This is a genomic window from Peribacillus sp. SRI_006 (genome assembly GCF_057586375.1).
In genome coordinates, this window is the sequence record NZ_JBYCZT010000003.1 from 288,358 (window position 1) to 376,426 (window position 88,069).

Sequence of the window (88,069 nt, forward strand, 5' to 3'; positions counted from 1 at the left end):
TAATACTGTTAATGGTCAAACAAAGGCCTATTGGTAATTGGTAGTAGAAAAATAATGAAGAGATATGCTCATTGCATATCTCTTTTAATTAGGGGAAGATTGGTTTTATGAAAAAATACTACATAGTTGCATTATCTGTTTTGATATTGCTTGGGGTTTTTTACTGGTTTTATGCTTCATCTCCACCTAAAGAATTAAGATTAAACACGTCTAATAATGATGATATTGAAAAAGAAAGCAAAGAAACGAATGCAGCTGAGTATGGTTCGGTTGGGTATGGTTTGAAAGATTTGAATGGTAAACTTATCGATGAAGGAAGTGCACTTAATAGTAAAAACAATGAAGTGACAGTTGTTGCCTCAGTAGACAATGACATTGATGAGGACAGAAAGTATGCTTTACTTATTTTTGAAGATTATAAACAAGTAAATTTCAAAGCTGAAAATAAGGGGCAGGAAGTAAATAAATTTTTCTTTGATGCGAAACCTAACACCTCCAGAAACTTCAAAATTTCTGTTCCCATTCGTTCCGATTCCAGTGAATTGACTTTTGTAATCGTTCAAAAGCCAGAGTATAAATTGAAGGAGCTCGACCTAAATAGGGCAGGGATTTTAGAACAAGTTTTAAGTATGCGGTATTCCATCAACAAAGCTGACAGCGGGAAAGATGCAAAAAAAGTAATGCAAGTAAAACCTGATGCTATTGTAAAGGATGGATTCAATGAAAATATATCTATCACAAATAGTCAGGAAAAGTTGCAATCAATTATGACTGAAAAAGAAGGCAAGGAACTTAAGTTCTCTGCCGGAAATGAGACAAATGCTGAGATCAGATATGCAATCATAGCTTTAAAAGATTGGGAACAAGTGGCAGTTAGAGATAACACAGACGTCTTATATACCACTGTTCCACCAGAAACTAGACATCTTTTTGATTTTAATCTACCCGACGTTGAAGGAGAAAATAATTTCCAACTCATCGCCTTCCCATTTCCTTATGAAGTAAATGCTGATAATTATGAGAGTCAACAAACTTTTGGTTCCTTTAGAGTTGTGATTCAAGATAGAGAATAAGATTATCCACAGAGTTGATAGAATTAGAAAATTAAAGTAAATAGGAACTTATTCAATGCGCACGAAAACAATTATCCACCGTGTATAGCATCATTCATTAACAAAGAAGAATTTAGTATGGATAAAACAGTTAAATATACTGGATTAGCAGTCGTATACACATATACCGATGCGTATGTACAAGTTGCTATTAAAACTAAAACTGGTACATTTAATAAATACGTATTTTAAGGAGTGGAAGACATTGCACAGTATTAATATAGTAAATGGTATAATTGATATCATTATTCTTGTTGTAGTGGTATTTATTATTGTGAAGATCGTAAAAACAGTCAGTAGGAAATTAAAGAAGAAAAAGTAGATTGAAAGGTGAACTGAGAAGTTCGCCTTTTTTATTTATACGTTTTCAATAGTCTGAGCCCTTACTCATCTAGAGTAGGGGCTAAATTATAACAAATTAAATAAATTTAGCTTATTCCGTAAGTAAGAAGTTTGTTGTGAGGAATTGACTATCAGTGTACAGCAATACTCAGATGGTTTAAACAGGGTGGGGAGATATCCCCCAATTGTATAAGGTGGGGCATAATTTTTATATTTTTTCATTTGGATTTTTAATATATTGTATTAATGATGACAGTAATATAAAAATGGCAACGATACTAACTATTATATGTACAAGTATAAATTCTCTTGTTGGATAGTAATTGTCAAAATTAGAAAAAGACCAAAATAAAAGGCTAATTGATAAAAGTATTGTTCCAATGAGTACCTTCAAAGTAAGACCCTCCTTTAATTCAAAAATTTAAATTATAACTAATATAGCACGAAAAAACCGCTTATTTTCCTAATTTATGAAGATGCTTTTTACCGTTACACTGCCTTTATTCGTGTCTCCATCAATAGTAAGATAACGGGAAAATACTTCTCAACTAATGACATGATTCAAGGTTCAAGGCTTATCTTCTTTATTTTCAACAATAGTTCAAGTATCCTTAATTTGAATAGCAACTACTGTAAATGAGGGATAAGCCGTGAAGCAAATATATAGTGATGTCATACAATTTCGGGGTACACATTATGAGTTTGGATACATGCAAGGGGAGGAATTAAAAGATTCACTAACGGTAAAGAACCGTGAAGATCAATGGAAGATCAGGCAGCCGAGGTTTACGGTTGAAGAAGAAGAGGTCAAGAGAGCCATTACACAATTCGCCCCTGGAGTTTGGGAAGAATTACTCGGATTGCAAGAAGCGTTGAAATGGTCAATGGACCGCGTGCTGCAAGAGTTCGGTGGATACCGATTGGATTATGTCCGGTCGGGCTGTTCAATCATGACAGGCAATGATTATCTCATTCGCAATTATGATTACCACCCGAAGACTTATGAAGGACGCTATGTCTTATTCCAGCCAACCGATCAAGGGTATTCAAGTATCGGCCCTAGTCAGCGAGGGACTGGCCGGATGGATGGAATGAACGAAAAAGGGTTGGTGATAGGCTATAACTTCATGAATCGCAAGAACCCTGGTGATGGTTTCATCTGCTGCATGATTGGCAGACTGATTGTTGAATCTTGTGCGGACGTTCAGGAAGCGGTGGCGATGCTGAAGGAAATCCCGCATCGTCATTCTTTCACTTACGTCGTCTATGATAAAAGCGGAAGTACCTATATTGTGGAGACCTCCCCAAGAAATGTAGAGGTGCGCACGTCAAATGCCTGTACCAATCACTTTGAAATCATGAAAAATGAAAACCGTAACCATCTTATCGATTCGAAACGCCGATTGGAGATCATCCAAGATCATGAGGGGAAACTTTCTTCAGCCTACGATGCTTATCGGTTGTTTAATGATACCAATCAAGGTGTCTTTTCGGATTTATACAGCAGCTGGGCGGGAACGATTCATACATCCGCTTATTTACCTAAAGAGATGAAAGCTTGGATTGCCTTGGGAGGGAACCAAGAGCCAACTTCCATAGATTTTGCGAAATGGCTCGAAGGGAAAGATGTTGATTTAGAACGAATCAAAGGTGTAATTGATACGGATATTCCCTTCGTGCACATGGATGAGGGAGCGAATTGGTTTCGGAATTGAGCGTCTTAGGAAAACCATAATTAGGATGTTGGAATAACCACGCGTTTTATTAATGAAGTACATTTAAATGGCCAAGGAATCAGTTGGTGAATAATTGTATAGGGGGAGCATTTAATGGATGCTAATGAAAGATTGAAAGGGTCAAGAACTGTTCAACGGTCAATTAATATAATGAACTGTTTCACTTTAGAAGAGTCAGAATTATCCTTAACGGAAATCTCGAATAAGATAAATTTGGCGAAATCAACAACTTCCAGACTATTAGAAACACTAGTACAAAACGGTCTTCTGCAAAAAAACTTCTCCAATTCAAAGTATCATTTTGGCTATAAAATGTATCAGTTTGGTCGTATTGCGGAAAATACCATTTCTTTTGAAATAATGGAACTTGCAAAACCGTTTATGAAGAAGCTAAGAAATGAAATTGGAGAATCAGTGAGTTTATATATGCTTGAAAATAAAGAACGAAGGTGTATTGCACGATACGGCAGTAATCAATCTATTCGTCATGTAGTAAGTATCGGAGAGGCACTTCCATTGGAGAAGGGTTCAGGCGGGAAAGCATTATTGGCTTTTCAGTCTCCGGCGTTTGTTGAATCAATTCTAAAAAACCTAGATTCCGAAGCATTACGATTCAGTCTATCAAACGAATTGCCAATCATTCAAAAAGAATCTATTGCTATCAGTTTAGACGAAAGAGGAGCCGGAGTTAATTCAGTCGCATCACCTATTTTCGGGCTGGATCAAGAAGTGAATTTTTGTCTGTGCGTTTCTGGTCCAAGTACAAGATTTACTCAAGTATTAATGGATTCAATAAAAAATGAAGTGAAAATGAATGCTTTAAGGATTTCGGAAAGTTTTAATGACCCAAAAGAATAGCCACATTTTGACAAGATTTTACAGCGCCTTTTTACTGGGTGCTTTTTTTATTTTAATTATAAAAAACAGAATTTTTCAACTTTTATAGTGACAGATAAAAGTGGCTTTGTTATAATTCATTCATAAAGTTCCGTTTAATGAAATTTTATATTCCACTAGATGGAACAAAGAAAGTATGGCGATTTATATAAATGTTCTCATTTCAATTTTTTTTAGCAAAAATACCAGACTCATAACTTCAAGGAGGAAGTAAATAATTATGGATAATCCAACAAATGGACCTTTGACTGGAATTCGTGTTATCGATGCATCGACTGTGATTGCTGCTCCGTTTGCAGCTACCTTATTAGCGGACTTGGGAGCTGAAGTGTTAAAAGTGGAACTTCCGGATAAAGGGGATCCTTTAAGGGGCCTTGGACCATGGAAGGGTTCCGAACCATTGAGGTGGCCGGGTCTTGCACGTAATAAGCAGTCTATAACTTTGGATATTCGCACTACTGATGGGAGGGAGTTATTTAAAAAATTAATTAGCACCGCAGATGTGTTGATAGAAAATTTCAGGCCTGGAACAATGGAAAAATGGGGATTAGGCTATGAAGAGCTGAGGGAAGTGAATCCCCGTCTCATTATGACTAGGCAATCGGGTTACGGGCAAACGGGGCCATATGCAGAAAAGGCAGGGTTTGGAACGCCTAGTACCGCTTTTTCTGGATATACCTATTTACAAGGATTTCAAGACCGCCACCCAGTAAGTCCTTCATTTTCACTACTCGATTATATTTCAGGCATTTATATTGCTTTTGGAACTGTAAGCGCTCTCTTTCATCGTGAAACTTCTAACGCAGACAAAGGTCAAATCGTTGAGATGGGACTATATGAAGGAATGTTCAGGATGATGGATTTCCTAATTGCTGAACATGACCAGCTCGGTAAAGTACGTGAGAGAGCACCTATGCTTCATGGTCATTCAAGTCCTTCCGGTACTTACCAAACAAAAGACGGACATTGGGTTGTTATGGTATGCAGTACACAAAAAACATGGGAACGTCTGGCTCAAGCTATGGGGCGTTCGGATTTGATAGAAAATCCTGATTATCTAACAAATAAAGAACGAATGAATAACGATAGCTTACTTCAAGAACTTGTTATGTCCTTTATGAATTCTCTTAATAAACAAGAACTTGTGAAGAAAATGGATGAGTTTGGTGTTCCCATTTCACCTATATTGAACATAAAAGATATTTTTGAAGACCCTCATTATCAAGCAAGGGAAAATATTTTGGAAGTTGATCATCCCCGGTTAGGAAAAATTAAAGTTCCCGGTATTGTTCCGAAGTTTTCAGAAACACCGGGGCGTATCCGTCATCGTGCACCAGAGCTGGGAGAGCATAACAAACAGATTTATGGCGAAGAACTTGGTTTATCTGAAGAGGCATTAACGAATCTAAAAGCCAAAGGGGTCATCTAACATGAAAAATGAACAAATGATCGTACCTAATAAAGTGAATATATGGGAAGTTCTCCCGCGAGATGGTTTTCAAATGGAAGATAGATGGATACCTACAGAAGAAAAGATTCGCATAATCCGTGGTCTGGCAAGTACAGGGATCAAACACATTGAAGTTACGTCTTTTGTACATCCTCGAGCAATACCTCAATTAAAAGATGCTGAAGAGGTGGTAAAGGGGGTTCAGGACTTGGATGGAGTAAAATTCCGAGCGCTGGTTCCAAACTTGCGTGGCGCGGAACGTGCAATTAATGCGGGAATGAAAAAAATAAAGATATTACTATCGGCAACAGATTCACATAGCCTATCCAATTCCAACTGTATAGTTAAAGAAGCACAAATGGATCACCTGCCAATAGTGGAACTAGCTGGAAAATATGGTGTAGAAGTGGGAGGCTCAATTGCGGTAGCATTTGGCTGTCCATTTGAAGGGACGGTACCTCTGGAAAAGATAGTATCCATTCTTGAAGGATACAAGGCTATGGGCGTAAACGAAGTTTCTTTGGCAGATACGGCTGGAATGGGAAACCCAAAGCAAGTATCCGAAATGTTAAGGATCATTAGAGGATTATTCCCAAGTTTCAAGTTCACTTTACATTTGCACAATACAAGGGGAATGGCATTTGCAAATGCGGTAGCTGCCTTGCAGCAAGGGGTCACTGATTTTGATAGTTCCACGACCGGGTTGGGTGGATGCCCCTATGCACCTAATGCTGCTGGAAATATCCCCACAGAAGATATAGTACATGGCTTTCATGAAATGGGAATTCAGACTGACATTAATCTTGTCTCATTACTCGATATCGCCAGTAGTATCAAAAGTACAATTGGGCACGATGGTGGAAGCTATATTCTAAAGGCAGGGCCGAACAACAGGCTGCATTCTAAACCCAAAGGTCAAAAAAAGCTAGGTTGATAACTAAAAGGGATTCAGGTGAATCCCTTAAAAGTAATTCTGAATGAAAACGGATACAAAATAAGGGGGGTATATATGTTATCCATTTTAGGATTCATGATGATTGTTGTTTTTATGTATTTAATTATGAGTAAGAGATTAAGTGCCCTTAATGCCCTGATTATCATTCCTGTAATTTTTGCTCTGATAGGCGGATTCACGGATTTAGGACCTATGATGATGAGTGGAATCGAAACAATAGCACCAACTGCAATCATGGTGATATTTGCCATTTTATATTTTGGGATACTAATAGACGCAGGCATGTTTGATCCTTTGGTCACAAGAATGGTGAAGATATCAAAAGGGGATCCATTAAAGATTTCCGTTACTACTGCAGTATTGTCTTTATTGGTAGGCTTGGACGGGGATGGAACGATTACTTATCTTATTGTCGTGACAGCATTATTACCATTATACGAGAAGTTAGGGATGAACAAGTTAATATTGGCTTGTCTCCCAGCAATGTCGATGGGAATCATGAATGTTCTTCCTTGGGGAGGACCAACTGCAAGGGTAATGTCCATCTTTGGATACGACGCCATGGAACTCCTAGGACCAATTATCCCATCTATAATTGCTGGGGCATTATATATCATTGGACTAGGCGTGTTTTTTGGTTTAAGAGAACGGAAAAGATTAGGTGTATATGGTCATTATACAGAAACCGAAGATGAAATAGCCGTATCATTTGAGGGCACTTCCGACCTATCATTAAAAAGGCCTAAGTTGTATTGGTTCAACATCGTTCTTACACTATTATTGATTTTTGCCCTAGTTAAAGCCATTTTGCCATTACCCGCTCTATTTATGATTGCATTTGTCATAGTCATGGTTGTAAACTACCCGAATTTAAAAGAGCAACAGAGAAGAGTCGAAGCGCATGCAGGAAACATTCTAACTGTCACTTCCCTGATCTTTGCTGCAGGTATTTTCGCAGGGATTTTAGAGGGAACAGAAATGGTTGATGCCATGGCTTCAACATTAGTGCATATCATACCTGACTTCCTAGGTCCACAATTGCCTGTAATTGTGGGACTGACCAGTATGCCATTTACGTTTGTAATGGCAAATGACCCTTATTATTTCGGTATTATTCCAATCATTGCTGAAACTGCTTCGGGGTTCGGTATCGATAAACTGGAGATAGCACAAGCCTCTCTATTAGGACAGCCATTACATTTATTAAGTCCATTGGTCGGGTCGGTATACGTATTGATTGGACTTGTCGGCATAGAGTTTAGGGAGCATATAAAATTTTCACTAAAATACGCTGTCGGAACAGCATTGGTTATGATAATTACAGCTATCCTTTTCGGTGCATTATCAATTTAGCCATATTATCCATGCAGAATTGAAACGATCAATAAAAAATAAAAAGAGGTGTTTTCAATTGAATAGATTAAAACCAAAGCCTCCTTTAATATCCAAGTCCATCATTGAGAGAGCGAAAAAATTAAATACGACCCTTATAGCAGATGCTTTGCATGATTCTAATACTGGTGTAATGGATTATAAGATAAAGCCTGTGTCATCCGGAATGAAAGTGATAGCAACAGCCATGACAGTTGATATGAGGGCGGGAGATAATTTAATTCTTCATCAAGCCATCTATGGTGGAAGTGAAGGCTATGTGTTAATTGCGGATGGGAAAGGTCACAAAGAAAAAGCCTACCTAGGAGAGTTAATGGCTGGAGCTGCGCACGCAGTAGGACTTGAGGGGATTATCATAGACGGGTTTGTTCGTGACAAAGAGGCTCTTTGTGAATTGGGATTTCCGATTTTTGCAAAGGGATTCACGCCAAAGGGACCGTGTAAAGAGCGACCGGGAGAAGTTAATACGACGATCACATGTGGCGGTGTGACTGTTCACCCTGGTGATTTAGTCATAGGAGATGAGGATGGGGTAGTAGTTGTTTCACAGATTAAAATTGAAGATGTATTTTCCAAAGCGGAGAAAAAGTTAGCTTATGAACAAAAGCGTCTCGAAGAAATAGCGGAATATGGAAGTGAACGTAAAAAAGGTGTTACGACAGGAAATATTGAACCTTCCTGGTTAAAAAATAAAATAGGGAATTTCAATATGTGACGTAATAAGCTATTGTGCTAACTTCCGCTCCTTGGTAGGCGGTCATTGGAAAAAGAGTCACTTTTTAAATTCAGGCCCAATCCTTTGATTGGGCTTCTTTTGTTGTTCTACTTTTAGGAAAACCTGGTACTATTTATTAGTGGGTGTCACCGTAATATTATATGATAGAGTAACGGGCTTTGGATTGGGACAGGAAGCTGGATTTGTATGCCATACTTGTACAATAAGGGGATGAGAGAATGTTTTCGACAGCTATTGGATGGTTTCGGTTTATTACAATAATTGAGGGAATCTCATATGTTTTATTGCTTGCCATTGGTATGCCCATTAAGTACATATTGGATATTGGGGAAGCAACACTCATTTTAGGCAGCATCCATGGTTTCCTGTTTGTCGTGTTTGGGCTTTTATTACTTTATGTGAGCATCATATCAAAATGGTCCTTTTTAAAAATGGCGATGATTTTCATCGTTTCATTCATTCCATTTGGTAATTTTGTTATCGACCGCAGGCTTCTGAAGCAAAGTTAAATACTTTTACTTTAACGTCTTCCATAAGTGGAAGGCGTTTTTTTGATGGATTTAAGCTTGCTGTAAGGTTGGCACAAAGATGCTGTAAGAATGAGCATGTAAGATAAATGTATCAACAATACTGAAGAGGTGAAACAAATGGAACCATTATTAAAAGTGGAAAATATAAAAAAAACATATGGTAAATCAAGCGCTGCCTATACGGCGTTGGAAAATATATCTTTTGACATTCATGCAGGGGAGTTTGTAGGAATCATGGGACCTTCTGGAGCGGGGAAATCGACATTGCTCAATATGTTGGCAACTATCGACTCGCCGACTGAGGGGAAAATTTATATGAATGATACGAGCATTCACGATATGAAAGGGGCGGACTTAACGGATTTCAGACGTGAAAATCTGGGTTTCATCTTCCAGGACTACAATTTGCTAGACTCATTGACTGTGAAGGAAAATATATTATTGCCACTGGCGATTGCGAAAATTCCAGCGAAAGAAATTACTGCATTGGTGAATCGTATTGCTAAAGTATTTGGGATTGAAGATTTATTAGCTAAATATCCATACCAAATCTCCGGTGGGCAAAAGCAAAGAACAGCTGCAGCCAGAGCGCTTGTGACAGAGCCGGCATTGATCCTGGCAGATGAGCCAACAGGTGCACTTGATTCAAAATCTGCAACAGGTCTGCTGGAAAGCTTAAGTGAACTAAATGAAAATAATAATTCCACCATCATGTTGGTGACACATGATGCATATGCCGCAAGCTTCTGCCGGCGGATCATTTTCATCAAGGATGGTACACTTTCAACAGAAATTTATCGTCGTGGCCAATCACGTAAAGCTTTCTTCCAAGAAATCATGGATGTCCTTGCAACAATTGGAGGTGAGGTAGATGACGTTATTTAGTCTGGCGAGAAAAAATATTGCCCGGAACCTTTCCCAATATTTTTTATATATCGCATCCATGGTATTTAGCATTATCATCTACTTCACATTTGTAACATTGAAGTATAGTGATGCAGTTGCAGAACAAACGGCTTCATCACAGAAATTAGGTTCATTAATGAGTGGTGCGGCCGTCATCCTGATTTTTTTCGTTGCCATTTTTATTGCCTATTCCAATTCATTTTTCATGAAAAAGCGTAAAAAAGAAGTGGCATTATATGCATTGCTTGGCGTACGTAATCGCCAGATTGGCTTTATGCTCTTCTTTGAAAATCTATTGCTAGGCTTGGTTTCATTAGTTGTAGGGATTTTACTTGGATTTCTATGTTCAAAAGGGTTCATGACGATCTTGATCTATTTAATGGGCTATGATGTCATCGCACCTTTTACATTTTCAGGATCTGCAGCTTTGAACACCTCTATCGTATTTCTTATTATTTTCTTGGTGACATCATTCCAGGGCTATCGTTTAATATACCAATTTAAACTAATTGATCTTTTCCATGCATCGAAAAAGGGGGAAGCGGCTCCGAAGCCATCTATGATTGTAGCCTTTCTGGGAATTTTCCTGATTGTCATCGGATATTGGTTGGCGATGCAAGATCTTTTTACTTCTAAAGTGTGGGAAAAGATTGGCTTTTTGATGACGGCACTCATTATTTTGACAACTGTTATTGCCGGTACATTTTTATTGTTTCATAGCGTGACAGGCTTTGTGTTAGCCGTGATCAAGAAAAATGAAAAATGGCTATGGAAAGGCCTGCATCTGATGACGGTCTCGCAATTGCTTTATCGCATTCGGGGGAATGCAAGGACATTGACCGTAATTGCGGTGTTAAGTGCTACAACGGTAACGGCTGGAGGTGCGGTTTATGGTCTTTATTACAACGCGAATGACCAAGTTATGACCGTTGATCCGAATACCTTCATGTATCAGCAAACGGATGCAAAAAGCGATCATCAAGTCACCGCCATATTGCCAGATACAAAGTATGATGAAAATGTTGAAGCACTATCTATCACATTTAATACGAAAGAACTTAGCGAGGAATCAGCATTCGATAACTCGGATAAAAGGATTTACACGGTAATCGATGAAAGAACATATAACAAATTGGCAGATGTACAAGGTAAGGAAGCATTGCATGTGAATCATGGCAAAGCAGTCATTTTAGATATTGGATATGACAAAAGATTCTCACCTGAATACAAGGACAAGACGATAAGGACAGAAGACAACACGGCGATAACATTCCAAAGCTTTAAAACACAAACGGTTTTAAATGCCAAAACAGCAGGCATTGCAGTGGTTGTATCGAATGATCAATTTAAATCATTGCAAAAAGAAGGGGAAGCCCTGAACTATCGTGCTATCGGTGTTGATCAAGCTTCCGTGGATTTATCTGAAAAAGTATCAAAACAAATACCTGAAGAAGCTCTATTTTCCAGTGCGCCTCAAGATTTTCAAGCAAGCATTGAAAGTGTAGGATCATTGCTCTTTATCGGCAGTTTTCTTGGTCTGGTTTTTTTAGCGGCAACAGGCAGTATCATTTACTTTAAAGTTCTAACGGAAGCTGAAGAAGATAAATCACAATACAATATGCTTCATAAAATGGGCGTTAACGCAAAAGAAATGCGGAAATCCATTGCATCCCAAGTGTTTGTAATCTTTTTCGTCCCGCTGGCAGTCGGGCTATTGCACAGTGCGGTTGCGTTAAAAGCCTTCTCGGGTTTATTGATGATGAATCTGGCAAAACCTGTATTGATCTGGATGATCGCTTATACGATTATTTACGGTCTGTATTATATCTTAACGGTAGCTTCTTATAATCGTATTATCACACAAAATAATAAAACAGAAGGATGATCTAAATGAAGAAATTTTTTATGGCAGTTGGCATATTGTTCATACTTGGAGCGGCAGGAGTATTAGCACTTACTAAAATTGACTTTAATCGCATGAATACCGATAATTATTATTTGCAAATTACAGAGGATGGGGTGCAGCATGAAACCAAACTGGATGATGGTTCAGTGATGACTTCCTATTCTTATAAGCTTGACGCCAAAAATGCAGATGGTGAAACGATACCGCTTGAATTCACGGCACAAAAAAATCTTCGAAAAGATGCTTACTTAAAGATGTACGTGAAAAATGGTGATGAAGTTTCGTCATATGATGAAGTGAAATTTGAGGATATTCCAAAAAAGGCACAACCAAAATAAATAGGAAAGAAGGGCTGTCTGTTATGGACAGCCCTTTCTCTGTAGGAAAAATAAATTATATAAGTATCGTGATGGTTGTTCCCTTATTTTCAATGCTAGTCAAATCCAGTTTACCTTTATGAGCCAGGATAATGTCCCTTGCAATGGCCATTCCTAAGCCGGTACCATGTTTACTGGCAGTATTCGTACCTCGATAGTACCGTTCAAAAACCTGATCCAAATCTTTGGAGGGAATTCCGCGGCCATTATCGGCAATGGTAATCTGGGTATGATGTTCTGATTGTAGATGAATATCATCAACTTGTATTTTCACGACGACATTTTCATCATTATGTACGAGCGCATTGTAGATAAAGTTAAAAATTGCCCGTTTCAGTAAATTTTTATCGACTTTATGCATTGCTTTATCCACATTTGCCTCAAATTCGACCTGTCGATCACCATATTGTGAATCATTTAAGAGCTCTATCGTCATTTCTCTTATAAACCCAACGATATCAACATCTTCAAATTGCAAAGGAAGTCGTTGGTTGCGTAAACGCATCGTTAAATTGAGATCATCCAACAGATTTTTCATATATACGGACTGTCTATTAATAATGGATGTAAACTCATACAATTCTTGTGGTGTTAATTCAGTGGCATTGTCTTTCATCAATTCTGTATAACCATGGATGGATGCAAGTGGTGTCTTCATGTCATGAGAAACATTGCTAATCCATTCCTCACGCATTTGGTCGAGTTGATCACGTTCTTTTTCATACTGATCTAACTTTACCGATAGTTCATTCATATTGTGAAATACATCTTCATAGACGCCTTTTGGTATACTCATCTTTTTAAAACGTCTTTCACGAAGCTGCTGAATTCCCTCTATTAAAGTGTTAAGTGGTGTCGTTAATCTTTTACCAAATAATAGTCCAATGACTAGGGCAATAATGATATCCACCGTTAAAAAAAGTAAAAGTATGATGTTGAAGTACTTTAAAATGTGAACATAATTATAGGACAGTACATATCGGCCTATTCCTCGATCTTTAACCCCTACAAAATAGCTGAAATCATGAGCTTCGCCGGCAAAAACAGTCGTCTCTGCATCAATTTCTTTATACTTATACATTTGGACGATTTCAATTGGAGAATATACGGTTTGCAATTTTTGAGGTGTGTAATAGGCTGCTACTTGTTCACCCTTATCATTCAAAAATTGTATCCATGCGTTCGTGTTCCGCAGTTTTTCCAGTCCTTCTTCATTTACCTTTGGTTTGTCATCTATTAGTTCAACATATTGTGAAAAAGATCGGCTAAAGTTTTCCGCAGATTCCTCTTCCGTGTCGAAATGAACAAAGAGTAAGCATAAAAGTAAAATTGTATTTACGATTCCTACGATTACAACAATTGTCACAACGGATCCTAAAAAGCGCCGTGTCAATTTCCACTTCATCTTGTTTCACCCTTGGTCTGTAATTTATAACCAAGCCCTTTAACGGTTATTAGAAAAGATGGCTTTGAAGGATCTGCTTCGATTTTTTCGCGTAAACGGCGAATATGGACCATCACTGTATTATCAGAGCCAAAGAAATCATCGCCCCACACATGTTCAAACAAAGTTTCCTTGCTCAAGATCTGATTCGGATGATGCATAAAACAGCTCATCAGACCGATTTCTTTAGCTGTCAGCTCAAGGGTTTTGCCATCCTTTTTCACTTCATTTTCATTTGAACTAAGCTCAAATGGACCAATTTGCAATCTTTTCGGTGAGGTTTTTTCCTCTGTATAGCCCGCCCGCCTAAGCTGCGCCTTTACTCGATAGGCAACTTCTTTCGGACTGAATGGTTTGGTAATATAATCATCCCCGCCAATCGCCAACCCCAAAAGCTTATCAATTTCCTCATCCTTTGCCGACAAAAATAAAATCGGCACATTCGACACTTCACGAATTTGCTTGCATAAGTCATAGCCTTCACCATCTGGCAGCATGATATCCAGCAAGACTAGTGATGGATCGAACTTCTGAAACTTTGCCCACCCATCCGCAATCGTCCCCGCCGTAATAATATTGGGGATACCTTCTTTATGTAAAACTGTCTCCATGAGACGTGCCAAATCTTCTTCATCGTCAATAATTAAAATCCACTGATCATTAGACATTCTTCTACCTCCCAAACATCAATCATACCCTACAGTATAGAGTACCCCTTAAGAAAAAATAAGGGGAGGAAAAGATTTTTAACGAACTCATGCCATTGATTTCACGAAACACAGTGAAAATAACGAAGTGCCATTACAGGAGAAATGCCTGTAGAGTTGAGGATATTTATGCCTGGTTCTTATTTATTTAAGGGAGTTTCCGAAAGAAGGTCGTGCTTCATACTGATTTGGTAAAGGTTGTATGATAAACTGTTTAAAGAATTGCTAGGAAGATTATGCTAAGTAATGGGATTTTCGGAATTCGTTCCAATGTACGTAGCGAATGTGGAAGAATAAAAGGAGAAATATATAATGGAAACAAAAAAGGTGTTACCCGTACTTTTTTTAGTGATGTTTTTAGTCATGGTCGGATTTGGGATCATCATTCCCGTCATTCCGTTCCTTGCTGAAAAGGTTGGTGGCAGTCCTACAGAGCTAGGCCTTTTAATGGCTGTTTATTCACTGATGCAATTATTTTTTGCCCCGATATGGGGACGTATATCTGACCGGATAGGGCGTAAGCCTGTCATGATTATCGGGATTGCTGGACTGGCCCTTTCGTTTTTCATCCAGGCTTCGGCAGATTCCTTATGGGTATTATTTGCAGCCAGAATCATTGGCGGGATTTTGTCATCGGCAAACATGCCAACCGCAATGGCTTATGTGGCTGACATCACGACGCCGGAAGATCGGGGAAAAGGGATGGGAATCATCGGGGCCGCCACAGGGCTTGGATTCATCTTTGGACCGGCGATTGGCGGGGTATTCTCCAAATCAAGTTTGAACTTGCCGTTTTACATTGCTGGAATATCCTCTTTGATTACTTTATTCTTAGTGATTGCAATACTGAAGGAATCACATACAGTAGAGAAGAGGGCCCAACAGTCAAAAAATAAAGAGTCCATGTGGAAAGCCTTTAGAGGGCCTCTTAAAACCATGTTCTTTTTGCAAATGATCGTCACCCTTTCAATGGCAGGACTAGAAACGACTTTCGCCTATTTTGCAGCCAAAAAGGCTGATATAAGTCTTGTGCAATTAGGCTATATCTTTATGATCATGGGGTTTGGAAGTGCGATCGTTCAAGGTGGATTAGTGGGCAGGATGACAAAGAAATATGGGGAAGGCGCGGTCATACGAATGGGAATCATCGTCTCGGGAGTCGGTTTCATTCTCATCTTGTTTTCTTCCGGGTTCTGGACATCGGCGGTCTTCCTGACGATTTTCGGAGTGGGTAATGGGTTCATCCGGCCTGCCATTTCAGCCCTCCTTACCAAAAGTTCCATGTCGGGCCATGGCAGTGTCACGGGATTGCTATCTTCCTTCGACTCGTTCGGCAGGATTGCCGGTCCTCCGATTGGCGGTTGGTTATTTTCGATTTCGATTGATTTACCATTTATATCGGGTGCCATCCTTTCCGTTTTTGCTTTGATTCTTTTTCAGTTATACCATGCACGGACACAGACTAAACAGGTCCAAGCATCTCATTGATATAATGATGGGCAAAACCCCCCATTTCTAAAAGTGGGGGGTTTTGCGAGCGGTGCTTGAATAGCACCGTTTTTTTATTGAATCATATTGAGGAATTTTCGTGTGCGCGCTTCTTTAGGGTTTGTGAAAATCTGCTCGGGTGTTCCCCGCTCCATTATTTTTCCTTCATCCATGAAAATGACTTCATCGGCGACTTCGCGGGCGAAACGCATTTCATGGGTTACCACGATCATTGTCATGCCTTCATCTTTCGCCAGGTCTTTCATGACCTGCAGGACGTCTCCCACTAGTTCGGGATCCAAAGCGGAAGTGGGTTCATCGAATAGCATCACCTTAGGCTCCATGGCCAGGGCCCTTGCAATTCCGACCCGTTGCTGCTGACCGCCGGACAATTGAAACGGATAAAAATCGATTTTTTCCCCTAAGCCCACCTTTGTAAGCAGGGCAGCCGCCGTTTCTTTCGCTTGATGTTTGGCTATGTTTTTTACAATGATGGGGCCTTCCATTACATTTTCCAAAGCTGTTTTGTGGGGGAAGAGGTTATAGCTTTGGAAAACCATCCCTGTCAAACTGCGAAAAGATGTAATCGAATTTTTTCTAACGGGTTTTTTGAAGTCCATTACCGTTTCATTGATTTCAATCGTCCCGTCCGTGGGCACCTCAAGGAGATTCAAACACCGAAGAAAGGTTGTTTTACCTGAACCGGAAGGACCGATCAATACAATGACTTTGCCTTGCTCCACTTCCAAATCGATGCCCTTTAATACTTCAAGGTCACCAAACGATTTATGAAGATTCTTAATGTTGATCATTTTAAAATCTCCTTTAACTACTGCGGTTCTTATTTTGCTACATAACGATTAAGTCTCTCCTCTAAACTTCCTTGAATGAAAGATAGAATCGTACACAAAATCCAATATAAAGCAGCTGCTTCCATGTAAAGTAGTAAAAATTCATAGTTTTTTGCAGCGATTTCCTGGGCTTTACGGAATAATTCCGTTACAAGAATGAGTGACGCAAGCGATGTATCTTTTAAAAGGCTAATGAACGTGTTGGATAATGGGGGAACGGATACCCGTGCTGCTTGCGGCAAGACGATCCGCTTTAAAGCTTGGGTATATGACATCCCGATCGAATAGCCCGCTTCCCATTGCCCTTTTGGTATCGATAAAATGGCCGCTCGTATAATTTCCGAGGCGTATGCTCCAACACTTAGTGAGAATCCGATTATAGCCGATATGAAAGGATCGATGGTTACACCTAAATTTGGAAGTCCATAGAAAATGATAAATAATTGCACAAGTAATGGTGTCCCGCGGATGATCGACACATATACTCGCGCAATTATTTGAAGAATCCTCATGGAAGATAATCTAGCCAATGCTGTGAGTACAGCAAGAATAAGGCCGAGAACAAATGAAATTAGTGTTAGTGGAATCGTATATTGAATAGCTCCCTCTATCATTGGATAGAGGGAGGTTTGAGCGATGGAAACAAGCTGGTTCATACGCTCGGGGTCGGTGAAAATATTACTTAGGAGAAACATCTTCACCAAACCATTTATCCGAGATTTTCGCGTACGTGCCGTCGTCTTTCATTGCTTTAAGTGCTTTGTTTACTTCTTCCACTAATTTGCCGCTGTCTTTTCTGAACATTAAACCACTTGCAACTCCGGTTTCTTCCTCATCAGCCACTTTGATAGGTGCATCCGGGTGTTGCTTTTTATAATCAAGGTAAGATAATTTGTCATTGATCGTCGCATCTACACGTTTAGAACCAATAAGCTGTACGGATTGAGAAAATCCTTCAATGCCTGTAACTTCAGCACCATGAGATTTGGCTAGATCATTGTAATTACTCGTTAAAGATTGTGCAGAGGTCTTGCCTTTCAAATCATCGAAGGATTTAATATCCGAATTATCTTTGTGTACAAGCAATACGGCCCCTGATTGAATATATGGGTCAGAGAAATCATATTTCTTTTGACGGTCTTCATCGATGCCCACTTGGTTTGCGATCATATCAAAACGTTTAGCATCCAAGCCTGCAAACATGCCGTCCCATTGTGTTTCCTTGAATTCAGCTTTCACTCCAAGGCGTTTTGCCACTTCTTTAGCAATTTCAACATCAAACCCCGTTAGTTTATCTGAATCATCGTGGAATGTGAAAGGAGGATATGTACCTTCAGTTCCAACAGTTAATACGCCATCTTTTTTGACTTTATCATAAAGACTTTCTTGTGATGAAGATTTATTGTCGGTATCGTTTGCCTCATTTTTGGTATTGGTACCACAAGCGGTTAGTACGACCGTGAAAGCTAACAATAGCGATAAAAGTGCAACCATTTTTTTCATTTGGGTAAACCTCCTAGTAATCTGATAGGGATTGATACTCTGTGATACTATACAAGAAAAGGAAAAAAGTCAATGAAAATAACTTACATCATTAGTGTTAATGAAACTTGGTGAATTATACGGATTTTCATGCAAGGAAGTGAAAAAAACGAAAGGGAAGGGAAGTGTACATTAAAATTCTAAGGGGTCAAAAAGCCCTCTTCCGCTAATTGGGAGAGGGGCTTTTTGAAGCCGTCCAGAACTATTGCAGTATTCTTTTTAACTTAGTGTTTACCATGATTATTTATCCTCTACGCTGACGAATATAGGGTTTGAATAAAACCAAAGGTCTTTATAGTTACGATTGTTTATTTCTGAAAAACGCGTTTCGTTATCCTCGATTTCAGTCTTTTTATCGATCAGCGGTTCACCGTCCATCGTTTCTCCAGAGACATTTTCCCCTAGATTCGTGCCGCGCAAACGGAAATATTGATCCTTCTCGGCTTTGACTTTGTAAGTGATGGCATGAAAACCATCGCGATCGGTTTTCCAGTCTTTACTTGTAAAGCGTTTAACCACTTTTGTCGTATCATTGGTGGCTTTATTATAAGCAGGTGTGCCAGGCTCTGCTTTCCCGGTTACTTCACCGGAAATCAGATCCACGTGATCTACCTTGACGGGGTCCCCGTTATTGTTCTTTTCGGGGCTCTTAAATCGGACGGTGATCTTGACCATCTGTCCTTCCTTCACTTTAAGGTCCCCGCCCATATCCACCGTATTGTTTCCGTTTTTAGCTTGGAATTCAAGGGCATCGATCAAATCACCAAAAACGGAGAAGGATTTTCCGGATCGCATGCCATCAAGGACAGATTTTATTGATGAGCCATTTACCCATGTATAATTCTTGGAATATTCTCCTGGCCAGTAACCGCTTGAGTATAGGCGGTTTTCACTGATTACAAAATGGGAGTCCGAATTGGAAAAATTCCAGAACTTGCGACCTTCCCCAAGTAGCGCATCCCATGCACCTCCTACCTTAGCAAGCATGTAATCGGACCCGCCATAGGTCCGGTTTTCCGGTGTTGTCAGATTTAAACCGCCTCTGTCCGGCTCCATCTGGTTACCTGGCATACCTTCAAATCCGAACATGACATCCGGGGCGATATTGTTGAAGTCGCGAAAATCAGATATGCTGTACACCCTCTTTCTTGATGGATGGTTCAATATGGCATAACTTGTATTCCTATAATTTTTTTCGAGCCATGCCAATGCCGTTCGGGCATCCTCGGATGTTTTATTGGCTCTTTGATCCTGTGACTTCCAAATGAGTACATCCTTAGGATCAAACATCTTTTCATCCTGGTTGGTGAACAGATATTCGAACTGATTGCCAGCTTTCAGACTTTTAGGCGAGCCCGGCTGATCTCCCAAAATGCCTATGCCGACATGCTCGTATGTGGGCATGTCCCATTCGAAGCCTGAAAAGATGACTTTATTTTTAAATTTGCCCTCTTTTTGCAGTTGTTTTATTTTTGGGGCTTGATATTGAATGATTCCCTGAGACAACGGTATCGGCCCTCCTGGAATCAAATTACCTTCATCATCCCTTGAAGACATCCTCAAGTGATCGGAAATTCCCATCCAATCCATGCCAAAATTATCAAATGCGTTATTCAGCAAGCTTTCAAGGCTCTGTGATCCCTCGGCATCATCGGACTGAGTGGTATGGGCATGATATTCCCCCTTCATCCATCTGCCTCCTGGATTTGTCTGATTGTCTTCTGCATCTTTTGCTGAAATCGCCGGAAGACCCTGAAAAAGGATGGCCAGGCTTAGAACCGATACTGTGAAAGTCCTGAACTTATTAATCATTTTACTGACACCCTCCATATATTGAAATAATATTGAACAAGCTAATTTTATTGTAAAAATATTAAGAATCCGTTTGGAGTGAGTATGGTTTATGTAAATGAATGAAATGATTGCTTCAATTATATGCTTTGGTGCAGTGACAGCGGTTGGAAGTTGAAGGGGAAGGGGGTAAGCAAAAAAAGGCTGTAGAGAAAATTTTCTTTCTCTACAGCCTGCGACACCTATTTTATCGTACATATTATTTAGCTTCGAGTAGATTGATATGATCTACAGTTTGATTTTCACCGACAATGAATTGCAGTTCATAATTCCCTGTCTTGTAAATGTAGTTGATTTCATTCGTACTGGAAATATGGCGAATTTCGTCAGCACTGCCGAGTTGATTTCCTAATACTTTAGGTGTGATGCTTCCTAGATTATGGTCCCGTTCCACATTTGTCCCGAAATATCGGATTTGTGAGATGGTCTTGTCAGCGTTATAGGCAAATGCAAAACCTGGATGCCCCATTTCTGCATGGTAATAGTCAAAAGTTTCATCTGTGTTACCTGGTTCTGGGGGAGAACCAAATGTCTCATATACTTCTTTTTGGGTGTTTTCATCAATTTTCAAACCCATGGCTGTATAAGGCATTTCACCTGAAAAAGCTTTGTTGTAGATTTCATGTAAGGTGGTAAGAGCGTGATCCTTAGCTATGGCAGAAGCGGAATCCATTGTGGATGCAGCCTCAACAGGTTCTGTTGAAAACGATGCACCTGCCCCTAAAAGAGAACCGGTCAGAATAAAGGCGCTGACCATTCTGGCCGCCGGTTTTTTTGATAACATTTCTTATCCCTCCTCTATCATTACTTTTCCACAATTTTCTTGCATGAAACATTTTCTTGAAGATAATTGGATTGTTTGATCATGGTGGAGCATCAGGGGATTTATAAGCTGCATCTGCGGCAACAGTTGATTTAAAGTAAACATATCAAGTTGATCTCTAGAATCATGCTTAGCAAGCATCCTCATCACCACAAGTTTAAATACTTCCATTAAAAACAATAAAGAGTGCCTGAAGCGAAAATCAACGTCCAAATCGTACAAGCAAAAAAAACTGCAGGCCATGCAGACCGGTCCCCGCAGCTTGTAGGCAGAAAACATATCTTTCATCAAATCAACCCTCAACTCCCGGGTATGGTTTCTAACTAAATGCTAATACAAAGTTGATTGGTGCGGAAGGTACGAGACTCCTGCGGGAAAAGCGTGTCTGGGGAACCCCGCAGGCTTAAGCCGAGGAGGCTCCCCGACCGCCCGCGGAAAGCGAGTGCCTGAAGCGGAAATCAACATCCAAATCGTACAAGCAAAAAAAACTGCAGTCCATGCAGACCGGTCCCCGCAGCTTGTAGGCGGAAAACATATCTTTCATCAAATGATGTTCTCAAACCAACCTTCAACTCCCGGGTATGTTTCTAACTAAATGCTAATACAAAGTTGATTGGTGCGGAAGGTACGAGAATCTGCGGGAAAAGCGTGTCTGGGGGAGACCCCGCAGGCTTAAGCCGGGGGCCCACCGCCCGCGGAAAGCGAGTGCTTGAAGCGGAAATCAACGTCCAAATCGTACAAGCAAAAAAAACTGCAGACAAACACGATTTTCATCGAGTTGCCTACAGTGTGGTGCTTCAGGATGATGAAACACCTTTGAAAATGATTTGATTAATCCCAAACGCTTATTCTAGGGACTCCAGCAGTTCTTAAATAGTCCAATAATTGACCAGTATGTACAGACTCATGATAAGCGATTCTTAGCAACATGTCTCCTAAATCCCTGATATATCCAACATCAGAGCGATCAATTTTAATAGTGGATAAGTCGTCTTCGCTGAAGGACATGATTGTTTCCAAAAAATCACGCCTGTATGGTTCAGTAAAGTTTAATTCCGCTTCCACGGAGATAAGCGGCTGTTTTTCATATGGTGATTCATAAACTGGTAAGCTGCCTTGATTTTTAATGGATAAATGATAATAATGCTCACTATCAAGGACATGTCTAACCATTTCTAAACAGCTCATTGCCTTGTCGTCCGGTTTCCAATGAAGTATGCCTTTAGGTATTGAAGTCCATAGTTTAATGTTTCTTCTTCTAACCTCTTCCAGATTTAAGATGATTAGTTCTATCGATTTCATTATATCTCCCCTTTTAGAAGGTATACACCCACTATACAGGAATGGGTTTATTTTGAAAATACAGAAAATTTAATAGAATTACCTTGAATATATGAAATGTTGTAGAAAAAAGAAGCATCGGAGAGTGAAGTAAGATTATAAGTAAGGTTGAAGAGACTACAGGGAAAATGCCTATGAATCCGTGTAGAATTTACAGGCTTTCCTTCCCTAGTTATTCATTGCATGGAGGAACAAGGAATTCCCGCTTATTTGTATTGGTATCAGGAATGAAATTCCAGTTAATAGGGGGGGGAACAGAATGTATTTTGATCGATCTTTCTTCTTATTTACGCTATATAAGCTTCAAGAGAACCTTCTTAAATCAGTGATTGAATTAGAATGTCATCATGATAAATAAAAATCGGTTTAAAACCAAGGGCTCTAAACTTTTGCAATGCCTCATGGTTATTTTTGTTCACGAAACCGGACACTACAAGGATTCCTTTATTTCTCACATATTCTACTAATTCGGGTAAAAGGGCTTGCAGAATTCCCTTTCCTCTATATTTTTTGTCAATGACTACATAATTAATATGAGCCACTTTATATAAATAAAGATTATAACAAATGAATCCCACTACTTTACCTTTATCATTACAAATCACAAGTACCTTGTGTGACTTTTGCAGAATTTCATTCACTTTATCGGAAGAAACTCGAAAATTTTTTACGGTGATATCCGTTAATTTCTTTATATCCTTTTTAGGTTTCCAGTCTCGAAAAAAATACATCATAACTTCTCCTTTATCTCTATTAGATATAACAGTTATTCACTAGACATATATAGCTGGTACATGTAAATACATAACACGGAATCCCTTTAGATCAGTCCAAAGGGATTCCATGTTAATCTCAAAAAAGCAACCTTCTAATTTTCAAATTCTTTGACAGAAGTGGGTTGCTTGATGGAAGTAGGTTCCTTAATTGAAGTACCTCTATTATTGTTTAATAAATTTTGTAAGACTCTTCTCAAGGCAGACCTAAGGCTGCTATTGCCAGTTCCGGAATTACCAGTTCCAGAATTAACAGCTCTTCTTAGCTTTTTGTTTGACACTGAAATCATCCCCTTTGTTTTATAAATTTCCACATTACTAATTTATGTGTAATTTTCCCTTTTGCTTGGACAAGTTCACCAATTATTGCACAGCGGCAGGAGTTGCTACCATTTAATGTAATAACATGGTGTGATATATGTGAATTACTTCACATATAAGGCGCTCGTTATTATTCATACTATTAACTCATAAACGAAAGTGGTTGGTTATATGCGAGATGGGGGAGTGATGACCCCATATAGGAATTTGGTTAAATTCGGACTGGGAGGCCATAAAGGATCAGGAAATCAGAAATTCAGTTGGATACATATAGAAGATTGTCCATTTTCTAAGAAAGAATCAGGAGCTGAGCGGGGTGTTCAACTGTTCATCGCTGCATCCAGTTACAAATCGTGAATTGATGGCTCATTTGAGAAAGCTCATGAATATTCGGATAGGACTCCCTGTCCAACTCCCATTCTTGAAATGGGGACTTTCTTTATGGGGACCGAAACGGAATTGATATTAAAAAGCTGGTGGGTCATACCTGAGAGATTGGAAAAGGCGGGGTATGCATTTAAATTCGATGATCTTGATGAGGCTCTCGAACAGATACGGATGAAGTCTTAAAATACTCGTGAAAGATTGCTATAATGATAGATAGAAAATCATTAATGGAGGGGAATCGCAGAATGAATATGACTCCATCTGAAAAAGTCGGAAGATTCACAACAGGAATATTTTCAGAGTTGGCGGCCCGCAAGCAGGATGCAATGAAACGGGGGCTGGATGTTATCGATTTGAGTGTAGGAAGTCCGGATTTACCCCCGCCTGATTTTGTAGTGGATACGCTTGTGAAGTATGCGCAGGATCTCAATTCTTACGGGTATACGTTAAAAGGTACGCCTGAATTCCATGAGGCAGTCCGGTATTTTTATCGGATGCGTTATGGAGTGGAGCTGGATGCAGAAAGGGAAGTCCTCCAACTGATGGGGTCACAGGATGGCCTTGCACACTTGGCAACGGCGATGATAAACCCTGGAGATTATGTGCTGGTGCCAGATCCGGGATATCCAATTTATGAAGCGAGTGTGGAACTTGCCGGCGGAATCATTCATCCGATGCCGCTTACTGCCGAAAATGGATTCCTGCCGCAGCTCAACGAAATTCCGGATGAAATACTGAAAAAGACGAAAATGATGATCATCAGTTATCCAGGAAATCCTGTCACGGCCCTTGCTGATGAGACTTTCTTTTCGGACGTTATATCGTTTGCGAAAAAGAATGAAATAATGGTGGTTCACGATTTTGCTTATTCGGAATTGATTTTTGATGATCATCCGCAAATTAGTTTTATGTCCATTCCTGGTGCCAAGGAAGTGGGGATTGAATTTAACTCACTTTCCAAAACTTTTAATATGGCCGGCTGTCGCATTGGGTATGCAGTGGGCAATCAAGAGGCGCTGAACATCCTGGGAACGCTGAAATCACACATCGATTATGGGGTTTTTTATCCTATTCAAAAAGCTGCCGAAATGGCGCTAACTTCCAATCTTTCGCTGCTATCCGAACAGGTTAAGGAATACCAGTCCCGACGTGATGCCTTGATTTCAGGTCTTGCGGAAGGGGGATGGCATGTACCGAAAACATCAGCTACGATGTTTATTTGGGCCCAAATTCCTGCTGGCTGGAAATCACGGGATTTTGCCTATGCATTGATTGAAAAAGCAGGGGTAACGGTCGTTCCAGGCGATGCTTTTGGGAAGCAGGGTGAAGGGTATGTCCGGATGGCCTTGGTCCAGCCGGCCGAGAGATTGACTGAAGCTGCCGAACGGATCGGAGTGTTTTTGCAGGAAAAAATGGAGTGTGAAAAATCTAGCATTTAATGTATTCAGATTTTAAGAACGTTCGATCACGAGCACACCGGGGAGTATATAGAGCTCGAGGAAGCTGTTACTTACTTGTTAAAGTGTGGCGCTCTCTAGTGTTTTTAAGAACTACTTTGAAGGTCCATCCTCTGATGGGCTTTTTTTATGTTTATGGGAAACTAGCGTGATAGATTATGAATGGAATTTCCGAACGTAAGAAGGACAAGCCGCATAAAATATAGCAGGTCCGCGACAATCTTCCATGAAGCGGACTTAATAGGATAGAGAGGGGGAAAAGCAATGATCAACTGGAAAGTGCGTCTTAAGAACCCTACGTTTATATTCACTGTACTCCTTCCTGGGCTTTTAATATTGGCGCAGATGGTTGCCGCGTTCATAAACAATTTCATTACTCCTATAGGCTTTACCATTACTGATGATGCATTGAACGGCGCTTTAGGCATCATTAACTTCATAGCGCTTACATTCTTTGGGGTCGGCGGTGTGGTCGATCATACAACTAAAGGTTTAAGTGACAGTGAAAATGCACGACAATACAAGGAACCTAAGTAATGGACACTATTCTTTCAGTTACTGAAAAGTAGAGTATACCAGATAGCACCGTATTAGCTAGACAACGGCGTTATCTGGTTATTTTTTTTTGCAGGGATGACGATCGCCGAAAATGATTTGGTCTAAAAACTGAAATGTAACATACATTTAAAATTGTGGTTCATTTTCAGTTTGGGGAGGAAAAAGGATGAGTTATCGTTTACCAGTTTCAAAATGGTTTGCAGCCATAGTTTTAGTAGGGGCATTATTGACGGCATTCATATTCAGTCCGGCTAATGCTTCAGCCTCTATCAATTATGGTGATGAAGTTGCCGCTTTGGCAAAGAAGCAGGTGGGAAGCAAATATAAATATGGGGGAACGACCCCTAAAGGGTTTGATGCTAGCGGTCTTACCCAATATGTATATAAAAATGCCGCCACAGAAATGAAGATTCCAAGAACGAGTGCGGACCAGTATAAAACCGGAAAGGCCGTGAAGCAAAAAGATTTGAAAGCGGGCGATTTGGTCTTCTATGCGACAGGTAAGAAAGGGCAGGTCTCTTTTGTAGGAATCTATTATGGAAATGGCACATTTGTCGGGACCACCACCAAAGGGGTCAAAGTGGTCAAAATGAGTGATGAATATTGGAAAGAAAAATATATAGGGGCAAAACGGGTCATTAAGTAACAATCTGAATTCACATGATAATAGTCCAGAAAACAAAAGAGCATCGAAAAACCGATGCTCTTTTTGCTAGTCATATCCGGGGGCCATTCATTCAATGATGATATCGGTTAAAACAACATGGCCATTACGAACTTTTACGACGGCCACTGAAGGATTGGCCAATGCTTCCTTCTCCATTTCCTTTGCCTTTTCTTCGGATGCGAAATAATTGTCCAGACCGTATCTGATCTGAATGGTTTTAGCATTTTGCAGGTCATAAGGGACTTCCAGTTCCCCTTTTAGGTACACGCCTTCGCTGGGTTTTTCTTTCGTTACGTAATCGACAACATATAGTCCATCCTTATTTTGTTTTAAACGTACATATACCTTTTTATAATCACCCATATTCCTTATATTGAACTCGGTTTTAATCGAGTCATCGACTTGCGACGGCTTTACTGATTCAATTTCGTATTTCAAAGCCACATAGCTTCCCCTAAACAAATCAGTCGGGTCGACCGGGGCTGTTTTGATTTTGATTACATCTCCTGTCATTGTTGTCCAGACCGGGGGAACTGCCAAGATTAACAAAATCAAGACTGGAATGGAAAATACGATGAGTGGCCGGAATGATGGATTACTCATTGAGTTCCCCTCCTTTTTTTCGTTGGTTTTCAAAGAAGAAGCCAAAACCGATGAGCATGATTCCACCGATGATGAATGTAAGCGATTTTGGCAGGAAGTCAAAGGAGTAGATGTAATATCTGAAAATCAGTGCACATATTATTACGATGCTGGTCAAACTGCCTTTTAGAATCAGATAAAGCAGAAAAACGAAATAAGCTATAGGAAACCAGATTGAGAAATCAAAGGTAAGGAAGAGTGCGGTTAAACCATGTAAGATATGCCCTTGTATGTGTGTGATGTTTTGTAATTTGGATCTTACCGGAATATAGGCAAGCACGATACCCAGTACAAACAAGATGGAAAGGACAATCGTATTCGAATTTTCAAACCCTAGTTTCGGCACGAATTCCATAAGAAATAAGGCAATTGTATTGATGGCTAAAGCGTTAATGAAAAAGGTCAGATAATTAGGGTAATCGAATTTCTTTAACAGAATGTATAAAGCCGGTAGAAACACAAGAATGGCAAGCGGATAAGATGTTTCATCAACGAATATACTTCCATTCAAATAAATGAAAAGCAGGAAAGATGTAAAAAGGAGGATGAAAACATCCTTCAAATAGTATCCAATGAATACCGTTCCAATCGCCCATAATAAAAAGGAATTGTTGAAATTGATGCTAATGTTAAACATCTGCTCGACTAGAAATATCCCTGCACCAAAGATCAGGATACCTGCATAATGCAGACTTCGTGACGTTTTGGGAAAGCGTGCCTGCACCTTCACGCCAGCAAAGTTCACTCCGATTAGGCATGCAATGATAAGCAGGAATTTAACCGCTTTACTTAAATAGATCCAGTTGCTGGCTACGAAGGTCAATACGCCTAAACCTAAAAGAAGTGCCCCAATGGATAATAGAATCGTGATGAAGTTCAAATTGCCTTTTACATCATAGGAACCTAACATCCTCACTTTCTCTTGCCGGGAGATGACTCCTTCCTTTTCAAGGTAATTAAATTCATGTTCAAGAAAATCGAATTGCTTCTTTGTTATTGCTTTGTTGGCCAAAGTAACTCCTCCTTCCACATTTTACTATTATACATCGTATTCTCTTGCGGCTTTGAATATAATGCTAATTTTCTTCTACCCTTATTAGAATGCGTGTAAGACATAAAAATATTTATAGTACCTTGCAATGAACAGTACCATGTGGTAAATTATTTACATAAGATGTATTGTTCGGTGTTCAGTACTGTTTATTAAACTATACTGAAAAACTTTTGGAAGGAGTGAAGGTGCTATGAATGTACAATTTAAGAAAGGTGTCCTGGAACTGTGTGTTCTGGTGTTACTGGATAAGCAGGATCGCTATGGGTATGAACTTGTACAGAAGATTTCGGATCAAATTGAAATATCGGAAGGGTCGGTATATCCACTTTTAAGACGATTGACGAAGGAAGAGTATTTTACGACATATTTGCAAGAATCAACAGAAGGGCCTCCGCGCAAATATTATACATTAACCGAAAAAGGACGGAGATACCTTCAAGAACTGCTGATGGAATGGAATGAATTTTCCAATGGGGTCAACCAATTAATCAAGGAAGGTGTGAACCAATGAATAAAGAACAATTTTTAAAACAATTGAATGCCTCTTTAACCAGACTTTCCTTAGAGGAACGGGAAGATATCCTTCAAGATTACGAAGAGTATTTCGAAATTGGAATGGAAGAAGGGAAGTCAGAGCAGGAAATCTCCAAATCCCTTGGGAATCCTAAACAGATCTCCAAGGAACTGATGGCAACCTATCATCTTGGTCAGGTTGAACAAACGACTTCTGCAGGTAATGTTATGCGGGCAGTTTGGGCAGTCATTGGTCTGGGGTTCTTTAATTTAGTGATCGTTTTGGGACCATTTATAGCCTTGATCGGAGTTGTCATTGCAGGGTGGGTTTCGGCGATAGGGTTCATTCTTGCTCCGCTTGGCGCTCTGTTTAACCTTGTGTTAGGTAACTTTCAATTATTCGATCTTTTCTTCGCATTGGGACTATGCGGGATTGGCATTTTCATTGCCATGGGAATGTTTGTCGCTACGAGTGCTTTAACTAAAGGATTCATTCGCTATTTAAAATTTAACGCTTCCCTTGTGAAAGGCGGTTTGAAAAATGATTAATGTAAAAAAATTATCGATCATTGCACTTGTATTGTTATTGATCGGGGTAATAGGAAGTCTGTTTACGTTTTCCCAAATGACGAATAAGGAAACGACTACAGAGGAAAAAACGATTTCGGAAATCGTGACGGACATTCAGATCGACGCTGACAATGCAGCTGTAGAGATCGTGCCAACGAAGGATAAGGAGACCAGGATAGAGTTGGTTTCAAAAGGGATGGATGTTTCCAAGTTGGATTTCACTGCAGATGTGGAAGGGAAGAAGCTTTCGGTACAATTAAAGGATCGACGTACGTTTAGCTTTGGTTTTCATATTCAATCCTTACATTTAAAGGTGTATGTGCCTGATGAATCTTATAAATCCTTTGTCGCCGAATCCGATAATGGAAAATTGCAAATATCAGGATTGAAAAGTGAAAATCTAAATGTGAAATCTCAAAATGGCCGGGTAGAATTAAATGATATAATAACCGAAAAAGTTGAAGTGAAATCTGCTAATGGAAAAGTAGAGCTTAATAATGTGGAGGGAAAACTAGTTGGTTCATCGAATAACGGTAAAATCACATTAGTCACAAAAGACTTGGATAGGGAGATCGAACTCGAAAGTAATAATGGTAAAATCATGATCAAAACGGAGAATGAACCGACGAATACAACTTTCGATGTTCATGTTGACAATGGGAGAGTGGATATCCTTGGTAAGTATGAGGGTGATACTGTCATTGGCAAAGGTGAAAATCTAGTTAAATTGGAAACGAATAATGGGAAAATCGAGATAACGAAATAGTCGTGAAGCATGAAAAGCCGATCCAATTGGGATCGGCTTTTTTCAGTTATGCATCCCCTTTTCTTAAGGAGATAAGGAAAAACATTTAAAGTTTTTCCTTTTAGATGTTTTTGGAATTTAATAAGATAGGGTGTAGAACCATTCTTCACTTGCAGAATGGTTGTTTCAGGGGATGTTTTATGAAAATTTGAATGTAAGGAAAATCCATTATGCTGGAGGGATGCGTTTCAGCTAAGAGCCGTTACGGATGAATAGATGCAATGGTTTAATGCATTACAGCATGGAGAATCTAAATTATTGGTTTGCATACGGAAGGTAAGTGGGAATGTTAAAGGGGGAGCCCTATGTCATATTGGGCTTTTATTTATATATATATATTTAGGTACACGAAATAAATCATTCGCTTATTTTAACCAATTTTAGTAAACTGGCAATGACTATTATAATTAGAAGGTGAAGGAATATGAGGGAAACCTTAGTGGATGAACGGGTAAGAGGGGCTGATAAAATCTGGACACGTGATTTCATCATGATCTGTTTGGCAAATATGTGCATCTTCATGGGTTTTCAAATGACGATGCCGACCCTCCCGTTGTTTGTGGAACAGCTTGGCGGTGATGATCGTCTTGTGGGGGCTGTCCTTGGCATCTTCACTTTTTCGGCCTTGCTTGTCCGGCCAATTGCCGGAAGATTATTGGAGACGAAAGGAAGGCGCATCGTTTTTCTTGCTGGGTTAGCCATTTTTGCATTGTCAGTGGGTTCCTTCGGTTTCATGGGGAGCATCGGCTTGTTATTCATGATGCGGATTGTACAGGGCGTCGGCTGGGGATTTTCTTCAACGGCTTCAGGAACGATTGCTTCCGATATAATCCCTACGAAACGGCGGGGTGAGGGGATGGGGTATTACGGATTATCGGGTAACTTAGCACTGGCATTCGGGCCATCATTGGGTCTTTTCCTAGTTACGGTACTTCCGTTCCAAGAGTTGTTTTTAATCTGCTCTTTATTAGGATTGCTTGCCATCATTGCAGCATCACTTATTCGGTATCAAAAAGTGGAAAGTGATCCTTCGGCAGCTGTCAGAGCCAAAAGGTTCGATATTTATGAAAAAAGTGCCCTTCAGCCATCTTTGCTCATTTTCTTCATCTCCGTTACATTTGGTGGAATTGCAACCTTCCTTCCTCTGTATACAGCGGAAAAAGGTGTAGATGGAATTCAGTGGTACTTTTTAGTATATGCAATGGCCCTTATGGTCACGAGATTATTCGCGGGCCGACTATATGACAAAAGGGGACATCGAGCCGTATTCGTGCCTTCAACGGTACTCATCATGGCTGGAATGCTGCTGCTTGCATGGATGCCGAGTGAAGCAGTACTTTACATTGCGGCAGTGCTTTATGGATTTGGATTCGGTTCTGTTCAGCCGGCGCTGCAGGCATGGTCGATTGAAAAGACGGCACCCAATCGGAAGGCGATGGCGAATGCCACATACTTTTCATTTTTCGATCTTGGCGTGGGCATAGGTGCCATCGTGTTCGGGCAGATTGGCTTCCTCTTCGGATATAGGAGCATCTATATCACGGCGGCTGCCTCGATTTTCATTTCGATGATCGTTTATTTATTCATCATCAGGAGCGAGGATAAAGGAAAATCAATATAAGGATGTTGAATGGCTTCAATGGAAGTCATTCTTTTTTTTTTTGAGTCAACAGGAACACCCTTTGTGTATTATCCTAAATATTTTAAAAATGGAAAAACTTTGTTATTATCGAAAAGAGATTATACATAAGATGATAGAAGGTCTATTTGAAGGAAGGGGAAGCTTGGAATGAATGACTCTTCAAACGAAGAAATGACATTAGAAAGAAGGAAGCGTATTTTCCAAGAAGAGCTGGATGTATTATGGGAAAGGCGGCTCATCCCTAAATCAGAATATATCCGGATTAGCAGGGCTTACAATCGGCATTTCCAATTAGCCCTCCATAAACAAAAGCGCTTAGAGCAAGAAAAGAAGAAATCCACCCATGGAACTGAAACGATAATCGGTGAAAATGCCGATAAGAGGAGGATTCAGGATAGCCTGATCGAAGAATCTTCATTCCAATTAAGGGAATCCAGTGGATTGAATGAAGCGCCTACTGAATCTGGTTTCGAGGAGAGCCTTGAACCTGTCAAGGAGAGCAATGATAGGAAACCGGTTATTCAAAAGCAGGCCATCAAGCTGGAGAAACCGGTAAAACCGGCAAAGCCGAAGAAAACACCTGAACAAATCAGGGAACGGAATATTTCTGTCATCCTGCTCACTGGGGTCATATTGCTTCTGTTTGGCGGGTTGATTTTAGCAACCACTTCATGGGGGGATCTGAATGCGGTCCTGAAAGTTTTCTTCATTGGAATGGTTTCCGTCATTTTTGCAGGGATGGCCTTCATCGCATCGAAGCTGAAAATTAAACAAACCGCTTTTGCATTCCTGACGCTAGCGGGGCTGTTCATTCCGATTACGATATTATCAGCTTCATATTATCGGATTTTTGGAGAGTACCTTTCACTTAATGGTGATGGGCGGGGGCTTCTGGGATTTCTTGGGGGATTACTTTGCTTAGCCATTTATTGTAAGATTGCTGACTACTTCAAGTCGAAAATATTCATTTTCATTTCAATATTCACTTTTGCCATTACCTGCTATTTCGGATTGGCTTTTGTGACGCCGACTATCGAGTGGATGTTTTTGGCGATTGGCATTCTTAATTTAATACTAGTATGGAATATGGAGCAATTGAAAAATCAAAAAGCCTTAACGCTATTCAAACCATTCATTTTTCAATTCATCCAGTTTAAGCTCATCGTGGAAGCATTTGTGATCCTGACGTTATTTTCAAGCAACTTGGTGTATTCGCTAACGCTGATGGTCTTTTCAGTTTTGTTTTTGATTTTTTCGGTCAAATTCCAAAAAAAATATTATGAAATGGCTTTTAGCGCCATTTTCACGTATGGATATATCCATCTTGTTTATAACTCGTTTATAAGTGAATACATGATCATTGCATTTGCACTTGTTCCAATCATTTTTACTATGCTATCGAAATATCTGGCTAAAGCCAAAAGGACTAACCTTTCGAAGAACTTCATGATTACCAGTTTGATTGAGAGCGGGATCGTTTTCTTATATAGTAACGCGATAGTGTACCAGGATAACTATGCGCAAATATTCATCGCGCTCATGTTAGTATCCGCCCAGCTTGCTTATGTTTCCCTTCATTCGGGAAATTCAAGCTTCACGTACCCGGCTGTTGTTGTTTTCGACTTAGCGTTCCTATATCTTTTCTTTGCCTTGCCAATCTCTTTTTCTACCATTTTAAATCTGTTATTTGTTGTTCAGGTCATTCAATATCTTGGAGTATATCTATATAACCGTCACCCAAGGTACAGCCTGTTTAAGAAGAGTATCTTACTTATCTCCCCAATGATCATGCTAGTGATACTGACCAGTAAATTGAGCGAAATGGCTTGGCTTGCTGTTAGTGCAGAGCTCGCCATGATCTCTGGGCTTTTCTTCATCACCTATATAAAAGACGAATCAAAGCATATGAAGGAAAACGCCAAATACGGATTTCCAATCACTTTCATACTGGCTTTGGTTGCTTTCTATCCATATTTGACGGAGAGTTTAGAATGGGTTCGGTCAAATATCCCGCTCAGCGTCTATTTAATGGGTGTTTCACTGATTTCCATCGGTGCAGCTTACACATTTAAAAAGGGATACCATAAATTGTTTCCAGTTTTTGCGTATAGCGGACAGATTCTTTCCTTCCTTTCCTTGATATCGATTCCCTTCGATTCAATGAATCCTTTGGAGGTAAGCGGAGTGATTGCCGTAGCTACTGCAATAAACAGCTGGTCCGTCCATATACATCGGAAGCAAATATTCTGGGTGCCTGTCGTGATTACAAGTGCCAGCTTATATGCCTCACTCTACGATGTTTTTGATTTTGCTTCAATGGAGCTGAGGATTGCGTTCGTGTTGCTCGGCCCCATTATCTTTTTCCTATTAGGAGAATGGCTTGGGAAATATTCGAAAAATGGGAAACTGTATTTCATTTACGCAAGTCACCTTGCCAATTTACTGGCGATTCCTGTTGGATATTTGCTCATCATCCAAACGGAAAGTTCACCGTTCCTATATGTTGCACAACTCTTGATTTATATTTTGAATGCTTTAAGGGCACATGTGAAATGGGAAAAATACGTTTTTACTTACCTAGGGTTTTCGACCCTTTTCCTACAGGTCCATTTATTTGTGGTAAACATCGAGCAAATAGTATTCATTACATCAATATGCATGATGATTACAGCAGGACTCATAACCATTCTGTGGGGGTTATCCAATAAGAATTGGAAAGGCATCATGGAGTATTACCTTATTCCATTCATTCATTTAGGGATAAGCATATCCATTTTAGAAACGGCGATCCGGGACTTTCCACTTAACCGCGAGTTAGTCTGGGTAGGAGTGATGACTGTACAGCTCTTGTTTGCCTGGTATCTGCTCATTCAAAGGAACTGGCGGAACTATGTTGCCGCTCCTCTAAGCCTGGCGTTCATCTTCTATAATTTGTATGTAAATACATTGCCTCTGGTTATGGCGTTTATCGTATTGCTTGTATGTATGGTTGTGATGTTGATGGCTAGCAGACACCTTTTCAAAGGATTGCTCAACGAAGAGGGAACGAAGAGAGTCATTGATTATTATCGGATTTTTGGCTTGCTATATCTATGTACTCTGAATCTGGAAGTGTTTACGAGTGACTCAGATTCCGTGATTTTGGAGATTTTTGTTTCCCTGCTGTTGCCTAGCTACTTCATCCTGATAGGAAGATTCACAATCTATAAGAAAGAAAAAAGCATTTACTCGGGAATAGCGGCCATTATCGGCCTTTTCCCGTTCATCAATATCATCGATTATGCCCATACACTTCCAATCGTCATGAGTTTGGCTGTTCTTTTTGGCTGTATGGCAGGAATGTTGTTGTTAAGCAGGCTGTATTCCAGCGGATTACTCAAGAAAAACGGATCAGGCATCATCAGCTTTGATCCTTTCAGGATTTATGGTTTATTCTTTTTGATCGATATGAATGCAGAGGTTTTTAATGATACTAAACATCAGTTACTCCAAGTCTTTGTATCGCTGCTGTTAACTGCTTATTTCATTTTCCTGAGAAGCTTGACAGTGGAAAAGCTAGAAAGGAAAATCTATTCCAATATTGCTGCACTAGTCAGTCTGTATCCCTTCCTGATCATAGTTGGCTATGCCGACAGCTTATCTGTTGTAATGGGATTGCTAGTCCTTTTTGGCTGTATGTCAGGGATGCTGCTTTTAAGCTGGCGTTATTTCGATGGTTTAATCAAAAAGGAAGAAACAGGAATTACCCTCGATGCATACAGGATATATGGCCTGCTGTTTTTACTGGCCATGAATAGGGGAATCCTAGCAACTGAAACATCAAGCCAGTTACTTCAGGTTTTCGTCTCGCTCTTGATCACGGTTTACTTCATCTTGATTGGAAGTTTCTCAAAGGATGTAAAAGAAAAGGGCATCTACGTTTGGCTGACGGGAGTTCTCAGTTTGTATCCGTATTGGATCATCATCATGTACGCGGACTCATTACAGCCTTTCGTTGGAACGGCAGTCCTTCTTGGATGTACGGCCATAATGGTCTTGCTAAGCAAGAAATACTTTAAAGGCTTGCTTAATAAAGGCGGGGCAGGACTTCAATTGGATTTTTACAGAGTCTATGGTCTGCTGTTTCTTATTGCCATGAACATGGATGTTTTGACGGGGGGACCGACACATATCATTTTGGAAATCATCGCGGCACTTCTGATTCCGGCCTATTTCATTTTGATGAGAAGCACGACGACAGGCATGTTGGAAAGAAAATCCCAGATGGCAGCAGCGATTTTGTTCAGCCTATATCCGTATTGGGTCATTGTCGATCAGCTCACGATTCCTCCTGTATTTGAGGAGGAGGTGAATATTCTGCCGCTGTTCATTGTCAGCACCACTCTGCTGAGGAAAATATTTGTTAAAGGCAAAATCACACAATATATCGAAAGCGGGATTGTTTTCCTATTGTTTTTAGCCCTGATTATTGATGCAATGGCAGGAAACACCTTATATGATGCACTCATTATCGGAACCGTGTCATTGGCAGCAATGCTCTTTGGATTCATGATGAAATACAAATCCTATTTCATCGCTGGGACTGGGACGATTTTATTCAATGTCTATATGAATACCAATTCGATGTGGAGCGAGATGCCATGGTGGCTGTATTTAATCATCGGCGGAGGGCTGCTTATCGGAATTGCATCTTTCTTTGAATGGAAAAAACAAAAAGACAACCGGACATCGAAGGAGGTACTTGAGAAAAATAAACAAAGGATCAAGAATTGGTTCAATCGGTGGAATTAATGAAGAAGGAAATGGATTGCGTCAGATACCCAAGCTCAAAACCTTGGACGAAAATTCAAAGGGGTTCGGAATTTATAAATTCCGAACCCCTTTTGCCTGCAAACCGAGAGCACTTAAAAGCTCTCTTTCCCTGCTTCTATTTTATTAATGTCTTCTTGCCGATCATGAATTTCTATTTCCCACTGATCTAAATTAGTTTGCAAAACATTAATTAAAAATGGTGATAGGACATTTCTGTATTTTTCTAGTTCTTGAATCAATTTCACTCGATCTCCAGTTAATCCTTGCACTAATTTTTTTTTACTTTCCAAATTTGCATAGACAAAAACTGGTCTGAGTTTTCGGATCTCATTATCACCCATATCAGTTGTAACTCCTTTTTTTAAAAAAAATTAAATATATTTTATTTAAATTTTATAAAACTCGTAAACGCAGTAACAGTTATCAAATTCATCGAGATTCTTTGAGGATCGTTCATGAAATACGTCGTTTGTATACACTGGCATGAGTGTTAAGGATGTAGATGAACAGCTTGGGAATATCCATCCGATGACAATTGAATTAGTAAATGAACAGAAACAAACTCGTCAAACCGTAGATGTTGCCCTGGCATTACAAGAAAAGAAATGAAAACAGGGTTTATGCAAGTGATCGAAGCACAACAAAAGGAACTTCGAACAGCAAGGGAAGAACTTGCAGCAGCAAGACAGGAAATAAACGATTGACGAAAGACGTGAACGAAGTAAAAAACCATAAATGGTCAACATTATCAATTGATGATGTGCGAAAAGTCATGAATGAGGAAAAAAAGTCATGGTGGAGTAAGATATTTAAAAAATAAAAAGATTACTTTAAGAAAAAAATAAGGGTCTTGCGTTACTCTAGATGATGTAACCTACATCAGACCAGGTTATAGAAGAGGAAAGAGAAGTCATGTTCCAGGGTTTTGAAATTAAAATGAATGATGCTGTATAAAGAAGATCCAAATGAATAAAAATTTAGAAAAAAATCATTAGAAATAGAACTGCTAAAGAAGAACATCAAAAAGAGGTGAAAGTTTAATTCCAAAACTTTCACCTTTTTGATGTTCTTTCAACGCCTTTAAGGCGTTCTCAGTATGTCTTGAGCCACTAGATCTCTTGGATATTAAGAGTTAGATTTTTTATTACGCTTTTTTCTTTTTACCAAATAGACAATGAAAGAAATTAAAGCAACCAAGAATATGAATATAGTAATTTGATATCCTACATCAAACCAATTCACAACATGTGTTTCATTCATGTTATGCCTCCTTTAGAAATTAACAGTGTATGTAACTGATTTACTATAACCCAGAGTTTGACCTACTACATTAGCTCCGTATAATTTGGTACCTCTAACATATGCTTTACCACCTTTTTTAGTTGAATTCAAATTATGCCAAGTAGTATTTTGTGTCCAAGTAATTCCCATAACTAAACCTGTTTGCTCACTCCATATGTTGACTTTACTAACTACTCCCTTTGTATTTCTTGTAACTCTAGCATATGATGTAATACTTCCTGTTGCATTTGACTCACGATAACTATATGTTTTTGTTCCCCCAGCAGCCATAAGACTAATCATAGGAGTTCCAAAATTATTTTCCCCGTTACCTTCTTGTTCCTGCTCCTGTTTTAAAAATTCTTCAAACTCTTCAACTGAATCAAAATTAAGCATTTGATCATTTAGTATTTCATCTTCCGAAACTGGAGTCAATCCGTATTGTTCAGCTACTTTGTTAGCTTCCTCGACTATATTTTGTTCTTCTTCCTTACTAATTTCGTTAGCACTTGCTTTATTGATAGAGAAGCTAGAGAAGCTTAATGCAATAACTAGAACCAATACGATAGTTTTTAATAATTTCAATGTTTATTTCCTCCTATGTAGTTTATTACCATAACATTTAAATACTATCAAGCTACCTCCTCTATTTGGTAATATTTTAATATTATTACACAATTGAACAAAAAAGGAAATAAAAATGATGATTTATTCCTATATTAGAATAAAAATAACCCTCTTTTGAGGCTCTTTTTGTCTTACTAATAAGGTTTAGGTAGCCAAACTAAAGACAAACTACTATTTAATAGAGAGTGAGAAGGAAGAATTGAAAAAATTTGTTAAACCTGAATCTGCTATATTAGTTGAATATTCATTAGTCTTATTTACATCTTCTTCAATATTAACTGTTGTTTTATTACCGACAGCAAAACCAAATGTTGGAGCAATAGTGGAAAACATTAAAGTCGTTGCTAAAATTGCTAAAAAGTGTTTTTTCATTTTTTCTTCGCTTTTTACTAATAATCTAAAAGCTATAAATTAAATTCTATAAAATTTATTAAAGGACATTGTTCCAATTTTGGTTAATATCTTTTCAATTTTGAATTATTATCTAAAAAAACAAACTCATAGTAGAATCTCTCTTACTTTTCATGGAGCTGGTTTTGAAGACTTTCAAAAAAATCTGAGATAAAGTTTGTGAAGAATTAGGAGAAATACATATGAGAATATCATCAAAATCATAAAAAACCACTCTGAAAGCATAAAGAGTGGTTTTTTCACGTTTATTCAAAATGAAAGCTCAAGACGAACAAGAACTGCATGAAGAACAGCTGGAAGACGAATCAGAACTGCTGTCATGGGAACCGGTATGGCCACCATGATCGGCATGGCCGGAGCCGGAGGAAACTGTGTTCGGTTCATTCCCGAATATATCTTTAAATTCGCTGTCAAAATCATCGGTGCTTGCATAAGTGAAATAGGCAGGAGCTGCGTAGTCAGTCTGATCGTACGTTTTCCGCCCATTCAATTCTGTCATGGTGCGATTTTCTTTAAATTGGGAAGTGAAGGCTTCAAAGGTCCGTTCCGCCTGTATACTGGTCGGTTTCCGCATATATTTCTCTTTTAACTGCTCCAGCTCCAACGTTTCAAAATCACGGAGAAGTGTTAGCCCTTTATCATGTTTGAAAAATTTGCCCCATTTTTGAATGGAATGGGAGTCCACCGTAAATAGCTGTACATAGTAAAAGTCAAAAAGAGTGCGCTCTTCGGGTTTGAAAACGGGTTCTGAATGAGGATGGTGCTGAATGGTCCTACCGATGAAAACCTGGCAAAACTCATCATATTCCTGACTATAGTTCAGCATGATATGCCATAACTCATCGATGACTGAATTAAACATTTCAACTTTTCCAAACACTGCAGCCATAATCAAATAGCGTTTCAATTCACGCCAGGCCTGATTGACCTTTAACTGTGAGTACCGTGGATGCTTCAGGCGGAATTCAGTATTGACCTTTTCCATATAATCGAAATCCAGTGCTTTATTAAGCTTTACTATCAATGCTTCTGAAACGACTTCAGTTGCATGAAGATCTAAAGTTTCTTCACGGTATTTACGGAATTCATTTTGATAGCGTTCCATTTTAGCCGGTTCACTTAGCCCTTTAACGAAATTGACAAGTAAAACAGCAAAAATTGCCGCAAGAATGACATAAAAGAAGGTCATTTTTGTCCACTCCTCTTAATCTATGGATATATTGCTTTAACATTATCTTACATGTTAATGGAAGGGATTGTAAGTTGGTTTATCTAAAATGTTCCATTGGAGGAATCGATTAATCTCGTGAGGTTGCAGGACAATACCCTGAATCGGGTATCGTCCTTTCCTTGGCATGTAAGGGATTTTCATTTAAAAATCAAGCGCTTCAAATAATGCCTCATATCTAGTATAGTTAGAGGGGAAAAGGGGTGAAGGCATGTACTTGACAGTAAAAGAGACTGCGGAATATCTATCGATGCCGGAATCTTATATAGAAGGTTTGATCATTCAAAATAAAATTCGCACCGTTCATGATGGTGAGCAGCATTTGATTTTTAAAGATCAGTTTAATATGCATCTTGAACAGATGGAGAAATATAAGAAGGATTTAGCGGATTATTATAACGAACCCATCCCCGAAGATATCGATGTGAAGGATGAAGATTAGCATCTGTCCATTTGGCAGATGCTGAGTTTCAAAAAGGAGGAAGGTACGAGAACTCCTGCTTAGAAAAGCGCGGTTTAGGGGAGGCCCCTGCAGGCTCAAGCCGGGGAGGCTCCGCGACCGCCCGCGGAAATCAACGCCAAATTGTACAGCCATAACAAAAGCTGAGGCCATAGCCTCAGCTTTTGTTTGTAGATAGAAGGGAGCCTGGAAAACATATCTTTCATCAAAGTTGAAGTTCCGGACCTATTGATCCAAAACAACACCTTCAACTCCATAGGTAGGTTCGTTCTAAATTTAAGAACAGAGTTGATTGGAGCAAAAGGTACGAGACTCCTTTGGGGAAAGCGTGTCTAGGGGAGACCCCACAGGCTCAAGCCGAGGAGGCTCCCCGCCCGCCCGCGGAAAGCGAGTGCCTGGAGCGGAAATCAACGTCCAAATAGTACAAACCAATAAAAAACCTTAGACATACTCGATTTTCATTGAGTTTGTCCAAGGTCTGGCATCTGCCGATTTGTCAGATGTTTTTTCATGAAGAAATGGCTGTCAAAGTAATGGTCGAATTTCCGAAAAAGGTCTTTAAATACGTCTGCATCATGGGCCTTACTGATCATTCAAATAATTTTGTTGTCAATGCAAGGTAATTGTAGTAGAATTCCTCAATTACGTGTAAAATAAAAGGTAAATGAATTATAACGGCAGAATGGTAGTTAGGAGATAGGTAAGTGGTAAAAGAGTATTTGCAAAGCGAAGGTTTTTCAAGGTTAATTACATTAATTGTGTTAGTCCTCTTTTTAATAAGCATCGGCAGTATGGTTAATATCGTGTTATTCACATTTGTTTTCACCTTCTTGATGGGAAGGCTGGAGCAAATTATCATGATTCGGCTGAATAAAGTGATGCATATCAATTCCAAGGTTGTTATAAGCTTTTTATATGCAGTCGTCATTTCTTGTTTAGCCATCGTTCTTTATAAATATCTACCGGTCATCACGCTACAATTCACGGAATTAGTGACACAGATCGTTTTCTTCTTTCAACATCCACCAGATAGCAGGGTCATTCAATATGCCATTAATATAATGAACGAGCTGAAATCTCCGCTCGATCTTCAAAAACAGATGAATACACTCTATCTTTATATATCCGATTTCGGTAAACTGGCATTTCAAATTTTCATTTCCATGTTGCTTAGTCTATTTTTCTTATTGGAAAAAGATAAAATCATTCGCTTCACTTCTAAATTCAAGCGCGCCAAATTCAAGTCTTTCTTTATAAACTTAAGCCACTTTGGCGTCAAATTCATCAATTCATTCGGGAAGGTGATCGAGGTCCAGTTCTTGATAGCCATCACGAATGCTGTCCTATCCGTTACTTTCTTATGGATCCTTGGCTTCCCGCAGTTGCTCGGTCTAGGGATCATGATTTTCTTTCTTGGTTTGATTCCGGTTGCAGGGGTCATCATCTCCCTCATCCCGCTTAGCATGATTGCCTATAGCATCGGCGGCATGCCCAAAGTGATTGCAGTATTAATCATGATTGTTGTGATCCATGCAATTGAAAGCTATATTTTAAATCCGAAATTCATGTCGGCAAAAACGAATCTTCCAACATTTTTCACCTTCATCATCCTATTGTTTTCCGAGCACTTTCTTGGAATATGGGGATTGATCATCGGAATACCGATATTCATCTTCCTGTTGGATATGTTGGATATTGAAGAGGGGAATACGGAAGTACCATAATAATCATTTGAGCAGCGGCCGCTAATATGGCCTCTGCTTATTTTTGTTCCATTAAATCTTTTGAACGGTGGCACTATCTGTTTTCAATATAATATCCATAATTCGAGTGAAGGGGAGAAAGTTGCCTCTTTCCCCATTAGAGCACAGTTGCGTTTTTAATTTACCGAGTTAATTGATTAAAATTTTATTTTACTAAAGTTATTTATTGACTTTTTATTGCATAAAAAAACAAATAAACGTATAATATTCTTAAAAGAATAAACTGAAAGTTCTCTAAAGTTAGATTTATCTGTTTTTTTAAAAAAAAAGAGAGTTTACGAGAGAGAAGAGGGGATTATTTTGAAAAAGGTTTCTTTTTTAGTGTTTGCCATGGTTGCTTCTTTGTTACTAGTCATGACAGGATGCGGGAAGGATAAGGAAGTCTCGACAACTGGTAAAGAAGAAGAGTCAAATGGGAAAACACTCAGGATCGTGACTGACGCCAACTATGCTCCATTTGAATATCTTGAAGGCGATAAGATTGTAGGATTCGATGTTGATTTCATCAATGCCGTTGCAAAAGAAGCGGGATATGAAGTTAAATTGGAAAGTGTTGGCTGGGATCCGATTTTTGTTGAAATCGAAGGTAAGAGAGCGGATGTCGCCATATCTGCGATTACAGTGAATGACGAAAGAAAACAATCTTATGACTTCTCGGTTCCGTATTTCTTATCCACAAACAAAATTCTCGTTCCTGAGGATAGTGATATAAAATCTGGAGATGAATTGAAAGGAAACGTCATTGCCGTTCAGACCGGTACTACTGGACAGGAAGCGGTAGAGAAACTCCTTGGAAAGAATCACAAGGATATCAAAAAATTCGAAAATAATAACCTGGCCATTCAGGAATTACTGAAGGGCGGAGCATCGGCTGTCGTCGCTGATAATACGGTTGTTGAAGAATATGTGAAAAATAACCCCGATCAAAAACTGAAAGTCGTTGAAGACAGCAAAAGTTTCAATGAGGAGTTTTATGGTCTTATGTTCCCAAAAGGCAGTGAATTGAAATCGGAGTTCGATAAAGCCGTGAATGCCATTTATGAAAATGGGAAATATGCAGAAATTTATAAAGAGTGGTTTGGCACTGACCCAGATATTGAAACGTTGAAAGCACAACAATAAAACAAATGGATAGTAAAAGATTGCGTAACTTTACGTATGAAGTTACGCAGTTTTTTTGGCCTTTAGGAGGGGAACGAAATGAGTTTTCGCTGGGATATTATTTTTGAGTATGCTCCTTTCTTATTAAAAGGGACATTGCTTACTATTGGGCTTTCGGTTTCCTCCATCCTGATCGGAACTTTTTTGGGGTTATTGATCGGTTTAGGGAAAATCATGAAAAACAAAGTGCTTGCCTTTCCATTTTACGGTTATGTTACGGTTTTTCGCGGAACACCGCTTTTAGTTCAAATCTTTTTAATCCATTTTGGAATTGTGCCCTTTTTTACCGGGGAAACGAATGCAGTAACCGCCGGTGTCATTGCTTTATCGTTAAATGCAGCCGCGTATATCGCAGAAATATTCCGGGCGGGCATTCAATCCATCGATAAAGGGCAAATGGAAGGGGCGCGTTCATTGGGGATGACCCATGCCCAAACAATGATACATGTTGTATTGCCACAAGCTTTCAAACGAATGATTCCTCCGTTAGGAAATGAATTCATCGTATTATTGAAGGATTCATCCCTGCTTTGTGTCATTGCTGCCCCGGAATTAATGTACTGGGGGAAAGCGATGGGGAGCCAGTACTTTAAAGTGTGGGAGCCATACTTGGCTTGTGCCTTCATCTATCTATTCCTGACCCTCATTTTAAGTTTCGTATTAAATAGACTCGAAAGAAGGTTGAAAACAGAATGATAAAGGTGGAGAATCTAAAGAAGTCATTTGGCGAAAATGATGTATTGAAAAATATCAATGCAATCGTTTCCCCTCGGGAAGTAGTCGTGGTAATTGGTCCTTCTGGATCGGGTAAATCCACTTTTCTCAGATGCATCAATCAACTTGAAACGATTACGGGAGGCCATATTTTCATTGAAGGGCTTGATACGACAGACAAGAAGGTCAATATCAATAAAGTCCGGACGGAAGTTGGCATGGTATTTCAGCATTTTAACTTATTTCCGCATAAGACTGTTCTTGAGAATATAATGCTGGCGCCTATAAAGGTTCGCAAGATATCCAAAGAGCAGGCTTCCCAAAGAGGGATGGAACTGCTTAAGAAAGTGGGACTTGCAGAGAAAGCGAACGCATATCCGGATTCATTATCAGGTGGACAAAAGCAACGCGTCGCAATTGCCAGGGCGTTGGCGATGGAACCCAAAATCATGCTATTCGACGAGCCCACTTCCGCCCTGGATCCGGAAATGGTCGGTGAAGTCCTTGAGGTCATGAAGCAACTGGCCAAGGAAGGCATGACCATGGTAGTTGTGACCCATGAGATGGGGTTTGCAAAAGAAGTTGGAGATCGCGTGATCTTCATGGACGAAGGTTATATTATTGAAGAAAATATTCCTAGTGAGATTTTTAATAATCCCCAGCAGGAAAGAACTAAAGCCTTTTTGAGTAAAGTCCTTTAATTACACGTAAAGAAAAAAACCTTCCATTATGGGAGGTTTTTTTTCGGGGCATATCAGGGGGCTTCATTTTATGCATGAAGCTCCTAAAAGCGATTCAGGGCTTTTACCGAGCACAAGCATACTGATTTTTGCATATCCAATATTTTTACTTTGGGAGAAGGTCTGAAGTAATACCTGGATATTCGGATCATCCTTTAACTTTTGAACTTCCTCAATATATAATTCGATAACGGAGGGCATAACGAATTCAGGGGTGTATTCGTTAGGGTTTTCATCCATGATTAATGTGCCCATAAATTGATATTTAAATTGGAGAGCCCGTGTTAAGGCAACGACATGGAGCAGTTTATTAAATAGTTCGGGGTATGAATATTTAATTTTCTCCAGAGCTGCTTCTGATGCCTGTAACTCATCGACATTAGATAAAGTGATCATGAATATCTCCTTTTTAGAACATATGGAATCCATCAGCATTCAACGTGCTTTTTACCCATACTAGTCTACCCCCGCCGTAACTCATTGTAAAATGGTTAGATGTTATCACGTGCATAACCCAAATCTATGATAGTGCTTTCATCAATCTTGCTGGATAATCCACTACTTATGGGACAATGCTTCCCTAGTATATTTCAGCCATTCCTTTGCAGCGTATGAAAGGTAATGGTCCTTACTCCATATAAATCCTAAATTCCAGCTAATGGAGGGGTTTCTAACCTTGATTGTCTTTACCCGATCATCATGACGGCATAAACTTTCAGGTAATAGAGCAACGCCAAGTTTACAGTAAACCATTTCCTCAATAAAATCCCATCGTGAACTTTCCGTGACGATATGTGGAGAAAAACCAGCTTCACTACAGGATGAAATGATGAGATCTCGAAGGACGTAATCTTTATTGAATAAGATGAAAGATTCCTTTTCCAGGTCGGCCAAATCAATTTCTTTCACACAAGCATGGGGATGGGAGGGATGAACTATCAAGTTGATGTCTTCTTCCAAAAAAGCAAAATGGTGAAAAAGCGCGTTGTTGGTTGGCAGGACTATTACGCCTATATCGATTAAATCATTTTGGACGGATTCTTCTATTTTCTTTGAACCATCCTCTACTAATTGAAAGGTGATATTGGGATAGTCCTGGTGAAAACGGCTAAGAATTCGGGGGAAGAAAGAAGCGTCGATGATCGGCGGCAGCCCGATGCGTATATGTCCCTTTTTTAAACCTAATAAATTGTCCATTTCCGTTTCTAAATTGTGAAAGGCCTTATCGATCAATTTTGCCTGGTCTAAGACAACCCTGCCTGCATCGGTCAAGATCAGTTGCTTACGTGAACGATCAAAAAGCTCAACACCTAGCTCGGTTTCCAGGTTTTTAATCATCTTGCTGATGGTCGGCTGTGTAATGAATAAATGATCGGCAGCCCGAGTGAAGCTATTGAAATTGGCAACCTCTATAAAGTATTGCAAATGTTTAATATCCATTGCGTCACCTGTTATCCTCGTTTGAAATTAGTTTCATTTTACCCGTAAACGGAAGTGTTTGTAAAACATGATAAGTTTGGAGTTCATGCACGCATAAATAAGCTGGATTCCAAAGGGGAACCCAGCCTATGAAGGGGCTGGCCGTATCTGTGTAAATTTCATTTGACCAACAAGACAGGAACTGGAGAATGTTGAACGATATAGTGGCTCACGCTGCCCAGGAATTCCTTGAAGCCGCTCAATCCGCGGCTGCCCATGATAATAAGGTCACAATTCTCGGATTTTACATGATCCAATAAAGTCGTGATGGCTGAACCTTCTACGACAAATGTTTGGGATGCATTCGGGATTTCGGATAAAAGGGCTTCCGCTTTTTTAATCACTTCCTTGCCATGCTTAAGCATGGATTCTTCAATTTCCTGAAAAGCACTGCCATATATATTTGGCTTGATTGGCAGTGTAACAGCGTGAAGCACCTGGATTTCGATAGCGGGATCCAGCTTTGCTAATTCAATCGCTTTTTCTAAAGACTTTAGTGCCAACTCAGATTCATCATAAGCAACTAATATTTTTGAACATAGCATTGATCGATCATTCCCTTCTATAAAAAGAATATACCCATAGTATATCAATATAAATCTTCCATGCAGATTCATATATTATAAATTTTGTGAATATTTCATTGAAGTTTACGTTAACGTTAATGTTAGAATAAAGGTAAATAATCCCTTTGCAAAGTGTGGTTTTAACATGTACACCATTTCTGAGTTAGCAAAAGAATTCGAATTGACGACAAGGACCCTCCGTTATTATGAGGAACTGGGTATGCTTAGGCCAATGCGTACCGAAACGGGAAAAAGAGTTTATGGAAAGAAAGAATATGCACAGCTCAAAATCATAATGCGCGGTAAGAAGTATGGTTTTTCGTTAGTGGAAATAAAGGATATAGTCCTTTTATTCGAAAAGGATAGGACAGGCATTAAGCAATTGGAAAAAACGATTGAAACTGCAGGACAGAAGTTAAACGAACTTAATGAACGAATTAAAGAGCTGGATGGGTTGAAGCAGGATTTTGAACAGGTAATCAAAGGCTTTACCGAAACCCTTTATGAGTTGAAAATGAACGATAAAACAGGCAAGCGGTGAAATTAATCTTGAAAATAGGTTTTGATGATAGTGAAAGATGAATATATATTCTAGAAACAGATGGGGTGAGAATTTGGAAATTCAAGAAACCATTGCAGTTGTGACAGGCGGGGCTTCAGGTCTGGGAGCGGCGACAGTAAGAAACATCATTAAAAAAGGTGGAAAAGCGGTCATATTCGACCTCTCGGAAGAAAATGGCGCTAAAATGGCTCAGGAGTTGGGCGATTCGGTCCTGTTTATTAAAACGGATGTAACTAGTGAAGATAGCGTATCTGTAGCATTGGATGAAGGAATAAAAAAATTCGGTAGCATCAATACTGTCATCAACTGTGCAGGCATTGCCATTGCAGAGAAGATCATAGGCAGGAAAGGCATACATGAATTGAAAGCGTTCTCAAAAGTCGTGCAAATCAATTTGGTCGGTACATTTAACGTAATCCGGCTTGCGGCTGAAAAAATGGTCGAAAATGAACCGAATCAAGAGGGGGAGCGTGGAGTCATCATCAATACAGCTTCGGTCGCTGCCTTTGAAGGACAAATCGGACAAGCCGCATATAGTGCCTCCAAGGGAGGGATTGTCGGTATGACTCTGCCAATCGCAAGGGAGCTTGCCATCAAAGGGATACGTGTCGTATCGATTGCACCGGGTCTATTCCATACACCGATGTTCGATTCATTACCTGAAGAAGCCAGGACGTCATTAGGGAAAACTGTGCCATTCCCATCAAGGCTCGGATATCCAGAAGAGTACGCTAAACTAACGGAAAGCATCATAACGAATCCAATGCTGAATGGGGAAACAATCAGACTGGATGGGGCCATTAGAATGTCACCAAGGTAAGTTGTCAATCAAACCATTGTAAATCTAGAAAAAGAGCCTCCGACAAAGGAATGGAGAGGAGATATAACAGATGAAGCATCCGTACCTAAGTGAAGAACATGAAATTTTCCGTATGTCCTTCCGAAAGTTTTTAGAGAAAGAAGCAGTTCCCCACTATGAACGTTGGGAAGAAGAAAGGATCATTCCCCGGTCTTTTTGGGTGAAAATGGGGGAACAGGGTTTTTTATGTCCGGACCTTGAAGAAGATTATGGGGGTTCCGGGGTAGATTGGGGCTTTGCCGTTATCATTAATGAAGAATTGGAAAGAGTTGGTTCTGGGTTCATTGGTTTCGGACTTCACAGTGATATCACCGTACCGTATATTTCCGCCTACGGAAATGAGTCGCAGAAACAGCGCTGGCTTCGAAAATGTACGACAGGGGAAATCATTACAGCCATTGCCATGACAGAGCCTGGTACAGGTTCGGATTTGGCCAATATTAAAACGACTGCCATTTTGGATGGAGATCATTACATATTAAATGGTCAAAAGACATTCATCACAAATGGCATTCATTCGGATTTGATCATTGTTGCCTGTAAAACGGATCCCAGCGCCGTTCCGAAACATAAAGGCGTTAGCTTAGTCGTGGTCGAAAGGGATACACCCGGATTTTCCAGGGGGAGAAAACTGAAGAAACTTGGCTTGCACAGTCAGGATACAGCAGAACTCATCTTCGAGGATTGCCGTGTTCCAAAGGAAAACCTGCTTGGTGAAGAAGGCAAGGGGTTTATTTATTTAATGGAAAAACTGCAGCAGGAACGCCTTGTGGTGGCAATTTGTGCTCAAACCGCGTCTGAGGATATGCTGGCCGATACGATTGGGTATGTGAAGGGCAGGGAAGCGTTCGGAAAGTCTGTAAGTCAGTTTCAAAATACTCAATTCAAAATCGCGGAAATGGCTACGGAGATAAAAATGGGGCGTGCTTTCCTAGATCAATTGATCACCAAACATATGGCTGGTGAACAGGTTGTAACGGAAGTTTCGATGGCAAAATGGCGTTTGACGGAGACTGCCAGAAAAATATCCATTGAATGCATGCAGCTCCATGGCGGCTATGGATATATGGAGGAATACAAAATTGCCAGAAGGTATCGGGATGTTCCGGTAGCAAGCATCTATGCCGGCACAAATGAAATCATGAAGAAAATTATCGCTAAGAATCTGGGCCTATAGTAAAGATGAGAAGGGAAGAGAGTATATGCGGGAAGTGGTTATCGTTGAAGGAATTCGCACGCCGGTAGGCAGAAGGAACGGTGTCTTGAAAGACGTTCGCCCTGATGATCTGGCAGGGGATGTATTGAAGAAGCTGATTGAAAAGGCGGGCATCGATCCTGCTATTGTCGATGATGTCATTTTAGGTTGTGTTTCACAGTCGGGCGAACAGGCCGGTGATATAGCAAGGGTTGCCGCACTGATAGCCGGATTTCCGATTGAAGTGCCGGGAACGACGATTGACCGTCAATGCGGATCAAGTCAGCAGGCAGTCCATTTTGCTTCCCAGGCCATCCTGTCGGGTGATATGGATGTGGTAGTGGCAGGTGGAGTGGAAAACATGTCACGAGTTCCCATGGGGTCAAATCTTCAAGGTGCTGTAACAAGCCAAAAGTATATGGACCTTTACGAGGTGATCAACCAAGGTTTATCAGCTGAAAGAATCGCAGACAAGTGGGGAATAACACGTGAAGATTGTGATCGGTTCTCCGTTGAAAGTCATGCCAAGGCAATACGTGCTCAAAAAGAAGGACATTTTAACCGTGAACTGATATCAGTAATGGGTACTGATAAAGAAGGAAATCAAATCGAAGTTACGGAAGATCAAGGCCCAAGGGGAGGAACTACGCTTGAAGTGCTGGCTGGATTGAAACCGGCATTTCAAGAAGGCGGTTTAATCCATGCAGGGAATTCTAGTCAGATCAGTGACGGTGCTGCCGCTTTATTATTGATGGAACGCAGTAAAGCAGAAGAACTTGGATTGAAACCGCGCTTTAAAGTGCATACACGGGTTGTTGTCGGGTCGGATCCCACCCTGATGCTAACGGGACCGATTCCCGCCACCCAAAAAGCTTTGGAAAAAGCGGGTCTTACAATTGATGATATCGATATCTTTGAAGTGAACGAGGCTTTCGCTCCTGTACCGATTGCATGGCTAAAAGAAACGGGGGCAGACCCAAAGAAGCTGAATCCAAATGGCGGGGCGATTGCATTGGGGCATCCTCTTGGCGGCAGCGGGGCCCGTTTGATGGTGTCCATGATCCATGAATTAGAAAGGACGGGCGGCCGTTATGGGCTGCAAACGATGTGTGAAGGCCACGGCATGGCGAATGCCACCATCATTGAAAGAATGGACTGAAGCTGGACTATCCATTTATGAATATTCGTAATTCGCACGAAAGTAAAAGCTGAAAAAGGGATGAAGTCGACCATCGGCAGGCTTTGCTGAATTCTTCCTGTTGATGGTGGTTACTTGAGGAGGAGAATGATTTGTCAGTAACGATTAAAAATATCTTTGATCAGACGGTTCAGAAATTCCCCATTAAAGAAGCTATCTACGACGTGAGAAGAAATATCCGCTATACGTACATCCAATGGAATGAACAGGTGAATAGGTTGGCGGCGGCCCTTCAAGCGGAAGGGGTGCGAAAAGGGGACAGGGTATCTACTTACCTTTACAACAATGAAGAGCTTGCAACAGCGTTCTTTGCCTGTGCAAAAATCGGTGCAATCTTCAATCCGATCAACTTCCGTTTAATGCCGGAAGAGTTGGCCTTCATTTTGAACGACGCTGCTCCAAAGGTCGTTCTATTCGAACGCGAATTGGAAACGAACGTCGCCGCGGTTGAAAAGCGATTTCCGGAAACGGCCTTCTGGTATATAGATGAGGATGTGCCTGGGTATGCCAAAGGTTACCGCCAAAAATTGGCCAGTATCTCCTCAAAGCCAGATGAAGTTGAAGTTCACGAAGATGACATTTATGCCATCATGTATACGAGCGGAACTACCGGACGTCCCAAAGGGGTCATTCACCTTCATAAAGACATGGTCAAACAAGCCGAGATTTTAATAGAGGCCATGAAGTATGAACGCTCTGATATCGGTTTGATTACTGCACCGATGTTTCATTGTGCTGAATTGCACTGCTCTTTTTTACCTCGTGTACAGGTCGGTGCAGCTAATGTCATATTACATCAGTTTCATCCCAAAAAGGTCATGGAACTGATTGAATCCGAGGGGGTCACCAAGTTTTTTGCTGCACCTACGATGTGGAACATGCTCATTCAGGAAAAATTGGAGGAGTATAAATTTCAGAGCTTGAAGTTAGGGCTTTATGGAGCAGCCCCGATGGCTCCATCCCTTGTACGTGCCTGTCAGGAGAAACTCGGCATCCAGTTCATCCAGGCCTATGGAATGACTGAAATGGGGCCGGCCATAACTCTCCTATTGGAGGAAGATCAAATTAGGAAAGCGGGTTCTGCCGGCAAGGCATGTTCCGAACATGAAATCATCATTGCCCGTCCGAATGACGATGGGCCATCAGATCCCGAGGATATGCTGGAACCTGGGGAAACAGGGGAAATCCTTGTAAAGGGTCCGTGTATCATGCAGGGTTACTTTCAAAAAGATAGAGAGACCGAAAAGGCGCTTTACAAAGGCTGGTACCATTCCGGTGACATCGGTTTCCTGGATGAAGATGGATATCTGTGGGTCAAGGACCGTGTGGACGACATGATTATTTCTGGAGGGGAAAATATTTATCCGCGTGAAGTGGAAGATACACTATATGAGAATCAAGGAGTCCTCGACTGTGCGGTACTTGGTCAGCCAGATGATCAATGGGGGGAAACGGTAACGGCATTCATCGTAGCCAAAGACCCAATGCTTGCCGAAAGCGATTTAGAAACTTGGTGTAAGAACAGTAATAGTTTGGCGAACTATAAACGTCCAAGGAGATATATCTTCTGTAATGAGCTGCCTCGGAACGCAAGTGGGAAGATACAAAAGTTCTTGCTTCGTAAACAGTTGGAAGAAAATGTTAACGGTAAAGGTTTGGGGAACCTTCTTTAAATGCCGGGGTCAGCAGCCGATGAAATACCAAGATAGGTTTTAGAATTGCTGGAAAAAGATTTGGATAAATTATTTTATAAATAATAACCTTGTGGAACAAATGAAGGAGAGAGAATAGTTATCCACAACGAAAATGTAGCGTGGTTAGCCCAATCTCTCCTTTATCCACATAATCCACAGGGTTATCCAGAAATAACATTATTTTCATGTTGATAAGGTGAGTTAATGGACGTATTTTTTGTCAGTATTTTCAGAATATATCCACAATATACACAGGGTTGTGGATAAGCTATGTAAATAAAGAGGACCAAGGGGCTAACTTACAGCCCCTTGGGTTGGTTTATTCTGCTTATCGGCGATTATGAGCACGGCGGTCTGCCGCATTTGCACGGGCTTGTGCCTCGATATCTTCCTGGTCAGCCAGTTCGGAAGAATATTCAACGTCAAGTCCGTCACTTTTCAGGTTTTTGGGAACCTGAGGAAGTTTCTGTGTGTTCTTATCTCGATTATGGTGTATGTTATTTCGTCCCATGCTATCGCCCCCTGGAATATAAATAAGCTGGAGATGAATTTCACTAATCATCTCCAGCTTATTTTGTGTTGAGTGGCTGTTCAAAATGTAAGGGAAAAAACTCCAAACCTAACGACGGGATTTCTTCTCGGTATATCCACCAGCTCGATCTGCTTTTTTAAATTCGCGAGCATAAAGAATCGCTTGTGTACTAGTTAAGTTACTTTTTTCTTTATCGTGTTTTTTGAGCAATTAGATCATCTCCATTCACTTAATATCCCTATTTTTTCCTAAAATGACCCTTTCATACGTGGGAATCTTCTTTTAAGATATTTTGTAAGGCTTCTTTAAGGGTTGGAAAGGAGAAGGTGAATCCTTCTTCTTTAAGTTTAGTGGGAAGGACATTTTGCCCTTCAAGTACAAGGATGCTCATTTCCCCCAACAATTTCTTGAGGAAGAAAGGGGGGACAGTTAACCAATGGGGCCGGTGCAGGACAGTTCCAATCGTTTTACCGAATGTATCCATCTGGACGGGGTTCGGTGCCGTAAGATTGACTGGACCTTCTATCCTAGCATCATTCATGCTAAAGATGATTGCACGGACCGCGTCATGGATATGAATCCAGGAAAGCCACTGATTCCCTTTGCCAATCTTTCCTCCGCCAAATAGTTTATAGGGGAAGGCCATCATTGGCAGTGCTCCGTCTTTTTCTCCAAGAATCACCCCGAATCTTGTTAAGATCAACCTTTTACTGTAAGAGCGTGATTTAGCCGCTTCCTTTTCCCATAGTTGAACAGTACGGGCCAAGAAATCATCACCAATGGATTCAGAGGTTTCGGTAAAGGTCTCATCGTCCGAAATACCATAATATCCGATTGCACTTGCATTAATGATGACGGACACTTTGGAGGGCAGTATGGAAATGATCCGGTTCATCTCTTTGGAAGCCTCGATCCTGCTTTCGACAATCCGGCGCTTTCGTTCAGGTGTCCAACGGCCGCTGTTCAGAGATTCACCAGCAAGGTTAATGAACACATCGAGCCCCTCCAAGTGCATTTCCGGCGTTGCCTCCTCGGTCAACCAGCCGATATATGTCAAATTAGTCCGTTTCTTAAATTTTTCGGGATGACGGGTCAAAATATATATATCATGATTTTCTTTTGATAATTCATCAATTAGGGCTGTGCCGACAAAACCGCTTCCACCAGCAATGGCTATTTTCATGAAAACCACTTCCTTTCCCTGTCTTTCCTTCACTTTAACATGCCCATGTTCTTTTTTCATTTTTAGGCATGCTATATATAGAAATGATAAACGTAAAGGGGTAAAGTAGGTGTGGGGGGTGGATTTATGCCAAACATAACAAAAATAACAACCCAAAAGAAACGTAAAGATCGTTATAACATCTTCGTTGACGAAAAATATGCCTTCAGTGTAGACGAAGAAGTGCTATTGAAATTTCAGTTGAAAAAGGGTATGGAACTTGATGACATGCTTTTGGCCGAAATACAATTCCATGATGAAATCCAAAAAGCATTTACCGATGCACTTAATTATTTATCATACCGGATGCGCTCGGAATCGGAAATTCGCCTTTATTTAAAAAAGAAGGAAACGGAAGAGCCGATCATTAAGGAAGCGATACATAAACTATACAGCTTTAACTATTTAGACGACCTTGAATTTTCCAAGGCTTACGTGCGGACCCATGTGAATGGAGGGAATAAAGGGCCCACTACCCTTAAGCTTGAGCTTAAGGAAAAAGGGGTGCAAGAGAAGTTGATTGTCGAGGCATTGAAGGAATACCCTTATGACATTCAAATTGAACATGCAAGGAATCTGGCTGGAAAAGCGGTCAAAAAGGAAAAAAACATTTCCGAACGAGCTTTAAGGCTGAAGGTTGAACAAACCTTGTTACGGAAAGGTTTCCCAAGAGATGTCATCCATGAAGCACTTGAAGATGTGACGGTGGAAAAGGGTGAGGATGAACAATGGGATTCCCTTTGCCACCATGCCGAAAAAATGCAACGCCGATATAAAAACCATGAAGGCTTTGAATATGAACAAAAAATGAAGCAGGCATTATACCGAAAAGGTTTTCCAATAGAATTGATTGAGCGTTATCTTTCCAATCCTGATGGTGATTAAGTGCATCAATAGCCAAATCACAAAATTTTGTTTAATATAGAAGTAAATTAATTATTTCATTTGAGGAGTCATATATATGAGCGACGTAAGATACAGCAAGCTATCTGCCTATGAACTGCAACAGGAAATCGCAGCGTTGACTGAAAAAGCGAGAAAAGCAGAGCAATTGGGAATGGTTAATGAATATTCAGTATTGGAACGAAAAGTGACGATGGCCAAGGCCTATTTGTTAAATCCTGATGATTTCAAAAAAGGTGAAATATATCAAATTGACGGAGATCCCGGTGTCTATTTCAAAATTGATTATATGAACGGCGTATTCGCTTGGGGTTACCGCTTGGGCGGTAGCGGTAAGGAAGAAGCACTCCCGATTTCAATGCTGAAATAAAAAGGAACCGGGGAAGTACCCGGTTCCTTCTGATGTACCTTTTAATTCGATCGCTCGTTTGAAGCTTTCATTCTTTCTTGAGGGTGTGTATTAATACTTCCATCTGCACGCTTTGAAGCATATCTTGCCTTTGCACGAGGCTCGCCTTGGAATTTGTTATTGTTTTGGTTGGGGAATCCTTTTTGTTTATTTCGCAAATTTTTTCTCCTCCAAGCATCAGATTAAGAAAGAAGCGTTTCCGCTTACAACTAGTATGGGTATGGGACAGTATAGTTCATTCTGTAAAAATATTGGCAATGAGGTGGTTCTAATGAATGATTACCATGAAAGATTAACCAAGATACTGCTTGAGAAAAATGAACACATCACGTATGAGCAAGCTTTGACTTGGGTGGAATTATTATGGGAAGATTTCGAAGCGACCTATGCAAAGGCTGGGCATGAATATGCCGGTGAAGAAATGACATCGCGCGTTGTAAGGACCTGGATTGATAACTACGGTGAGCAATTCCACGAATTCATTGCAAAGAACCCTAAATATCAGCAGTTATTAAATCAGCAGAATCGACTGCATTAAAAAAGCTGATTCCAGAGGAGTTCCCTGGAATCAGCTCTTTTTCAATATACTATAAAATAATATTCAATTTCTTCTGCAGCTTCGCTTCACTAAAGATCCAGCCGGTATAAGAATTCAAGATATTCAATTCGCTGTCTAAATGGACCACTGCCACAAACGGGTAATATCCATTGCTGCGATATCTTAGATCGATAAAACGGACTTCGTAATATTCTTTTATCTGTTCGATTTCGAATCGGTAAACCGGAGAAAAGGACAGAAAGGCTGCCAAGTTGATATCCTTCTTGGCGGCTTCGAGAATTTCACTTTCAGGCAATGGCACCCGATCGAACGTATCAAGAATCTTCACATATCCATTATCGGCTCGTGCCACATAATAATTCTTTTCGGTAATCACCGCAATTTTCCAGCGGTGAAAACGCATCGTCGGTGATAAAAGAATTTTCCTTGCTCCAGGAATTTGCTGTTTGACCACTCTTTTTATAAAAGCTTGTTCCCTGAACCTGGAAATGTAATAAATGACGAGTATCCCGTAAATGGAAAGAAATAAATAGCCTGGAGGAAATCCGAAGCCCCATAATATCAGGCCTGCAACATGTATTCCAAAAATGAATGGATCGAATGTATTGATGACCCCTAAAGCTACCCATTTTGACGAAATCGGCCTAAGAGCCTGGGTCCCATAAGCATTGAATATATCCACGAATACGTGAAGGAATACGGCTAAAAAGGTCCAAAGCCAAAGATGAAGGTAATTTGCTTCAGGTATGATGGCGAAAATTGCTCCGCTAATAATCAAGGGCCAAAGTAAAACAGCGGGAATGGAATGCGTGATTCCACGGTGGTTACGTATATATACAGCGTTATTCCTTAATTTTAAAACGGTGTCAATGTCCGGAGCTTGTGATCCCAATATCGTACCTGCTATGACTGCACTTGCAGTAACTGGGCTCTGCGCAATGACGGGATCTAATGTGGCAAGACCTCCAAGAGCAATTCCCATGACAAAGTGAGTACCTGTATCCAAAAAACTAACCTCCCTGCCACAATTTGAAAAAAATGGTCTTCTTTCATCATACCGTATTTATATATTAACCATCAAATGAATATAATTTTGATTTATTTCAAGTGACCCGTTACAAATAAATGGATATGAACATGATATTAAAAAAAGAATGGCCTACTATAGGTATTCCCAATTTTGATTAGAGTGTAACATCTTTGGAGGAACTGATGTGAAAGAAATAACGATCCCGACAATAGAAAAAATAAAAATCGATGAATTTCAAAAAGATTTGGTTTCCTGGTTTCTCGAAGAACAAAGAGAATTGCCATGGAGGGAAAATAAGGACCCTTACCGCGTTTGGGTTTCTGAAATAATGCTGCAGCAAACGAGAGTGGATACGGTGATTCCTTTTTTCAACCGGTTCATCGAATGGTTCCCGACACTCGAGGACTTTGCCAATGCAGATGAAGAGAAGGTCCTGAAAGCTTGGGAAGGGCTGGGATATTACTCGCGTGTAAGGAATCTGCATAGTGCCGTTCAGGAAGTGAAGGCATCCTACAATGGGATTGTACCGGATGATCCCGAGGAAATCTCCAAATTGAAAGGTGTCGGCCCATATACTGCCGGTGCGATTCTAAGTATCGCATACGGCAAGCCGGAGCCAGCCGTTGATGGAAACGTCATGCGAGTTTTATCAAGGATATTAATGATATATGAAGACATAGCAAAGCCAAAGACAAGAAAAACATTCGAAGCTGCCGTCAGGAAGCTGATCGATCATGAACATACCTCTGCCTTCAATCAAGCCTTGATGGAACTTGGAGCATTAATCTGTACACCTGGTAAGCCTGCCTGCCTATTATGCCCCGTTCAAAGTCATTGTCTAGCATTTGAAGCAGGGGTTCAGTCGGAATTGCCGGTAAAAATCCAAAAGAAAAAAACAAGGGATGTACCAATTGTAGCCGCCGTTTTAACGAATGAAAAAGGTGAATTTTTAATTCACAAGCGAGCGTCAGAAGGATTGCTAGCTAATCTTTGGGAATATCCGAATTTCGAAAACCATACATCCCTCTTGCATAAGAGGGAATTCTTTGAGAGTCGGTTTAAGGAAATGTATGGCGTCAAACCGGAAATCACTGAATCACTTGTGAGAATTGAACATGTTTTCTCCCATCTCGTTTGGAAAATGGACACGTATATCGGCGTGGTCAAAGAGGACATCGGTGAAGAGACGCTAAAAGAACAGCAACTTAAGTGGGTGAGTGAAGCAGAGATGGAGCAGTTGGCATTTCCGGTCTCCCACCAAAAAATGATGAAGGCGTATAAAGAAAAAGGAGTGCATTGAATAGGCGAATGAAATCGTGATATATGCATAAAAGAGGATATCCGATAAGATATCCTCTTCCTTTTGTTGATTTTCAAAGCAATATCCGTATAAAATCATTCGTAACTGGTTTTCGTTCCATGAGTATAATCGGCTTCTTGCCTGTTAAGTCCGCCTCTATTTTCAATTTCTTTGACGATTTCGTTATGGATACTCTGTCCTTCTTGGTTTAAATAAGGTACCATTTGTTGAAGGGAGTGATGAAAATAGGCAAGTTCACTATTTTCCCAATCCGATTTTTTCATCATCGACAACTCAGTCATATCACGTCCAACATACATAACAGTAACACTCCTTAAAAAATGATTTTTATTACTCGGTGTTTACTCAGAAAGGATGAATAAACGAATGGAACAAAAAGTGGCACTCGTTACAGGTAGCAGTAAAGGTTTAGGCAGAAGCACGGCAATAAGGCTTGCGGAGGAGGGTTACGACCTCGTTATTAATTATGCCCGGAGCAAGTCGAAAGCATTAGAAGTGGCAGCCGAAATTGAAGCGTTAGGGCGAAAAGCCCTTGTAGTCAAGGCAAATGTCGGTGATGTTGCGAAAGTGAAAAGCATGTTTGAGGAAATCGATGCTTATTACGGACGTTTGGATATTTTCATCAATAATGCGGCCTCTGGCGTCCAGCGTCCATTGATGGAGCTGGAGGAATCCCATTGGAACTGGACCATGGACATCAATACAAAAGCCCTCCTTTTCTGCGCACAGGAAGCGGCGAAACTAATGGAGAGGAACGGCGGGGGGAAAATCGTCAGCATCAGTTCACTAGGATCCATTCGCTATTTGAAAAATTATACAGCTGTTGGAGTTTCCAAAGCTGCGCTTGAAGCCCTGACAAGATATTTAGCGGTCGAATTGGCTGCTAAAAATATTTGTGTCAATGCCGTTTCAGGCGGTGTGATCGATACGGATGCCCTGAAGTCTTTCCCGAATCGGGATGAAATGCTTGCTGAAGCGGCAGAACAGACTCCTGCTGGACGGATGGTCGAGGTGGAAGATATGGTGAATACCATCCTGTTTTTAATTTCCGATGGGGCCAGGATGATTCGTGGACAAACCGTAATAGTTGATGGAGGCATTTCATTGCTTGTTTGATGTAACTGGAAAAATTTAAATGATTTTTGTTGGATAGCACTCCTGGATAATGGTTATCTTATTATTTGTGGAGGTGATATCAATGGCTAAAAACAACATGAATAAATCACAAGCAGGTACTAATGTTCAACAAGTAAGACAACAAAACGCGCAATCTCAACAAGGCCAAGGCCAATACGGTACAGAGTTTGCTTCTGAAACTAACGTTCAAGAAGTGAGACAACAAAACGCGCAATCTCAACAGAAAAAAGGCCAAGGTCAAGCACAAGGCCAATACGGTACAGAGTTTGCTTCTGAAACTAACTTTCAAGAAGTGAAACAACAAAACCAAAAATCTCAAAGCAATAAAAGCCAAGGCTAATTGCGATGAAAAGCATCCTTCTTATGAAGGGTGCTTTTTTTGCCTTCCATTGGATTCGACAAATGTTTCGCCGTGTTTACATTTTATGTCAAAGGAGAAAGCTGATAAAAATAGAATATACATACTATAGAAAAAATACAGATTAGGAAGGTGCATTCATGGAGGAATTTAACCGGCTTATAAACAACCAGTTGAAAACGATGGATAAGCTTTTACTTTTACAATCCGAAATCGAAAGATGCCAAGATATAGAGAAGCAACTCCTTGCCCTTGAAGAGGAGAGTGAAGCGGTCACCATTCAGGAAGAGATTCAACTTAAAAAGCAGGAATTGAAAAGTATCCATGAAATGTTCGAAAAGCAAACGGAAGAAGTAATCCGTTATTTTCAGCAAGGACAGGCAGCCATACGATAAATAACCGGCTAATTTCTTAGATGAAATGGGTGGATGGTCAGACTTTTTCGACTTATTTACACATTTTCACTGGGAGATTAGCCACTTTTGTTTTAAATTTATGAATAAATCGCTATAATATAGGAATATAGGGTAAATGGAAAAAAGTATATATTTTAAATACACAAAACAACTGCAAACGGAATAGGGCACAGTACGCTGTCAGGGTGTCTATAGAAAGTAGGGAGAGATAAATGGGGATTGTTCCTGCCGAAGGAGGAAAAATCCAAATCCATAGCTATAAACATAATGGACATATCCATCGTATCTGGGAAGAGACAACCGTTTTAAAAGGGACCCAAAATCTGGTGATAGCAGCGAATGACCGTACTATGGTAACGGAATCAGATGGAAGGACCTGGATTACGAGAGAGCCGGCGATTTGCTATTTTCATTCAAAGTATTGGTTTAATGTTATTGGTATGTTGAGAGAGGACGGAGTTTATTATTATTGCAATATCAGTTCGCCGTTCACATACGATTCGGGAGCATTGAAATACATTGATTATGACCTGGACATTAAAGTATTCCCAGATATGACGTTTAATTTGCTGGATGAGGATGAATATGAAAGGCATCGGAAAGAAATGAATTACCCGGATGCCATCGATTCAATATTGAAACAGAACGTAGACTATTTGATTTATATGATACGCCAGCGAAAAGGACCATTCTCCGCAGAGTTTATTGATAGTTGGTATGAACGCTTTTTAACCTATCGATGATAGAAAAGGCCTGCTGCATAATTGGCAGGCTTTTTCATTGTGTATCTTACCTACACATCTGATTCACTCTTTCAATACGCAGGAACCATTAAACCTCCTACAAATGTTTATGAAAGTGATCCTTTTGATAGTTAATTACCGAAAAGGAAAATATAATTGAATAGTGCATATAAGATTCCCAAATGACCGTTATGGGCTTTTTTAGCATTTGGATTTATTGATTAAGAAAAGGAGGAATTCCGTGGGGAGCATTAAGAGATATTTGCAATTCGTCAAACCATATAAATGGCAGATAATCGGAACGGTACTGATTGGACTGCTAAAGTTCGCGATTCCGCTTTTGCTTCCATTGCTCAGTAAGTATATAGTGGATGACATCATCGGAAACGGTGATCTGTCCAAAGCCGTGAAGTCCGAACGCCTTATATGGGCGATGGCCATCATGATATTCATTTTTGTTGCAGTTAGACCGCCGATTGAGTATTACAGACAATATTTCGCTCAATGGACCGGAACGAAAATCTTATATGATATTCGTAATGATTTATTTACCCATATACAGAAACTGAGTTTTAAATATTATTCCAATACAAGGGTGGGCGAGGTCATTTCAAGGATGATCACGGACGTGGAACAAACGAAGAACTTTGTCATCACGGGTTTAATGAACCTTTGGCTCGATATCGCAACGATCATCATAGTGATAGTCATCATGTTTACGATGGATGTGAAATTAACCATTGTATCCATCATCATGCTTCCATTTTACGCATTTTCGATTAAGCATTTCTTTGGCAAGCTGAGAACGTATACAAGGATTCGGTCCCAAGCCTTAGCGGATGTACAGAGTCACCTTCATGAACGGGTTTCAGGGATGTCAGTCATCAAAAGCTTTGCGATAGAAGACAGGGAACAGGAATTGTTTGCAAAGCAGAACAAGAATTTCCTCGATAAAGCCCTAAAGCATACGAGCTGGAATGCCAAGTCCTTTGCTGTCGTGAATACGATCACGGATATTGCCCCCTTGCTCGTGATAGGATTTGCCGGTTATCAGGTCATTCATGAACAATTGTCACTGGGTACCATGGTTGCTTTCGTCGGTTTCATTGACCGGCTATATAATCCCCTCAGACGTTTAGTTAACTCTTCGACGACAATGACCCAGACATTGGCGTCCATGGACAGGGTTTTTGAGTTTGTGGATGAGAAGTATGATATCGATGATGAACCAGGGGCGAAAGAGCTGAAGCATGTGGATGGTCGAATAACCTTTCAGGATGTATCGTTTGCTTATGACGAGAAAGAGGCACCCGTTTTGAAACATATAAACTTGGATGTTAAACCAGGGGAAACCATTGCACTTGTCGGTATGAGCGGCGGCGGGAAATCCTCGATCGTCAGTTTGATTTCCCGTTTCTATGATGTGACGGAGGGAAGGGTATTATTGGATGGGACGGATATCCGTAAATATCAAGTCCGCAGCCTAAGAGATAAAATAGGAATGGTACTACAGGATAATATCTTATTTAGTGAATCGGTTAAGGCCAACATCCTTATGGGACGACCTGATGCAAGTGATGAAGAAGTATTTGAAGCGGCAAAGGCGGCGAATGCCCATGACTTCATCATGGGTCTAAAAGAAGGATATGAAACGAAAGTAGGGGAGCGGGGAGTTAAATTATCCGGGGGCCAAAAGCAACGGGTGGCCATTGCGAGGGTATTTTTGAAAAACCCGCCAATCCTTGTACTCGACGAAGCCACCTCCGCATTGGATTTGGAAAGTGAACACTTTATCCAGGAGGCGCTGGATATTTTGGCGAAAAACCGGACCACGATAATCGTCGCCCATCGGTTATCAACCATCACCCATGCCGATCGGATCATTCATATCGATAATGGGGAAATTACGGAAATGGGAACACACGAAGAACTTATGAAAAAGCAAGGGAATTACTACAACCTATTTCAAGTACAACAATTGGATTCTTAAGGATACAAGATAAAAAAGAAGACCATTCCGCTAAAGGAATGGCCTTCTTTTTTATTCTGATACGAACTTGTGCATGCACGTTATGAAATCCTTTTTTCATGCAGCGTTTTTTTTCCAGGAAGGAAATGCGGCAGATGCTTTATTCCCTCAGGCAAGGCGATGCCGACGATGATCAAGCACATCCCGAACCATTGCAGTGACGTTACCTGTTCATTCAAGAAGATGACGGAAACGACCATCGCTGAAGGCAGTTCCGCAGCACAAAGAATAGTTCCAAGCCCGACCCCCACTTTCGGTAAACTGACAGCAAAGAAAAAGAAAGGAACTAAAACACCCAATGTGCCGAGCAGCAGACCGTAGTACCATAGGTTCGTTTGGACAAGATTCGTTACAAGTGTGACGGGGTTAGTTGTGAATACAGCAGTCAGCATACCACCCGTTGCAATGAAAAACAGCCGTTTCATGGAAGATTCCCCAACAGCGAATTGAGAGTTGCAGTACATATACAGCGCAAAAAGCAATGCAGACAATAGTCCGAACAATACGCCTTTTAGGCTTAGGCCAGATAGAGGCTGACCGAAGATTGCCCCTGCCAATAATGTACCGATGAAAAGAACGAAAATGGCAATGAGTTTATTTTTATCCGGGCGTCTTTTATTTAAGAAGCTTTCAATAAGGACGCCTATCCAGGTAAATTGAAATAAAAAGACAACGGCAATCGAAGCGGGAAGCTCGGATACGGAAACTGCATATGCCTTTCCGACGAAAGTGGACATCATGCCCGTGATTAAAAGTAATCCGGCACTCTTCCATGAAACTTTATATTTAAACGAAAAGAGAAATATAACGGAGACAATCAGCCAACCGACAAGATATTGACTGCCGACCAGTTCTCCAGAAGAATGGCCATCCATGAATCCAAACTTCATCATGGTGGATAAAGTGCCATATGAAATCGAACCGATTAAGACCATTATGGAATACTTCAAAAGTTGCATATTTTTCACCCCTATAAAAATAAAAATCGCCACCTGCCAAAAAGGCAAGTGACGAACGAAAAAAGGAAATCCTTTTAAAATTCCGTCTCTCAACAAAAGCTGAGTTTAACAAATTGTATGCGTTGCATTACCTTAGCTTAAAGTCTTTGTGAATATTTGTCAACCAGAAAATAAAGTTAAAGACTGCACGTCGATCACTAAGTTGAAGGTGGCCGCAGAGGTAGGAGAAGATCCATTCAATGGCATATAAAACAAAACCCCCAAATGGCAAATTAGCCTAATGGGGGGGTGTTTTAATCGCCATTCTGTCGGAAGTCCTCCAATGTACCACGGTATTCCTTGTCTTTCATTTTGCGAATATCAGGCTTTTTTTCTGCAGTTGGCTCATCATTTGGTTTTTGTTTATGAAGCTTGGAAAGAGCCAAACGATAATCCTGATCTTTCATTTTCAATTCATCATTGTCTGTGGGGGAGATGATTTCGGTAATGGAATCATCTGCAGTCGGGAAAGCGGACTCTTCCGACGAATTCTCTTCCTCGACTGCAGTCGGCTTACCTTCAGGTGATAAGGCTTTGATATTGAATGTGATCAAGCCCGTAACCGCTAATATGGCAACGATGATAATTAGAATTATGCCCATTGAATCAAGCCTCCTAGAGCCCGTTTATGAATGAACGGGTGACATGGGCTACCCGTTTTCCTAATGCTTCTCCAAGCTTCAAGTCATTTTTGGTGATATTGTCATCCACACCGGGCGGACAGCTTATCCCTACTCCATAGTAGGAACCATATAAGGCATTTTCCGGGACAGTGCCGGGCAAGCCGACAATGATCATGCCTTGATGAAGCATAGGGGTGATTAAGTTCAGCATGGTAGCCTCGAGTCCGCCATGTACGGTGGCCGTGGTACAGAACACAGCCCCCACTTTATTGATCAGCGCACCTTCCGCCCAAAGATACCCAAGTTTATCGATCCATGTTTTCAAACTCGAACTGATGGTTCCGAAATGACCGGGACAGCCCCAAATGATCGCATCCATTTCCTGAAGCTTATAAACATCCGCCTCGTTTACATGGTCAATGAGAACCTCAGCCCCAGGAACCGCAGCGGCTCCTTGAGCTATTGATTCGGCAAGTGCTTTCGTATGGTTACCTTCACTGTCGTAAACAACATAGATCTTCATTTTAATTCCTCCATTTAATTAAACCGATTTTTTTACTGGCGAAGGAAGCAAAGGTACATCCAAAGGTTCTTGTTTAGCTTGTTTCATTGCTTTATCCTTCCGAACGTCGCGCAAAAATAGTGAGAGAACGATGCCTGCAATTGCGAAGCCTGTTGCCCAAAAGAATGCATCATTGATTCCCATCACATTTGCTTGTCCCTGGATTTGAGAAGAAATCAGGGACATGGCAGTTTCCTGTGCATGTTCACTAGTTTGATTCATCGAAGTCATGATGGATTGAACGATAGTTTGGAAATTCTGAACAAAACCGGGATCACTTGTACTCATTTCCGTTCCTAAAGCAGTTCCATGGAAAGAAGCACGGGTTGTATAAATGGTCGTCACGAAGCTCGTACCAATGGCTCCGGTCACTTGTTTCAGCGTATTGCTCATTGCCGTACCATGTGTATTCAAATGCTTAGGTAGCTGATTCATCCCAGCAGTCATGATCGGCATCATCAGTAAAGACATTCCAAGTGCGCGGATGGCATAGATGATGACCAAAGTCGAATAGGTTGTTTCCGTAGTCAATTTAGCGAATTCGAAGGTTGTGACGGCAGTGATCGCCAACCCAATTAGTGCTAATGGACGAGGTCCGATTTTGTCAAATAATGCTCCTGAAATGGGTGACATCACCATCATCACAAGGGCTCCGGGTAGCATCAACAGGCCGGATTGAACTGGTGTGAAGCCTCTTAAAGTCTGCAAATATATAGGCAATAAGAATATCCCGGTAAACATGGCCACTGTGACGATTGCAGAAATGATATTGGATAATACGAACATGTCATACTTAAATACACGGAAGTCGAGCATAGGTGTTTCCGATTTTAGCTGTTGAACAACAAAAAGCGTCAAAAGGATCAGCCCAATGATGATCGTCCCCAGAACAATTGGATCCGTCCAGCTTTTGGAACCTGCTTCACTGACACCGTATAGTAATGATGCAACACCTAGCAAGGATAGAGAGGCACCCAGCAAATCCAATTTGATTTTCCTTGGTTCCGCTACATTACGCATACTTAAAAAGGCGAGTGTCATGACGATCATGCCTAATGGCACCATTGCGTAGAACATGACCCGCCAGCTATATTCCTGAATGACCCAACCTGATAAAGTCGGGCCGATTGCAGGGGCAAACATAATGGCAAGTCCAAAGATCCCCATCCCTTTCCCGCGCATTTCCGGAGGGAAGATGAAAAGAATGATCGTCATGACCAAAGGCTGCAGGATTCCGCCGCCAGCAGCCTGAATCAGCCGGCCTGTAAGGATGACGGGGAAATTTGGTGCGATGCCGCAGATGAATGTCCCGACGGTGAATAGAAACATGGCAGCCAGGAATAAAATGCGCGTGCCAAACCGTTCTATTAAAAAAGCGGAAAGTGGGATCAAGGCTCCATTCACGAGCATGAATCCAGTTGATAACCATTGAATCGTAGTCGCAGCTACATTGAATTCTGCCATCATCCTTGGCATGGCGACACTAAGCAAGGTTTGATTCAAAATGACCATGAACAAACCTAGCATTAGGATAATTAACATGGGGGCAAACTGTTTCATTCCCTTGTTTTCATTTACTGTGATGGTTTGAGAAGCCATGTAAAGAAAAGCCTCCTTTCTGTATAACTGTGTAGCCGGTTTATTTAGTCGAAATTTTCACTTCTGCGTTCATTCCAGGCAGAACTTTGTCGGATGGTGCTTTGATGGAAATTTTGACTGGTACTTTTTGAGTGACTTTCGTATAGTTCCCGCTGCTGTTTTGATTGCCCATCACTGAAAAGACAGACGTTGTAGCATAACCGATCTGTTCCAATGTACCTTCGAAGACCGTATCGGGATCTCCATCGATGATAATATCGACGCTGTCACCTTTTTCGATATCCTTCAATTTATTTTCTTCAATATTAGCCGTTATGGACAGATCTTCCATATTGATGGTTTGTGCTAGCGTTTGACCTGCTTGAACAAGCTGCTCATCATGCACTTGTGTTTTAACGATTGTACCTTGTGCTGCGGTTTTTACCGCTTCTTTACCATCTAGGGTGGTTACATTGGCAACTTTGTCATCCTTACTTACACTGTCTCCTTCGTGTAAGTCCCAATCTGCTAGTTTACCGGCAGCGGGGGCAACGATGGTATAAAGCTCACCTGACACTTTCGCTTCATCCGTTTTAATGAAATTCGTGCTTTCATAATAGTAATAAGCCCCACCGGCCAATGCGGCTATTATAATAACCAAACCAATGACATTGATTAAAACTAAACGTCCTCTATTCACTTGTTTCGCCTCCAAAAATATATTGATGATGTGTTCCTTTTTTTATTTACGTTCATTAGCTAGAAATGAAATAACCTCCTATTCTAATGTTTATTTATTAATTTTAATAAATATTAATTTTTATAAGTATTAATATTATTAAGTAAAGAGTTTACCAGTTTAATTATTTTTTGTCATGTAATTTATTCGGAAAAATGGTGGGAAATAAATACAGTGAAATAGTAAAAATTTGAATTTTTTTAAGTTTTAAGGATATATGGAAAGTAAAGTTGACATTGGAATGCCATTTAATTAAATTTAAGAGGTAGGATTGTCCTATATAAGGAGTGAGAAGGCTGGAATTTAAATGGGAAGTAACTAATAGTATAGAGATGCAGATTTTTCGGATTAGGAAGAAGCTTAGGGCCATCGTAGCAAAAAATCTTCAGCCTTATGGATTAACATCGCCTCAGTTTTTCATTTTATTGATATTGAAAAAAGAGGGGTCGATTAAATCGACCCAGCTGGCTGACTTCTTAACCGTAAAGCCAAGTGCGATTACCGTATTTGTAGATAAGCTGGTCGAAATGGATTATGTGAAACGGCAGCCCTCTGATAAGGACCGCAGGGTCATTAACCTTGAATTAAAAGAAGCTGGGGAAGCGATTTTGGGGAGAGTCCTTGCCGATCATAACAAATCGATGGGCAAGAACTTCAATTCATTCTCGGAAGATGAGCTGCAGGATCTTTTGAAGAAATTGGATACGATTGAAAAGGCTGCTGATAAGAACCTTTTGGATGATTGAATGAGGGCATGCTCTAAATAGAGACGAAAAAAAGACGGTTCCCGGGAACCGTCTTTTTTAATCTTCTTCGTACTGGACAGATATTTCGTTATCTTCCTTATGGAACGACTGGAAGCTGACGATCAGCTTTTCAAGGTGTTCCAATTGTTCGTCATATTCTATGACTGCAGAAATCAATGGTACAAGGCGGGCAGAGAGGTGGCCTAGGTTATCATGCATTTCGTCCACTTGATTCTGCTGTTCGAAAAAATGGGCGAGCAGCTCTTTACGACTTAAACAATCCTGGTCCCAATCTTCGATTTCCTCGATTGACTTGATTTTTTCGATATGCAGTAATATCAACTGCTCATGCTTGCGGATCAATGAATCAAGCTGCTGTAAGATGCTCCGTTGGAAATCTTCAGGCATTTGATATACTTCATTCTCGAATTTATGGATTCTCTTCAAGGTTTCAAACGCTTTTTTCGTCGTTATGATCATTTGCCGATAAACGACAAGCTTTCTTGCTTTAGCAACACTGTTCTTCTTGAAATATTCCCGTTCCTCTTTGTACATGGAATAGATATGTTCCAAATCGAGTAACTCCGCCTTCAACCGGCTGATGTCCTTTTTCAATAAAGTGTGTTCTGTAGCATGTCTTGTGCTGATTCTGATCCATTTCAAGATGTCTTCCGTTACATCTGTAATGCGTGTATAAAGCTTTGCTTCGTACTTTGGAGGAATGAAAACAAGATTCACGATAAACGAAGAAACGATTCCAAGCAAAACGGATGAGAGACGAATAAAGGCAAAATTAAGGAATTCCCCGTCCTGGCTTTCCATGATGGCAATGACCGTCACGATGGAAAGGACAATCGTTTTATCCATTTTCAGTTTTAAATTGATGGTTATGACAACCATTACGGCAAGACCGATAATAAAAATATCATTTCCGAACAACAAAACGAAGGAGACAGCAACCAATGCGCCAATGATATTTCCTTGAATTTGCTCCAATACCGTTTGATATGAACGGTAAATGGTCGGCTGTATTGCAAAAATTGCAGCAATCCCAGAAAGGACAGGAGCAGGAAGGTTAAGCAGTTCCGATAGGTAAAGCGCTAAAACAATTGCTATTCCTGTTTTGAGAATGCGGGCACCAAACTTCATATATGGGTTAATCCTTTCTTTGTGTTGTAATGGGTCTGGCAAGAAAAGGCTCTATTAATATATAGGCCTTTGCTTAAAGTTGTATTCTAACTTATTTGTTAGTACTTTACACTAAAATAAGATGATGTAAACAAAAAGTAATATACAGGATTTTCCTAAGAGATACAATAGTTAAAATCAAGTTTAATATATAAAGAAACGTTAGGCAATTTCTTGATTGCTTTCAGCATTGGTTTTCAATCGTTTGAAGACGATCCCAGAGGTATATGACGGGAAAAGGCTGATGCTCGAAATGAAGAGCATCAGCTTTTTTTAATATACATTTTCGGCATCACTCCGTGGATACAGCAGGATCCGCCTGTTCTTTAACTGGAACGACCTGAAGGAAATGCTCTCCAGGATTCTGAAGCAGTGTCTCTAAAGAGGCCGCTTCTTCGGTTTGGCCATGGTCTTTCAAGAGGGCCGTGTATTTGCCAAGGAGTTCAGCCACATCCTGCAGGCCTTTTGCAGATAGGGACTCAATGGATATCTTTGCCCCTTTCGCAACCCGTTTCTTAATGACCTCTTTGGTTAATCCAGATTCAGGCTGTTGCCGTAAATAAACGACACCCCCTGTCATCCCTGCGCAAATCCATGGACCGGGATCACCTAGAACTAAACCTCTTCCATTTGTCATGTATTCAAAAGCGAATCCCTTAATATTGGATGTTACCGCTATATTCCCGTGTTCCTTTTTAGGAAGCGGTTGTTTCAATAATCCGCCAATGATCATATCCGCTCCGGAAAGCCGGATTCCCGCCCTGGCATCGGCATCACCCTGGGCAATTAGGAGACCATGCTGTGCACCGTAACCAAAGCCCTTACCGACAGAGCCATTGTAGAACTTCCCATCTTTTCCTGGAGATTTAAAGATGGCAATGTTACCGCCAATCGATGTTTTACCGATACCATCCTGGGCACCGCCATTCACGCTGATTGAAATTCCTTCCGTATTGTATGCCCCAAGTCCATTACCCGGAATGGAACCATCCTGGTAGGATAGGTGAACGGGAGGAAGTTTTTTGTATGACCCATCCAATCTGCCCCTAACGCGGTGACAGGAGACCCTGCTGCCGAGTACACGCTGCTCGGATGTAATCGAGCTATAGCTGCGGGATTGCTGCAGTTCATCTACATGCGAATCAAGATATTCTGCGCCAACGGCTACCTGCATGGAGCCTTCATTCAAATATGCCGCCGCTTCCTTATGCGAGAACGGTGTTATATCCAGATTTTTTAATAAATAGGTTAAATCCAATGATTGTTGACCTTTAACTTGCTGCAGCAAATCAGAACGCCCGACGATATCCTGTAGATTCTTCACCCCAAGTGATCCGGTCAAAGATTTGAGTTCTTTTGCAAATGCACTGAACATATTCGTTAACCCCTGTACGGCTAAATCAAATTTACGTGGAACAAAACGGCGCAGCCCGTGTTCTTTCGCCTGAGCTTCCGATTCAATTTGGGTGGCGATGCCCACATGGCAAGTATCAAGGTGACATCCGCGGCACGTTGTGCAGCCGACTGCAATCATCGAAAGGGTCCCAAAGCCTACACGATTTGCCCCAAGCAGCATTACCTTCAAAACATCCATCGAGCTTTTTAACCCACCGTCAGCCCAAATTTCAACGTTCTGCCGGATACCTGATTCAAGCAGTGCATTATGGGCCGCTTTCACACCTATCTCAACTGGCAGGCCGACATGTGAGAGAGCATGGATTCTGGCAGCACCCGTTCCGCCATCAAAACCGGAAAGCGTTATGATATCGGCCCCTGCTTTTGCGACGCCGACAGCAATCGTACCGATGTTTGGAACAACTGGTACTTTGACGGCAACTTTTGCCTTGTCATTTGCCGTTTTTAGCTCATGGATCATCTGGGCCAAATCTTCAATCGAGTATATATCATGGTTATTGGAAGGGGAGATCAAGTCGGAACCGATTGTAGCATTTCGGGCTTCTGCGATTTTGGCTGTGACCTTGGAACCGGGAAGGTGACCGCCTTCACCGGGTTTTGCCCCTTGACCAATTTTAATTTCCAATAGATTTGAAGAGTTCAGGAGTTCTGCATTGACACCGAAACGTCCGGAAGCGATTTGCTGTCCGCGGGATTTCGGGTACTTGCCCAGCATATCCTTTATTTCCCCGCCTTCGCCATTCATGCTGATCATGCCTAGCCTCTCGGCAGCTTCTGCATAGGCCCGGAAAGCAATCTCATTTTGTGATCCAAAGGACATGGAGGCTATGACGAACGGCAATTCCTGTTCACCGACCGAAAGGCTGACTTCTTCAGAAGGGACGGAAGCATCTGAAGTTTTTAATGATGTCAAGTGGCGGATCGTCGTCGGATTGGATTCTTCCTGTTCAGTGATCTTTTCGCAATAAGCATCATAGTCCCCTGTTGAAGCAACTTCCCCGATAGATTTCCAGATTCTAGGGAATAGATGGAAGGTCTTCCCCATCCGTTCTTTTTCATTGCCGTAATCCTCTGCACGCTGGATGGCATCTGCTTTGATTTTATCAAAATTATAGTCAAGATCATTGGATCCGAAGAAATTAGCCACATTTAGATATTTCGCGATTTCCTCATGTAAACCGATGCTTGAGAAAAGTCTTCCATAGCCGCGCAGTTCATGAATGCCAATGGTGGAGATGACCTTCTCAAGCCCTTTCGTCAAGGAGTTATATAGATTGGTAACCCCCTTATGGTCATCTGAAGATAAGGAAAGGAACATATAATAGGGACTGATTAAGTTGGCCCCAAGACCATAAGAAACGATGATATCATGCAGTGACCTTAGCGATGCTGAACGTAAAAGGATGGAACAATCACGACGCTTGCCTGTACGGACCAACGCTTGGTCGACGGCTGAAGTGACCAGGTGTGGATCAAGCCAAAGGTTGCCGTTTTGATGGGCAAGGGCATCATCCAGAACGAGCAGCGTTTTTCCTTCATCCACAGCATTGACACTTTCATCCGTAATCCTGGTCAGGGCATCCGTGATGTTTTCATCCTCTTTGAATGTGCTTGAAATGATGTGCACGAGTTTTTGATCTTGGTTATATTTAATGAACTGGTCATAGCTTGGCTGCGATACGATGGATGAGCACTCATAACCCGTTGATCCTTCGATCAATAAGGGAGTCAGCAGCTCCGTCACCTTTCCTGCCTTATTCGCTTCGAATAGGGAAGGGCGCTTTCCTATGATCGTCCTTGTTGAGAAGTGCTCGGTTTCCCGGTCCCGGTCGATCGCCGGGTTGGTTACAACGGCCACGCTTTCCTTAATGAAATCAGCAATGTTGGTCCGTTGGGGATTAAGTGCCGCCAGCGGCGCATCATGACCAAGTGAACGAATTGGCTCAGCGCCTTTTTCGGCCATCTGTTCCACTAATTGGACATGCTCCCTTTCCCACCCAAAGGCTTTATACTGACCATTATGAATGGCTTGCGTGTTTGTCATGGAGACAACCTTTTCAAAAGCCTGTGGCTGTAAGCGGACTCGGTCATTGGAAAGGACGAAACGATCATTGAATAGTTCAAACACTTTATCCTGGTAATCCTTGTATGTGTACAATTCAATTCGGTCGCCGTTCCATTTCAAACCGATTTTTTCCCCTGGACCCATCGGTTTCGGATCTCCGGTATATTCACTGGAAGGGATGATTCCTGGTTCGGAAGTGAACATATAGGATGTTTCCGTTTCAATATTCCAAAGCGGGCGCAAGCCTAGAGAGTCGACAGAGAATACGGCTTCATCGCCGAAACGGGAGATGATGCCTGCCGGACCTTGTGCAAAATGACCCCATGCTTCCCTTAAATACGTATATAAGTCTTGTAAGTGCTCGGGATATTCCTTGATTTCATTGATGATTGGCGGAAACATAAGATCGACAGCTTCGAATAAAGAATAGCCATGACGGCAGATGAAAGTTTCGATCGTCTTGTTTAAATCCTGAGAGTCGCTTCCATCTTTAGCGATGGGAACTCCGATCATTTTCGCTTCATCACGCAATTTGGCGATGGTATTGATTTCGCCATTATGACCAAGCACGCTGAAAGGCTGGACCCGGAAGAAGCTTGATAGAGTATTGGTTGAAAAACGATTATGTCCCAGTGTCATGGTGGAGGCAGCCAAAGGATCGGCAAGATCAAGATAATAGGCAGGGAGCGTATCCCCCGCACCCATCACTTTGTATACCGCATGATGCTGGCTTAAAGAGGCAACATGGATGAAATCGCTTTTTTCGATGTCGGAAGTCAGCTCAAAAAGAACATTTGAAAGCTCATGGTTGTTATTGATGGTTGAGGAACAGGCAAATTGCCAGAACACTGGGTCTTCTTGAATGGCAATCGGTCCCAATGCCTCGGAACGGTAGGCTTTATCCGTTTCGAATATCAATGAGAGACCATGTTGGAGCAGTTTCTCCTTAACTTCGACCTTTAAGTCGTTCGCTTCTGTTTTTTTGCTTAGAAATAAGTGGCCGACTATGAAGGTATCTTGATCGACTATGCCTGAATCGACATTTGCCGCTTCAAGTTTCTTTTTCCAAAGAGCCCGGGGAATATCGATATGGATGCCGGCGCCATCGCCCTCACCATTGATGAAGCCGCAGCGATGGTTCATTTTAACCAGGGCGTCGATACAGGCAAAGATGTTTTCGTTAGTAGGGATCTTCTTTTTTTCGATGCAGGAAACGATTCCGCAGGCATCATGTTCTTCCTTGTGAAATTCTTTGAATGTAGCAGGTGTCCATTGTTGGGCCATATTTGTGGCTTGAATAAGGTTACCCTTATTCTCTGCCTTTCACCTCCTGTAGCATGTGTTTAATGGGGGAAATATTAGTAAACCCGAACAATAGTCCAAGTTTTGATAGATTGAAAGAAAGTGTATAAATGTATCCATATCATATCATTTAAATATTCAGAAATCAATTTTTTATACAATGGGATGGATGCTGTGATTGATGGGATTTTTGTGAGGATTGGCTTCAAATGCTAATATTAAAGATTTGTTACAGGGAAATAAGAAACCCTCAAGATAGATGTACATCCTGAGGGTGTATAAAAAATGCATAATTATGCTGATTCGATTTATTATATTAGGTTTTTGAATGCATGTTCAACCGCTTTTAGAGTATAAGCGATATCATCATCCGTGTGAGCGATTGTCAAGAACCATGCTTCGTATTTGGACGGTGCCAAATTGATTCCCTGATTGAGCATGAGTTTGAAGAACTTGGCGAACATTTCGCCATCCGTATTTTCCGCCTGCTCATAGTTTTCAATTTTTTCAGTCGTGAAATAAATCGTCAATGCCCCTTTAAGGCGGTTGATGGTGATCGGAACATTATATTGGCCAGCCGCTTTCAAGATACCTTCTTCAAGGATTTTCCCCAGGCGGTCAAGTTCTTCGTAAAGCCCCTCTTCTTTAAGTACCTCTAAGCAAGCTATCCCGGAAAGCATGGAAGCCGGATTTCCTGCCATCGTACCAGCTTGGTAGGCTGGTCCCAGAGGTGCGACAGAATCCATGATCTCTTTTTTACCGCCATAAGCACCAATGGGAAGCCCGCCCCCGATGATTTTTCCAAGCGCGGTCAAATCGGGTTGAATTCCCAAGTAGTCCTGTGCCCCTCCATACATGAATCGGAACGCTGTGATGACCTCGTCGAAAATGACGAGTGATCCGGCTTCATGAGATAATGAAATGACTTCTTCCAGGAAGCCAGGACTTGGTTCCACGATTCCAAAGTTGCCGACGATCGGTTCTACCAACACGCCTGCAATTTCATTGCCCCATTTATCAAGTGCTTCTTTAAATGAACCGATATCATTGAAAGGTACCGTTATGACTTCTTGTGCAATGCTTTTTGGAACGCCTGCAGAGTCCGGTGTACCTAGAGTGGACGGGCCGGAGCCTGCAGCGACGAGAACAAGGTCAGAGTGTCCATGGTAACAGCCTGCAAACTTGATGATCTTATCGCGCCCTGTGTAAGCGCGGGCAACACGGATGGTGGACATGACTGATTCGGTGCCTGAATTGGTGAAGCGGACTTTATCCATGGATGGTATGGCTTCTTTCAGCATTTTGGCAAATTTGACTTCATGTTTTGTCGGAGTGCCGTATAAAACGCCGGATTCCGCTGCTTTAACGATAGCCTCCGTAATATGTGGATGCGCATGCCCTGTGATGATCGGGCCATATGCAGCTAAATAATCGATATATTTATTGCCATCAACATCCCAGAAATAAGCCCCTTTGGCATGATCCATCGCAACTGGCGAACCGCCGCCTACAGCTTTGTAAGAACGGGATGGGCTGTTAACCCCGCCAACGATATGTTCCAATGCCTCTTTATGTAAAAGCTCCGAATTTCTAAAATCCAATCTTAAAACCTCCTATAAATATAAACATATTTCCTCTTAATCATAGCACTTTTCTCTCTGGAAATCTGGGGTGGAAGGCTAGGAAATGTGATTCGTACCCTGGTGGAAACGCAGCGCCCCCAGAAGAATCAGGATTCCGGTCCAACATTTTTTTGGGGGGATCCCAAAACTCCTGTTATGAAAGTAAGGACGGCCAAGATGGTGTCAGGATTTTCGATGTCGAAGGATTGGCGGTTCATTTCGCCCTGGGCTTGGTAATAGATTAGCTGCCCGGTTCCTTTCTCTTCATTAATGCGAAGGTGGAAACTGATGGGGGTGCTTTCGATCGACCCGCTGGAATCCCTTTGGATGACCTGGCATAATAATTCACCGTACTCATCTTCATAAAGGAAGTCATATCGAAGGTCGAAAACGACCTTTTCAATTTGGGATAGTAATAATTTTTTGATATTCATAGCATACTCGTCTCCTTTATATATGTATCTGGTACAACGGCCATTCCCTCCCTGAAAATGGTAGATGACATCCAAGCATTTTTATTGTCTAAAAAGGTTGGTTTGGATAAACTAATTCATTAGGACATGAGATTACGGAGGATGTAACAGGATGAGTGATGCAATTCAAGTGAAACAGCTTCGGAAGGAATTTAAGTCGGCATCAAGCCGTTCAGGGCTAAAGGGTGCCTTCCGGGATTTACTTACCAGAAATTATAAGGTCGTCCCTGCCGTCAATGATATCAATTTTACTGTAAAAAAGGGTGAGATGGTAGCTTATATCGGGGAAAATGGAGCAGGGAAATCGACCACGATCAAAATGCTGACAGGTATTTTGGAACCGACAGCAGGCGAAATCACGGTCAATGGCATGAATCCACATAAAGAGAGGGAAAGGTTCACTCAGACTATTGGAGTCGTATTCGGTCAGCGCTCACAGCTTTGGTGGGATATTGCGGTTCAAGAATCGTTTAGGCTGTTAAAAAAGGTCTATAAGGTAACGGATGAACAATATAACGATCATATGGAACATGTCATCAAGACGCTTGATATCGGTCCTTTGCTGGACAAACCAGTGCGTAAACTCTCGCTTGGTCAGCGAATGCGCTGCGAGCTTGCGGCAGCCTTGATCCACAATCCGCCTTTGCTGTTCCTGGATGAGCCGACAATTGGACTTGATGTGCTCGTGAAAATGAAGATTCGTGAGTTCCTGAAAGAAATCAATGAGAAATATAATACGACAATCCTTTTGACCACCCATGATTTAGGGGACATTGAAGCATTATGTGAGCGTGTAATCATGCTTGATGAAGGGCAAATCATCTATGATGGGGAATTGCAGAGTTTGAAAGATAACTGGGCTGAGGAAAAACAGATCCATTTTCAATTCATCGAGCCGATCGCATTGAAGGAATTGCAATCATTAGCGCTCCCATTTACCGCTAACTGGGTTCATGATGAGAAAAATCAAACATACATTGCCTTGTTGAAAGAAGAAAGTGATCATATTTCACAGCTTGTTTCAGCTGTCGTATCTCATTTTAAAATAAAGGACATCAAAATTCATGAAACGTCCATTGAAGAAATTGTTCGCAACATTTACGAAGAAGGCACTGTCTGACTCTCTTATCATTAAGAAACAACGTGTCTATCAAGAAGGGGGAGGGCCATGGGGAAGTATCTTGCCATGATCCGCATGCGTTTTTTAATGATGCTTGCGTATCGAACGGATTATTATACCGGCATTTTAATTTATAGCATTAATATCGGTGCTTATTATTTCTTATGGAATGCGATATATGGAGAAAAAAGCTCCATCGAAGGACTTTCAAGCATGCAGATGACAACCTATGTTGCGGTTGCATGGATGGCGCGCGCTTTTTATTTCAATAATATTGACCGCGAAATCGCCACTGAGATTAAAGACGGCAAGGTTGCCATTGAGATGATCCGGCCTTATAACTATTTAGGCATGAAAACGATGCAAGGACTTGGGGAAGGGATATTCCGTTTTTTCTTCTTCTCGATTCCGGGAATGCTGCTGGTAGCTTTCATTTTTCCTATTGAATTGCCGCGCGATCCGGCTGTATGGGGGATCTTCGGTATTTCCTTGCTGTTCAGTTTCATCATCAATACACAAATTAATTTATTGACGGGAATCACTACCTTTTTCTTATATAATAATGCCGGATTAATCCGCGCTAAAAGGGTTATCATTGATTTATTTTCCGGTCTGCTGCTGCCCATCAGTTTCTATCCTATATGGGCGCAGGAAGTGATGAAATATTTACCCTTTCAAGGGATCAGCTATGTACCAAGCATGATTTTTACGAACGGTTACAGTTCAGGCGAAATTGGCATGGCGCTTTTACAGCAGTTAATTTGGTGCATCATTCTCATAATACCGATTCAGCTTTTATGGATAGTCGCAAAAAAACAGCTGATTATTCAAGGAGGTTGACGGGATGTTTTATGTATCGATGTTTTTTCAATATGTGAGTCAATATATGAAGACAAGACTGCAATATAGAGCCGATTTCTTCATGGAAATCCTATCAGATCTGCTGAATCAGGTCGTGAATCTGGTATTTATCTTGGTCGTTTTCGGACATACGCAATTTTTAAGCGGCTGGAGCCGTGAAGAAATCATATTCATTTATGGATTCTTCCTTATCCCTTTCGCCCTTTTTTCGGCCTTTTTCAACATCTGGGATTTTAATGACCGCTATATCGTCAAAGGTGAAATGGACCGGATATTAACAAGACCGATACATAGCCTGTTTCAAGTCATTTTAGAAAGAATCGAGCTTGAAGCGTTATTTGGTGTTGTGACCGGTTTGATCATTATATTCTATTCGGCGATTTCATTGGATCTTCAGCTTGCGTGGTATGACCCGATTCTTTTCATCATTTTTGCAATAGGCGGGGCACTTGCCTATGCAGCCATATTCGTTGCGATAGCAAGCATTGGGTTCTGGTCGGATGCGAAAACATCCATCATGCCAATGATGTACAATATCGGGAACTACGGGCGCTATCCTGTTGATATTTATAATAAGGTCATCCGTTTTGTCCTTACATGGGTGCTGCCATTCGCGTTTGTCGGTGTCTATCCGGCATCTTATTTCCTAAGAAAAGAAGAGTGGTATGCATATGCATTTGCCACACCTGTAATTGGAGTTGCCTTTTTCGTGATATCCGTTTTCATATGGAATCAGGGAGTGAAGAGGTACCGCGGGGCAGGGAACTGAAAGAACCCCTTCAACAGCATTCATGTTGAAGGGGTTTTTGTTTAGTTCCGTTTTTTCTTTCTTTCGATATATCTTGCTTGGGCTTGAACATATTGCTGTTTTTCCTCTTCCGTCTCCGGAATGACCTGAGGTACGTTTGTCGGCTTACCGTCTTCATCAATGGCAAGCATCGTTAAAAAAGCGCGTGCCGTAAGCTGTTTTTCCCCTGTTAATAGGTTCTCTCGCTCCACTTTCACGTATACCTCCATTGATGTGCGATGAGCACAGGTGACATAAGCTTCAAGGTTGATCGCGTCCCCTGTTTTGATGGGGGCCAAAAAATCAAAAGAGTCGCTTGAAGCAGTCACAACGGGTTTTCGACAATGTCGCATAGCGGAAATGCAAGCTATTTTATCAACATAGGCCATTACTTTTCCGCCAAAGATGGTATTATGATGATTTGTATCCGGTGGAAAAACAAGGTCGGTTAAAAAAGTCCGTGACTGCTGTGTTGGATGGGCAGCGTTCTTTTCAATCATTTGCCTGCTGGTTTACTAAAAGGATTTTACGGACGACTTTTGCTGCTTCGACCATGTTTTTCAGGGAAGCGACGGTTTCCGGGATACCCCTTGTTTTCAGGCCGCAGTCGGGATTGATCCAAAACTGGTCTTTATCCAATACCTTGATGCCCCGTTCAATCATATCGACCATTTCTTCCACTGCCGGCACACGCGGGCTGTGAATATCATACACCCCCAGGCCAATGCCTTTTTCATATGTTTTTTCCTCGAATGCGGAAGCTAGCTCCCCATGACTGCGGGATGTTTCGATGGAAATTACATCGGCATCGAGGGAGGAGATGACATCCATGAAACTGTTGAAGTCGCAATAGCACATATGCGTGTGAATTTGGGTTGTGTCCTCCACGCTTGATGTGGATATCAAGAATGAATTCACTGCCCAGTTCAAATACTCGTCGCGATCGCTTTTTTTCAATGGCAGACCTTCTCTAAGTGCAGGCTCATCAACCTGAATCATTTTAATTCCAGCCGATTCCAAGGCAATGACCTCTTTTTCCAAAGCGAGCGCCAGCTGATAGCAAACATTCTCCCTGGAAATATCATCACGGACAAAAGACCAGTTCAAAATCGTAACAGGACCTGTCAGCATTCCCTTCACCGTCTTCTTCGTCAGTGATTGTGCGTATACACTTTCCTTGACTGTCATGGGTTCGATGAAATGGATGTCGCCGTAGATGACTGGCGGTTTCACGCAGCGGGATCCATAGGATTGTACCCAACCCTTTTCTAAAAAGACGAATCCGCCTAATTTATGACCGAAGTATTCAACCATATCCGTCCGTTCGAATTCCCCATGAACGAGAACATCCAAACCGATTTCTTCTTGGATTTCGATCCACCTGCCGATTTCTTCGTTAACGAATGTTTCATATTGCTTGGCTGTCCATTCTCCTCTATTGAATTTCCCGCGTGCTTGTTTAACTTCAAATGTCTGCGGAAAGCTGCCGATCGTAGTCGAAGGGAGAAAAGGTAATTTGAAAAATTCCTGTTGTTTTTGGTAACGTTCTTTAAATGGAAGCTGACGGCCGGCAGTCCTGTTTTTAACCTTTTCGACATTGGATTGTACAGACCTGTGATTTCGGACATTTGAATTGGCTAACGTTTGAATCGTGAATTTATTGACATCGACTTTTTCGGCGATTGCTTCAATGCCTTGATTATTCCCTTTGACCAAAAGTGTGATTTCCTCAAGTTTCTCATCAGCGAAAGCAAGGGCCTCTTTCACTTCTTTTGAAAGGGCGGTTTCATTACGAACGGTCACCGGGACATGAAGCAGGGAGCAAGAGGGCTGTAGCCAGATTTGGTCCTCGGCTACCTGTTTCTTAAGTGTCTCGATCAATTCGATTTTTTTGGATAAATCGGATAGCCAAATGTTTTTTCCGTCAATCACACCCGCTGCAAGCACTTTGTCCTTAGGGAAGCCGAACGCCTCAAGATTACTTAAATTCCTCCCTTTATCATGTACAAAATCAAGACCGATTCCTTGGACTTTTAATTCGATGACTTCTTGATAGTGTTCCACGGCATCAAAGTATGTTTGTAGCATGATGTTCAGGTTTGGTGCTGCTTCATTCAGTTTTTCATAGAGGTAAGTAACGGTTTGCATATCATCTTTGGAAATGGATGAAACAAGGGAAGGCTCGTCCATTTGAACCCACTTCACGCCTTCTTGCTCCAACTCCCGCAGGATTTGCGTGTATAGGGGAAGCAGTCTCAGGATGATGCCAGGGATTTCCTGTTTATTGAAGCCTTTTGAAAGGGAGAGGAAAGTATAAGGTCCAATCAAAACGGGCTTCGTTTCGATCCCTAGCTTTTCCTTGGCTTCCCGATATGCTGTAAGTGGTTTATTTTCTGTTAAAGTAAGCTGTGCCAGTTTTAATTCAGGGACAATATAGTGATAGTTTGTATTAAACCATTTCGTCATTTCTGAAGCGACTTCATCATTGTTTCCCCGGGCCATTGAATAATAAACGGAAAGGGGGACACTTCCGCCTTCATAAGCTGAATAACGTTCAGGAACAAGACCGAACATGACGGACATATCGAGCATTTGATCATAGAAAGTGAAGTCGTTGACAGGGATGATATCAATGCCCCGTTGCTGCTGTTTTTGTAAGTTGCCTATACGGATTGCCTTTAGTTGTGACGTAAATTCCGCTTCATCGATTTTACCGGACCAGTAAGCTTCCAATGTACGTTTCCATTCACGATCTTCCCCGATTCGAGGGTAACCCAAACTGCTGCTCTTCAAAATTCCCATCCTCCTACATTCAATTGATCGAACAAAAAAAAAGCATTCCTAACCGTCAAAAAAGAAAGTTAGAAATGCTTAAAATAAAGTGGCATGCAAAATGCCCCTTACAATTATAAGGTCCCTAACACCTCCCTATCTCCCGTAGGTTAAAACAGTGTTGTCGAAATAGGCAGGTCTCCTGACTTAGGGAATATCATTAGCGGCTGGCCTTCCCGATCCGTTGATCAGTGGCATATCGAAAGACGCTAACATTCCCATTACAGTGGCGGGACCGTGCCGGAATTACACCGGACTTCCCTTTTAATCCTAATGAAAATTAGGAACCTATTTCCACATATGAAATTTTGCAAAACCTGCCTTGTTAACTGTTTGCAGGTCAAATATTTATAAAATAAAAACTATTATAAAAATTTAGACAATCTTAACATATCCCACCAAAAGGGTCAACATGGAAAAAGGATTAGGGAAAGTTTCCGTTTAATGCGTTTGTCGGTGATAAGGCTGATTCCTAAAAAGAATATATTGTTTGGACAGGGAGTATGTATAGAGGAAGTGGCGTTTTGAAATGGGGCGTGGGGGATGACTTTCTACATCTTGATTGCAGGGATCATTTTTTGCATGGTGATGAGCATTCGTACGTTATTTCTTGTTGAGTCGGGAGGAAAGAAATTTTCTCTAGAGGATATGCTGTGGCTTGGCAATTTATATGCGACGATATTAGTTGGATTTGCACTGATTTATTTATTATACGAGCTTCAGAATCATTCGGTGATTCTTGATATGGGCAATCGGTTGGATGGGACTTTCTATGAGCAATTGAAGACTTCTTTTTATTTTAGTGCGATGACGATGTTTTCTGTAGGGTATGGAGATATAGCCCCAATTGGCATGGGAAGGATGATAGCTACCATTCAGGCCTTCATTGGGTATACACTGCCGGCAGCGTTCGTGATTCGTACGGTGATCGATCTGGAGCAGAAAGATAGGAAGGATAAATGAAAGTTGTGTTTCTTTCGATTATTGGGTACTCTTACCATAATGAAAGAAATGGAGGGTTCAATATGACTGTTAAAATTGGCGAAAAAGCACCTGATTTCAAACTCCCTGCAAACAATGGTGAAATGGTTTCCCTATCGGATTTTAAGGGGAAAAACATTGTTTTATATTTTTACCCAAAAGACATGACGCCAGGTTGCACGACGGAGGCCTGTGATTTCCGGGACCATAATGAGCAATTCGAGGAATTGAACGCGGTCATCCTTGGTATCAGCCCAGATCCAGCGGCACGTCATGAAAAATTCATCGAAAAACATGGATTGCCTTTTCTGCTGCTGGCTGACGAAAATCATGAAGCGGCTGAATCATTTGATGTTTGGCAATTGAAAAAGAACTTCGGCAAGGAGTATATGGGCATTGAACGTTCAACTTTCCTGATTGATAAGGCTGGAAATGTAGTCAAAGAATGGCGAAAAGTAAAGGTTAAAGGCCACGTCGAAGAAGCGCTTGAAACTCTTCGCGAACTCGAAAAATAAGGGATAGGCAGATGAAGGATGAGAGGATAACGAAGCTTGCAGCCAGGCTGGTTCATCATTCGATACAATTACAGCCTAAAGAGAGAATCCTCATACGGGGGCATATCAACACGAAACCATTATTGAAAGAGTTGATTGATGAAATATACAGAGTGGGTGCTTATCCATATGTGGAACTCGAGGACGATGAGATAAGCCGCCACCTGTTACTAGGGAATGTGAAGGAGCAGCTTGACACAGCTTCGCAATGGGCCTTGAAGAAATATACGGATATCGATGCGGTCATCATCATCACTGGGGAAGAAAACATTGCGGAAATGACTGATGTTCCCATCGAGAGGCACCGTCTTCAAGGGGAGGCCATGAATTCCCCTACACTTTTTTATGTAAACAACCGACGTTGGGTCTTACTTAATTATCCCACCAAGGCAGCAGCGCAAAAAGCCGGCATGACGTTCAATAGGTACGAAGACTTTCTTTTGAACGTATGCACAATGGATTACGGGAAAATGGAGACGGCTTTGAAGCCGTTAAAACAATTGATGCAACGTACTGACAAAGTCAGGATCGTTTCACCAAGGACAGATTTGACCTTTTCCATCAAAGGCATGCCAGCCGTCATATGTGCCGGAAAAAAGAATTTACCGGATGGGGAAGTATTTACGGCACCCATAAAAGATAGTCTTAATGGAAGGATATCCTTCAACACACCCACAACCTATGAAGGAATCACCTTTAGTGACATAGAATTGAACTTGAAAAAGGGGAAAATCATTAAAGCGACTTCCAATCGTGACCCTGAAATGAACCAAATTCTGAATATTGATGAAGGGTCCCGGTTTATAGGGGAGTTCGCTATTGGAATCAATCCATACATATTGGAACCTATGGACGATATCTTGTTCGATGAGAAAATAAGCGGGAGCCTGCACTTGGCTCTCGGACTTGCCTATGATGAAGCGGATAATGGAAACCGGTCATCGATACATTGGGATATGGTCTTGATCCAGCGTCCGGAATATGGGGGCGGTGACATCTATTTCGACGACGTCCTGATCAGAAGGGATGGCTTTTTTGTTTTGCCGGAATTACATGCATTAAACCCAAATTCTTTAAAATAAAGCCTTTTTTAATAAGGATGAGGCTTTTGTCCAACTCAAAAAGGGGACACCCGAATATGCTTTATTAAGGGAATACCTCCTCAGAGAAAGTTGCGCGGGACACATAGAGCCCGTGTTTTTTTATGTTAATTAAAAGGGGGAGATATACATGTTAATACTTTCGACTGTCATTCCGAATGAAGGTATCCAAATGAAAATGATGAAAGCTTTTCCTGATTTGAACTTCATTTATCAAAAAGGATGGAAAGATGGGCCGCTTCGTGAAGCGGAAATCTTAATTACATATGGTGAAGATTTAACTGAAGAAATCATTGAGAAAGCAGCGAACTTGAAATGGATCATGGTCATGAGTGCAGGGATGGAACTAATGCCATTTAAAGCCATCGAGGAACGAGGCATTATGGTGACCAACGCAAGAGGCATACATAAAATCCCGATGGCCGAGTATACGATAGGGATGCTTTTGCAATATGAAAAGAAATTGAAGCTGCTTATGAAGAATGAAAAGGAAGAATTGTGGGATAGAAAGATTGAAGTAGGGGAATTAAATGGCAAGACCATGCTCGTATTGGGTGTAGGTGCAATAGGAGGGGAAGTGGCTCGTCTTGGGAAAGCCTTTGGGATGAAGACGATAGGAGTGAACCGGAGCGGGAAACCGGTGGGATCCATTGATCACCTGTATGACCTGGATCATTTATTGGAAGCCATACCGGGAGCCGATTATATAGTATCCGTCCTGCCAAGTACGGATGAAACGAAGGGCCTTCTGCAAAAAGAACACTTCAAAGCCATGAAAGAATCTGCAGTATTCGTGAATATTGGCCGCGGCGACCTGATTAAAGATGAAGTGCTGATCGAAGCCCTTGATGCTGGGGAATTGTCTCATGCCGTCTTGGATGTATTTGATCCGGAGCCTTTAGGAAAAGGGCATCCGTTTTGGAGGATGGAGAATGTTACAGTCACACCGCATCTTTCAAGTAAAAGCGGAGAATATTTACCAAGGACCTTTGCCATATTCGAAAAAAATATGCGTGAATACCTGAAAGCTGGAAAAGACTTCACCAACGTAATCGACTTATCTAGGGGATACTAAGTTCAATGCAAAAATGGGAAAGAATCAAGTCTTCATGAATAAACTAAAAAAGAATGGTTAAGCCATTGAATTATTGACAAATTCAACGTATAAAAGGTACACTATTTATAAACATTATAATTTAAGAATGCATACTTAATGAGAAAAAGAGGTGGATGACGGTGTCTGAAGTTCAGTTAAAAGAAGCGTTGGATTCCTTAAAAGATACCGGTGTAAGAATAACTCCTCAACGCCATGCGATACTTGAGTATTTGATAAGCTGCATGTCCCACCCTACCGCTGATGATATATATAAAGCGCTGGAAGGCAAGTTTCCGAATATGAGTGTGGCAACGGTTTATAACAACCTGCGTGTGTTCCGCGAGGTAGGTTTGGTAACAGAACTTACGTATGGGGATTCTTCGGCAAGGTTTGATTTTGTGACGACGAATCATTATCATGTAATTTGCCAAACTTGCGGTAAAATTGTGGACTTCGATTATCCTGCATTGGATGAAGTCGAGCATTTCGCAGCACAAGTCACTGGTTTCAATGTTAGTCACCATCGGATGGAAATCTACGGCGACTGTATGGATTGTGCGAAAAAAGAATCGCATTAAAAAAAGTTCCTCCACTTGGTTGGAACTTTTTTTCATGTTTATGAAGAAATGATACAATTGTTAAAGCCTTCGTGAAAGGGAATTCAGCTAATCGACTTAATCATGCAGGCTTTTCCGGTTATATTTTTCATTGAATTCTTCGCCTTCCAACTTTTTGTCAAGTGTCAATGGTTCTTCACAATGCATGCAAATATCTACACGTCCTAGTATTTTTGTAGGTTTGCTGCAGTTAGGGCAGACAACCTGGATCGATTTTGTAGAAAGCATTCCAATCCAGAAATAAACCCCTGTGCTTGCGATTATGAATAAAAGGCCCAGCCCCATGAAAATCGTCATGACAACAGGATGTGTTTTGAAGAAAAGCCCAAGGTACATTACGATAAAGCCAATGAAAATCAAACTCAAAGCAAAAGTGCGTATTTTATTGATTTTGCTAGAATATTTAGCCATGGATTGTCCCTCCTAAAATATAACTTTAACTATAACATAAACAATGGATGGAACAAAAAAGAAATAAAGGATACATATTACTTTTGAATTGAAATGGTTTGGGGTAAGGGAACTAAGCAGGAATTTGAAGAGTTTTGCCGAAAATCTAAAAAAAAGGTTTTGGAGGAATTTATGATGGAAGATATCCTTCGCCCGATTTATCAAGAGCGAGCAAGTTTAAAATCTACACTTGGAATCTTGTTAGTAGAAAAAAGAGATGATAATAGCCCGATTACCGATACGTTTGACTACATCCTTTTTGTAATTGCAGACGAAGCAGAAGAGGCCGTGTTTTTAAAACACTACACATACCAGGATAAAAAGGCGGCCCTGCATATCGTAAAGGAAGACCAATTAAAAGAATGGCTCCTATTAGGCACGAACCGCAAAGTGGTTGACTGGATATATAACGGGAAGGTCCTTTTTGACCGGAACGAATATCTGGACCGTTTGAAAACCGAAATCCGGGAGTTCCCCTTCTATGGAAGGAAGTTAAAGATGGGGATGGAGTTCGCGAAGTTAATTCGCAGGTACATGGATGGGAAAAGCTTCTTTGAAAAAGGCCATCATCTTGAGGCATACAATCATATCGTTCATTCCCTGCATCATTTGGCCCGTTTGGAGATAATAGAACAGGGCTTTTATCCGGAGGTTACTGTCTGGAACCAAGTGAAGCATATGGAACCTGAAATTTACAAGCTGTATAAAGAATTGATCAGCAGTGAGGAAACGCTCGAAAAAAGATTGGAGCTTTTATTCCTTGCGAGCGAATTTCTTATATATTCGAGGACCAATGCAGGTTCACAGCATTTGGTCGAAATAATGGGAATGAAAGAAGATCCGTGGACGATTGCAGAGCTTATGGAGCATCCGGAAGTTAAGTTTTATTCAGTAGACCTAGGCGTTTTATTGGAATATTTGATAGAGAAGAAGGTAATCGATGTCATCAAAGCGGAGACAAAAGGGCACGAGGTATATCATCGGTTTTATCGTGTATCAAAAAACTTTTAAAAAAATGCATTTTTATTGTTGACCAATAATAATATAGGTGTTATATTAATACATGTCGCTGCGGGACATCAGCTTTCGCAGCTTCATCAAAACAAAAAAATAAAAAAACATGTTGACAACGGAGTTGAAAACATGATAAGATGTAAAAGTCGCTTACGAAGTAG

The 88,069-nt window shown here is 40.9% G+C and carries 91 protein-coding genes, 1 pseudogene and 1 riboswitch (1 of these 93 cut by a window edge); of the genes and pseudogenes, 55 read left to right on the plus strand and 37 right to left on the minus strand.

From position 1 onward, the window contains the following. The 12 genes from AC2YHV_RS05570 to AC2YHV_RS05625 all read left to right on the plus strand — a co-directional run. Positions 1-37: the final stretch of a YolD-like family protein gene (locus AC2YHV_RS05570; protein ID WP_487372772.1), read on the plus strand. The gene continues 215 nt to the left of window position 1, outside the view; 37 of the gene's 252 nt are visible here — the last part of the coding sequence; the start codon falls outside the window, past its left edge; it ends in the stop codon at positions 35-37. 70 nt (positions 38-107) lie between these two features. After that, positions 108-1,073 carry a hypothetical protein gene (locus AC2YHV_RS05575; protein WP_487372773.1) on the plus strand — a complete coding sequence of 322 codons (966 nt, stop codon included), beginning with the start codon at positions 108-110 and terminating at the stop codon, positions 1,071-1,073. A 1,031-nt stretch (positions 1,074-2,104) separates the two neighbouring features. Beyond that, on the plus strand, positions 2,105-3,169 hold the full coding sequence (locus AC2YHV_RS05580; RefSeq protein ID WP_487372774.1) for a C45 family autoproteolytic acyltransferase/hydrolase: 1,065 nt from the start codon (positions 2,105-2,107) through the stop codon (positions 3,167-3,169). A 114-nt stretch (positions 3,170-3,283) separates the two neighbouring features. Beyond that, complete coding sequence (locus AC2YHV_RS05585) at positions 3,284-4,048, plus strand: IclR family transcriptional regulator (protein WP_487372775.1); 765 nt, start codon at positions 3,284-3,286, stop codon at positions 4,046-4,048. A 259-nt stretch (positions 4,049-4,307) separates the two neighbouring features. Then, positions 4,308-5,516: a CaiB/BaiF CoA transferase family protein gene (locus tag AC2YHV_RS05590; RefSeq protein ID WP_106027983.1), complete on the plus strand. Its 1,209-nt coding sequence runs from the start codon at positions 4,308-4,310 to the stop codon at positions 5,514-5,516. A gap of 1 nt (position 5,517) precedes the next feature. Further along, positions 5,518-6,471, plus strand: a complete 954-nt coding sequence (locus AC2YHV_RS05595; protein ID WP_106027984.1) for a hydroxymethylglutaryl-CoA lyase — start codon at positions 5,518-5,520, stop codon at positions 6,469-6,471. A gap of 75 nt (positions 6,472-6,546) precedes the next feature. Further along, on the plus strand, positions 6,547-7,845 hold the full coding sequence (locus AC2YHV_RS05600) for a CitMHS family transporter (RefSeq protein WP_106027985.1): 1,299 nt from the start codon (positions 6,547-6,549) through the stop codon (positions 7,843-7,845). Positions 7,846-7,903: 58 nt separating this feature from the next. Beyond that, positions 7,904-8,599 (plus strand): RraA family protein, encoded by a 696-nt coding sequence (locus AC2YHV_RS05605; protein WP_487372776.1) that lies wholly within the window; start codon positions 7,904-7,906, stop codon positions 8,597-8,599. A gap of 239 nt (positions 8,600-8,838) precedes the next feature. After that, a complete protein-coding gene (locus AC2YHV_RS05610) occupies positions 8,839-9,129 on the plus strand; it encodes a DUF3817 domain-containing protein (RefSeq protein WP_034305497.1) in 291 nt (96 codons plus the stop codon). A gap of 138 nt (positions 9,130-9,267) precedes the next feature. Continuing rightward, on the plus strand, positions 9,268-10,035 hold the full coding sequence (locus tag AC2YHV_RS05615; RefSeq protein ID WP_057278685.1) for an ABC transporter ATP-binding protein: 768 nt from the start codon (positions 9,268-9,270) through the stop codon (positions 10,033-10,035). Beyond that, the gene (locus tag AC2YHV_RS05620; RefSeq protein ID WP_487372777.1) at positions 10,022-11,941 is read left to right on the plus strand and encodes an ABC transporter permease; all 1,920 of its coding nucleotides are present in this window, start codon (positions 10,022-10,024) and stop codon (positions 11,939-11,941) included. Before AC2YHV_RS05615 ends, AC2YHV_RS05620 begins: the two co-directional genes overlap by 14 nt. A gap of 5 nt (positions 11,942-11,946) precedes the next feature. Next, positions 11,947-12,300: a YxeA family protein gene (locus AC2YHV_RS05625; RefSeq protein ID WP_098187133.1), complete on the plus strand. Its 354-nt coding sequence runs from the start codon at positions 11,947-11,949 to the stop codon at positions 12,298-12,300. A gap of 55 nt (positions 12,301-12,355) precedes the next feature. On the opposite strand, the gene AC2YHV_RS05630 is transcribed toward AC2YHV_RS05625, so the two are convergent. Beyond that, positions 12,356-13,744 carry a sensor histidine kinase gene (locus tag AC2YHV_RS05630; RefSeq protein WP_487372778.1) on the minus strand — a complete coding sequence of 463 codons (1,389 nt, stop codon included), beginning with the start codon at positions 13,742-13,744 and terminating at the stop codon, positions 12,356-12,358. Further along, entirely contained in the window at positions 13,741-14,451 is a 711-nt protein-coding gene (locus AC2YHV_RS05635) for a response regulator transcription factor (protein WP_063577367.1), read from the minus strand. Before AC2YHV_RS05635 ends, AC2YHV_RS05630 begins: the two co-directional genes overlap by 4 nt. A 351-nt stretch (positions 14,452-14,802) precedes the next feature. On the opposite strand from AC2YHV_RS05635, the gene AC2YHV_RS05640 reads away from it, so the two are divergent. Further along, on the plus strand, positions 14,803-15,978 hold the full coding sequence (locus tag AC2YHV_RS05640) for an MFS transporter (protein ID WP_063577366.1): 1,176 nt from the start codon (positions 14,803-14,805) through the stop codon (positions 15,976-15,978). A gap of 74 nt (positions 15,979-16,052) precedes the next feature. Here the strand turns inward: AC2YHV_RS05640 and AC2YHV_RS05645 are convergent, their stop codons facing one another. From AC2YHV_RS05645 to AC2YHV_RS05670, 6 genes are all read right to left on the minus strand, one after another. Further along, positions 16,053-16,790: an amino acid ABC transporter ATP-binding protein gene (locus tag AC2YHV_RS05645; RefSeq protein ID WP_063577365.1), complete on the minus strand. Its 738-nt coding sequence runs from the start codon at positions 16,788-16,790 to the stop codon at positions 16,053-16,055. Positions 16,791-16,819: 29 nt separating this feature from the next. Beyond that, positions 16,820-17,524 (minus strand): amino acid ABC transporter permease, encoded by a 705-nt coding sequence (locus AC2YHV_RS05650; RefSeq protein WP_187050782.1) that lies wholly within the window; start codon positions 17,522-17,524, stop codon positions 16,820-16,822. Continuing rightward, complete coding sequence (locus tag AC2YHV_RS05655; RefSeq protein WP_369316020.1) at positions 17,508-18,332, minus strand: amino acid ABC transporter substrate-binding protein; 825 nt, start codon at positions 18,330-18,332, stop codon at positions 17,508-17,510. The genes AC2YHV_RS05650 and AC2YHV_RS05655 overlap by 17 nt, the downstream gene beginning before the upstream one ends. Before the next feature lie 279 nt (positions 18,333-18,611). Then, positions 18,612-20,183 (minus strand): S-layer protein, encoded by a 1,572-nt coding sequence (locus AC2YHV_RS05660; RefSeq protein WP_487372779.1) that lies wholly within the window; start codon positions 20,181-20,183, stop codon positions 18,612-18,614. Positions 20,184-20,421: 238 nt separating this feature from the next. Beyond that, positions 20,422-21,006, minus strand: a complete 585-nt coding sequence (locus tag AC2YHV_RS05665; protein WP_487372780.1) for a YjgB family protein — start codon at positions 21,004-21,006, stop codon at positions 20,422-20,424. 3 nt (positions 21,007-21,009) lie between these two features. Continuing rightward, positions 21,010-21,333 (minus strand): hypothetical protein, encoded by a 324-nt coding sequence (locus AC2YHV_RS05670; RefSeq protein WP_487372781.1) that lies wholly within the window; start codon positions 21,331-21,333, stop codon positions 21,010-21,012. A gap of 360 nt (positions 21,334-21,693) precedes the next feature. Between AC2YHV_RS05670 and AC2YHV_RS05675 the strand changes: the two genes are divergently transcribed. Beyond that, positions 21,694-21,876 (plus strand): hypothetical protein, encoded by a 183-nt coding sequence (locus tag AC2YHV_RS05675; RefSeq protein ID WP_487372782.1) that lies wholly within the window; start codon positions 21,694-21,696, stop codon positions 21,874-21,876. On the opposite strand, the gene AC2YHV_RS05680 is transcribed toward AC2YHV_RS05675, so the two are convergent. Further along, positions 21,877-22,347: a DinB family protein gene (locus tag AC2YHV_RS05680; RefSeq protein ID WP_487372783.1), complete on the minus strand. Its 471-nt coding sequence runs from the start codon at positions 22,345-22,347 to the stop codon at positions 21,877-21,879. A gap of 356 nt (positions 22,348-22,703) precedes the next feature. Continuing rightward, positions 22,704-23,117, minus strand: a complete 414-nt coding sequence (locus tag AC2YHV_RS05685) for a GNAT family N-acetyltransferase (RefSeq protein ID WP_048687239.1) — start codon at positions 23,115-23,117, stop codon at positions 22,704-22,706. A 174-nt stretch (positions 23,118-23,291) separates the two neighbouring features. On the opposite strand from AC2YHV_RS05685, the gene AC2YHV_RS05690 reads away from it, so the two are divergent. The 5 genes and pseudogenes from AC2YHV_RS05690 (at position 23,292) to AC2YHV_RS05710 (ending at position 26,528) form a co-directional block, all read left to right on the plus strand. After that, positions 23,292-23,465, plus strand: coding sequence for a hypothetical protein (locus AC2YHV_RS05690; protein WP_251541364.1), 174 nt, complete (start codon positions 23,292-23,294; stop codon positions 23,463-23,465). Positions 23,466-23,657: 192 nt separating this feature from the next. Continuing rightward, a pseudogene (locus AC2YHV_RS05695) lies at positions 23,658-24,050 on the plus strand (DUF1731 domain-containing protein); the annotation flags it as partial. A gap of 62 nt (positions 24,051-24,112) precedes the next feature. Beyond that, positions 24,113-25,306 carry an LL-diaminopimelate aminotransferase gene (locus AC2YHV_RS05700; RefSeq protein ID WP_487372784.1) on the plus strand — a complete coding sequence of 398 codons (1,194 nt, stop codon included), beginning with the start codon at positions 24,113-24,115 and terminating at the stop codon, positions 25,304-25,306. Positions 25,307-25,588: 282 nt separating this feature from the next. Then, positions 25,589-25,861 carry a phage holin gene (locus AC2YHV_RS05705; protein ID WP_063577356.1) on the plus strand — a complete coding sequence of 91 codons (273 nt, stop codon included), beginning with the start codon at positions 25,589-25,591 and terminating at the stop codon, positions 25,859-25,861. Positions 25,862-26,048: 187 nt separating this feature from the next. Continuing rightward, the gene (locus tag AC2YHV_RS05710) at positions 26,049-26,528 is read left to right on the plus strand and encodes a C40 family peptidase (RefSeq protein WP_034305456.1); all 480 of its coding nucleotides are present in this window, start codon (positions 26,049-26,051) and stop codon (positions 26,526-26,528) included. Positions 26,529-26,615: 87 nt separating this feature from the next. Here the strand turns inward: AC2YHV_RS05710 and AC2YHV_RS05715 are convergent, their stop codons facing one another. Together AC2YHV_RS05715 and AC2YHV_RS05720 are read right to left on the minus strand one after the other, a co-directional pair. Then, the gene (locus AC2YHV_RS05715) at positions 26,616-27,152 is read right to left on the minus strand and encodes a GDYXXLXY domain-containing protein (protein WP_487372785.1); all 537 of its coding nucleotides are present in this window, start codon (positions 27,150-27,152) and stop codon (positions 26,616-26,618) included. Continuing rightward, on the minus strand, positions 27,145-28,203 hold the full coding sequence (locus tag AC2YHV_RS05720; RefSeq protein ID WP_487372786.1) for a DUF2157 domain-containing protein: 1,059 nt from the start codon (positions 28,201-28,203) through the stop codon (positions 27,145-27,147). The genes AC2YHV_RS05715 and AC2YHV_RS05720 overlap by 8 nt, the downstream gene beginning before the upstream one ends. A 232-nt stretch (positions 28,204-28,435) precedes the next feature. On the opposite strand from AC2YHV_RS05720, the gene AC2YHV_RS05725 reads away from it, so the two are divergent. The 5 genes from AC2YHV_RS05725 (at position 28,436) to AC2YHV_RS05745 (ending at position 36,566) form a co-directional block, all read left to right on the plus strand. Then, positions 28,436-28,756, plus strand: a complete 321-nt coding sequence (locus AC2YHV_RS05725) for a PadR family transcriptional regulator (RefSeq protein ID WP_034305446.1) — start codon at positions 28,436-28,438, stop codon at positions 28,754-28,756. Then, positions 28,753-29,307: a DUF1700 domain-containing protein gene (locus AC2YHV_RS05730; RefSeq protein ID WP_063577354.1), complete on the plus strand. Its 555-nt coding sequence runs from the start codon at positions 28,753-28,755 to the stop codon at positions 29,305-29,307. Before AC2YHV_RS05725 ends, AC2YHV_RS05730 begins: the two co-directional genes overlap by 4 nt. Continuing rightward, entirely contained in the window at positions 29,300-30,094 is a 795-nt protein-coding gene (locus AC2YHV_RS05735) for a DUF4097 family beta strand repeat-containing protein (protein WP_328144641.1), read from the plus strand. Before AC2YHV_RS05730 ends, AC2YHV_RS05735 begins: the two co-directional genes overlap by 8 nt. Positions 30,095-30,557: 463 nt before the next feature. Then, positions 30,558-31,754 carry an MFS transporter gene (locus AC2YHV_RS05740; protein WP_487372787.1) on the plus strand — a complete coding sequence of 399 codons (1,197 nt, stop codon included), beginning with the start codon at positions 30,558-30,560 and terminating at the stop codon, positions 31,752-31,754. A 168-nt stretch (positions 31,755-31,922) separates the two neighbouring features. Further along, positions 31,923-36,566 carry a hypothetical protein gene (locus AC2YHV_RS05745; RefSeq protein ID WP_487372788.1) on the plus strand — a complete coding sequence of 1,548 codons (4,644 nt, stop codon included), beginning with the start codon at positions 31,923-31,925 and terminating at the stop codon, positions 36,564-36,566. Positions 36,567-36,679: 113 nt separating this feature from the next. Here the strand turns inward: AC2YHV_RS05745 and AC2YHV_RS05750 are convergent, their stop codons facing one another. Next, complete coding sequence (locus AC2YHV_RS05750; RefSeq protein WP_413001304.1) at positions 36,680-36,928, minus strand: hypothetical protein; 249 nt, start codon at positions 36,926-36,928, stop codon at positions 36,680-36,682. A gap of 142 nt (positions 36,929-37,070) precedes the next feature. Between AC2YHV_RS05750 and AC2YHV_RS05755 the strand changes: the two genes are divergently transcribed. Continuing rightward, positions 37,071-37,196, plus strand: a complete 126-nt coding sequence (locus tag AC2YHV_RS05755) for a hypothetical protein (protein WP_283929968.1) — start codon at positions 37,071-37,073, stop codon at positions 37,194-37,196. A gap of 516 nt (positions 37,197-37,712) precedes the next feature. Here the strand turns inward: AC2YHV_RS05755 and AC2YHV_RS05760 are convergent. Next, positions 37,713-37,847 carry a hypothetical protein gene (locus AC2YHV_RS05760; RefSeq protein WP_283929969.1) on the minus strand — a complete coding sequence of 45 codons (135 nt, stop codon included), beginning with the start codon at positions 37,845-37,847 and terminating at the stop codon, positions 37,713-37,715. A 12-nt stretch (positions 37,848-37,859) separates the two neighbouring features. Continuing rightward, on the minus strand, positions 37,860-38,453 hold the full coding sequence (locus AC2YHV_RS05765) for a hypothetical protein (protein WP_413001302.1): 594 nt from the start codon (positions 38,451-38,453) through the stop codon (positions 37,860-37,862). 241 nt (positions 38,454-38,694) lie between these two features. Between AC2YHV_RS05765 and AC2YHV_RS05770 the strand changes: the two genes are divergently transcribed. Continuing rightward, positions 38,695-38,910 carry a hypothetical protein gene (locus AC2YHV_RS05770; RefSeq protein WP_413001300.1) on the plus strand — a complete coding sequence of 72 codons (216 nt, stop codon included), beginning with the start codon at positions 38,695-38,697 and terminating at the stop codon, positions 38,908-38,910. Positions 38,911-39,168: 258 nt separating this feature from the next. Here the strand turns inward: AC2YHV_RS05770 and AC2YHV_RS05775 are convergent, their stop codons facing one another. Continuing rightward, positions 39,169-40,095 carry a glycine-rich domain-containing protein gene (locus AC2YHV_RS05775; RefSeq protein WP_487372789.1) on the minus strand — a complete coding sequence of 309 codons (927 nt, stop codon included), beginning with the start codon at positions 40,093-40,095 and terminating at the stop codon, positions 39,169-39,171. Between the two features lie 250 nt (positions 40,096-40,345). On the opposite strand from AC2YHV_RS05775, the gene AC2YHV_RS05780 reads away from it, so the two are divergent. The 5 genes from AC2YHV_RS05780 (at position 40,346) to AC2YHV_RS05800 (ending at position 44,933) form a co-directional block, all read left to right on the plus strand. Beyond that, a complete protein-coding gene (locus tag AC2YHV_RS05780) occupies positions 40,346-40,576 on the plus strand; it encodes an excisionase family DNA-binding protein (RefSeq protein WP_034305425.1) in 231 nt (76 codons plus the stop codon). A gap of 722 nt (positions 40,577-41,298) precedes the next feature. After that, on the plus strand, positions 41,299-42,318 hold the full coding sequence (locus AC2YHV_RS05785) for an AI-2E family transporter (protein WP_057278705.1): 1,020 nt from the start codon (positions 41,299-41,301) through the stop codon (positions 42,316-42,318). A 339-nt stretch (positions 42,319-42,657) separates the two neighbouring features. Further along, positions 42,658-43,479 (plus strand): basic amino acid ABC transporter substrate-binding protein, encoded by an 822-nt coding sequence (locus AC2YHV_RS05790; RefSeq protein ID WP_034305421.1) that lies wholly within the window; start codon positions 42,658-42,660, stop codon positions 43,477-43,479. A 78-nt stretch (positions 43,480-43,557) separates the two neighbouring features. Then, positions 43,558-44,214 (plus strand): amino acid ABC transporter permease, encoded by a 657-nt coding sequence (locus tag AC2YHV_RS05795; protein WP_054397812.1) that lies wholly within the window; start codon positions 43,558-43,560, stop codon positions 44,212-44,214. Further along, on the plus strand, positions 44,211-44,933 hold the full coding sequence (locus tag AC2YHV_RS05800; RefSeq protein ID WP_048685484.1) for an amino acid ABC transporter ATP-binding protein: 723 nt from the start codon (positions 44,211-44,213) through the stop codon (positions 44,931-44,933). Before AC2YHV_RS05795 ends, AC2YHV_RS05800 begins: the two co-directional genes overlap by 4 nt. 63 nt (positions 44,934-44,996) lie before the next feature. Here AC2YHV_RS05800 and AC2YHV_RS05805 read toward each other — a convergent pair whose 3' ends face one another. The 3 genes from AC2YHV_RS05805 to AC2YHV_RS05815 form a co-directional block, all read right to left on the minus strand. After that, positions 44,997-45,368 carry a hypothetical protein gene (locus AC2YHV_RS05805; protein WP_034305408.1) on the minus strand — a complete coding sequence of 124 codons (372 nt, stop codon included), beginning with the start codon at positions 45,366-45,368 and terminating at the stop codon, positions 44,997-44,999. A gap of 162 nt (positions 45,369-45,530) precedes the next feature. Further along, positions 45,531-46,412, minus strand: a complete 882-nt coding sequence (gene cidR / locus AC2YHV_RS05810; RefSeq protein ID WP_057278708.1) for a cidABC operon transcriptional activator CidR — start codon at positions 46,410-46,412, stop codon at positions 45,531-45,533. A gap of 158 nt (positions 46,413-46,570) precedes the next feature. After that, positions 46,571-47,044 (minus strand): universal stress protein, encoded by a 474-nt coding sequence (locus AC2YHV_RS05815; protein ID WP_487372790.1) that lies wholly within the window; start codon positions 47,042-47,044, stop codon positions 46,571-46,573. A gap of 118 nt (positions 47,045-47,162) precedes the next feature. On the opposite strand from AC2YHV_RS05815, the gene AC2YHV_RS05820 reads away from it, so the two are divergent. The 5 genes from AC2YHV_RS05820 (at position 47,163) to AC2YHV_RS05840 (ending at position 52,504) form a co-directional block, all read left to right on the plus strand. Continuing rightward, complete coding sequence (locus AC2YHV_RS05820) at positions 47,163-47,558, plus strand: MerR family transcriptional regulator (protein WP_057278709.1); 396 nt, start codon at positions 47,163-47,165, stop codon at positions 47,556-47,558. A 73-nt stretch (positions 47,559-47,631) separates the two neighbouring features. Next, positions 47,632-48,399: a 3-hydroxyacyl-CoA dehydrogenase gene (locus AC2YHV_RS05825; protein ID WP_095679871.1), complete on the plus strand. Its 768-nt coding sequence runs from the start codon at positions 47,632-47,634 to the stop codon at positions 48,397-48,399. A 70-nt stretch (positions 48,400-48,469) separates the two neighbouring features. Continuing rightward, entirely contained in the window at positions 48,470-49,615 is a 1,146-nt protein-coding gene (locus tag AC2YHV_RS05830; RefSeq protein WP_487372791.1) for an acyl-CoA dehydrogenase family protein, read from the plus strand. Positions 49,616-49,640: 25 nt separating this feature from the next. Next, positions 49,641-50,792 carry a thiolase family protein gene (locus tag AC2YHV_RS05835; protein ID WP_487372792.1) on the plus strand — a complete coding sequence of 384 codons (1,152 nt, stop codon included), beginning with the start codon at positions 49,641-49,643 and terminating at the stop codon, positions 50,790-50,792. Positions 50,793-50,923: 131 nt separating this feature from the next. Next, positions 50,924-52,504, plus strand: a complete 1,581-nt coding sequence (locus AC2YHV_RS05840; RefSeq protein ID WP_487372793.1) for a fatty acid--CoA ligase — start codon at positions 50,924-50,926, stop codon at positions 52,502-52,504. A 349-nt stretch (positions 52,505-52,853) separates the two neighbouring features. Here the strand turns inward: AC2YHV_RS05840 and AC2YHV_RS05845 are convergent, their stop codons facing one another. The 3 genes from AC2YHV_RS05845 to AC2YHV_RS05855 form a co-directional block, all read right to left on the minus strand. Beyond that, a complete protein-coding gene (locus AC2YHV_RS05845) occupies positions 52,854-53,036 on the minus strand; it encodes a YfhD family protein (RefSeq protein ID WP_057278714.1) in 183 nt (60 codons plus the stop codon). Between the two features lie 108 nt (positions 53,037-53,144). Continuing rightward, positions 53,145-53,267 (minus strand): YfhE family protein, encoded by a 123-nt coding sequence (locus tag AC2YHV_RS05850; RefSeq protein WP_081088510.1) that lies wholly within the window; start codon positions 53,265-53,267, stop codon positions 53,145-53,147. Positions 53,268-53,319: 52 nt separating this feature from the next. Next, a complete protein-coding gene (locus tag AC2YHV_RS05855) occupies positions 53,320-54,240 on the minus strand; it encodes a TIGR01777 family oxidoreductase (RefSeq protein WP_487372805.1) in 921 nt (306 codons plus the stop codon). Positions 54,241-54,366: 126 nt separating this feature from the next. Between AC2YHV_RS05855 and recX the strand changes: the two genes are divergently transcribed. Together recX and AC2YHV_RS05865 are read left to right on the plus strand one after the other, a co-directional pair. Then, a complete protein-coding gene (recX, locus tag AC2YHV_RS05860) occupies positions 54,367-55,164 on the plus strand; it encodes a recombination regulator RecX (RefSeq protein ID WP_487372794.1) in 798 nt (265 codons plus the stop codon). A 76-nt stretch (positions 55,165-55,240) separates the two neighbouring features. Then, on the plus strand, positions 55,241-55,552 hold the full coding sequence (locus AC2YHV_RS05865) for a YfhH family protein (protein WP_034305394.1): 312 nt from the start codon (positions 55,241-55,243) through the stop codon (positions 55,550-55,552). 41 nt (positions 55,553-55,593) lie between these two features. On the opposite strand, the gene AC2YHV_RS05870 is transcribed toward AC2YHV_RS05865, so the two are convergent. Then, on the minus strand, positions 55,594-55,749 hold the full coding sequence (locus tag AC2YHV_RS05870) for a small, acid-soluble spore protein K (RefSeq protein WP_034305387.1): 156 nt from the start codon (positions 55,747-55,749) through the stop codon (positions 55,594-55,596). 113 nt (positions 55,750-55,862) lie between these two features. Between AC2YHV_RS05870 and AC2YHV_RS05875 the strand changes: the two genes are divergently transcribed. Then, the gene (locus AC2YHV_RS05875) at positions 55,863-56,129 is read left to right on the plus strand and encodes a YfhJ family protein (protein WP_034305384.1); all 267 of its coding nucleotides are present in this window, start codon (positions 55,863-55,865) and stop codon (positions 56,127-56,129) included. Positions 56,130-56,178: 49 nt separating this feature from the next. On the opposite strand, the gene AC2YHV_RS05880 is transcribed toward AC2YHV_RS05875, so the two are convergent. Then, positions 56,179-57,156 carry a metal-dependent hydrolase gene (locus AC2YHV_RS05880; RefSeq protein ID WP_048685454.1) on the minus strand — a complete coding sequence of 326 codons (978 nt, stop codon included), beginning with the start codon at positions 57,154-57,156 and terminating at the stop codon, positions 56,179-56,181. A gap of 208 nt (positions 57,157-57,364) precedes the next feature. Here AC2YHV_RS05880 and mutY point away from each other — a divergent pair, with 208 nt between their 5' ends. Then, on the plus strand, positions 57,365-58,480 hold the full coding sequence (gene mutY, locus AC2YHV_RS05885; RefSeq protein ID WP_034305379.1) for an A/G-specific adenine glycosylase: 1,116 nt from the start codon (positions 57,365-57,367) through the stop codon (positions 58,478-58,480). A gap of 95 nt (positions 58,481-58,575) precedes the next feature. Here mutY and AC2YHV_RS05890 read toward each other — a convergent pair whose 3' ends face one another. Continuing rightward, entirely contained in the window at positions 58,576-58,800 is a 225-nt protein-coding gene (locus AC2YHV_RS05890; protein WP_096339011.1) for a hypothetical protein, read from the minus strand. A 67-nt stretch (positions 58,801-58,867) separates the two neighbouring features. Here AC2YHV_RS05890 and fabL point away from each other — a divergent pair, with 67 nt between their 5' ends. The 5 genes from fabL (at position 58,868) to AC2YHV_RS05915 (ending at position 63,145) form a co-directional block, all read left to right on the plus strand. After that, positions 58,868-59,617 carry an enoyl-[acyl-carrier-protein] reductase FabL gene (fabL, locus tag AC2YHV_RS05895; protein WP_048685448.1) on the plus strand — a complete coding sequence of 250 codons (750 nt, stop codon included), beginning with the start codon at positions 58,868-58,870 and terminating at the stop codon, positions 59,615-59,617. Between the two features lie 82 nt (positions 59,618-59,699). Continuing rightward, positions 59,700-59,978: a gamma-type small acid-soluble spore protein gene (locus AC2YHV_RS05900; RefSeq protein ID WP_487372795.1), complete on the plus strand. Its 279-nt coding sequence runs from the start codon at positions 59,700-59,702 to the stop codon at positions 59,976-59,978. 158 nt (positions 59,979-60,136) lie between these two features. Next, positions 60,137-60,391, plus strand: coding sequence for a YgaB family protein (locus AC2YHV_RS05905; RefSeq protein WP_048685443.1), 255 nt, complete (start codon positions 60,137-60,139; stop codon positions 60,389-60,391). Between the two features lie 233 nt (positions 60,392-60,624). After that, a complete protein-coding gene (gene ntdP, locus AC2YHV_RS05910; protein ID WP_048685440.1) occupies positions 60,625-61,155 on the plus strand; it encodes a nucleoside tri-diphosphate phosphatase in 531 nt (176 codons plus the stop codon). 241 nt (positions 61,156-61,396) lie between these two features. Beyond that, the gene (locus AC2YHV_RS05915) at positions 61,397-63,145 is read left to right on the plus strand and encodes an ABC transporter ATP-binding protein (RefSeq protein WP_034305364.1); all 1,749 of its coding nucleotides are present in this window, start codon (positions 61,397-61,399) and stop codon (positions 63,143-63,145) included. A gap of 80 nt (positions 63,146-63,225) precedes the next feature. On the opposite strand, the gene AC2YHV_RS05920 is transcribed toward AC2YHV_RS05915, so the two are convergent. The 5 genes from AC2YHV_RS05920 to AC2YHV_RS05940 all read right to left on the minus strand — a co-directional run bounded on the left by AC2YHV_RS05920 (position 63,226) and on the right by AC2YHV_RS05940 (position 67,645). Beyond that, positions 63,226-64,143 (minus strand): EamA family transporter, encoded by a 918-nt coding sequence (locus AC2YHV_RS05920; RefSeq protein ID WP_048678324.1) that lies wholly within the window; start codon positions 64,141-64,143, stop codon positions 63,226-63,228. A 293-nt stretch (positions 64,144-64,436) separates the two neighbouring features. Then, positions 64,437-64,784 carry a hypothetical protein gene (locus tag AC2YHV_RS05925; protein WP_057278720.1) on the minus strand — a complete coding sequence of 116 codons (348 nt, stop codon included), beginning with the start codon at positions 64,782-64,784 and terminating at the stop codon, positions 64,437-64,439. 13 nt (positions 64,785-64,797) lie between these two features. Then, complete coding sequence (locus AC2YHV_RS05930; protein WP_034305357.1) at positions 64,798-65,328, minus strand: NAD(P)H-dependent oxidoreductase; 531 nt, start codon at positions 65,326-65,328, stop codon at positions 64,798-64,800. Positions 65,329-65,346: 18 nt separating this feature from the next. Then, on the minus strand, positions 65,347-66,951 hold the full coding sequence (locus AC2YHV_RS05935) for a DHA2 family efflux MFS transporter permease subunit (RefSeq protein WP_487372806.1): 1,605 nt from the start codon (positions 66,949-66,951) through the stop codon (positions 65,347-65,349). A gap of 55 nt (positions 66,952-67,006) precedes the next feature. Beyond that, the gene (locus tag AC2YHV_RS05940) at positions 67,007-67,645 is read right to left on the minus strand and encodes a biotin/lipoyl-containing protein (RefSeq protein WP_057278723.1); all 639 of its coding nucleotides are present in this window, start codon (positions 67,643-67,645) and stop codon (positions 67,007-67,009) included. A 326-nt stretch (positions 67,646-67,971) separates the two neighbouring features. Between AC2YHV_RS05940 and AC2YHV_RS05945 the strand changes: the two genes are divergently transcribed. After that, positions 67,972-68,430, plus strand: coding sequence for a MarR family winged helix-turn-helix transcriptional regulator (locus tag AC2YHV_RS05945; protein ID WP_084738069.1), 459 nt, complete (start codon positions 67,972-67,974; stop codon positions 68,428-68,430). A gap of 57 nt (positions 68,431-68,487) precedes the next feature. On the opposite strand, the gene AC2YHV_RS05950 is transcribed toward AC2YHV_RS05945, so the two are convergent. The 4 genes from AC2YHV_RS05950 to AC2YHV_RS05965 all read right to left on the minus strand — a co-directional run bounded on the left by AC2YHV_RS05950 (position 68,488) and on the right by AC2YHV_RS05965 (position 76,457). Further along, a complete protein-coding gene (locus tag AC2YHV_RS05950) occupies positions 68,488-69,579 on the minus strand; it encodes an FUSC family protein (protein ID WP_034305350.1) in 1,092 nt (363 codons plus the stop codon). Between the two features lie 331 nt (positions 69,580-69,910). After that, entirely contained in the window at positions 69,911-74,383 is a 4,473-nt protein-coding gene (locus AC2YHV_RS05955; RefSeq protein WP_487372796.1) for a glutamate synthase-related protein, read from the minus strand. A gap of 329 nt (positions 74,384-74,712) precedes the next feature. Then, positions 74,713-76,002: a glutamate-1-semialdehyde 2,1-aminomutase gene (locus tag AC2YHV_RS05960; RefSeq protein WP_063592104.1), complete on the minus strand. Its 1,290-nt coding sequence runs from the start codon at positions 76,000-76,002 to the stop codon at positions 74,713-74,715. A gap of 128 nt (positions 76,003-76,130) precedes the next feature. Next, positions 76,131-76,457, minus strand: coding sequence for a hypothetical protein (locus tag AC2YHV_RS05965; protein ID WP_413009736.1), 327 nt, complete (start codon positions 76,455-76,457; stop codon positions 76,131-76,133). 151 nt (positions 76,458-76,608) lie between these two features. Between AC2YHV_RS05965 and AC2YHV_RS05970 the strand changes: the two genes are divergently transcribed. The 3 genes from AC2YHV_RS05970 to AC2YHV_RS05980 are packed head-to-tail and all read left to right on the plus strand — an operon-like array spanning position 76,609 to position 79,246. Continuing rightward, positions 76,609-77,616, plus strand: coding sequence for an ABC transporter ATP-binding protein (locus AC2YHV_RS05970; protein WP_487372797.1), 1,008 nt, complete (start codon positions 76,609-76,611; stop codon positions 77,614-77,616). Between the two features lie 48 nt (positions 77,617-77,664). Then, positions 77,665-78,456 carry an ABC transporter permease gene (locus tag AC2YHV_RS05975; RefSeq protein WP_057278729.1) on the plus strand — a complete coding sequence of 264 codons (792 nt, stop codon included), beginning with the start codon at positions 77,665-77,667 and terminating at the stop codon, positions 78,454-78,456. A gap of 4 nt (positions 78,457-78,460) precedes the next feature. Continuing rightward, positions 78,461-79,246 (plus strand): ABC transporter permease, encoded by a 786-nt coding sequence (locus AC2YHV_RS05980; RefSeq protein ID WP_053533803.1) that lies wholly within the window; start codon positions 78,461-78,463, stop codon positions 79,244-79,246. 41 nt (positions 79,247-79,287) lie between these two features. Here AC2YHV_RS05980 and AC2YHV_RS05985 read toward each other — a convergent pair whose 3' ends face one another. Together AC2YHV_RS05985 and metE are read right to left on the minus strand one after the other, a co-directional pair. Continuing rightward, positions 79,288-79,764, minus strand: coding sequence for an acyl-CoA thioesterase (locus AC2YHV_RS05985; RefSeq protein ID WP_106028011.1), 477 nt, complete (start codon positions 79,762-79,764; stop codon positions 79,288-79,290). Next, complete coding sequence (gene metE, locus AC2YHV_RS05990; protein WP_487372798.1) at positions 79,757-82,066, minus strand: 5-methyltetrahydropteroyltriglutamate--homocysteine S-methyltransferase; 2,310 nt, start codon at positions 82,064-82,066, stop codon at positions 79,757-79,759. Before metE ends, AC2YHV_RS05985 begins: the two co-directional genes overlap by 8 nt. 145 nt (positions 82,067-82,211) lie before the next feature. Further along, positions 82,212-82,403: riboswitch (cobalamin riboswitch) on the minus strand. A gap of 236 nt (positions 82,404-82,639) precedes the next feature. On the opposite strand from metE, the gene AC2YHV_RS05995 reads away from it, so the two are divergent. The 5 genes from AC2YHV_RS05995 (at position 82,640) to perR (ending at position 86,405) form a co-directional block, all read left to right on the plus strand. After that, complete coding sequence (locus AC2YHV_RS05995; RefSeq protein WP_034305333.1) at positions 82,640-83,059, plus strand: potassium channel family protein; 420 nt, start codon at positions 82,640-82,642, stop codon at positions 83,057-83,059. Positions 83,060-83,121: 62 nt separating this feature from the next. Next, complete coding sequence (gene bcp / locus AC2YHV_RS06000) at positions 83,122-83,592, plus strand: thioredoxin-dependent thiol peroxidase (protein ID WP_034306447.1); 471 nt, start codon at positions 83,122-83,124, stop codon at positions 83,590-83,592. A gap of 11 nt (positions 83,593-83,603) precedes the next feature. Beyond that, the gene (locus tag AC2YHV_RS06005; RefSeq protein ID WP_487372799.1) at positions 83,604-84,713 is read left to right on the plus strand and encodes an aminopeptidase; all 1,110 of its coding nucleotides are present in this window, start codon (positions 83,604-83,606) and stop codon (positions 84,711-84,713) included. 148 nt (positions 84,714-84,861) lie between these two features. Beyond that, positions 84,862-85,806 carry a D-2-hydroxyacid dehydrogenase gene (locus tag AC2YHV_RS06010; RefSeq protein WP_487372800.1) on the plus strand — a complete coding sequence of 315 codons (945 nt, stop codon included), beginning with the start codon at positions 84,862-84,864 and terminating at the stop codon, positions 85,804-85,806. 155 nt (positions 85,807-85,961) lie between these two features. Then, positions 85,962-86,405 (plus strand): peroxide-responsive transcriptional repressor PerR, encoded by a 444-nt coding sequence (perR, locus tag AC2YHV_RS06015; RefSeq protein ID WP_487372801.1) that lies wholly within the window; start codon positions 85,962-85,964, stop codon positions 86,403-86,405. Positions 86,406-86,501: 96 nt separating this feature from the next. On the opposite strand, the gene AC2YHV_RS06020 is transcribed toward perR, so the two are convergent. Beyond that, positions 86,502-86,855, minus strand: coding sequence for a YgzB family protein (locus tag AC2YHV_RS06020; RefSeq protein ID WP_034305326.1), 354 nt, complete (start codon positions 86,853-86,855; stop codon positions 86,502-86,504). A gap of 174 nt (positions 86,856-87,029) precedes the next feature. Here AC2YHV_RS06020 and AC2YHV_RS06025 point away from each other — a divergent pair, with 174 nt between their 5' ends. Beyond that, entirely contained in the window at positions 87,030-87,905 is an 876-nt protein-coding gene (locus AC2YHV_RS06025) for a nucleotidyltransferase-like protein (RefSeq protein WP_034305324.1), read from the plus strand. Positions 87,906-88,069 lie beyond the last annotated feature (164 nt).

Excerpts from the sequence above, each read along its gene's own strand:
- AC2YHV_RS05575 (WP_487372773.1), top strand. The coding sequence starts at position 108 with ATGAAAAAATACTACATAGTTGCATTATCTGTTTTGATATTGCTTGGG.
- AC2YHV_RS05585 (WP_487372775.1), top strand. The coding sequence starts at position 3,284 with ATGGATGCTAATGAAAGATTGAAAGGGTCAAGAACTGTTCAACGGTCA.
- AC2YHV_RS05590 (WP_106027983.1), top strand. The coding sequence starts at position 4,308 with ATGGATAATCCAACAAATGGACCTTTGACTGGAATTCGTGTTATCGAT.
- AC2YHV_RS05595 (WP_106027984.1), top strand. The coding sequence starts at position 5,518 with ATGAAAAATGAACAAATGATCGTACCTAATAAAGTGAATATATGGGAA.
- AC2YHV_RS05600 (WP_106027985.1), top strand. The coding sequence starts at position 6,547 with ATGTTATCCATTTTAGGATTCATGATGATTGTTGTTTTTATGTATTTA.
- AC2YHV_RS05610 (WP_034305497.1), top strand. The coding sequence starts at position 8,839 with ATGTTTTCGACAGCTATTGGATGGTTTCGGTTTATTACAATAATTGAG.
- AC2YHV_RS05615 (WP_057278685.1), top strand. The coding sequence starts at position 9,268 with ATGGAACCATTATTAAAAGTGGAAAATATAAAAAAAACATATGGTAAA.
- AC2YHV_RS05620 (WP_487372777.1), top strand. The coding sequence starts at position 10,022 with ATGACGTTATTTAGTCTGGCGAGAAAAAATATTGCCCGGAACCTTTCC.
- AC2YHV_RS05625 (WP_098187133.1), top strand. The coding sequence starts at position 11,947 with ATGAAGAAATTTTTTATGGCAGTTGGCATATTGTTCATACTTGGAGCG.
- AC2YHV_RS05630 (WP_487372778.1), bottom strand. The coding sequence starts at position 13,744 with ATGAAGTGGAAATTGACACGGCGCTTTTTAGGATCCGTTGTGACAATT.
- AC2YHV_RS05635 (WP_063577367.1), bottom strand. The coding sequence starts at position 14,451 with ATGTCTAATGATCAGTGGATTTTAATTATTGACGATGAAGAAGATTTG.
- AC2YHV_RS05640 (WP_063577366.1), top strand. The coding sequence starts at position 14,803 with ATGGAAACAAAAAAGGTGTTACCCGTACTTTTTTTAGTGATGTTTTTA.
- AC2YHV_RS05645 (WP_063577365.1), bottom strand. The coding sequence starts at position 16,790 with ATGATCAACATTAAGAATCTTCATAAATCGTTTGGTGACCTTGAAGTA.
- AC2YHV_RS05650 (WP_187050782.1), bottom strand. The coding sequence starts at position 17,524 with ATGTTTCTCCTAAGTAATATTTTCACCGACCCCGAGCGTATGAACCAG.
- AC2YHV_RS05655 (WP_369316020.1), bottom strand. The coding sequence starts at position 18,332 with ATGAAAAAAATGGTTGCACTTTTATCGCTATTGTTAGCTTTCACGGTC.
- AC2YHV_RS05660 (WP_487372779.1), bottom strand. The coding sequence starts at position 20,183 with ATGATTAATAAGTTCAGGACTTTCACAGTATCGGTTCTAAGCCTGGCC.
- AC2YHV_RS05665 (WP_487372780.1), bottom strand. The coding sequence starts at position 21,006 with ATGTTATCAAAAAAACCGGCGGCCAGAATGGTCAGCGCCTTTATTCTG.
- AC2YHV_RS05670 (WP_487372781.1), bottom strand. The coding sequence starts at position 21,333 with ATGAAAGATATGTTTTCTGCCTACAAGCTGCGGGGACCGGTCTGCATG.
- AC2YHV_RS05680 (WP_487372783.1), bottom strand. The coding sequence starts at position 22,347 with ATGAAATCGATAGAACTAATCATCTTAAATCTGGAAGAGGTTAGAAGA.
- AC2YHV_RS05685 (WP_048687239.1), bottom strand. The coding sequence starts at position 23,117 with ATGTATTTTTTTCGAGACTGGAAACCTAAAAAGGATATAAAGAAATTA.
- AC2YHV_RS05690 (WP_251541364.1), top strand. The coding sequence starts at position 23,292 with ATGGAAGTAGGTTCCTTAATTGAAGTACCTCTATTATTGTTTAATAAA.
- AC2YHV_RS05700 (WP_487372784.1), top strand. The coding sequence starts at position 24,113 with ATGAATATGACTCCATCTGAAAAAGTCGGAAGATTCACAACAGGAATA.
- AC2YHV_RS05705 (WP_063577356.1), top strand. The coding sequence starts at position 25,589 with ATGATCAACTGGAAAGTGCGTCTTAAGAACCCTACGTTTATATTCACT.
- AC2YHV_RS05710 (WP_034305456.1), top strand. The coding sequence starts at position 26,049 with ATGAGTTATCGTTTACCAGTTTCAAAATGGTTTGCAGCCATAGTTTTA.
- AC2YHV_RS05715 (WP_487372785.1), bottom strand. The coding sequence starts at position 27,152 with ATGAGTAATCCATCATTCCGGCCACTCATCGTATTTTCCATTCCAGTC.
- AC2YHV_RS05725 (WP_034305446.1), top strand. The coding sequence starts at position 28,436 with ATGAATGTACAATTTAAGAAAGGTGTCCTGGAACTGTGTGTTCTGGTG.
- AC2YHV_RS05730 (WP_063577354.1), top strand. The coding sequence starts at position 28,753 with ATGAATAAAGAACAATTTTTAAAACAATTGAATGCCTCTTTAACCAGA.
- AC2YHV_RS05735 (WP_328144641.1), top strand. The coding sequence starts at position 29,300 with ATGATTAATGTAAAAAAATTATCGATCATTGCACTTGTATTGTTATTG.
- AC2YHV_RS05740 (WP_487372787.1), top strand. The coding sequence starts at position 30,558 with ATGAGGGAAACCTTAGTGGATGAACGGGTAAGAGGGGCTGATAAAATC.
- AC2YHV_RS05745 (WP_487372788.1), top strand. The coding sequence starts at position 31,923 with ATGAATGACTCTTCAAACGAAGAAATGACATTAGAAAGAAGGAAGCGT.
- AC2YHV_RS05750 (WP_413001304.1), bottom strand. The coding sequence starts at position 36,928 with ATGGGTGATAATGAGATCCGAAAACTCAGACCAGTTTTTGTCTATGCA.
- AC2YHV_RS05755 (WP_283929968.1), top strand. The coding sequence starts at position 37,071 with ATGAGTGTTAAGGATGTAGATGAACAGCTTGGGAATATCCATCCGATG.
- AC2YHV_RS05760 (WP_283929969.1), bottom strand. The coding sequence starts at position 37,847 with ATGAATGAAACACATGTTGTGAATTGGTTTGATGTAGGATATCAAATT.
- AC2YHV_RS05775 (WP_487372789.1), bottom strand. The coding sequence starts at position 40,095 with ATGACCTTCTTTTATGTCATTCTTGCGGCAATTTTTGCTGTTTTACTT.
- AC2YHV_RS05780 (WP_034305425.1), top strand. The coding sequence starts at position 40,346 with ATGTACTTGACAGTAAAAGAGACTGCGGAATATCTATCGATGCCGGAA.
- AC2YHV_RS05795 (WP_054397812.1), top strand. The coding sequence starts at position 43,558 with ATGAGTTTTCGCTGGGATATTATTTTTGAGTATGCTCCTTTCTTATTA.
- AC2YHV_RS05800 (WP_048685484.1), top strand. The coding sequence starts at position 44,211 with ATGATAAAGGTGGAGAATCTAAAGAAGTCATTTGGCGAAAATGATGTA.
- AC2YHV_RS05805 (WP_034305408.1), bottom strand. The coding sequence starts at position 45,368 with ATGATCACTTTATCTAATGTCGATGAGTTACAGGCATCAGAAGCAGCT.
- cidR (WP_057278708.1), bottom strand. The coding sequence starts at position 46,412 with ATGGATATTAAACATTTGCAATACTTTATAGAGGTTGCCAATTTCAAT.
- AC2YHV_RS05820 (WP_057278709.1), top strand. The coding sequence starts at position 47,163 with ATGTACACCATTTCTGAGTTAGCAAAAGAATTCGAATTGACGACAAGG.
- AC2YHV_RS05830 (WP_487372791.1), top strand. The coding sequence starts at position 48,470 with ATGAAGCATCCGTACCTAAGTGAAGAACATGAAATTTTCCGTATGTCC.
- AC2YHV_RS05835 (WP_487372792.1), top strand. The coding sequence starts at position 49,641 with ATGCGGGAAGTGGTTATCGTTGAAGGAATTCGCACGCCGGTAGGCAGA.
- AC2YHV_RS05845 (WP_057278714.1), bottom strand. The coding sequence starts at position 53,036 with ATGGGACGAAATAACATACACCATAATCGAGATAAGAACACACAGAAA.
- AC2YHV_RS05855 (WP_487372805.1), bottom strand. The coding sequence starts at position 54,240 with ATGAAAATAGCCATTGCTGGTGGAAGCGGTTTTGTCGGCACAGCCCTA.
- recX (WP_487372794.1), top strand. The coding sequence starts at position 54,367 with ATGCCAAACATAACAAAAATAACAACCCAAAAGAAACGTAAAGATCGT.
- AC2YHV_RS05865 (WP_034305394.1), top strand. The coding sequence starts at position 55,241 with ATGAGCGACGTAAGATACAGCAAGCTATCTGCCTATGAACTGCAACAG.
- AC2YHV_RS05875 (WP_034305384.1), top strand. The coding sequence starts at position 55,863 with ATGAATGATTACCATGAAAGATTAACCAAGATACTGCTTGAGAAAAAT.
- AC2YHV_RS05890 (WP_096339011.1), bottom strand. The coding sequence starts at position 58,800 with ATGTATGTTGGACGTGATATGACTGAGTTGTCGATGATGAAAAAATCG.
- fabL (WP_048685448.1), top strand. The coding sequence starts at position 58,868 with ATGGAACAAAAAGTGGCACTCGTTACAGGTAGCAGTAAAGGTTTAGGC.
- AC2YHV_RS05900 (WP_487372795.1), top strand. The coding sequence starts at position 59,700 with ATGGCTAAAAACAACATGAATAAATCACAAGCAGGTACTAATGTTCAA.
- AC2YHV_RS05905 (WP_048685443.1), top strand. The coding sequence starts at position 60,137 with ATGGAGGAATTTAACCGGCTTATAAACAACCAGTTGAAAACGATGGAT.
- ntdP (WP_048685440.1), top strand. The coding sequence starts at position 60,625 with ATGGGGATTGTTCCTGCCGAAGGAGGAAAAATCCAAATCCATAGCTAT.
- AC2YHV_RS05920 (WP_048678324.1), bottom strand. The coding sequence starts at position 64,143 with ATGCAACTTTTGAAGTATTCCATAATGGTCTTAATCGGTTCGATTTCA.
- AC2YHV_RS05925 (WP_057278720.1), bottom strand. The coding sequence starts at position 64,784 with ATGGGCATAATTCTAATTATCATCGTTGCCATATTAGCGGTTACGGGC.
- AC2YHV_RS05930 (WP_034305357.1), bottom strand. The coding sequence starts at position 65,328 with ATGAAGATCTATGTTGTTTACGACAGTGAAGGTAACCATACGAAAGCA.
- AC2YHV_RS05950 (WP_034305350.1), bottom strand. The coding sequence starts at position 69,579 with ATGAAGTTTGGTGCCCGCATTCTCAAAACAGGAATAGCAATTGTTTTA.
- AC2YHV_RS05955 (WP_487372796.1), bottom strand. The coding sequence starts at position 74,383 with ATGGCCCAACAATGGACACCTGCTACATTCAAAGAATTTCACAAGGAA.
- AC2YHV_RS05965 (WP_413009736.1), bottom strand. The coding sequence starts at position 76,457 with ATGAATATCAAAAAATTATTACTATCCCAAATTGAAAAGGTCGTTTTC.
- AC2YHV_RS05970 (WP_487372797.1), top strand. The coding sequence starts at position 76,609 with ATGAGTGATGCAATTCAAGTGAAACAGCTTCGGAAGGAATTTAAGTCG.
- AC2YHV_RS05975 (WP_057278729.1), top strand. The coding sequence starts at position 77,665 with ATGGGGAAGTATCTTGCCATGATCCGCATGCGTTTTTTAATGATGCTT.
- AC2YHV_RS05980 (WP_053533803.1), top strand. The coding sequence starts at position 78,461 with ATGTTTTATGTATCGATGTTTTTTCAATATGTGAGTCAATATATGAAG.
- AC2YHV_RS05985 (WP_106028011.1), bottom strand. The coding sequence starts at position 79,764 with ATGATTGAAAAGAACGCTGCCCATCCAACACAGCAGTCACGGACTTTT.
- metE (WP_487372798.1), bottom strand. The coding sequence starts at position 82,066 with ATGGGAATTTTGAAGAGCAGCAGTTTGGGTTACCCTCGAATCGGGGAA.
- AC2YHV_RS05995 (WP_034305333.1), top strand. The coding sequence starts at position 82,640 with ATGACTTTCTACATCTTGATTGCAGGGATCATTTTTTGCATGGTGATG.
- bcp (WP_034306447.1), top strand. The coding sequence starts at position 83,122 with ATGACTGTTAAAATTGGCGAAAAAGCACCTGATTTCAAACTCCCTGCA.
- AC2YHV_RS06005 (WP_487372799.1), top strand. The coding sequence starts at position 83,604 with ATGAAGGATGAGAGGATAACGAAGCTTGCAGCCAGGCTGGTTCATCAT.
- AC2YHV_RS06010 (WP_487372800.1), top strand. The coding sequence starts at position 84,862 with ATGTTAATACTTTCGACTGTCATTCCGAATGAAGGTATCCAAATGAAA.
- perR (WP_487372801.1), top strand. The coding sequence starts at position 85,962 with ATGACGGTGTCTGAAGTTCAGTTAAAAGAAGCGTTGGATTCCTTAAAA.
- AC2YHV_RS06020 (WP_034305326.1), bottom strand. The coding sequence starts at position 86,855 with ATGGCTAAATATTCTAGCAAAATCAATAAAATACGCACTTTTGCTTTG.
- AC2YHV_RS06025 (WP_034305324.1), top strand. The coding sequence starts at position 87,030 with ATGGAAGATATCCTTCGCCCGATTTATCAAGAGCGAGCAAGTTTAAAA.